Source organism: Caulobacter sp. (assembly GCF_965279145.1).
In the GTDB taxonomy this organism is placed as follows: Bacteria; Pseudomonadota; Alphaproteobacteria; order Caulobacterales; family Caulobacteraceae; genus Caulobacter.
On record NZ_OZ257139.1, the window covers coordinates 1 to 113769 of the forward strand.

105 protein-coding genes and 5 tRNA genes (1 of these 110 only partly in view) are annotated in these 113769 nt (G+C 66.9%); 39 read left to right on the forward strand and 71 right to left on the reverse strand.

The window, feature by feature from the left end; genetic code table 11:
- The first annotated feature begins 85 nt into the window (after positions 1 to 85).
- Together ACQY9P_RS00005 and ACQY9P_RS00010 are read left to right on the forward strand one after the other, a co-directional pair.
- Positions 86 to 1594, forward strand: a complete 1509-nt coding sequence (locus tag ACQY9P_RS00005; protein WP_421737301.1) for a tryptophan halogenase family protein — start codon at positions 86 to 88, stop codon at positions 1592 to 1594.
- Positions 1595 to 1664: 70 nt separating this feature from the next.
- Positions 1665 to 2780 (forward strand): hypothetical protein, encoded by a 1116-nt coding sequence (locus tag ACQY9P_RS00010; protein WP_421737300.1) that lies wholly within the window; start codon positions 1665 to 1667, stop codon positions 2778 to 2780.
- On the opposite strand, the gene ACQY9P_RS00015 is transcribed toward ACQY9P_RS00010, so the two are convergent.
- Positions 2777 to 5161 (reverse strand): arylsulfatase, encoded by a 2385-nt coding sequence (locus ACQY9P_RS00015; RefSeq protein WP_421737299.1) that lies wholly within the window; start codon positions 5159 to 5161, stop codon positions 2777 to 2779. The two genes, ACQY9P_RS00010 and ACQY9P_RS00015, sit on opposite strands and share 4 nt — an antisense overlap.
- A 30-nt stretch (positions 5162 to 5191) precedes the next feature.
- Positions 5192 to 5575 carry a DUF4345 family protein gene (locus ACQY9P_RS00020; protein WP_421737298.1) on the reverse strand — a complete coding sequence of 128 codons (384 nt, stop codon included), beginning with the start codon at positions 5573 to 5575 and terminating at the stop codon, positions 5192 to 5194.
- 172 nt (positions 5576 to 5747) lie between these two features.
- Here ACQY9P_RS00020 and ACQY9P_RS00025 point away from each other — a divergent pair, with 172 nt between their 5' ends.
- Both ACQY9P_RS00025 and ACQY9P_RS00030 read left to right on the forward strand, forming a co-directional pair.
- Positions 5748 to 6404 (forward strand): 2-hydroxychromene-2-carboxylate isomerase, encoded by a 657-nt coding sequence (locus ACQY9P_RS00025; protein ID WP_421737297.1) that lies wholly within the window; start codon positions 5748 to 5750, stop codon positions 6402 to 6404.
- A gap of 80 nt (positions 6405 to 6484) precedes the next feature.
- Positions 6485 to 8152, forward strand: coding sequence for a sulfatase-like hydrolase/transferase (locus ACQY9P_RS00030; protein ID WP_421737296.1), 1668 nt, complete (start codon positions 6485 to 6487; stop codon positions 8150 to 8152).
- A 1124-nt stretch (positions 8153 to 9276) separates the two neighbouring features.
- On the opposite strand, the gene ACQY9P_RS00035 is transcribed toward ACQY9P_RS00030, so the two are convergent.
- A complete protein-coding gene (locus ACQY9P_RS00035) occupies positions 9277 to 9699 on the reverse strand; it encodes a DUF1330 domain-containing protein (protein ID WP_421737295.1) in 423 nt (140 codons plus the stop codon).
- Positions 9700 to 9711: 12 nt separating this feature from the next.
- The gene (locus tag ACQY9P_RS00040) at positions 9712 to 10617 is read right to left on the reverse strand and encodes a haloalkane dehalogenase (RefSeq protein WP_421737294.1); all 906 of its coding nucleotides are present in this window, start codon (positions 10615 to 10617) and stop codon (positions 9712 to 9714) included.
- Positions 10618 to 10725: 108 nt separating this feature from the next.
- Between ACQY9P_RS00040 and ACQY9P_RS00045 the strand changes: the two genes are divergently transcribed.
- The 4 genes from ACQY9P_RS00045 (at position 10726) to ACQY9P_RS00060 (ending at position 13896) form a co-directional block, all read left to right on the forward strand.
- On the forward strand, positions 10726 to 11820 hold the full coding sequence (locus ACQY9P_RS00045) for an MBL fold metallo-hydrolase (protein WP_421737292.1): 1095 nt from the start codon (positions 10726 to 10728) through the stop codon (positions 11818 to 11820).
- Between the two features lie 13 nt (positions 11821 to 11833).
- On the forward strand, positions 11834 to 12856 hold the full coding sequence (locus ACQY9P_RS00050) for a glutathione S-transferase N-terminal domain-containing protein (RefSeq protein WP_421737291.1): 1023 nt from the start codon (positions 11834 to 11836) through the stop codon (positions 12854 to 12856).
- A gap of 64 nt (positions 12857 to 12920) precedes the next feature.
- Positions 12921 to 13532, forward strand: coding sequence for a TetR/AcrR family transcriptional regulator (locus ACQY9P_RS00055; RefSeq protein ID WP_421737290.1), 612 nt, complete (start codon positions 12921 to 12923; stop codon positions 13530 to 13532).
- A 1-nt stretch (position 13533) separates the two neighbouring features.
- Positions 13534 to 13896, forward strand: coding sequence for a MazG-like family protein (locus ACQY9P_RS00060; RefSeq protein ID WP_421737289.1), 363 nt, complete (start codon positions 13534 to 13536; stop codon positions 13894 to 13896).
- Here ACQY9P_RS00060 and ACQY9P_RS00065 read toward each other — a convergent pair.
- The gene (locus ACQY9P_RS00065; RefSeq protein ID WP_421737288.1) at positions 13890 to 14153 is read right to left on the reverse strand and encodes a hypothetical protein; all 264 of its coding nucleotides are present in this window, start codon (positions 14151 to 14153) and stop codon (positions 13890 to 13892) included. The two genes, ACQY9P_RS00060 and ACQY9P_RS00065, sit on opposite strands and share 7 nt — an antisense overlap.
- Positions 14154 to 14346: 193 nt before the next feature.
- Positions 14347 to 14422, reverse strand: a tRNA-Ile gene (locus ACQY9P_RS00070).
- Positions 14423 to 14565: 143 nt separating this feature from the next.
- Between ACQY9P_RS00070 and ACQY9P_RS00075 the strand changes: the two genes are divergently transcribed.
- Complete coding sequence (locus tag ACQY9P_RS00075; RefSeq protein WP_421737287.1) at positions 14566 to 15306, forward strand: SIMPL domain-containing protein; 741 nt, start codon at positions 14566 to 14568, stop codon at positions 15304 to 15306.
- Positions 15307 to 15352: 46 nt separating this feature from the next.
- On the opposite strand, the gene ACQY9P_RS00080 is transcribed toward ACQY9P_RS00075, so the two are convergent.
- Positions 15353 to 15817 (reverse strand): hypothetical protein, encoded by a 465-nt coding sequence (locus ACQY9P_RS00080; protein ID WP_421737286.1) that lies wholly within the window; start codon positions 15815 to 15817, stop codon positions 15353 to 15355.
- A 2-nt stretch (positions 15818 to 15819) separates the two neighbouring features.
- Positions 15820 to 16176 (reverse strand): aspartate 1-decarboxylase, encoded by a 357-nt coding sequence (gene panD, locus ACQY9P_RS00085; protein ID WP_421737285.1) that lies wholly within the window; start codon positions 16174 to 16176, stop codon positions 15820 to 15822.
- 185 nt (positions 16177 to 16361) lie between these two features.
- Between panD and ACQY9P_RS00090 the strand changes: the two genes are divergently transcribed.
- Together ACQY9P_RS00090 and ACQY9P_RS00095 are read left to right on the forward strand one after the other, a co-directional pair.
- Positions 16362 to 17042 carry a hypothetical protein gene (locus ACQY9P_RS00090; RefSeq protein ID WP_421737284.1) on the forward strand — a complete coding sequence of 227 codons (681 nt, stop codon included), beginning with the start codon at positions 16362 to 16364 and terminating at the stop codon, positions 17040 to 17042.
- Between the two features lie 2 nt (positions 17043 to 17044).
- Complete coding sequence (locus ACQY9P_RS00095; RefSeq protein WP_421737283.1) at positions 17045 to 17947, forward strand: peptidoglycan DD-metalloendopeptidase family protein; 903 nt, start codon at positions 17045 to 17047, stop codon at positions 17945 to 17947.
- Positions 17948 to 17953: 6 nt separating this feature from the next.
- Here the strand turns inward: ACQY9P_RS00095 and ACQY9P_RS00100 are convergent, their stop codons facing one another.
- From ACQY9P_RS00100 to glmU, 10 genes are all read right to left on the reverse strand, one after another.
- A complete protein-coding gene (locus tag ACQY9P_RS00100) occupies positions 17954 to 18808 on the reverse strand; it encodes an alpha/beta hydrolase (RefSeq protein ID WP_421737282.1) in 855 nt (284 codons plus the stop codon).
- Between the two features lie 79 nt (positions 18809 to 18887).
- Positions 18888 to 19187 (reverse strand): winged helix-turn-helix domain-containing protein, encoded by a 300-nt coding sequence (locus ACQY9P_RS00105; RefSeq protein WP_421737281.1) that lies wholly within the window; start codon positions 19185 to 19187, stop codon positions 18888 to 18890.
- A gap of 10 nt (positions 19188 to 19197) precedes the next feature.
- A complete protein-coding gene (locus ACQY9P_RS00110) occupies positions 19198 to 19821 on the reverse strand; it encodes a hypothetical protein (protein WP_421737280.1) in 624 nt (207 codons plus the stop codon).
- A gap of 69 nt (positions 19822 to 19890) precedes the next feature.
- Positions 19891 to 21681 (reverse strand): long-chain-acyl-CoA synthetase, encoded by a 1791-nt coding sequence (locus ACQY9P_RS00115; protein ID WP_421737279.1) that lies wholly within the window; start codon positions 21679 to 21681, stop codon positions 19891 to 19893.
- Between the two features lie 96 nt (positions 21682 to 21777).
- On the reverse strand, positions 21778 to 22695 hold the full coding sequence (locus ACQY9P_RS00120) for an aspartyl protease family protein (RefSeq protein WP_421737278.1): 918 nt from the start codon (positions 22693 to 22695) through the stop codon (positions 21778 to 21780).
- Positions 22696 to 22773: 78 nt separating this feature from the next.
- On the reverse strand, positions 22774 to 24153 hold the full coding sequence (locus ACQY9P_RS00125) for a class II 3-deoxy-7-phosphoheptulonate synthase (RefSeq protein ID WP_421737277.1): 1380 nt from the start codon (positions 24151 to 24153) through the stop codon (positions 22774 to 22776).
- 83 nt (positions 24154 to 24236) lie between these two features.
- On the reverse strand, positions 24237 to 25481 hold the full coding sequence (locus ACQY9P_RS00130) for an O-antigen ligase family protein (protein ID WP_421737276.1): 1245 nt from the start codon (positions 25479 to 25481) through the stop codon (positions 24237 to 24239).
- Positions 25478 to 26863: a glutathione-disulfide reductase gene (gor, locus tag ACQY9P_RS00135; protein ID WP_421737275.1), complete on the reverse strand. Its 1386-nt coding sequence runs from the start codon at positions 26861 to 26863 to the stop codon at positions 25478 to 25480. The genes ACQY9P_RS00130 and gor overlap by 4 nt, the downstream gene beginning before the upstream one ends.
- Positions 26864 to 26911: 48 nt before the next feature.
- Positions 26912 to 27592: a ribose-5-phosphate isomerase RpiA gene (gene rpiA / locus ACQY9P_RS00140; RefSeq protein WP_421737274.1), complete on the reverse strand. Its 681-nt coding sequence runs from the start codon at positions 27590 to 27592 to the stop codon at positions 26912 to 26914.
- Positions 27589 to 28974 (reverse strand): bifunctional UDP-N-acetylglucosamine diphosphorylase/glucosamine-1-phosphate N-acetyltransferase GlmU, encoded by a 1386-nt coding sequence (glmU, locus tag ACQY9P_RS00145; protein WP_421737273.1) that lies wholly within the window; start codon positions 28972 to 28974, stop codon positions 27589 to 27591. The genes rpiA and glmU overlap by 4 nt, the downstream gene beginning before the upstream one ends.
- A gap of 69 nt (positions 28975 to 29043) precedes the next feature.
- On the opposite strand from glmU, the gene ACQY9P_RS00150 reads away from it, so the two are divergent.
- From ACQY9P_RS00150 to ACQY9P_RS00160, 3 genes are all read left to right on the forward strand, one after another.
- Positions 29044 to 29757, forward strand: a complete 714-nt coding sequence (locus ACQY9P_RS00150) for an HAD-IA family hydrolase (protein WP_421737272.1) — start codon at positions 29044 to 29046, stop codon at positions 29755 to 29757.
- Between the two features lie 70 nt (positions 29758 to 29827).
- Positions 29828 to 29902 (forward strand) — tRNA-Val (locus tag ACQY9P_RS00155).
- 123 nt (positions 29903 to 30025) lie between these two features.
- Positions 30026 to 31234: an acetyl-CoA C-acyltransferase gene (locus ACQY9P_RS00160; protein WP_421737271.1), complete on the forward strand. Its 1209-nt coding sequence runs from the start codon at positions 30026 to 30028 to the stop codon at positions 31232 to 31234.
- 3 nt (positions 31235 to 31237) lie between these two features.
- Here ACQY9P_RS00160 and ACQY9P_RS00165 read toward each other — a convergent pair whose 3' ends face one another.
- Entirely contained in the window at positions 31238 to 31702 is a 465-nt protein-coding gene (locus ACQY9P_RS00165) for a nuclear transport factor 2 family protein (RefSeq protein WP_421737270.1), read from the reverse strand.
- Positions 31703 to 31859: 157 nt separating this feature from the next.
- On the opposite strand from ACQY9P_RS00165, the gene ACQY9P_RS00170 reads away from it, so the two are divergent.
- The 3 genes from ACQY9P_RS00170 to ACQY9P_RS00180 are packed head-to-tail and all read left to right on the forward strand — an operon-like array spanning position 31860 to position 34527.
- Positions 31860 to 33338 (forward strand): carotenoid oxygenase family protein, encoded by a 1479-nt coding sequence (locus ACQY9P_RS00170; RefSeq protein ID WP_421737269.1) that lies wholly within the window; start codon positions 31860 to 31862, stop codon positions 33336 to 33338.
- A 31-nt stretch (positions 33339 to 33369) separates the two neighbouring features.
- Positions 33370 to 34128, forward strand: a complete 759-nt coding sequence (locus tag ACQY9P_RS00175) for an SDR family oxidoreductase (protein WP_421737268.1) — start codon at positions 33370 to 33372, stop codon at positions 34126 to 34128.
- 12 nt (positions 34129 to 34140) lie between these two features.
- Positions 34141 to 34527 (forward strand): nuclear transport factor 2 family protein, encoded by a 387-nt coding sequence (locus ACQY9P_RS00180; RefSeq protein ID WP_421737267.1) that lies wholly within the window; start codon positions 34141 to 34143, stop codon positions 34525 to 34527.
- Positions 34528 to 34574: 47 nt separating this feature from the next.
- On the opposite strand, the gene ACQY9P_RS00185 is transcribed toward ACQY9P_RS00180, so the two are convergent.
- Positions 34575 to 34991, reverse strand: coding sequence for a nuclear transport factor 2 family protein (locus ACQY9P_RS00185; protein ID WP_421737266.1), 417 nt, complete (start codon positions 34989 to 34991; stop codon positions 34575 to 34577).
- Positions 34992 to 35463: 472 nt separating this feature from the next.
- Here ACQY9P_RS00185 and ACQY9P_RS00190 point away from each other — a divergent pair, with 472 nt between their 5' ends.
- From ACQY9P_RS00190 to ACQY9P_RS00200, 3 genes are all read left to right on the forward strand, one after another.
- Complete coding sequence (locus ACQY9P_RS00190) at positions 35464 to 37758, forward strand: TonB-dependent receptor (protein ID WP_421737265.1); 2295 nt, start codon at positions 35464 to 35466, stop codon at positions 37756 to 37758.
- Between the two features lie 84 nt (positions 37759 to 37842).
- The gene (locus ACQY9P_RS00195; RefSeq protein ID WP_421737264.1) at positions 37843 to 38253 is read left to right on the forward strand and encodes a nuclear transport factor 2 family protein; all 411 of its coding nucleotides are present in this window, start codon (positions 37843 to 37845) and stop codon (positions 38251 to 38253) included.
- Positions 38250 to 38768 (forward strand): nuclear transport factor 2 family protein, encoded by a 519-nt coding sequence (locus ACQY9P_RS00200; protein WP_421737263.1) that lies wholly within the window; start codon positions 38250 to 38252, stop codon positions 38766 to 38768. The genes ACQY9P_RS00195 and ACQY9P_RS00200 overlap by 4 nt, the downstream gene beginning before the upstream one ends.
- A 23-nt stretch (positions 38769 to 38791) precedes the next feature.
- On the opposite strand, the gene ACQY9P_RS00205 is transcribed toward ACQY9P_RS00200, so the two are convergent.
- The 13 genes from ACQY9P_RS00205 to ACQY9P_RS00265 form a co-directional block, all read right to left on the reverse strand.
- Positions 38792 to 39748 (reverse strand): winged helix-turn-helix transcriptional regulator, encoded by a 957-nt coding sequence (locus ACQY9P_RS00205; RefSeq protein WP_421737262.1) that lies wholly within the window; start codon positions 39746 to 39748, stop codon positions 38792 to 38794.
- Positions 39749 to 39827: 79 nt separating this feature from the next.
- Entirely contained in the window at positions 39828 to 40745 is a 918-nt protein-coding gene (locus tag ACQY9P_RS00210; protein WP_421737261.1) for an NAD(P)H-dependent flavin oxidoreductase, read from the reverse strand.
- Between the two features lie 2 nt (positions 40746 to 40747).
- The gene (locus tag ACQY9P_RS00215) at positions 40748 to 41557 is read right to left on the reverse strand and encodes a DUF1295 domain-containing protein (protein WP_421737260.1); all 810 of its coding nucleotides are present in this window, start codon (positions 41555 to 41557) and stop codon (positions 40748 to 40750) included.
- A 66-nt stretch (positions 41558 to 41623) separates the two neighbouring features.
- A complete protein-coding gene (locus tag ACQY9P_RS00220; protein ID WP_421737259.1) occupies positions 41624 to 43417 on the reverse strand; it encodes an AMP-binding protein in 1794 nt (597 codons plus the stop codon).
- Between the two features lie 2 nt (positions 43418 to 43419).
- The gene (locus ACQY9P_RS00225) at positions 43420 to 44640 is read right to left on the reverse strand and encodes an acetyl-CoA acetyltransferase (RefSeq protein WP_421737258.1); all 1221 of its coding nucleotides are present in this window, start codon (positions 44638 to 44640) and stop codon (positions 43420 to 43422) included.
- A gap of 56 nt (positions 44641 to 44696) precedes the next feature.
- Complete coding sequence (locus tag ACQY9P_RS00230) at positions 44697 to 45617, reverse strand: SDR family NAD(P)-dependent oxidoreductase (protein ID WP_421737257.1); 921 nt, start codon at positions 45615 to 45617, stop codon at positions 44697 to 44699.
- 83 nt (positions 45618 to 45700) lie between these two features.
- Positions 45701 to 46762: a hypothetical protein gene (locus ACQY9P_RS00235; RefSeq protein ID WP_421737256.1), complete on the reverse strand. Its 1062-nt coding sequence runs from the start codon at positions 46760 to 46762 to the stop codon at positions 45701 to 45703.
- Between the two features lie 74 nt (positions 46763 to 46836).
- A complete protein-coding gene (locus tag ACQY9P_RS00240) occupies positions 46837 to 47784 on the reverse strand; it encodes a winged helix-turn-helix transcriptional regulator (RefSeq protein WP_421737255.1) in 948 nt (315 codons plus the stop codon).
- A 124-nt stretch (positions 47785 to 47908) separates the two neighbouring features.
- The gene (locus ACQY9P_RS00245; protein ID WP_421737254.1) at positions 47909 to 49597 is read right to left on the reverse strand and encodes a class I adenylate-forming enzyme family protein; all 1689 of its coding nucleotides are present in this window, start codon (positions 49595 to 49597) and stop codon (positions 47909 to 47911) included.
- Between the two features lie 146 nt (positions 49598 to 49743).
- Positions 49744 to 49956, reverse strand: coding sequence for a hypothetical protein (locus ACQY9P_RS00250; RefSeq protein WP_421737253.1), 213 nt, complete (start codon positions 49954 to 49956; stop codon positions 49744 to 49746).
- Positions 49957 to 50049: 93 nt separating this feature from the next.
- Positions 50050 to 51534 carry an amidohydrolase gene (locus ACQY9P_RS00255; RefSeq protein WP_421737252.1) on the reverse strand — a complete coding sequence of 495 codons (1485 nt, stop codon included), beginning with the start codon at positions 51532 to 51534 and terminating at the stop codon, positions 50050 to 50052.
- Positions 51535 to 51655: 121 nt separating this feature from the next.
- Complete coding sequence (locus tag ACQY9P_RS00260) at positions 51656 to 52687, reverse strand: FecR family protein (protein WP_421737251.1); 1032 nt, start codon at positions 52685 to 52687, stop codon at positions 51656 to 51658.
- Positions 52641 to 53216, reverse strand: a complete 576-nt coding sequence (locus tag ACQY9P_RS00265; protein ID WP_421737250.1) for an RNA polymerase sigma factor — start codon at positions 53214 to 53216, stop codon at positions 52641 to 52643. Before ACQY9P_RS00265 ends, ACQY9P_RS00260 begins: the two co-directional genes overlap by 47 nt.
- Positions 53217 to 53502: 286 nt before the next feature.
- Between ACQY9P_RS00265 and ACQY9P_RS00270 the strand changes: the two genes are divergently transcribed.
- The 6 genes from ACQY9P_RS00270 to ACQY9P_RS00295 all read left to right on the forward strand — a co-directional run bounded on the left by ACQY9P_RS00270 (position 53503) and on the right by ACQY9P_RS00295 (position 62837).
- Positions 53503 to 56016 (forward strand): TonB-dependent receptor plug domain-containing protein, encoded by a 2514-nt coding sequence (locus tag ACQY9P_RS00270; protein ID WP_421737249.1) that lies wholly within the window; start codon positions 53503 to 53505, stop codon positions 56014 to 56016.
- A gap of 99 nt (positions 56017 to 56115) precedes the next feature.
- Positions 56116 to 58431 carry a TonB-dependent receptor gene (locus ACQY9P_RS00275; RefSeq protein WP_421737248.1) on the forward strand — a complete coding sequence of 772 codons (2316 nt, stop codon included), beginning with the start codon at positions 56116 to 56118 and terminating at the stop codon, positions 58429 to 58431.
- Positions 58432 to 58559: 128 nt separating this feature from the next.
- The gene (locus ACQY9P_RS00280; RefSeq protein WP_421737247.1) at positions 58560 to 59423 is read left to right on the forward strand and encodes a dienelactone hydrolase family protein; all 864 of its coding nucleotides are present in this window, start codon (positions 58560 to 58562) and stop codon (positions 59421 to 59423) included.
- Between the two features lie 248 nt (positions 59424 to 59671).
- Complete coding sequence (locus tag ACQY9P_RS00285) at positions 59672 to 60916, forward strand: SGNH/GDSL hydrolase family protein (protein ID WP_421737246.1); 1245 nt, start codon at positions 59672 to 59674, stop codon at positions 60914 to 60916.
- Complete coding sequence (locus ACQY9P_RS00290; protein WP_421737245.1) at positions 60913 to 61827, forward strand: polysaccharide deacetylase family protein; 915 nt, start codon at positions 60913 to 60915, stop codon at positions 61825 to 61827. The genes ACQY9P_RS00285 and ACQY9P_RS00290 overlap by 4 nt, the downstream gene beginning before the upstream one ends.
- Before the next feature lie 68 nt (positions 61828 to 61895).
- The gene (locus ACQY9P_RS00295; protein ID WP_421737244.1) at positions 61896 to 62837 is read left to right on the forward strand and encodes a formylglycine-generating enzyme family protein; all 942 of its coding nucleotides are present in this window, start codon (positions 61896 to 61898) and stop codon (positions 62835 to 62837) included.
- Here the strand turns inward: ACQY9P_RS00295 and ACQY9P_RS00300 are convergent.
- The gene (locus tag ACQY9P_RS00300) at positions 62834 to 63559 is read right to left on the reverse strand and encodes a glutathione S-transferase family protein (protein WP_421737243.1); all 726 of its coding nucleotides are present in this window, start codon (positions 63557 to 63559) and stop codon (positions 62834 to 62836) included. The two genes, ACQY9P_RS00295 and ACQY9P_RS00300, sit on opposite strands and share 4 nt — an antisense overlap.
- 92 nt (positions 63560 to 63651) lie before the next feature.
- Between ACQY9P_RS00300 and ACQY9P_RS00305 the strand changes: the two genes are divergently transcribed.
- A complete protein-coding gene (locus ACQY9P_RS00305; protein WP_421737242.1) occupies positions 63652 to 64380 on the forward strand; it encodes a helix-turn-helix transcriptional regulator in 729 nt (242 codons plus the stop codon).
- Here ACQY9P_RS00305 and ACQY9P_RS00310 read toward each other — a convergent pair.
- From ACQY9P_RS00310 to ACQY9P_RS00320, 3 genes are all read right to left on the reverse strand, one after another.
- A complete protein-coding gene (locus ACQY9P_RS00310; protein WP_421737241.1) occupies positions 64377 to 65348 on the reverse strand; it encodes an alpha/beta hydrolase in 972 nt (323 codons plus the stop codon). The genes ACQY9P_RS00305 and ACQY9P_RS00310 overlap by 4 nt on opposite strands.
- A 74-nt stretch (positions 65349 to 65422) precedes the next feature.
- The gene (locus ACQY9P_RS00315) at positions 65423 to 66229 is read right to left on the reverse strand and encodes a TrmH family RNA methyltransferase (protein WP_421737240.1); all 807 of its coding nucleotides are present in this window, start codon (positions 66227 to 66229) and stop codon (positions 65423 to 65425) included.
- A gap of 18 nt (positions 66230 to 66247) precedes the next feature.
- Positions 66248 to 67504 (reverse strand): MFS transporter, encoded by a 1257-nt coding sequence (locus tag ACQY9P_RS00320; protein WP_421737239.1) that lies wholly within the window; start codon positions 67502 to 67504, stop codon positions 66248 to 66250.
- A 203-nt stretch (positions 67505 to 67707) separates the two neighbouring features.
- On the opposite strand from ACQY9P_RS00320, the gene ACQY9P_RS00325 reads away from it, so the two are divergent.
- A complete protein-coding gene (locus ACQY9P_RS00325) occupies positions 67708 to 68766 on the forward strand; it encodes a LacI family DNA-binding transcriptional regulator (RefSeq protein ID WP_421737238.1) in 1059 nt (352 codons plus the stop codon).
- 7 nt (positions 68767 to 68773) lie between these two features.
- On the opposite strand, the gene ACQY9P_RS00330 is transcribed toward ACQY9P_RS00325, so the two are convergent.
- On the reverse strand, positions 68774 to 70330 hold the full coding sequence (locus ACQY9P_RS00330; protein ID WP_421737237.1) for a methyl-accepting chemotaxis protein: 1557 nt from the start codon (positions 70328 to 70330) through the stop codon (positions 68774 to 68776).
- A 259-nt stretch (positions 70331 to 70589) separates the two neighbouring features.
- Here ACQY9P_RS00330 and ACQY9P_RS00335 point away from each other — a divergent pair, with 259 nt between their 5' ends.
- From ACQY9P_RS00335 to ACQY9P_RS00350, 4 genes are read left to right on the forward strand one after another with little or no spacing between them, the layout of a single operon-like run.
- Positions 70590 to 71705, forward strand: a complete 1116-nt coding sequence (locus tag ACQY9P_RS00335; protein WP_421737236.1) for an MlaE family ABC transporter permease — start codon at positions 70590 to 70592, stop codon at positions 71703 to 71705.
- Positions 71702 to 72541, forward strand: a complete 840-nt coding sequence (locus ACQY9P_RS00340) for an ABC transporter ATP-binding protein (protein WP_421737235.1) — start codon at positions 71702 to 71704, stop codon at positions 72539 to 72541. Before ACQY9P_RS00335 ends, ACQY9P_RS00340 begins: the two co-directional genes overlap by 4 nt.
- Complete coding sequence (locus ACQY9P_RS00345) at positions 72541 to 73479, forward strand: MlaD family protein (RefSeq protein WP_421737234.1); 939 nt, start codon at positions 72541 to 72543, stop codon at positions 73477 to 73479. Before ACQY9P_RS00340 ends, ACQY9P_RS00345 begins: the two co-directional genes overlap by 1 nt.
- A complete protein-coding gene (locus tag ACQY9P_RS00350) occupies positions 73476 to 74105 on the forward strand; it encodes an ABC-type transport auxiliary lipoprotein family protein (RefSeq protein WP_421737233.1) in 630 nt (209 codons plus the stop codon). Before ACQY9P_RS00345 ends, ACQY9P_RS00350 begins: the two co-directional genes overlap by 4 nt.
- Before the next feature lie 115 nt (positions 74106 to 74220).
- On the opposite strand, the gene ACQY9P_RS00355 is transcribed toward ACQY9P_RS00350, so the two are convergent.
- Together ACQY9P_RS00355 and spbR are read right to left on the reverse strand one after the other, a co-directional pair.
- On the reverse strand, positions 74221 to 74985 hold the full coding sequence (locus tag ACQY9P_RS00355; RefSeq protein WP_421737232.1) for an NUDIX hydrolase: 765 nt from the start codon (positions 74983 to 74985) through the stop codon (positions 74221 to 74223).
- 75 nt (positions 74986 to 75060) lie between these two features.
- Positions 75061 to 76194 carry a pole-localized protein SpbR gene (gene spbR / locus ACQY9P_RS00360; protein WP_421737231.1) on the reverse strand — a complete coding sequence of 378 codons (1134 nt, stop codon included), beginning with the start codon at positions 76192 to 76194 and terminating at the stop codon, positions 75061 to 75063.
- 159 nt (positions 76195 to 76353) lie between these two features.
- On the opposite strand from spbR, the gene ACQY9P_RS00365 reads away from it, so the two are divergent.
- The 3 genes from ACQY9P_RS00365 (at position 76354) to ACQY9P_RS00375 (ending at position 80082) form a co-directional block, all read left to right on the forward strand.
- A complete protein-coding gene (locus tag ACQY9P_RS00365) occupies positions 76354 to 78153 on the forward strand; it encodes a hybrid sensor histidine kinase/response regulator (RefSeq protein ID WP_421737230.1) in 1800 nt (599 codons plus the stop codon).
- Between the two features lie 231 nt (positions 78154 to 78384).
- Positions 78385 to 78804, forward strand: coding sequence for a nucleoside diphosphate kinase regulator (gene rnk / locus ACQY9P_RS00370; protein WP_421737229.1), 420 nt, complete (start codon positions 78385 to 78387; stop codon positions 78802 to 78804).
- Between the two features lie 96 nt (positions 78805 to 78900).
- Entirely contained in the window at positions 78901 to 80082 is a 1182-nt protein-coding gene (locus ACQY9P_RS00375; RefSeq protein ID WP_421737228.1) for a CaiB/BaiF CoA transferase family protein, read from the forward strand.
- Here the strand turns inward: ACQY9P_RS00375 and ACQY9P_RS00380 are convergent.
- Complete coding sequence (locus tag ACQY9P_RS00380) at positions 80079 to 80939, reverse strand: transglycosylase SLT domain-containing protein (RefSeq protein WP_421737227.1); 861 nt, start codon at positions 80937 to 80939, stop codon at positions 80079 to 80081. The two genes, ACQY9P_RS00375 and ACQY9P_RS00380, sit on opposite strands and share 4 nt — an antisense overlap.
- Positions 80940 to 81145: 206 nt before the next feature.
- Between ACQY9P_RS00380 and ACQY9P_RS00385 the strand changes: the two genes are divergently transcribed.
- Positions 81146 to 81856, forward strand: a complete 711-nt coding sequence (locus ACQY9P_RS00385) for an energy transducer TonB family protein (protein ID WP_421737226.1) — start codon at positions 81146 to 81148, stop codon at positions 81854 to 81856.
- Positions 81857 to 81931: 75 nt separating this feature from the next.
- On the opposite strand, the gene ACQY9P_RS00390 is transcribed toward ACQY9P_RS00385, so the two are convergent.
- Together ACQY9P_RS00390 and ACQY9P_RS00395 are read right to left on the reverse strand one after the other, a co-directional pair.
- Positions 81932 to 83095, reverse strand: coding sequence for an acyl-CoA dehydrogenase family protein (locus ACQY9P_RS00390; RefSeq protein WP_421737225.1), 1164 nt, complete (start codon positions 83093 to 83095; stop codon positions 81932 to 81934).
- 20 nt (positions 83096 to 83115) lie between these two features.
- Entirely contained in the window at positions 83116 to 84132 is a 1017-nt protein-coding gene (locus tag ACQY9P_RS00395; protein ID WP_421737224.1) for an NAD(P)/FAD-dependent oxidoreductase, read from the reverse strand.
- A 233-nt stretch (positions 84133 to 84365) separates the two neighbouring features.
- Between ACQY9P_RS00395 and ACQY9P_RS00400 the strand changes: the two genes are divergently transcribed.
- Positions 84366 to 84773: a helix-turn-helix domain-containing protein gene (locus tag ACQY9P_RS00400; RefSeq protein ID WP_421737223.1), complete on the forward strand. Its 408-nt coding sequence runs from the start codon at positions 84366 to 84368 to the stop codon at positions 84771 to 84773.
- A gap of 70 nt (positions 84774 to 84843) precedes the next feature.
- Here the strand turns inward: ACQY9P_RS00400 and ACQY9P_RS00405 are convergent, their stop codons facing one another.
- The 19 genes from ACQY9P_RS00405 to ACQY9P_RS00495 form a co-directional block, all read right to left on the reverse strand.
- The gene (locus ACQY9P_RS00405) at positions 84844 to 85338 is read right to left on the reverse strand and encodes a hypothetical protein (protein WP_421737222.1); all 495 of its coding nucleotides are present in this window, start codon (positions 85336 to 85338) and stop codon (positions 84844 to 84846) included.
- A 154-nt stretch (positions 85339 to 85492) separates the two neighbouring features.
- A complete protein-coding gene (locus ACQY9P_RS00410) occupies positions 85493 to 87496 on the reverse strand; it encodes a TonB-dependent receptor (protein WP_421737221.1) in 2004 nt (667 codons plus the stop codon).
- Between the two features lie 258 nt (positions 87497 to 87754).
- A tRNA-His gene (locus ACQY9P_RS00415) sits at positions 87755 to 87831 on the reverse strand.
- Positions 87832 to 87960: 129 nt separating this feature from the next.
- Positions 87961 to 88692 (reverse strand): energy transducer TonB, encoded by a 732-nt coding sequence (locus tag ACQY9P_RS00420; protein ID WP_421737220.1) that lies wholly within the window; start codon positions 88690 to 88692, stop codon positions 87961 to 87963.
- Positions 88693 to 88701: 9 nt separating this feature from the next.
- A complete protein-coding gene (locus ACQY9P_RS00425) occupies positions 88702 to 89133 on the reverse strand; it encodes a biopolymer transporter ExbD (protein ID WP_421737219.1) in 432 nt (143 codons plus the stop codon).
- A 5-nt stretch (positions 89134 to 89138) separates the two neighbouring features.
- Positions 89139 to 90035, reverse strand: a complete 897-nt coding sequence (locus tag ACQY9P_RS00430; RefSeq protein WP_421737218.1) for a MotA/TolQ/ExbB proton channel family protein — start codon at positions 90033 to 90035, stop codon at positions 89139 to 89141.
- A 566-nt stretch (positions 90036 to 90601) separates the two neighbouring features.
- Positions 90602 to 90677 (reverse strand) — tRNA-Phe (locus ACQY9P_RS00435).
- Between the two features lie 91 nt (positions 90678 to 90768).
- Positions 90769 to 90948, reverse strand: a complete 180-nt coding sequence (locus ACQY9P_RS00440; protein ID WP_421737217.1) for a DNA gyrase inhibitor YacG — start codon at positions 90946 to 90948, stop codon at positions 90769 to 90771.
- A complete protein-coding gene (locus ACQY9P_RS00445) occupies positions 90945 to 91988 on the reverse strand; it encodes a ribonuclease E/G (protein ID WP_421737216.1) in 1044 nt (347 codons plus the stop codon). Before ACQY9P_RS00445 ends, ACQY9P_RS00440 begins: the two co-directional genes overlap by 4 nt.
- Positions 91985 to 92581, reverse strand: a complete 597-nt coding sequence (locus tag ACQY9P_RS00450) for a Maf family nucleotide pyrophosphatase (protein ID WP_421737215.1) — start codon at positions 92579 to 92581, stop codon at positions 91985 to 91987. Before ACQY9P_RS00450 ends, ACQY9P_RS00445 begins: the two co-directional genes overlap by 4 nt.
- 5 nt (positions 92582 to 92586) lie before the next feature.
- Complete coding sequence (gene infA / locus ACQY9P_RS00455; protein WP_035044427.1) at positions 92587 to 92805, reverse strand: translation initiation factor IF-1; 219 nt, start codon at positions 92803 to 92805, stop codon at positions 92587 to 92589.
- Between the two features lie 96 nt (positions 92806 to 92901).
- Positions 92902 to 93357: a low molecular weight phosphatase family protein gene (locus tag ACQY9P_RS00460; RefSeq protein ID WP_421737214.1), complete on the reverse strand. Its 456-nt coding sequence runs from the start codon at positions 93355 to 93357 to the stop codon at positions 92902 to 92904.
- A 2-nt stretch (positions 93358 to 93359) separates the two neighbouring features.
- On the reverse strand, positions 93360 to 93836 hold the full coding sequence (locus ACQY9P_RS00465) for a UPF0262 family protein (RefSeq protein ID WP_421737213.1): 477 nt from the start codon (positions 93834 to 93836) through the stop codon (positions 93360 to 93362).
- Between the two features lie 21 nt (positions 93837 to 93857).
- Positions 93858 to 95144 carry a histidinol dehydrogenase gene (gene hisD / locus ACQY9P_RS00470; RefSeq protein WP_421737212.1) on the reverse strand — a complete coding sequence of 429 codons (1287 nt, stop codon included), beginning with the start codon at positions 95142 to 95144 and terminating at the stop codon, positions 93858 to 93860.
- A 786-nt stretch (positions 95145 to 95930) separates the two neighbouring features.
- Entirely contained in the window at positions 95931 to 97400 is a 1470-nt protein-coding gene (locus ACQY9P_RS00475) for an NCS1 family nucleobase:cation symporter-1 (RefSeq protein WP_421737211.1), read from the reverse strand.
- Between the two features lie 241 nt (positions 97401 to 97641).
- Positions 97642 to 97833 carry a hypothetical protein gene (locus ACQY9P_RS00480; RefSeq protein ID WP_421737210.1) on the reverse strand — a complete coding sequence of 64 codons (192 nt, stop codon included), beginning with the start codon at positions 97831 to 97833 and terminating at the stop codon, positions 97642 to 97644.
- A 174-nt stretch (positions 97834 to 98007) separates the two neighbouring features.
- Positions 98008 to 98448, reverse strand: coding sequence for a DUF2948 family protein (locus ACQY9P_RS00485; protein ID WP_421737209.1), 441 nt, complete (start codon positions 98446 to 98448; stop codon positions 98008 to 98010).
- On the reverse strand, positions 98449 to 99738 hold the full coding sequence (murA, locus tag ACQY9P_RS00490; RefSeq protein WP_421737208.1) for a UDP-N-acetylglucosamine 1-carboxyvinyltransferase: 1290 nt from the start codon (positions 99736 to 99738) through the stop codon (positions 98449 to 98451).
- 99 nt (positions 99739 to 99837) lie between these two features.
- Entirely contained in the window at positions 99838 to 100332 is a 495-nt protein-coding gene (locus ACQY9P_RS00495) for a hypothetical protein (RefSeq protein ID WP_421737207.1), read from the reverse strand.
- 47 nt (positions 100333 to 100379) lie between these two features.
- Here ACQY9P_RS00495 and ACQY9P_RS00500 point away from each other — a divergent pair.
- Positions 100380 to 100454, forward strand: a tRNA-Thr gene (locus ACQY9P_RS00500).
- A gap of 764 nt (positions 100455 to 101218) precedes the next feature.
- Here the strand turns inward: ACQY9P_RS00500 and ACQY9P_RS00505 are convergent.
- Positions 101219 to 102754, reverse strand: coding sequence for a class I SAM-dependent methyltransferase (locus ACQY9P_RS00505; RefSeq protein WP_421737206.1), 1536 nt, complete (start codon positions 102752 to 102754; stop codon positions 101219 to 101221).
- 434 nt (positions 102755 to 103188) lie between these two features.
- Here ACQY9P_RS00505 and ACQY9P_RS00510 point away from each other — a divergent pair, with 434 nt between their 5' ends.
- Entirely contained in the window at positions 103189 to 104280 is a 1092-nt protein-coding gene (locus ACQY9P_RS00510) for a glycosyltransferase (RefSeq protein WP_428150949.1), read from the forward strand.
- Positions 104281 to 104292: 12 nt separating this feature from the next.
- Here ACQY9P_RS00510 and ACQY9P_RS00515 read toward each other — a convergent pair whose 3' ends face one another.
- The 8 genes from ACQY9P_RS00515 to ACQY9P_RS00550 form a co-directional block, all read right to left on the reverse strand.
- On the reverse strand, positions 104293 to 105846 hold the full coding sequence (locus ACQY9P_RS00515; RefSeq protein ID WP_421737203.1) for a TolC family outer membrane protein: 1554 nt from the start codon (positions 105844 to 105846) through the stop codon (positions 104293 to 104295).
- 88 nt (positions 105847 to 105934) lie between these two features.
- On the reverse strand, positions 105935 to 106972 hold the full coding sequence (locus ACQY9P_RS00520; protein WP_421737202.1) for a glycosyltransferase family 4 protein: 1038 nt from the start codon (positions 106970 to 106972) through the stop codon (positions 105935 to 105937).
- The gene (locus tag ACQY9P_RS00525) at positions 106969 to 108006 is read right to left on the reverse strand and encodes a glycosyltransferase family 4 protein (protein ID WP_421737201.1); all 1038 of its coding nucleotides are present in this window, start codon (positions 108004 to 108006) and stop codon (positions 106969 to 106971) included. Before ACQY9P_RS00525 ends, ACQY9P_RS00520 begins: the two co-directional genes overlap by 4 nt.
- 3 nt (positions 108007 to 108009) lie before the next feature.
- Positions 108010 to 109140, reverse strand: a complete 1131-nt coding sequence (locus ACQY9P_RS00530; protein ID WP_421737200.1) for a DegT/DnrJ/EryC1/StrS family aminotransferase — start codon at positions 109138 to 109140, stop codon at positions 108010 to 108012.
- On the reverse strand, positions 109137 to 109769 hold the full coding sequence (locus ACQY9P_RS00535) for an acetyltransferase (RefSeq protein WP_421737199.1): 633 nt from the start codon (positions 109767 to 109769) through the stop codon (positions 109137 to 109139). The genes ACQY9P_RS00530 and ACQY9P_RS00535 overlap by 4 nt, the downstream gene beginning before the upstream one ends.
- Positions 109766 to 110746 carry a GDP-mannose 4,6-dehydratase gene (gene gmd, locus ACQY9P_RS00540; RefSeq protein WP_421737198.1) on the reverse strand — a complete coding sequence of 327 codons (981 nt, stop codon included), beginning with the start codon at positions 110744 to 110746 and terminating at the stop codon, positions 109766 to 109768. Before gmd ends, ACQY9P_RS00535 begins: the two co-directional genes overlap by 4 nt.
- Positions 110747 to 110885: 139 nt before the next feature.
- On the reverse strand, positions 110886 to 112196 hold the full coding sequence (locus ACQY9P_RS00545) for an HlyD family type I secretion periplasmic adaptor subunit (protein WP_421737197.1): 1311 nt from the start codon (positions 112194 to 112196) through the stop codon (positions 110886 to 110888).
- A gap of 59 nt (positions 112197 to 112255) precedes the next feature.
- Positions 112256 to 113769, reverse strand: partial view of a type I secretion system permease/ATPase gene (locus tag ACQY9P_RS00550; protein ID WP_421737196.1) — the 3' portion only. Its footprint extends 208 nt past the window's final position; 1514 of the gene's 1722 nt are visible here — the last part of the coding sequence; its start codon lies off the right edge, out of view — the gene reads right to left on this strand; it ends in the stop codon at positions 112256 to 112258.

The window sequence follows — 113769 nt, forward strand, 5'->3', positions numbered from 1 at the left end:
CCCAAGCCTCGAGCCCCTGTCGGACCTGCCCGACAGGGGTTCTTTTTTGAGGGATGACGATAGTCTCGACCCAGGGAGGGCGGCCATGAGCGACCAACGCATCAGGCAGGTGATCATCGTGGGCGGCGGAACCGCCGGCTGGATGGCGGCCGCCACCCTGGCCAAGACCCTGGGGCCCTCCGTCGCCATTCGCCTGATCGAATCCGACGAGATCGCCACCGTCGGCGTTGGCGAAGCCACCATCCCGCAGATCAAGCTGTTCAACGGCGTGCTGGGCCTGGACGAGGATGAGTTCGTCCGCGAGACGCAAGGCACGTTCAAGCTAGGCATCGAGTTCGTCGACTGGGGCCGGCCGGGCGACCGCTACCTGCACGCCTTCGGCGCGGTGGGTCACGACCTGGGCCAAATTCCCTTCCATCACTACTGGCTGCGCCACCGCCAGGCAGGCGGCGACACCCGTCTTTGGGACTATTCGCTCAACGACATGAGCGCGCATGCGGGCCGCTTTGGCCGGCTGGCCACCGTGGGCGAGACGCGGCTGCCGGGCCTAGCCTACGCCTTCCATTTCGACGCGGCGCTCTATGCCCGCTACCTGCGCAAATATGCCGAGCAGCGCGGCGTGGTCCGCACCGAGGGCAAGATCCAGCAGGTGACCCTGCGCGAGCCCGATGGCTTCGTGGCGTCCGTGACCCTGGAAAGCGGCGAGGTCATCGGCGGCGACCTGTTCATCGACTGCTCGGGCTTCCGGGGGCTGCTGATCGAGGGCGCGCTGAAGACCGGCTATGAGGACTGGTCGCACTGGCTGCCGTGCGACCGCGCCCTGGCCGTGCCCAGCGCGCGCACCGAGCCCCTCCTGCCCTATACCCGCTCCACCGCCCACTCGGCCGGCTGGCAGTGGCGGATCCCGCTGCAGCACCGCACGGGCAACGGCATGGTCTATTGCAGCCGCCATCTCGGCGATGACGAGGCCGCCGCGACCCTGCTGGCCAATCTGGACGGCGAAGCCCTGGCCGACCCGCGACCGCTGAAGTTCGTCACCGGACGACGCAGGAAGTTCTGGAACCGCAACGTCGTGGCCCTGGGCCTGGCCAGCGGCTTCATGGAGCCGCTGGAGAGCACCAGCATCCACCTGATCCAGTCGGGCCTGTCGCGCCTGCTCAGCCTGTTCCCGGACAAGCGCTGCGACCCCGTGGTGATCGACGAGTATAATCGCCAGGCCGGGATAGAGTTCGAGCGCATCCGCGACTTCCTGATCCTGCACTACAAGGCCACCACCCGCACCGACACGCCGTTCTGGCGCGAGTGCGCGGCGATGGAGATCCCCGAGACCCTGGCCCGCAAGATCGACCTGTTCCGCAACGCCGGGCGGCTCTATCGCGAGGATGAGGACCTGTTCGCCGAGGTCAGCTGGCTGCAGGTTCTGCTGGGTCAGGGAATTAATCCGACCACGCACCATCCGCTGGCGGATGGGCTGACCGACGAGCAGTTGGGGGGCTTCCTGTCCGATCTGCGCCAGATCCTGGGGCGCGCGGCCGGCGCCCTGCCCGCCCACGCCGACTTCATCACCCGCCACTGCAAGGCGCCGCCGCTGTAGAGTCGGCCTGCGACGAAATGGCCCATTAAGGTTGTCCTGCGATGCTCCCGATCGATTTTGGAGAGCCCCGATGGTCACGACGCCCAAGCCCCTCAAAGCGTTCCTCGCCATGACCGGCGCGGCCGTGGCGCTGAGCGCCTGCGCCAGCAACGATGAAGCCCGAGCCCTGCGCCAGCCGGCCATGCCGCCCGTGGCGGTCGCCAAGGCCTCGCCCAGCCGCCCCTTCTTCCGCAATGTCGCCATCCAGGAGATCGAAGGCGCGCCGGAGTTTCGCTGGTTCGACGGCGGCGGTGTGGTCACCACCCGCCCCACCCGCGTCGAGGTGCTCAAGAGCCTCAACACCCACCTGCAGCGCGCCGACCTGCTGGCCGCCAGCCGCCAGGACAGCGAATACATGCTGTATGTGCGCTTCGAGGACCTGCGCGGACCCGACGTGTGGCTGGGAACCGACAAGCTGGCCTCGGCCCGCGTCACCTTCCGCCTGGTGCGCTGGCGCACCGGCGAGGTGGTCAGGGAAGAGCCCTTTGAAGCCAGCTATCGCGCCGAGTGGACGGGCTTCACGCCCGAGGTGGTGCGCGCCGCGATCGCCGGTCCGATCGGCGCGTCGAAGGACCGCGTCATCGCCGCGCCGGGCGGAGCCCTGCTTGGCGTCGCGCTGGGCTATTACGTCAACCAGAATCTGGTCGCCTCGATCGAGCACACGCCCATCGCCGGCGTCATCGGCGCGGGCCAGGCCGCCCAGATCGGCGGCCAGGAACGAACAGGCCCCGGCTTCGCCTCCGCCTTCGCTTCCGCCCTCGCCGTCGGCACGGCCAGCGGCCGTTTCTCGGATCTGGAAGCCATGCTGGCCGGCGGAGCGATCAGCGCCGCCGGCGCCGCGGCCGGGCCCGTTCCCGTCTCGCGCGCCTATGCGTCGGGCGGCGAGATCACCTCGGCGTTCAACGGCCGGACCCGCCGGCTGGCGGCCACGCGCGGCTTGATGGACCTGGCCTTCGACCAGTTCATGGCCGGGCTCAGCACGGACGGTTCGGTGACCTACAAGCGCGCCGTCTCCTGCGCCGCCCTGAACGGCGTCAGCGGCAAGGGTCCCTATCTGCGCGAAACCGCCACCAGCTACGCCGTCGACTGCCCAGGCGCGACCTACAACACCAGCAACGCCACGCGGGCCTATCCCTCGCGGTTCTAGACCTTGATGCTCATCGCCTTCATGAACCGCATGATCTCCAGCGGCTTCATGGCGGCGGTGTCGACATCGATCAGCACGCGCTTGATCTGGCCCTTGAAGGGATTGGGTCCCTCATAGGCGCGCGAGACGCGGTTGCCGTGATCGGCGCCGACGCAGAAGCCGTCATAGCCCGGCGAGAACAGCACCCGGTCGAACGTCCGCTCGGCCACCTTGCGACCATCGACATAGAGCGCTCCGCGCCCGTCGAAGGGCCGCGAGGTCATGGTCTGCTCGTACTTCACCTTGAAAGTGCCGCGCGGCAGCTTCGCCGGCGAGGCGATGACCTCCGCCCAGGGAACCAGGCTGGTCTGATAGATCAGCCGCCCCTTGTCGACGTACAGAACATAGCCGGCCGGCAGCGAGCCATGGGCCACCAGAACCCCGTCCTCGTCGCCATTGGGCCGCGACAGCTCGATCTCGATCGAGTGGCTCAGACCGCAGACGATGGGTGAGACATCGGTGGGAATCGGATCGATCGGCGGCCGGATATCCCAGCGTTTCCGGAGCCTTGCGGCGCGGGTCTGAACCAGCTTGAGCAGCAGCGGGCGGTCGTCCAGCGGCAGGACGTCATGCGCGACGGCGGCCTTGTTCCACTTGTCGATCAGGCGTTTGACCACCTCGGGATGGTCGCCGGACACGTCGCGCAGCTCGTTGGGGTCCTTGCTGGTGTCGTAGAGACCCCAGTGGTCCTGCTCAAAGGGCTTGCCGCGCTGGTGCTGGGCCACCAGCCGCCAGTCGCCCTCCTGGAAGGCGCGATAGCCGCCCAGCTCGTAATACTGCTCGGCCCGGGTCGCCGCCTTGGGCGAGGCGAAGGTCGGGGCCACGCTGGCGCCTTCCAGGGGCTTCTGCGGTTGCCCGCGATAGAGCTCCGGCTGCTGGACGCCGCAGGCTTCCAGAAGGGTCGGATAGAGGTCGACCACATGGACGAACTGCTTGCGCAGGTCGCCCTTGGCGGCGACGCCCTTGGGCCAGGAGACGATCAGCGGATCGGCCACCCCGCCCAGGGCGGTGTTCTGCTTGTAGAGCCGATAGGGCGTGTTCGAGGCGTTGGTCCAGCCGATCGGATAGTGCGGGAATGTGCCGTCCTCGCCCATCGTGTCGTACAGGGCCAAAGCCTCGGCCTGCGACGCCGGACGACCGAAGGCCGGGCCAAAGATGTTGGGCGTGCCGGTCGCCGTCCCCTCGGCCGAAGCGCCGTTGTCGGAGAACACCACGACCAGCGTGTTGTCGCGAACGCCCAGGGCGTCCAGCTCGGCCAGCACCTTGCCGATCGCCCGGTCGACGCCGGTGATCATGCCGCCATAGACCTCCATGTAGCGGGCGTAGAGCCGCTTCTGGTCGGGGGTCAGCTCGGCCCAGTGCTGGGCGCCCGGCGACAGGGGCGGCAGCTGGGTGTCGGCGGGCTGCAGGCCCAAAGCCTTCTGGCGCTCCAGCCGCTGGCGACGGATCTCGTCCCAGCCGGCCTCGAACCGGCCCTTGTAGAGGTCGCGGTCGGCGGCCTTGGCCTGCAGGGGCGAGTGCGCGCCGCCGAAGGCCAGCTGCATGAAGAACGGCTTGTCCGGCGCCATCAGCTTCTGGGTGCGCAGATAGTTCGCGGCCCGGTCGGCCAGATCGTCGGAGAGGTAGTAGTCGCCGCCGCCCACCTCGACCGGCGCCGTGCCCTCATATAGCGCGCCGGGATGGAAGTGGTCGCTGGAATGGCCCTGGTACCAGTAGGCCCGATCGAAGCCGCGATGGGTGGGCCAGTTGTGGAACGGCCCCGTCGGACCGGAGTGGTCGGCATTGTTGACGTGCCACTTGCCCAGCAGGAAGGTCGACCAGCCGGCCTCGCCCAACACCTCGGCCAGGGTGGCGTTCTGGCGCGTGAGGTCGCCGCGATAGCCCGGATAGCCGCTGTCGATATCGGCCAGCCAGCCCATGCCGGCCGAGTGGTGATTGAGCCCTGTCAGCAGCGCGGCGCGGGTGCACGAGCACATCGCCGTCGTGCGGAAGTTGGTGTAGCGCAGCCCCTTCCCCGCCAGGGCGTCCAGCGACGGCGTCATCAGCTCGCCGCCATAGCAGCCCAGGTCGGCGAACCCGACATCGTCGAGGATGATCACCAGAACATTGGGCGCGCCGGCCGGCGCCTTGACCTCTTCGGTCTGGGCGGGCCGTGAGTCCTTGAACGACAGGCCGATCTTGGCGGCCTTACCCTTGCCCACGGCCTTGGGCGTGACGATGCCGCTGGCCGCGTCCTTGATCGCCGCGCCGCCCGCGACGACCGCGCCGGTTCCCACCACGCCCAGCCCGGCGCCGATCAGCAGCGAGCGGCGGTCGATCTTGGGTTTGCCGTTATTATCCACGGGCCGTCTCCTTGTGGTCAGGGGGCTGGATCAGGTTTGCGGGCGCGCCAGGGCGCGGCGGCCCAGAACCAGGATCGCCAGCAGAACCGCCTCGACGACCATCGGTGGGATCAGGGCCGGTGACGGGCCGCTGACCAGCAGAGTGATCAGGCGACCCGACAGCGCGATGCCGATCATCACCAGCGGGGCCAGCAGCAGGTCGGCCCGGTTGCGGATCGCCGCCAGCAGGGCCAGCGCGCCCGCCGCACCGAAGAACCCGCCAAGGTCGGCGCGCATCGTCGCCAAGCCCAGCGAGCCCATCGCTTCCAGTCCCAGCTTGGCGGCCGGTCGCGCGGGGTCGATCCAGAACGACAGGGCCATGGCCAGCGCCAGCAGGCCAACGACGCCGACCAGGCCTCGGATGAGGTTTTGCATGTTTCCGTCCCGGAATTATTATTGTGACATGCTAACTGCCATTTTCATCGCAAGGCAAGTCTGGACCGCGACGAATTGGAGGATATAGTCGCATTATTAGTGTCACTACCTTGAGCGCAAAGGCGCCTCAGGCTCCTTTGCGGAGCGGAGTGGACACAAACGGGAGAGCGCGATGAGCCTGACCTATGACCTCTACTGGTCCTTCCGCTCGCCCTATTCGTACATGATCACCCACCGCCTGACGGCGCTGGAGCGCGACTTCGACGTGGTCGGAAATATCCGCCCGGTCTATCCGCTGGCCGTGCGCACGCCGGAGTTCTTCGAGACCCGCGATCCCTTGTGGTTCAGCTATTTCATGCAGGACATCCACCGCGAGGCGGCCTTCCTGGGCTTGCCCTTCCGCTGGCCGATCCCCGACCCCGTGAAGATGGACTTCGCCACCCGCACCTATCCTAAGGAGCAGCCGCACATTCATCGGCTGACTCACCTGGGCGTCGCGGCCGCCGAGCTCGGCAAGGGCCTGCCCTTCATCACCGAGGTCAGCCGGGTGATCTGGAGCGGCGAGGTCGATGACTGGCATGAGGGCGACCACATCGCCCGCGCCGCCGAGCGCGCCGGCCTGGACTGGACCACCCTGGCCGCCACCGCCGACAACGAGGCCGAGCGCCTGGCGGCGATCGTCGAGAAAAGCCAGGTCGACCAGCGGGCGGCAGGACATTATGGCGTGCCGATGATCGCCTTCAACGGCGAGGCCTTCTTCGGCCAGGACCGCTTCGACCAGTTCAGGTGGCGACTGGACCAGCAGGGGCTGAAGCGGCTGATCGACTGATCTATCGACACTCATAGTGTCATTATGTAACCTCCGCCCTGCGTACGGGCGGAAAGCCTGGCGAAATCGCGGAGGGGACTATGCGGATCCTGAAATGGGCGGGGATCGCCCTGGGCGTCGTGGCGGCGGTCCTGACCGGCGCCTGGTTCGGACGCGACTTCCTGATCTTCCATATCGGCCGGCTGATGGTCCCCAAGGCCGTGGCGAACAAGCCCGTGGCCTGGCAGGAAGGCCCGGCGCGGTCCGAACTGCCCGTGGAGCAGCGCCCGCCAAACGTGGTCTTCATCCTGGCCGACGATCTGGGCTTCAACGATGTCAGCCTGAACGGCGGCGGGGTCGCGGGCGTGGTCAAGACGCCCAACATCGACTCCATCGCCCAGCAGGGCGTGGATCTGACCAGCGGCTACGCCGGCAACGCCACCTGCTCGCCCTCGCGCGCCGCGATGATGACCGGTCGCTATCCCACCCGCTTCGGCTTCGAGTTCACCCCGACCCCGGTCGGCTTCTCGCGCCTGGTGGGCACCTTCCGCTCGCCCGGCGCCCTGCACCCGCCCCACTTCGCCCGCGAACTGGCCAAGGACATGCCGCCGATGGACGACCTGGCCGTGCCGGCCTCGGAAGTGACCATCGCCGAGGTGCTGAAGACCCGCGGCTACCACACCATCCATCTGGGCAAGTGGCACCTGGGCGGCTCCAAGGGCTCGCGGCCCGAGCAGCAGGGCTTCGACGAGAGCCTGGGCTTCATCTCTGGCGCCTCGATGTTCCTGCCCGAGAATGATCCGGGCGTGGAGAACTCCAAGCAGAGCTTCGACCCGATCGACAAGTTCCTGTGGGCCAACCTGCCCTATGCCGTGCAGTACAACGGCCAGCCGATGATGAAGGCCAAGGGCTTCATGACCGACTATCTGTCGGACGAGGCCATCAAGAGCATCAAGGCCAACAAGAACCAGCCGTTCTTCATGTACCTGGCCTACAACGCCCCGCACACGCCGCTGCAGGCCCCCAAGGCCGACTATGACGCCCTGCCCCAGATCAAGGACCACCGCCTGCGGGTCTATGGGGCCATGATCCGCAACCTTGACCGCAATGTGGGCCGGGTGCTGCAGACGCTGAAGGACCAGGGCCTGGACGACAACACCCTGGTGGTCTTCACCAGCGACAACGGCGGCGCGCACTATGTGGGCCTGCCCCAGATCAACAGCCCCTATCGCGGCTGGAAGGCCACCTTCTTCGAGGGCGGCGTCCGCGTGCCCTATTACATGCGCTGGCCCAAGACCCTGCCGGCGGGGGCGATATTCTCCAGCCCGGTCAGCCATATCGACATGTTCGCCACCGCCGCCGGCGCGGCCGGCGCGGCCGTTCCGACCGATCGCCCCATCGACGGGGTCAATCTGCTGCCCTTCATGACCGGCAAGACCCCGGGACGTCCGCACGAGGCGTTGTTCTGGCGCTCAGGCGACTATCGGATGGTGCGCGCCGGCGACTGGAAGCTGCAGCTCCTGAACCTGCCTGACGGCAAGGGTCAGAAGGTCTGGCTGTTTGACCTGGCGTCCGATCCGACGGAACGCAGGAACCTCGCCTCGGCCAATCCTGCCAAGGTGACCGAACTGAAGGCCCTGCTGACGGAGCGCGACAAAGGCAACATCAAGCCGACCTGGCCTTCGCTGCTGCGCGGCGCCATCGCCATCGACCATCCGCTGGGCGTGCAGGACAAGGAGTCCGACGAGTTCATCTACTGGAACAACTGAGCCTAAGGGGCTCGAAAACCTTGTGATCCCGGCCGCTGCGGCGCGCCGGGACGCTCGGGTGCAATTCCATTGACCCAGCCCATCGAGGCGAACGTCGGTACACCGCCTTCGCTGACCTTTGCGATGTTCGCTTTCCCGCCTAGTGCCAAACGTCAGCTTTCAGTCGGCGACCCAATTTCCGCTCCCGACCGTTGCGGACATCAGATGCTCCCCCTCTGGGGGAGCTGTCGCGGGGCGACTGAGGGGGCAGCGCCGGCGTGCGCTGAGTGGAGCGCCATCTGGGCCAACGCCGCGCTGCCCCCTCCGGCCCTCCGGCCCTCCGGGCCACCTCCCCCAAAAGGGGAGGATCAGTCAGGCCAGCGCCGTGCGTCCTTCGAGGCCCGCTGCGCGGGCGCCTCAGGATGAGGTGCTTTCTACTGATATCCTCATCCTGAGGTGCGAGCCTGCGGCGAGCCTCGAAGGACGCAAGGCCCGTCCGCTTCCCACCCTGAACAGACCATCGCTCGGTCAGGTCTCTGGCGGTGCCCAAGGTCTGGTTTCAGGCGCGCCCCCAATTCCTACACACGACCCTAGGCGGACACCGGCAACGCCGCGCTACGATCTCAGGGTTGAGCTATATCGGCCCCTGAGTGAGAATGTCCTCCACTCGCCAACGAAGGTCGTTTCAAGTCAATGCGAGATCCGATGGGGAAAATAGGTGCTTGGGGAGGCGTCGTTCTTGCTCCCCTTGGGCTAGGAATGCTGCACGCAGCGACTGGCGGTCGGAGCAAGACTTCGCAGCAGTGGGCGCGTGAAGCGGGGGTCGATCTTTGGACTTGGTGCGCGTTAGGAACCATCTTCCTCGTAGGTGGGCTAAGTCTAATTGCAATTGTTCGATGGTTTGACCGGAAATAGCCTGAGCGCCCTCTCCGCGTTGCCCGCTGCATGATGTCCGCAATCCACCCTTGTCCGAAGTCGGCAACGTCCGCTTGTAGGCTTCCAGCGGCGCGGACAGAGCAGGCGCCGGGCGCCTGCCCTGCTCGCGCCCCTTGCCCAGGAGCCAATGCGGCGCGGCGGCCCCGCGGTCCCGGACGGCCTCTGCGAGGCTTCCGGGATGACAAGACAGTGGCTCTGATACCCCTCAGTTAGTCCGGCGCTCCGAACCCCTCCTTGGTCCGGATGTTCAGCTGCCCCGCCAGGCCGGCGATCCGGTGATGTTCGATGGAGTGCATCTCGGGCGAAGTCGCCATCGCCTGGAAGGCCGCCAGCGACGGATATTCCGCCAGCGCCACCGCGTCCCACAGCTCGTCGACCTCGCCCAGCAGGATGCTGGTGACGTGGCCGCTGAAGCGGATGCGCCCGCCCAGGCCCTCGACCAGCTTGCTGACCTCGACGCCATAGAGAGCATAGGCCTGCTGGCCCGTGAGGTCCGACGGCGAACCGTCGGGATACTCGGCCTTGTCCTTGAACTTGAGCAGATTGACCATCACGAAGGGCCCGTCCTCCGGCGCGCCGAAGAAGGCCATGGCCTGATGACCGGGAGGATAGACGGCGTTCTTGACCTGCATGGCGTGCCTCCTTCAGGCGTGGGCGCGACGGACCAGGCCGTCGATGAGATCAACGAGCGCGTCGGGGCAGTCTTCCTGCAGGAAGTGGCCTCCCGACACGATGGCGTGGGGCTGGCCGGCCGCGCCGGGCACCTTGGCCTGGAAGATCGCCTCCCCGCCCTTGGTGACCGCGTCGCCGTCGCTGAAGGCCGTCAGGAACGGCTTGTCGAACGCCTCCAGCACCGTCCAGGCGGCCTTGTTCTCGGCGACCGAGCCATGCTCGGGCGTCACGGGCACCAGCAGCGGGAATTGGCGCGCGCCTTCCTTGAAGGTCTCGTCCGGGAACGGCGCGTCATAGGCGGCGATCTCGGCTTCGGACAGGTCGCGGCCCGTGCCCATATTGACGATCAGACCGATCGGCATGATCGGGGTGTGCTGGCTGAACTCCAGCCAGGCCTTGAAGCCCTCGGTCATGCCCGTGCCGACCGGCAGGCCGGTATTGCCCACCGCCACGGCCGCGAACCGTTCGGGAAAGGCCGCGACCAGACGCAGGCCGATCAGGCCGCCCCAGTCCTGGCAGAACAGGGTCACGTCCTTCAGGTCGATCTGCGTCAGCCATTGGCTCATCCAGGCGACGTGGCGCTCATAGGTATAGTCCGCGCGGGCAGCCGGCTTGTCGGAGCGGCCAAAGCCGATCAGGTCGGGGGCGACCACGCGGAAGCCCCGCGCCACCAGCCCGGCGATCATCCTGCGATAGAGATAGGCCCAGGACGGCTCGCCATGCATCAGCAGCACGACCGGCGCCTTGCGCGGGCCCTCGTCCACATAGTGCAGACGCAGGGCGGTCCCGTCGGCGTCGGTGATCGTGGCGTAGTGGGGCGCGAACGGCCAGTCGGCCAGCGCCTCGAACCGATGGTCCGGTGTCCTCAAAACCTGCATCAAAAAGCCTCTCGTTGACTCCCCGTCGCATTGAGCGACATATATTGACAATATGCGTGTCACTACATTGAGGCGGGGTCAAGCCCGTCCGCCCTCGGGAGGCAAACCATGCGAACCAGGACCACTGTCGGCCTCGCCCTGCTGGGCCTGATCGTTGTCGTTGGCGTGGGCGGCTGGTTCGCGCGCGGCAAAATCGCCGTGGCGGCCATGGAAAAGCTCTATGTGAAGGCCCTGGGCCGGGGTCCCGACGACGGCCTGGCCGATGGGCTCAGCGTGGGCCTGTGCGGCGCGGGCGGACCGATGCCCGACGCGCAGCGCACGGGCCCCTGCACCGCCGTCCTGGCCGGCAAGCGCCTGTTCGTGATCGACGCCGGCTCGGGCGCCAGCCGCAACCTGGCCCTGATGAACCTGCCCCCCGCCAAGGTGGAGGCGGTGTTCCTGACCCACTTCCACTCCGACCATATCGACGGCCTGGGCGAGCTGATGCTGCAACGCTGGGGCGGGGCCAATTCGCCGACGCCCCTGCCGATCTATGGCCCGGTCGGGGTCGAACAGGTGGTGGCGGGCTTCATGTCGGCCTACACCCTGGATCGCGGCTATCGCATCGCCCACCATGGCGTGGCGATCATGCCGCCCACGGGTTTCGGCGGCCAGGCGCGGCCCTTCACCGCCGCCGCCGACCAGCCGGACGTGGTGCTGATCAACGAGCCCGACCTGAAGGTCACCGCCTTCCCCGTCCGTCATGACCCGGTCAGCCCCGCCGTGGGCTACGCCTTCACCTACAAGGGCCGGACCGTCGTGATCAGCGGCGACACCGCGCCGTCGAAACGCGTCGAGACCGCCGCCAGGGGCGCCGACGTGCTGGTGCACGAAGGCCTGGCCCCCAACCTGGTGGCCATCCAGCACAAGGCCGCCAAGGCCGTCGGTCGCGACAAGCTGGCCCAGATCTTCTCGGACATCCCCGGCTATCACACCACGCCCCATCAGGCGGCGGAGATCGCCGAGCGGGCCAAGGTGCGGATGCTGCTGTTCACCCACGTCACCCCGGGCCTGCCGATCGGCGCGCTGGAAGGCCCGTTCCTGGGCGACGCCCGCCAGGTCTTCCACGGGCAGATCAGGGTCGGGCGCGACGGCGACTTCGTCACCCTGCCCGCGGGGTCGGACGCGGTGATCCGCACCGATCGCCTCAAGATGTTCCACTAGGCCGGAGCCCGTCGTGACCGACCCCATCGCCCTCAGCGGCTCGCCCGGCTCGCCCTATACCCGCAAGATGCTGGCCGTGCTGCGCTATCGCCGCATCGCCTATCGGTCCCTGCCCAGCTCGGGCCCGGCGCTGGACGGTCTGCCACGCCCCAAGGTGCGGCTGCTGCCCACCTTCTATCTGCCGGGACCCGACGGGGCGCTGGAGGCGGTCGTCGACTCCTCGCCGATCCTCCGGCGGCTGGAGGCCGAGCATCAGGGGCGCTCGGTGATCCCCGCCGATCCCGCCCTGGCCTTCATCGACCACCTGATCGAGGACTATGCCGACGAGTGGCTGACCAAGGCGATGTTCCACTATCGCTGGAGCTATCCGGCCGACATCGCCCGCGCCGCCGCCATCCTGCCCTGCTGGACCGGCTATTCGATCCCCGACGCGGTGCTGGCCGATCGCGGCGAGCAGTTCAGCAAGCGCCAGATCGACCGGCTGTATGTGGTGGGCTCCAACCCCACGACGGGCCCGGTGATCGAGGCCAGCTACCGCCGCTTCCTCGAGGCCTTCGAGGCCCACCTGACCCAGCAGCCGTTCCTGCTGGGCGCCCGGCCGGCCGCCTGCGACTTCGCGGTCCACGGACAGCTGACCCAGCTGGCCCAGTTCGACCCCACGCCCATGGCCCTGACCCTGGAGATCGCGCCGCGCGTCTTCGCCTGGGTCAGCCACATGGAGGACCTGTCGGGCCTTGAGCCCCGCGACGAGGACTGGATGTCGCTCGACCGGCCCTCCCCGACCCTCCACGCCCTGCTCGCCGAGATCGGCCGGGTCTATCCGCCGGTCATGCTGGCCAACGCCCGGGCCGTGGCGGCCGGGGCCCAGACCGTCGAGGCCACGGTCGACGACCGGGCCTGGACCCAGTCGCCTTTCCCCTATCAGGCCAAGTGCCTGGGCTGGCTGCGCGAGGCGCGATCGGTCCTGTCGGCCCCAGATCGCGCGACGGTCGATCGCCTGCTCGCGTCCACCGGCTGCGAAGCGCTGTTCGCGTGAATACTGGCGCCACGGCGCGCGGGGCCTTATGGGAACCCTTGGCCAAGGTGCAGGGCGAGACGGCGTGACTCAAGAGACCAGTGTTAAGGGCGAGGAACCGGCCGAAGAGAGCGACGGCCGTCGACGCCGTGGCCAGGACAACCGCGCCCGCATCGTCGCCGCCATGCTGGAAATCATCCGGGGGGGCGACATGTCGCCTAGCGCCGACCAGGTCGCCGCCCGCGCCGATGTGGGCCTGCGCACGGTGTTCCGGCACTTCAAGGACATGGACAGCCTCTACAGCGAAATGTCCGTGGTCATCGAAAGCGAGTTGCACTCCATCGTCGGCACGCCGTTCAAGTCGACCGCCTGGAAGGACCGCATCGTCGAGCTGGTGGATCGCCGCGCGGTCGCCTTCGAGAAGATCACCCCCTTCAAGTACGCGTCCGAAGCCTACCGCCACCGCTCGCGCTTTCTCGATCAGGACAGCGGCAAGCTGGTCACCGCCCTGCGCGCCATCCTCGAACGCGAACTGCCCAAGGCGATGGTCGACAACCCGCTGAAGGTCGAGGCTCTGGACCTGCTGCTCAGCTTCGAGGTCTGGTCCCGGCTGCGCCGCGAACAGGGCCTGTCGATCCAGCAGGCCTCCGACGTGCTGCGCGCCACCGTCCGGCGCCTGCTCGACGACGAGGCCTAGAATGAGCGACCGCCCGCACGCCACCCTGCGCGCCGCCAACCTGGCCCGTCAGGCCGAGTGGGATGTCGACGGCCAGATCACCCTCTCCTATCGCGGCAACGAACTGGCCGGCGAGGTGGGCGAGGCCTGCAACATCATCAAGAAGCTGGAACGCGAGCGGTTGGGCATCAAGGGCTCCCGCGCCAGCCTCGCCGAGCTGGCCGAGGAACTGGCCGACGTGATCATCTGCGCCGACCTGATCGCCATGCAGTTGGGCATAGACCTGGACCGCGCGGTGGCCGAAAAGTTCAACAAGACCTCTGAAAAGGTGGGGCTGACCACGCGGATGGCGCTTGAGGCCGCGCCGGACGCCCAGGATCACTGAGCGGTGTCGCTGCCCTTGACGGCGGCGGACGGATCCAGGCCGTGCTTGGCCAGATAGTCGTTGAGACCCAGCACCAGCATCTGCGCCACCGGGATCGGCATGGCCAGCCGCGCCATCACCACCCGATTGATGCCGGCCGGGTTCTGGCTGTGATCGGCCCGGTCAGCCGCCAGGGTCAGCGAGATGCGCTGGTTGTGCATGAAGAAGCCAACGACCTCGTCCACCAGGATCTCCGGGGCGTGGGGATTGTCGATCACGGAGACATCATCGGCTGTGTCGTGGCGTCGCTCATGCGGTATCCTTGTCGGTTGAACGACGGCAGTAGCAGGAAATAGCGGCCGTACGGTGCCGAAGCTGACTCACGCTTTGTGATACAGCCCTGTGCGGCACAGGCGAGCGGCAGCCCCGAAAACCCACATTCTCAAATGATATCAATATGTTATGAGAAGGTGGTAGGCCTGGAGGGACTCGAACCCCCAACCAGACCGTTATGAGCGGTCGGCTCTAACCATTGAGCTACAGGCCCCCTGGGACGCGGCTGGGCTTCCGGAGGAAGGGCGGATTAGCATGGGCCGAACGCGGCTTAAAGCTCCCGTTCAGGTTCAAAGTTTCATCAGGGAACCTTAGAGGGTCGGCAAAGCTTTCCAGACCGACCCCAGGAGACCCAAGATGACGTCCTTGTCCGCCCGTATCGCCTCGGCCGCCCTGATCCCCGCCGCCCTCGGCGGTGTGCTGGCCCTCTCGGCCGCGCCCGCCATGGCCCAGGACGCGGCCTTCCGCGCCTCGACCTTCAACCTGTCGGCCTATGGCGAGAGCCGCGTGGCCCCCGACATGGCCACCATCACCCTGGGCGTGCAGAACGAGGAGATGACCGCCGCCGGCGCGCTGAAGGCCAATGGCGCGCGGATGAACCAGGTGATCGCCGCCCTGAAGAAGGCCGGCATCGCCGATCGCGACATCCAGACCTCGAACCTGAACGTCAATCCGCAGTATGCCTACGAGCAGAACCAGCCGCCCAAGTTCACCGGCTATCAGGTCAGCAACCAGGTGACCGTCATCGTGCGTGACCTCAACAAGCTGGGCCAGGCGGTCGACGCCACGGTCTCGGCCGGCGCCAATACCGTCGGCGGCGTCAGCTTTGGCCTGCAGAACCCGGACGCGGCCGAGAACGCCGCCCGCCTCGAGGCGGTCAAGGCCCTGCAGGCCAAGGCCGACCTCTACGCCAAGGCCACTGGCTACAAGATCGTGCGGATGGTCAGCCTGGGCGAAGGCGGCGGCTATGCGCCCGCCCCGCAACCGGCGCCCATGTTCGCCATGGCCAAGCGCGAGATGGCCGACTCCACCGCGATCGCCGGCGGCGAGCTGAAGGTGCGGATCGACGTCTCGGCGACCTATGAGGTCGCCCGCTAGGGACTGAACCGCCCTCGCCCGCCACGGCGGCGCGAGGGCGTTTTCTTTAGAAGCCCGACCGGGTGAAGGCGTGCTCGACGCGGTCCTGGACCTCGCGGCCCGGCAGGGCGCGTTCGCCTTCCATCACCGCGACGTATCGCAGTCCGCTTGGGGCCTTGCCCTCGCTGGCCGGAACTGGCCCCATGGCCCAGCCCACGGTGTTGGCGCCGCCGGCGTCGCTGGGGCAGCTGAGGAAGCGCGACGGCCCCTTCAGCGAAGTGTTGAGCACCGCCTCGGCCGTCACCGGCGCTCCGCCCTGGCAGCTGGGCAGGTTGCGGGCGCAGGTGATGTAGCCGCCGCCGCGCCAGACCACCTTGCCCGCCGCGTCCGAGATCAGCACGCAGGTCGAGGGCGAGCCGATCGCGCGACCGACCAGCTCGGTCAGCCGGGCCTCGTCGATGCCGTCCGGAAGCTTGGGCGCGCACCCGGCCAGAAGGCCGGCGATGACGGCGAGACCGGCCAGGCGGCGCACGCTCAGGCCGCCTTCTTGATCAGGTTGCCTTCGTCCAGCAACACCACGGTCGGCGCGTAGTTGCGGGCCTCTTCGGCCGGCATCTGGCAGTAGGTGACCACGATGACGAGGTCGTTCTTCTGCACCAGGCGGGCGGCGGCGCCGTTGACGCCGATCACCTTGGAGCCGCGCGGAGCCTCGATCGCATAGGTGGTGAACCGCGCGCCGTTGGTGACGTTGAGCACGTCGACCTGCTCGTTGGGCAGGATCCCCGAGGCGTCCAGCAGGTCGCGATCGATGGCGATCGACCCTTCATAGTCCAGATCGGCCTGGGTGACCGTGGCGCGGTGAAGCTTGGCTTTCAGCATGGTCAGCAGCATGGCGAGAACTCTATCCCCTTGACGATTATGAGTTTTATAGAGGCCGCCACACACATGGCCCACAAGCAGTCGGGCCATATAGACACAAGCCCGCGCCGGTTCAATCGCAGGGCGGGCGCCGAAAGGGTTAACAGCGCGCGCCATCCGCGCTAGGGTTGAAAGAACGGGGTTATGTGGTGGGGGCCATGCGTAACGGACGATTGTTGATCGCGGCGGCTGTGGTCGTCGCGACGGTGGGCGTCGGGGCGTCGATCGTCTCGAAAGTCACGGCGCAGACACGCGTGAACCCGACAACCGGCGCGCCGGTGAACGCGGCGGGGGCGCCCATCGTGACGCGCCCCCCTCTGACCAATGTTCCGCCCCGATCGACGCCGCCCAAGGGCCCGGTCGACTGGCAAGGCGCCGTGGGCGGCCTGCGGCGCAGCGGGGGGGCCTCGGACACCCTGGCGGGGAACCTCAACAAGGCCGAGGTCGACGCCACCAAGGTGCCGATCCTGCTGCCCAACGACGCCAAGCTGACCGCCGGGGCGCGGATCTACAGCTTCGGCGACTACTACACGATCACCGCCGACGCGCCGGGCGCCGGCATCTCGCTGAGCGGCACGACGGCGATCATCCCCCTGCCCGCCGCCAAGCCGCTCAAGGTGGATGCGGCCGGCCCCGAAGGCCTGACGGTGCAGCGCACGGTCGACGGCCAGCTGGCCAGCTTCGTCCGCTATGGCGTGCTCTACACGGTCGAGGTGCGCTGCGAGGCGGCCGGCGACCCGCGCTGCGCCGACGAGAACTATGTGCTGGGCCTGGTCAGCAAGACCACCACCGTGATGTTGGGCGCCGCCGCCCGCGCTGAAGCCGGACTGGGAGGCTAGCGATGAACGACCTGCGCAAGCCCCTGCCGCTGGCCCTGGCCATGCTGGCGACCCTGACCCTGACCGCCTGCGATCCCAAGACGCCCAAGCCCGCCGACGGTCCGCCCAAGCCACCCTCGGCCGAACCGGGGCCGCCCCAGGCCGACGATGCGCCCTCCGAAGGCGGCGCCGAGCAGGAAGCCTCAGAGCCCCTGCCGCCCAGCCCCGGCGATCCGGTGCAGCCGGATGCCCCGCCCGCGCCCTCGCCCGCCACCTTCGAGCACAATCCGGCCGGTCAACTGCCGTCGGGACAGGGTTCGGGCTATCTGGACCGCACGGTCTGGTCGCCGAGCATGTGCTGGCCTCTGGCCGAGGCCGGATTCGCCAACTCGCAAGTCTATGGAGCCGGCGGTGGCATGGCGCCCCCGGGCAAGACCAGCCAGTGCGACAGCATGAACTACACCCTGCCCTGGCGGGACAACTTCTGCGAGGCGCGCTCGCGCTCCAACCCGCTGTGCGGGTCGGGGACCGGCCACCAGGGCCAGGATATCCGCCCGGCCACCTGCAAGAAGAACGAGCACTGGGCGGTGGCCACCGAGGCCGGCACGATCACCGACATCGGGACCTATACCGTCACGCTCGTGGCCAAGACCGCGCCGCACTACACCTATCGCTACCTGCACATGCAGATGACGACCCTGGCCGTGAAGGAAGGCGACAAGGTCACGGCGGGGCAGAAGCTGGGCAAGGTATCCAACGACTTCGGCGGCACGCCCACCACCATCCACCTGCACTTCGAGATGCGGGCGGGCGTGGCCGGGGTGACGGGCGACGGCAAGGCGGTAGCGGTCCACACCTTCCTGCCGCCCTATCTGAGCCTGGCCGAAGCCTATCAGCGCAAGCTGAACGGCGAGACCTGCGGCTAGCGGGCGCTAGGCGACCGAAGCTTTCAGGAAGGCCGTCATCTCGCTCAGCAGCGGGGTTCTGGCCCGGAAGGGGCGCGACAGGGCCAGAACCGTGTCGGCGTGGTTCAGACCCGGATAGTAGCGCTCCTCGACCGTGACGCCCACGCCGCGCAGGGCGGCCGCCAGCTTGCGGGTGTTGCGTGGGCGCACGGTTGTGTCGGCGTCGCCCGTGGCCAGAAAGGCGGGCGGGGCGCTCGCGCTTGCAAAGCGCGTCGGCTGGGTGGCCTCCAGGTCCTTCGCCTCGCCAAAGGTGCGCTGGGTGATCGGCCCATCCAGCGGCAGGAAATCATAGGGTCCCGACAGGCCGGCCAATCCGCGAATGACCCGCGGCTCGACTCCCGCCGCCTTCAGATAGCGCGGGTCCAGCGCCAGCATGGCGGCGTTGTAGGCGCCGGCCGAATGGCCGATCAGGACGATGCGCCGAGGATCCCCGCCCAGCCCGGCGGCATTATCGGCCGTCCAGCGGACGGCCATCGCGCAGTCATCGAGGAAGTCCGGGAAGCGCACTTGAGGATAGAGCCTGTAGTCCGGCACGAGGGTCAGAAAGCCCTGGGCCGCCAGCGCCCTGCCCGCCCAGGCATAGTCGCCGCGCCGGCCGGAATCCCAGGATCCGCCATAGAAGAAGATCGCCACCGGCTCGGCGCCGGATGCGTTCGGTGGGGCGAAGACGTCAAGCCGCTGGCGCGCGCCCGGCCCGTAGGCCGCGCCCCGCGTCGGAGCCCTGGCGGCGTCCTTCGGCGTCAGGGTCGCGAACATCGAGAGCGGCGAACAGGCCGCCGCGAGGGAACTGGCAAGCGCCGTCACACCGATGCGTCGCGTCATTGAACCATCCGTCACGCTCGTCTCCGCCCTTGCCTGTGCGTCAAGATACGGGCCAGGGCGCGATTTGGACGAACGGTTTTCAGCGCGAGTCCACCAGCTTGCCGATGGCGTCGAGATAGAGGCTGAAGGCGGTGCGGCCACTGTCGGTCAGGCTGACCCGCGTCAGGGGTTTGCGACCGACGAAGCTCTTGTCGATGGCCACATAGCCGGCGTCCTCGAGCTTGCGCAGGTGAACCGACAGGTTGCCGTCGGTGACCGACAGCTTGGCCTTAAGCGCGTTGAAGTCGGACGTCTCGGCTCCCGACAGATAGGCCATGATCCCCAGGCGCACGCGCCCATGGATGACCTCGTCTATCTGATCGATCTCGAAATCGTCCATCACCCACCTCTCAGACGATATCGGAGGGCTCCTGGCGCATCAGCACCAAGCCCGGGACCATCACCAGCAGATAGAGGGCTGCGGCATAGGCCAGCCAGATCCAGGTGCTGCCCATCAGCCCCGCCATCATGACCGCGCCAACAAAGGAGGCGACCGCGACGAACTTCAGCCAGATCGCGCGGGACATCGCGGCGGCGACGGACCAGGCCCCGCCGTACAGCGCCAGGACGATCGACGGCGAGAAGTTGATCAGGTTGATGTCGCGGGTCTTCCAGCTGGCCACGCCCAGGGCGAAGAAGATGACAAAACAGCCCCAGCCCACGCCCATCCACGCATTGCGCATCGCGCGATTGCCGGACGATCCGGCCCCGGGCTTGGTGTTGATGCCACGCTTCAGCACGATGATCATGATCATGTGCAGCACCAGCGCGGCGATCCACACCATCATGAGCGCCACCGACGGCACGCGCAGCACCTTGGCCAGGATCGCCCACTGAAAGAGGCTGGCGGTTCCAAAAATAGCCCCGGCGCTGACGAGCATCGAGCCGCCCAGCAGAGGGGCTTGGCGCCCCTCCTCGGCCAGGGCGCGCATGAACGCGATATCGTCGCGTATGGCCTTCATTTCTTCGGTCACGGCGCAGGCCCTTGTCGATCCATCGATAAAGGACGGATACGCCACGCACTTTGAAATGTAAAGTTCTTCTCAGAGCTTGAAGCCGCCCGCGACGATCTTGGCGTAAACCGTCTTGGTGATCTTCACATAACCCTTCACGGGATCGCGGAAATATAGCGGGTCCCTGACCAGGGCCGGGTCAAAACCTTCTGTAACCAGGTCGATCTTGCGGTACTTGAAGGTGCCGGTGGTCTCGATCTCGCGCTGCAAGCGCACGAAGATCGGTCGGGCATAGGCGGGCAGTTCCCGGTCGATCTGCTCGCTCAGGGCCGCGATGTCGAACTCGGGACCGACGACCAGCGAGGCCATGCCCGCCTTGCCGTCCAGGTTGCCGATCTTGACCCCATAGACATTGACCTCGAGCACGCCCGGCGCCCCGGCCAGGCGTTCGGAGACCTCGCTGGTGGCGACGTTCTCGCCCTTCCAGCGGAAGGTGTCGCCGATGCGGTCGACGAAATAGATATAGCCGTCGCTGTCGGTGCGCATCAGGTCGCCGGTGCGGAACCAGGCGTCGCCCTTGGCGAAGACGTCGCGCAGCACCTTCTTCTCGGTGGCGGACTTGTCGGCATAGCCGGTGAAGTTGGACCGGGCGTCGCCCCCGATATGGCCGATACACTCCCCGACCTCGTCCGGCGCCACCTCGATGCAGCAACCGTCCGGCCCGCGCACCGGCATCTCGGCCTCGACGTCGAACTTGACGATACGGGTATTGAACTTGGCCTTCAGATAGCTCGGGATCCGCCCGATGGCGCCCCGCCGGCCGTCGAAGTTGAAGAACGAGACATTGCCCTCGGTGGCGCCGTAGAACTCGAGCACGCCGCCAACCTTGAAGCGGTCCAGCATGTCATCCCACACATCGGGGCGCAGGCCGTTGCCGAAGATCAGGCGGATCTTGTGGTTGGTCTCGTTGTCGCTGACGGGCTGATTGGCCAGATAGCGGCACAGTTCGCCGATATAGACGAACATGGTGCAGTTCTCGGCGCGGATATCGCTCCAGAAGTGCGTGGCCGAAAACTTCTTCTTCAGCACGATCGACCCGCCCGTCAGCAGGCCCGCGCCCATGGCGCAGAGGCCGCCGGTGGCGTGGTAGAGCGGCAGGGTCACATAGATGCGGTCGGTGTGGCGCGCGTCGGTCGACCCGGCAAAGCCGCGCATATAGAGTTGGGCGCGCATGTGATTGATGCGCGCGGCCTTGGGCAGGCCCGTCGTGCCGCTGGTGAAGATGTAGAGCGCGGTGTCCTTGGCGGTGATGCCGCCGCGGGCCGTCTCGCGATCGGGACGCAGCTGGCTGCAGCTCTTCAGGGCGTTGACCAGATCGCGCTGGTCGCCATGGACGGGCCCCAAAACCCATTGCTGAATGTGGCGTCCCAGGCCGTCCTTGACCTGCTCGAAACAGGGCGAGGTTTCGCTGTCGACGATACAGTGCAGGGCCTGAGAGATGTTCAAACAGTGCGCCAGAGCCGGCCCGGTCAGCTGGTTATTGATCAGCGCTGTGGCGACGCCCACCTTCGACAGGCCGTACCAGATCGCCAGATATTCGATGCGGTTGGGCATGAACAGGGCGACGGTCTGCCCGCGGGTGATGCCCAGCCCCTTGGCCCAGTGGGCGTAGCGGTTGGCGATCGCATCCATCTCCCCATAGGTGATGGTCTTGCCTTCGAAAGTGATGGCGGGGTTGGCCGACCAACGATCGACCGCCGCTTCCAGATCGTCGCAGATCAGGTTGGCGCTGTCAGGAGCGATCGACTTCACGCGCTTGAGCGTCCGGGTCAGCCCCTTGAGGAACCGCCACTCACGCCTCAACCTAGCCTGCAAACGCATAAGGACCCTCCATTCAAACAACCATTGGAGAGCGCCGCGCGGCGGGTCAAGACGCGGCCTGGGTCTTTTGGTCTAAGCCGTGACGCGGCTCGCGCCCTAGTGGTCAAAGACGCGGAAGCGCACTTCGCCGGCCCTGAAATCCATCGCCACCATCTGGAATTTTTGAAGGATGTCCGATCCGATCAGCATCGCCGGCTCGTCGTGCATACCCCAAAAATCAAAAGTGTGAATCGGACCGATCACCAGGGGAACCCTGCGCAGGATGATCTTCCCCAGGATCAGGCGGGAGAGAACGGCCAGGCGTCCGGGCAGAACCTGGCCCGTGACGCTGCGCAGTTGGGTCTCGACGGTCGGGCCCAGGACCGAGTCGTGGCGGAGCGCCTCCTCCAGCAGCGCCAGATTGCCGACCGTGGTGGTGGACCCGCTGTCGACAAAGGCGATGACCCGGCGACTGGGCAGGAAGGCGTCGATCAGGGTCAGGCCGCTGCGCTGCAACCGCGCCTTGACGGCGAAGGTCTGATCGTCGGGCACTGGCAACCCCTCGCCGACGGTCATCCGCCGCCGAGCGTAGTCCAGCAGCAGACTGCTCCGCCCCAGCCATTCCAGGCCCAGGATGCCGTCCGCGCCGAGCGTGCTGCGGGGCAGGACAGACAGGGTCATGGCCTTTCGGATGCGCCGACCGACGGCCAGTTGCTCGATCCTGACCGTGTCGACGGCCTGGGCGCCGGCGATGCCGTGCATCTCGCCGCGCGGGCCGCGCGTCAGCCCCAGTTGATCAGCGATTTCCGAAGCGATGACGGAGCTGTTGGCGCCGGTATCGACCATGAAGGCAAAGGGCCCCTGGCCGTTGACGCGAGCCTGAACAGTCAGACGCCCCGCCGTGTCGAGATATTTCAGCGGATCGGCGGGAGACGTGGCCGGGAGGGTCTGGGCGCTCAGCGCAAGGCCGGGCGCGGCGGCGGTCGCGGCGATCAACCCCATCAGCGCGCGGCGCCCGTCGAGCGTTTCACCCATCCCGATCCTCCCGAAACGGGAGGCTACACGCGGGCGTGAAACAGCGCCAGAGCACGCTGTTTCACGCCCGATGCAGGATTAGCCCGCGGCTAGGCGGCGCTGGTCGTCGCGGTCCGACTTCAGCTTCTCGGCCACCAGGAACGCCAGTTCCAGGGCCTGCTCGCCGTTCAGGCGCGGATCGCAGTGGGTGTGGTAGCGATCGGCCAGATCGGTTTCCGAGACGGCGCGGGCGCCGCCCAGGCATTCGGTGACGTTCTGACCGGTCATCTCCAGGTGCACGCCGCCCGGATATACGCCCTCGGCGTGGGCGATCTCCACGAACGACTTCACTTCCGACAGGATGCGGTCGAACGGCCGGGTCTTGTAGCCGGTCGACGCCTTCAGGGTGTTGCCGTGCATCGGGTCGGTGGCCCAGACCACCGAACGGCCGGCGGCCTTGGTCGCCTTCATCAGGCGCGGCAGGCGATCGGCGATCTTGTCGGAGCCAAAGCGGCCGTACAGGGTCAGGCGGCCCGGCTCGTTTTGCGGGTTGAGCACGTCGATCAGGCGCAGCAGGTCGTCGCCTTCCATGGTCGGACCGCACTTGAGGCCGATCGGGTTCTTGACGCCGCGCATGAACTCGATGTGCGCGCCATCCAGCTGACGCGTGCGCTCGCCGATCCACAACAGGTGGGCGCTGGTGTCGTACCAATCGCCCGAGGTGCTGTCGACGCGGGTCATGGCTTCCTCGAAGCCCAGCAGCAGGGCCTCGTGGCTGGTGAAGAATTCCACCTGATGCATGCCAGGATGGCTTTGCGGGGTCACGCCGATGGCGGCCATGAAGGCCAGGCTTTCGCTGATCTTGTCGCTGAGCTCGCGGTATCGCGCGCCCTGCGGGCTGTCGCCGACGAAGCCCAGGGTCCAGCGGTGGATGTTGTGCAGGTCGGCATAGCCGCCGTTGGCGAAGGCCCGCAGCAGGTTCAGGGTCGCCGCCGACTGGCCATAGGCCTTCAGCAGGCGCTCCGGATCGGGCGCGCGCTCCTCGGCCGTGAAGTCCATGCCGTTGATGTTGTCGCCCCGATAGGACGGCAGGGTGACGCCATCGATCGTCTCGATCGGCTCCGAGCGCGGCTTGGCGAACTGGCCCGCGATCCGGCCCACCTTCACCACCGGCTTGCCGCCGGCGAAGGTCAGCACCACCGCCATCTGCAGGATGAGACGGAAGGTGTCGCGGATGTTGTCGGCGTGGAATTCCTTGAAGCTCTCGGCGCAGTCGCCGCCCTGCAGCAGGAACGCTCGGCCCTCGGCCACATCGCCCAGCAGGCTCTTCAGACGGCGCGCCTCGCCCGCAAACACCAGCGGCGGCATCTGGCGAAGCGTCTGCTCGACCCGCTCCACAGCGCCCGCGTCCGGATAGTCGGACGGGATGTGCTTGGCGGGTTTTGCTCTCCAGGTGGCGGGGGTCCAACGCGAGGTCATGACAGGCTCTACAGCTTCAAAGGGAGCGGCTTTTAGCGTAACCGCGAGGAAAAGGCAAAATTCATGCGGCCGATAGCCGCTTTTTAACGCGAGCGGGAAAATTCTCCCTGACGAGAGGGGGTCGGCGACTTCAGGCCCAGCGCGAAACCACACCCAATCACCGCCAAGGCGCCCAGCGCGAGCCACCACTCCTGCCAGACGCCGAAGCTGACGCCGCCGATCACCACATAGGTGATCAGGGCTCCCGCCGCCATGGCCCCATCCCGGCGGGACGCGCCGGTGACCGCCACGATCCGATAGGCGACCCAGCTGAAGAAGACCCCGCCGATCGCCGCGCCCACCGCGCCCAGCTCCAGCCACAGCTGCATGGCGGCGTTGTGGGTGTGCAGCGGGATCGCGGGGCCAAAGGTCCGGCTTGCATCAATGCCCCAGCCGCGAATGGCGTGCTGCTGTACCTGGTTGGCCGTGAACGCCCATATATCCAGGCGCATGTCCCAAGAGCGCGGCACGTGCCGATGCAGCCAGGCGACAAAGCCGGAATGAACGCCCCATAGCAGCAACACCGGCCCCAGCACGAAAGGCGCGGCGACCGCCGCCACCAGGACCCGCGCCGCGGGTTTGCCCAGATATCGAACGCTCAGCCAGGCGAACGCCCCCAGCGTCAGCGCCGTCCAGCTCGCGTCGGCGCTGGTCGAGAACGCCGCGATGACGGTCGCGGCCAGCAGGACAAAGACCGCCGGCGTCCAGCCCCGGCTGCTCATGATCCGCGCCGCGGGCCAGAACAGCAAGGCCAGGGCATAGGTCGGCATCGAGACCTTGACGATCGCCAGGTCCGGACGCTCCGGGTCGTGGATCAGGACGCGCAGCCACCGGTAAAACGCCGCCGCGCTGATCCCGTCCAGGGCCACCAGCAGGGCCAGGGCCAGGACACACACGACCATCACCGTGCCGGCGCGGGCCTTGGAGCGCTCGGAAAGCTGCCCCAGCGCCGCGACCGCCGAGCCGTAGAAGGCCAGTTGGAACAACAGCTTCAGGGCGGTGACGCCCTCCAGATCCTCATATTTCTTCAGATCAGCGACATGCGGCGCCGCGGGGCTCCAGACCAGACTGATCAGAGCCCACATCACCAGGACGAACAGCGCCATCATCGGCGGCGAGCCCGGACGCGAGCGGGCCAGGGCCGGCAGACACAGCAATCCGGCCAGCGTCAACAACGGGGCAAACCCGTTGGGAGCGAGATAGGCCACGAACGGCGTCAGCACGATGGTGAACACCGCGACGCCGCCCAGCCATGTCGTGGACCGTTCCGGGCCGGCGGAAGACCTCATCCAGCCCCGCCCACCTCGGCCGGAACATACTTCTCGCGCATGGTGACCAGTTCTTCGGCCAGCGTCGGGTGAACGGCGCAGGTCGAGTCCCACTGGGCCTTGGTAACGCCCATCTTCACGGCGATGGCGGCCATCTGGATGATCTCGGGCGAGTCCGGACCCACCACGTGAACGCCGACCACCTTCTGGTCGTCCTGCTTGACCACCAGCTTGATCAGGCAGCGGTCCTGACCGCCATAGAAGGTCACCTTCATGGGCCGGAAGATCGAGCGATAGATGTCGACCTTGCCGAACGCGTGGCGCGCCTCGGCCTCGCTCAGGCCCACCACGCCAACGGGGGGCTGTGAGAACACCGCCGAAGCGACCAGATCGTGATCAAAGGCGGTCGGATTGTTGTAGAATTCGGTCTGGGCGAAGGCCGCGCCTTCGCGGATGGCGACAGGGGTCAGGTTGATCCGATCGGTGACGTCGCCGACAGCCCAGATGCTCTCGACACTGGTGCGCGACTGCCCGTTCACGGCGATCGCGCCACGTTCGTTCAGCTCCACACCGACGGTGTCCAGGCCCAGGCCTTCGACATAGGGTTCGCGGCCGGTGGCGAACATCACCACGTCGGTCTCGAAGGTCAGATCATTGCTGAGCGTGCTCACAAGGCCCGCCTCGGTCTGCTCGATGCTCTGGTGCGAGCAGCCCAGCACCACCTTGATCCCGCGCTTTTCCAGTTCGTCGGCCAGGTGCGAGCGAACATCGTCGTCAAAGCCGCGCAGGATGTTGGCCCCGCGATAGAGCAGCGTGGTTTCGACGCCCAGGCCGTTGAAGATGCCCGCGAATTCGACCGCGATATAACCGCCGCCGACCACCAGAACCCGCTTGGGCAAGGTCGGCAGGTGGAAGGCCTCGTCGGAGGTGATGCCCAGGTCGGCGCCGGGGAAGTCCGGCTTTACGGGGCGACCGCCCGTGGCGATCAGGATCTTGCGGGCGGTGTAGCGACCGGCGTCCTTGCCCTCGACCTCGACGGTGTGGGTGTCGAGCAGCCTGGCCTTGCCATGCAACAGGTGCGCGCCGGCCTTCTGCAGGTTGGTGACATAGATCCCCGACAGGCGGGCGATCTCGACGTCCTTGTCGTGCAGGAAGCTCTTCCAGTCGAAGCTGGCCTCGCCGACGGTCCAGCCATAGCCCTTGGCGGTCTTCAGCTGGCTCGACACCTCGCTGGCATAGACCATGAACTTCTTGGGCACGCAGCCGCGGATGACGCAGGTCCCGCCGACGCGGTACTCCTCGGCCACGGCGACCTTGGCCCCCGACAGAGCCGCAAGACGCGCCGCGCGCACACCGCCGGAGCCGGCGCCGATGACGAAGAGATCGAAGTCGTAGTCAGCCATCGAAGGCTCCAGCAGGCTTGAGGACAGGTCGGCGCTCTATCTAGGTATTCAGGGGGCCAGCCGCACCACGCCATCGTCCGTGCCCAGCAGCGCCTCGTCGGCGAGGTCCAGGAACAGGCCATGGTCGACAACGCCCGTCACGGCCTTCAGGGCCGAGGCCAGGGCGGCCGGCTCGTCGATCTTGCCTGAGGCCATGTCGTAGATCAGGTTGCCGCCGTCGGTAACCACTACGCCCCGGTCGGCCATGCGCAGGCGCGGGGGCGGCAGCTCGAACTCGGCCGCGATGTCGGCCAAACGCTGGCCGGTGTGAATGTGCCCAAAACGCACGACCTCGATCGGCAAAGGAAACTTGCCCAGCACCTTCACGTGCTTGGCCGCGTCGGCGATGACCACGCAGCGCTTGGACGCTTCCCAGACCAGCTTCTCGCGCAGCAGGGCCGCGCCACCGCCCTTGATCAGGGAGAGGCCCGGACCGATCTCGTCGGCGCCGTCGACGGTCAGGTCGACCGCCTTGACGTCGTCCAGCGCCGTCAGGGCGATGCCCAGTTCACGGGCCAGATTGGCGGTGGCGTCGGAGGTCGGCACGCCGCGAATGTCCAGCTTGCGGGCCGCCAGGGCCTTCACGAACCAGGCGGCCGTTGAGCCCGTGCCCAGGCCCACCACCATGCCGCTCTCGACCAGCTCGGCGGCCGCTTCGCCCGACAGGCGCTTTTGATCGTCGGCGCTCATTTCTTGTCCTTTTTCGCAGCCTTGGCCTTCTTCGCCAGCTTCACGGCCCGGAAGGCGTCGGCCCATTCGCTCTTGTTCTTCTGCTCGCCCCGGGCGATCGCCAGAGCGCCCTCGGGAACATCCTTGGTGATCACCGAGCCCGAACCGGTCATGGCGCGGTCGCCGATGCGCACCGGCGCGACCAGGGCGCTGTTGGAGCCGATGAAAGCGCCCGCGCCCACATGCGTCTCGAACTTGTCGAAGCCGTCGTAGTTACAGAAGATCGTGCCGGCCCCGATATTGGCCTTCTCGCCCACGGTGCCGTCGCCCAGATAGCTCAGATGATTGGCCTTGGCGCCGGCCCCGACCTTGACCTTCTTGACCTCGACGAAGTTGCCGATGTGCGCCTCCGCGCCGATCTCGGCCCCGGGCCGCAGACGGGCATAGGGACCGATCAGGGCCCCCTCGCCCACGCTGGCGCCTTCCAGGTGGCTGAAGGCCTTGATCACCGCGCCCGTCGCGACGCTGACGCCGGGCCCAAACACCACGAACGGCTCGACCGTGACGCCGGGGGCGATCTGGGTGTCCCAGGCCAGGTGCACGGTGTCGGGCGCGGGGATGGTCACGCCCTCGACCATCAGGGCGTTGCGACGGCGCTTCTGCCAGACCGCCTCGGCCGCGGCCAGCTCGGCCTGGGAGTTGACGCCCTGCACCGAAGCCTCCGCCGCGAAGGTCGCGCGGGTCGACAGCCCCTGCCCGTGGGCGATGCCGACGACGTCGGTCAGGTAGTATTCGCCATTGGCGTTGTCGTTGCCGACCTTGGCCAGGATGTCGAACAGGGTGGCGCGGTCGGCGGCCAGGACGCCGGAATTGCAGTGCTTGACCTGTTTGACCCCGTCGTCGGCGTCCTTGGCCTCGACGATGCGCAGCAACACATGACCGGGGGCCAGGATCAGGCGGCCATAGGCGCCCGGATCGGCGGCCTCGAAGCCCAGAACGGCCACGTCGGCGCCGGCGGCGCGCAGGTCGAACAGCGGCGCGATCACCGGGGCGGTCAGTAGCGGGCAGTCGGCAAAGGTCACCACGACGTCGCCGTCGAAATCGGCCAGGGCCTCGCGCGCCGCCAGCACGGCGTGGCCGGTGCCCCGTGGCGGGTCCTGGATGACGACCGAAGCCTCGCCCAGACGTGCGCGGGCATGGACGCCCACGCCGGGGCTGTGGGCGCCGACCACGACGATGATCCGGGCGCAACCCAGGGCCTCGGCCGCGTCAATCGCGTGGTCCAGCAGGGTCCGGCTCGCGATCTTGTGCAGCACCTTGGGCGTCGGCGATTTCATTCGCGTACCCTGTCCGGCGGCGAGGATCACGGCGGCCCTGGGGCGGCTTGAAGCGGCGGTGCTCATGGTCCTGGCGACTCCCTGCGGGCTGACCAGCGTTGCATTAGCCGGCCGTTTAGCCGAAAGGCCAGATCAATGCATGACCTTCAAGCCCTGAACGGCGCCACGATCGCCTTCGATCTCGACGGAACCCTCGTCGACACCGCGCCGGACCTTGTCGGGGCGCTGAACATGATTCTCGCCGAAGAGGGCTTCCCCGCCCTCCCCTTCGACGAGGTTCGCCTGATGGTCGGACGCGGCGCCCGCGCCCTGCTGGAGCGCGGCTTCGCCGCCGCGGGCCAGCCGTTGGACGCCCTGACGGCGCCGAAACTGGTCGAGCGCTTCATCGCCGTCTATCTCGATCGCATCGCTCAGGAGAGCGCGCCCTTTCCTGGTGTGGTCGAGACGCTCGCCCACCTGCGCACCGCCGGCGCCCGGCTGGTAGTCTGCACCAACAAGCTGACCAACCTGTCGGTCGCCCTGCTCGACGCGCTTGACCTGCTGAGCGCCTTTGACGCCGTGATCGGCGCGGATCGCTCGCCGGCCGCCAAGCCCGACCCGGTTCACGTGCTGACCGCGATCCAGGCCGTGGGCGGCGATCCGCGGCGCGCGGTGATGGTCGGCGACAGCATCAACGACGCCCTGGTGGCCGTGCGCGCCAAGGTCCCTGCCCTGCTGGTCAGCTTCGGCTACACCGAGGACCCCGTCGAGACCCTGGGCGGCGATCTGGTCATCCACAGCTTTTTGGATGTGCCAAAGGCCTGTATCGACCTCTTGACCTCTTGCCCCCGGCCAAACACCGGGCTATAGGCCCGTCCCTCTCGCGGATCGGTCTTTCGACCCGGCGAGAAAGGTTCTTCGGAACCGCCCGAAACGGTTAGGTCGCGTAGCTCAGCGGGAGAGCGCCTGCTTCACACGCAGGATGTCACAGGTTCAATCCCTGTCGCGACCACCATTCCCCCATCGCCTTTAAACGCGTTCGCGAAATCCCGGGCGGCATCACGCTTCCCTCGGCGCAGTAACTTCGTTTAAAAGACTTAGGTAATCCTAGCGACCCTGATCCGGGCGGAGAGTTTCCATGTCTGTCTACATCTATGACGCCGTGAGAACGCCACGCGGCAAGGGACGGGCCGGCGGATCGCTCGCCGAGGTGACTCCCGCCCAGCTGGTCGCGCAACTGGTGCGCGCCCTCGAGCGTCGCAACGGCCCGGACGCCATCTCCGCGATCGAGCACCTTACCCTAGGCTGCGTCACCCAGGTGGGCGTTCAGGGCGGACACGTGGCTCTGGCCGCGCGGATCCAGGCCGGCCTGCCCGACGACCTGCCGTGCCTGACGATCAACAATTTCTGCGTCTCGGGGCTCAGCGCCATCGCCGACGCCGCCCGTCGGGTGGCGTCCGGCCAAGTCGATCTGGCCCTGGCCGGCGGGGCCGAGAGCATGTCTCAGGTCACCTTCCTGGCCGACACGGCCGACTACTATACGGACATGACGCTGGCCTCCTCGATGGGCTGGGCGCCGGTGGGCGTGGCGGCGGACCTGCTGGCCACGCGGGAAGGCATCGACCGACCGGCGATGGACGCGGCGGTGCTGCGGTCTCACCAGCGGGCCGCCCTGGCCTGGCGCGAGGGACGCTACGCCGGCCGGGTCATTCCTGTCACGAAAGCCGATGGCGACGTGGTTCTGGCCCACGACGAGAACATCCGCGACTTTGGCGACGGCGCCGCGCTGACGCGGCTGCCGCCCGTGTTCGCCGAACCGGGAGCCCAGGGATTCGATGAGATCCTGCAAACGCACCGGCCAGCCGTCGGCAAGATCGAGCACCTGCATTCGGTCGCCCACTGCCCGCCGATCGCCGACGGGGCTTCGCTGGTGCTTGTGGGCAGCAAGGCGGCCGGGGAACGCCTGGGCCTGACACCCCTGGCCCGGATCCGTTCGGTCGCGGAAAGCGCCGATGACCGTGTCATGCAGCTGACGGCGGGCTTCAAGGCCATGACCCGCGCCCTGGACCGGGCGGGGCTGGCCCTCGATCAGGTCGGCGCCGTGGAATTCATGGAAGCCTTCGCGGTCGTCCCGGTGCTGTTCGAGCGCGACTTCGGTCCGGACATGTCCAAGGTCAATCCCAATGGCGGCCACCTGGCCATGGGTCATCCGATGGGCGCGACGGGCGCCGTGCTGACCACAACCCTGCTGGACGACCTGACGCAACTCGACGCCGACATTGGTCTTGTCGTGGCGACCGGAGGCGTCGGCGTCGGTGCGGCGATGGTGATCGAACGGGTGTCCTGACGGCTACTTCGCCGTCACACCCATTTCCTTGAGCAGGGAGGCGCGGTCATAATATTCGCGCCACTCCTGAACCTTGCCGTCGCGGATATCCAGCACGCCGACGACCGGCGTCGATCCCGCGTGACCATTGTAGACGAAGCGGTCGACGCGCTCGATGAACACCAGACCGTCGATGACGCCCATGTGGGCGACGTCGAGCGTCACGCCATCGGGCGCGCCCTTGCCCAGGGCGGCGATGCGATCATAGATCGCGGCGCGCCCCACCACCGGCTCGATCATCATCGATCGCAGGGAACCGTTTTCAGCGAACAGGTCGGCGACCTTGCGCCAATCGGCGACCTTCCAGGCCGTGATCATCTCGCGCGCCACCGCCAGCCTGCTGGCGTCTGTATCCGCAGCCCGGGCCGGCGCCGCCGCCGTCATGGCCAGCGTCAGGACCATGGCCGCCAAACCGAAAATCCGCTTCATCGTTTCCTCCTGGTCCTCTGCCGGGACCGCCGCGACCTGACCCGCGCAACAATTCATGTCGCGACCTCAACCAGTCACTTGCACAACAAGACCATGCTGCTAGGCTGAATTCAAGGGCGGTCCTCTTGGCGGCCGCGATCAGACTTGGAGAGCCCGCATGAAGATGGAGCGCCTGCCGCCTGTGAAGACCTCGCTGCGGCCCAGCAACCACCCCTATCTGACCGGCGCATGGACTCCTCAGCACGCTGAGGTCGACGCCACGGACCTGGACGTCATCGAGGGCAAGATTCCCGATGACATCGATGGCCTCTATGTCCGCAACTCCGAGAACCCGGTGCAGCAGCCGCTCGGACGCTACCACCCGTTCGACGGGGACGGCATGCTGCACATGATCAGCTTCAAGGACGGCAAGGCCAACTATCGCAACCGTTTCGTCCGCACGCGCGGCTTCGAAGCCGAGCAGGAAGCCGGCCAGGCGCTGTGGGGCGGGTTGATGGATGGTCCTGGCGTGTCGCTGCGTCCCGGGTTCGGCGCCCATGGCGGCATGAAGGATGCTTCCTCCACCGACGTGGTGGTTCACGGCGGCAAGATCGTCTCGACCTTCTACCAGTGCGGCGAGGCCTATTGGCTGGATCCCGAAACCCTGGAACAGGGCGGCGTGGCCAGCTGGGGACCGCTGGACGGCGTCTCGGCCCACACCAAGGTCGACGAGGCGACCGGCGAACTGCTGTTCTTCAACTACTCGAAGTACGCGCCCTACATGCACTATGGCGTCGTCGATCGGCACGGAAAGCTGACCAACTACGTGCCCGTGCCCCTGCCCGGCCCACGCCTGCCGCACGACATGGCCTTCACCGCCAACTACTCGATCCTCAACGACCTGCCGGTGTTCTGGGACGCGGAACTGCTGAAGCGCAACATCCACGCGGTGCGCGAACACGAAGGCATCCCGTCACGCTTCGCGGTCATTCCGCGCCATGGCGAGACCAAGGACATCAAGTGGTTCGAGGCCGACCCGACCTATATCCTGCACTTCCTCAACGCCTATGAGGACGGCGACGAAATCGTCATGGACGGGTACTTCCAGGAAGAGCCCACGCCCCGCCCGCTGGCCGACGCGCCGGACGGCCACGGCCACATGATGGGCTTCCTGGACGAGCACTCGTTCAAGCCCAAGCTGCACCGCTGGCGCTTCAACCTGAAGACCGGCGAGACGCAGGAAAAGCACCTGGACGATCGCATCCTGGAATTCGGGATGTTCAACCAGCGCTACGCCGGCAAGCCCTATCGTTACGCCTACAGCACCACCACCAAGCCCGGCTGGTTCCTGTTCAACGGCTACGTCAAGCACGACCTGCAGACCGGCGAGTCATGGGAACTGAAGCTGTCCGAGGGCCGCTACGCCAGCGAGTCGCCCTTCGTGCCGCGCATCAACGCCAAGGACGAAGACGACGGCTATCTGGTCAGCTTCATCATCGACGAGAACACCCAGACATCCGAGTGCATCCTGGTCGATTGCAAGCGCTTCTCCGATGGACCGGTGGTGCGCATCGCCCTGCCGCACAAGATTTCCAGCGGCACCCACAGCGTCTGGGCCGATCGCGAATTCATCCGCAACGGCTTCATCGCCGCCTGACCATCGAACCTCAAAAAGAAGAACATTCGGGATGGAAATCAAGGATAGCGTCGCCCTGGTCACGGGCGGCAACCGAGGAATCGGCGAAGCCTTCGTGCGCGCCTTCCTCGGGGCGGGCGCGGCCAAGGTGTATGTGGCCAGTCGCGATGTGGCGAACGCGCAGCACCTGGTCGACGAGGGCGCGGGCCGCGTCGTCGCCATCGCGCTGGACGTCAGCAAACCCGAACAGATCGAGGCCGCCGCCGCCCAGTGCCAGGACGTCAGCATCCTGGTCAACAACGCCGGCCTCTTCTCGATGCAGACCCTGATGGGCGCGCCGGACCTGTCGAACGCTCGCGCCGAGATGGAGGTCAACTATTTCGGACCGCTGGCCATGTGTCGGGCCTTCGCGCCGATCCTGGCCCGGCACAAGCAGAGCGCCATCGCCAACGTACTGTCGGCCGGCGGCATCGTCGCCGTGCCGGGCATGGGCGGCTATAGCCCCTCCAAATTCGCCGGCCGCGCCATGAGCACCTGCGTCCGCGCCGAACTGGCGCCGCAGAACACCAGCGTCACGGCCCTGATCGTCGGATCGGTCGACACCCGCATGGCTAGCCATGTCGAGGGCTTCAAGGAGACTCCCGCCACGATCGCCGAGGCGGCCCTCAAGGCCATCCGCCGCGGGGCCGACGAAGTCGATACCGATTTCATGGCCGTGGACGTTCGCGCCAACCTGGCCCGCGACCCCAAGGGCCTTGAACTGCAGATGCGCCGCTCGCTGTCGGGCGAGCGCGTCACCACCGGCCGATAACCGAGAACCCCGATGACCCCTCAATATTATCTCGACTTCGCCGAACGCTTCGTGGGCGCGATCCAGAGCGGCGACACCGACACGGTGCGCGCCTGCTACGCGCCCGACGCCAAGCTCTGGCACAATACCGACGGCATCGAGCAGACCGTCGACCAGAACATGAAGGTCCTGGACTGGTTCATCAAAACCCTGCCCGACCGCAACTATCGGGTTACCCGGCGCGAGGCCCTGCCAGACGGCTTCATGCAACAGCACGTGCTGGAAGCCACCCTGCCCGACGGCAGCCCGTGGGGCATGGACGCCTGCGTGGTCGTGAAGGTCGAGAACGGTGTCATCACCCGCCTGGACGAATACCTGGACTCCGCCCAGGCCGGAAAGCTGCGCGCCTTCGGGCGCTAAAGACCAGTCCGGGACGCCGTTTCGGACGGCGTCCGGATTGATTTCGCCTAGCGGGTCTTGCCGTCGAAATCCTCGGCCAGACCCATGGCCTTCAGCAGGTGGGCCCGATCGTAATATTCCCGCCAGACCTTGATCAGCGGGCCTTCGAATTCCAGTACGCCGACGACCGGCGCGGAGCCCGCCTTGCCGCGGATCACGAACTCGTCGGTGCGTTCCATGTAAAGGATCCCGTCGATCACCCCCATGTGGTGGATGTTCAACGTGATCGACTCCAGCCCATCGCCCAGGCCCGCGACCCGCTTGTAGACCGCCTCGCGCCCAACGATGGGCTCAACCATCATCGAATGCAGCACGCCGTCGGCCGCGAACATGTCCGCGACCTTGCGCCAGTCCATCACGCGCCAGGCCTCGGCCATCTCACGGCCCGCCGCGATCATCTGCTCGGTCGATAGTGTCGCCGACATGATCTCATTCCTCCCAGGGGCCGCCCCGGCCACACGCCGCGGTCCAACCCCGAAAATTAACTTGCATAACAATACCTATTGCTGACAACTCTTTTCTCGAGACGCGAGGCCACGCCGCGCTCTCAGGACGCGACGCCCCGTTCAGGGGTGACACGCCAAAGGCCTAAACCAGTGACTTGCTTGACGAGATGATAAAAACAAACCTATCCTTCTAAAGCGTAGACAAGCCAAAAATAGCGTGGGGGAAAGTCGTAACCAGGAAAGTCCGCAGCCGGCGGGCTCGCACCTCAGTGCCGCGCGAGCCGATTTCGCCACTGTTATGCAAGTTGCCGTTGATCACTTGATCACGACGCCTTCGGACTGAATCCCCGGGTACGCCGCACCCCCGATCACAGGATTTCCGCCTCGCGCGGAAAAACAACAAGGACCCTGGCGACCCACGTCGCTGCAAGGGTCCGGGGGAGAGAAACACGTGAAACTGCAACACACCACATCCGCCATCGCCCTGCTCGCCGGGATGTCGATGGCCGTGCCGGCGCTGGCGGCGCCGACCCCGACGCCCGCTCCGCAAGAGCAGAGCACCAGCCTGGAAGTGCTGATCGTGACCGCGCAAAAGCGCGAAGAGAACGTTCAGACGACGCCGATCTCGATCTCGGCGGTCTCGGGGACCAATCTGGCCAAGGATCGCGTTCTGACGCTGGAAGACCTCGGCCACAACATGACCGGCATCTCGTTCACGGCCAACTCGCCGCAGTCGAACGAAATCAACATCCGGGGCGTGGTCAACACCCGCCTCAGCTCCCCCACCTCCGACCAGTCGGTGTCGACCTTCGTGGATGACGTCTATGTCAGCCGCTCGGGCAATCTGAACTCGTCGTTCTACGACGTCTCGCGGATCGAGGTCGTTCGGGGTCCGCAGGGCGTCCTGCTGGGCAAGAACGTCGCCGGCGGCGCGGTCAACATCATCAGCAATGCGCCGAACTTTGATCGGTCGGGCAAGTTCACCGTCAGCCTGGGCAACTATGACCTGCGCCAGACCCAGGGCTATTTCACCGGTGCGCTGACCAACACCCTGGCCGGCCGCTTCTCGTTCCAGACCATCCATCGCGGCGGCTACGCGCACGACATCCTGCACAATGTCGATGTCGAGAACCTCGACTCCGTCCAGATGCGCGCCCAGGTCGCCTACAGGCCGGAAAACTCCGACCTGCGCGCCAGCCTGAATGTCGACTACGCCAAGGACAGCAATGACGGCGTCAACCGGGTGGGCCTGAAGAGCACCACCCTGCCGGCCAGCTTCACGCCGTGGTCCTCGACCCGCAGCCTGATCGAAGCCAAGCTCGGGCGTAAACTGTCAATCCGCGAAAGCCTGCCGATCTGGCCGCAGTTCAAGGGCGACGCCGCGCCGTCGCCGCAGCGCGCCGAACACAAGACCTATGACATCATTGGCAAGGTCGAGAAGGACGTGACGCCGACCATCCGGTTCTCGAGCATCACCGGCTATCGCAACAACCAGTCCTACACCCTCTACGACCAGACCGGCCTTGGCCCGGCAAACGGCTACAATGTCGCCGGCGCCCTGCTGTTCGCCGAGCCCGTCAACTTCATCGAGGGCGTCCGTCAGTTCTCGGAAGAAGTGCGACTGACCTCCACCGACTCCGACAGCCGCCTGGATTGGATCGTCGGCGCCTATTACCAGAAGAGCAAGGTCCACCAATATAATCGCTTCTGGGGTGAATCGACCGTGCTGCCGACTCTGTCGGGCGAGTCGCACTGGGACGATTACGGCCGCAACGAAGACAAGGCCATCTTCGCCCAGCTTGGCTACAAGATCACCGATACGCTGAAGTTCGAAGTCGGCGCGCGCTACACCAAGGACCAGAAGGGCGGCACGCAGCGCGGCATCATCGTCGCCACCGGCGACCGGCTGAACCCGAACGACACCGCGCCGCTGACGCCGCTGACCACCAACTTCTTCACGCCCTACAACGAGAGCTGGACCAAGCTGACGCCGCAAGCCACGCTGCGTTGGACGCCCAATGACACCAACATGGTCTATGCGACCGCGTCCGTCGGGTTCAAGGGCGGCGGCTTCCAGGGCAACGCCTCCAACGCCTTCGCGGCGGCCACGCCCTACAATCCGGAGTCGGTGAAGAACTACGAAGCCGGCTTCAAGACCGAGCTGTTCGACCGCACGGTGCGGTCCAACACCGCCGTGTTCTACATGAAATACACCGACCTCCAGGTCCAGCAGACCCTGGCCTCGTGCCTCTGCAACGTGATCAGCAACGCGCCGGGCGCCACCATCAAGGGCGTGGAAAGCGATCTGCAATGGGCTCCCAACCACTGGTTCCACGGCTGGGCCAGCGGCAGCTATGTCGATGCCACCTATGACGAGTTCGTCTTCGCCGGCGTCAACAATTCCGGCCACCTGATGCAGCGCACACCCAAGTATCAGGGCGCGATCGGGGCCGAAGTGACCACCAGCGTCGGCTCTTGGGACGACGCCCTGTCGGCCCGCCTCAGCTATCGCTGGCAGGGCAAGATGCCCTGGGCCCCGGAAAACACGACCTGGGAAAAGGCCTACGGGACGCTTGACGGTCGGATCACCCTGACCTCACCCGACAAGTCCTGGACGGTCTCGGCCTTCGGCAAGAACCTCACCGACGAAGTCTATCGGACCAACATCATCGCCTTCTTCCAGGAAGAGATGTCGTCGTTCGGCGCTCCCCGCACCTTCGGCTTCGAAGTCTCCGCCGCGTTCTAAACCTCGTACTGGCCGGGCGGTTCGCCGTCCGGCCATCTTTTGTTTGAGTAAGGGAGCAGGCCTTTGGGGCGTTGCTACGCAATCTTGCGCCAGGTCATCTCGGCCTGGCAGGCCAAGGACATCGACGGCGTTCTGGCCCACATGCACGACGACATCGTCTGGCACTACGCCGCCGCCGCCCACCCGCCCGTTCGCGGCAAGGCCGCCGCCCATAAGCTTCTCGAACGCTTCCAGGCCGATATGCACGGCATCGAATGGCGCATCTTCGCCCACGCGGAGTCGGGCGACCGGTTGTTCATCGAAGGCGTCGACGACTACACCACCGCCAATGGCCATCGCGTCGCGGCGCCCTATGCCGGTGTTCTGGAATTTGACGGCGACCTGATCATCGGCTGGCGCGACTACGTCGATATGGGCGTCATCGCCGAGCAGAAGGCGGGCCAGCCCCTCTCCACCCAGGTCAAGGGCCTCCTCGATCGCGCGGTCGCCTCGTGAGCCCGCCCCTTGATCGCCGCACTCTGCTGATCGCCGCCGCCGGTGCGCTGGCCGCCTCCCCCGCCCTATCCCAGGAAAAGCCGATGCCGCCCCTCTACGCCGTCCAGATGGCCATTATCGAAGCCTGGCATCACCAGGACGTCGAGGGCGTGCTCGTCCACCTCACCGACGACATCGTCTGGCACAATTCCAGCGGCCTCAACCCGGCGATCCGCGGCAAGTCCGCCATGCGCACGACCCTGCAGGCCATGGCCAAGGTCATCAAGACCAACAAGTGGCGGATCTTCGACCATGCCGAGAACGCCGATCGCCTGTTCATCGAGGGCGTTGACGAGTTCTGGCTGACCACCGGCGAACACGTCGCCATCCCCTATGCCGGCGTGCTGCAGTTCCGGGGCGCCCTGGTCAGCGAGTGGCGCGAATATTTCGACGGTCGGCTCAGCGCCGCCATGAAGGCCGGCCAGCCGATCACGGCCGAGCAGCAGGCCCTGATCTCCCGCCCCGTCGCCCAATAGCCAAAAACGAAAGCCCCGGCCCGTCAGGCCGGGGTGACGTTGAACACCGTGGCGACCTCACCGCACTGGTCGCAGGTCAGCTTGGGCTCCAGAACGTGGCCACAGGTGCGGTGATAGGTGATCAGCGGCGGCCCCTGCTCGGTGGCCAACCAGCGGTCGCCCCAGTGATTGAGCTCGGCGATCAGCGGATAGAGATCGCGCCCCTCGTCGGTCAGTCGATATTCCCAACGTTCAGGTCGCTCCTGATAGAGCACCTTGCGCAGCACCCCCAGCTCCACAAGCCGTGACAGCCGATCCGACAGGATGTTGGGCGCGACGCCCAAGGCGTTCTGGATGTCGTTGAAGCGGCGACGTCCCAGGAAGGCCGAGGCGATCACGTGGCTGGTCCAGCGGTCGCCCAGCACCTGGAAGGCGCGATCCAGCATCGGATTGCCATGGTTGAGGCTGTCGACCGGCACGATCGAGCGGCGCTGCGCCCTCGGCGGCGGCGAAGGCTCGACCCCGACACCCGGTCCATCGCGCACATAGACATCGCGCGGGCTGACCAGCTCACCGCAGTGCCCGCAGCGGAACTCGGGCGTGAAGACCTTGCCGCAGCTGTGCTTGAGGTGGTGAGCGGGATTGGCGGGGTCGTAGAACCAGCGCTTCTCCCACCGGATGATCGTCAGGGCGACGTTGTAGAGGTCGAGGCCCATCTCGGTGAGGTGATATTCCTCGCGGGCCGGACGCTCCTGATAGCGCACCTTCTCGAAGATGCCCGCCTTGGTCAGGCGTCGCAGCCGATCGATCAGCAGGCTGCGCGCCAGACCGATCCGTCCCTGGAACTCCTCGAACCGATGCACGCGCTGGAAGGCCAGATACAGGATCATCAGCGTCCAGCGATCGCCCAGGATATTGAGCGCGCGCGTGGAGGAATTGGCCTGGACGAGCTGGGTGACCGGTTCCGGACCAGGGGCGTCGATTGGGCGGGTTTCGGCCATGTCACCTCAAGCATCGAAAGCGGCCGGGACCCTTCGGGCGCCCACCTGTCTTGTCAAGGCCCGGAGGCGCCGAACGCCGCTAAACCGCCGCCGCGTCGTAGTCTCTGACCAGGTCGTCGATGATCTGCCCCAGGGGCTCAATGGCGCGAACCTCCCCGGCGCCCTGCCCGGCCGACCAGACATCCTTCCAGCGCCTGGCGTTGTCTTCCGGTCGACCCAGACTGATCTCGGCCTTCCCCTTCATGCCCTCGGCGTCGTAGCCGGCGGCGACAAGGCTCGCCTTCAGCCAATTGGCCGGGATGCCGGTCAGGGCGGCCGAGGTGACGATGTCCTCGGCATTGGCCCCGATCAGCATCTGCTTATAGCCGGGAACGGCTAGGCTCTCGGCGCAGGCGATCAGGCGGGTGCCCAGATAGGCCAGGTCCGCGCCCAGCATCCGCGCGGCGCGGACGGCGCGGCCCGTGCCGATGCCGCCGCCCAGCACGATGGTCCCGTCAAACACCTCGCGCACGGCCGGCGCAAAGGCGAAGCCGGCGATCTGGCCCGTGTGGCCGCCTGCGCCGGCCGCGACCAGGATCAGGCCGTCGACGCCAGTCCTGGCGGCCTTCTGGGCATAGGTCAGCGAGTTCACGTCGGCATAGACCAGACCGCCGTAGGAATGGATCGCCTCGACCACCTGCACCGGGCTGCCCAGGGCCGTGATGACGATCGGCGGCTTGTGCTTGAGCACAAGGTCCAGCTCCTCCTCCCAGCGGGCGTAGGAGCGATGGACCATCAGGTTGATCGCCCAAGGCGGCGCGTCGGCCGGCAGGGTGGACACGATCTGGCCCATCCAGGCGTCGAGATCCTCCAGCGTGCGAGCGTTGTTGGCCGGGAAGGATCCGATGATCCCGCCCTTGCAGGCGGCCAGCACCATGTCGACGCCCGAGACCAGGAACATCGGCGCGGCGATGGCCGGCAGCCGCAGCCGGTCAAGAATGTGCGGGGGAAGGCTCATGCTCAGCCCGCCTTCGGCGGCTTGGGCGGCAGCGGGAAGAAGCCCGAGGTGCGGCGGATATATTCCTCATAGCCCGGCTTGCGACGACGCATCCGGCCCTCGACGGTCGGCACGCCGCTCCACTTGGTCAGGGTGAACAGGAGGAAGGCCGGACCGACGATCGAGACCAGCCCCAGGGTGGTTTCGGCGGCGAGCAGCCAAAGGCCAAACCAGACGCAGGCGTCACCGAAATAGTTGGGATGGCGGGTATAGCGCCACAGCCCCTTGTCCATCACCTGGCCTTCATTGACCGGATTCTTCTTGAACCGAACAAGCTGGAAATCCGCGAGGGTCTCGAAGATCAGGCCGAAGATGGCCAGCGCTCCGCCGGCCAGACCGACCACGCCGAGCTTCAGCGGTTCGGCCGAGATCTGCCCCAGCTGAACCGGCAGGCAGACCAGCCACAGCATCGGCATCTGCATCATGAACACCAGCCGGAACGACGCGTAGCCATAGTTCCAGCCGCGCTCGGCCTTGGCCTTGTCAAGCATCCGCACATAGCGGCCGTCGGGCCCATGGTCGCGCCAGCGCCACAGCATGTAGCCGCCCAGTCGCAGCGCCCAGGCCACGCAGATCGCCGTCAGCGCCATCCTGCGGGGCGTGCCGCCGCCCGTCTGGACATAGGTCGCGATCGAGACCAGGCCCATGCCCAGCCCCCACAGACTGTCGACCGGCGTGCAATCGCGCATCGCCCAGCAGATCGCCCAGGCCACAACGAACAGCGCCAGGATCACGCCGGCGTTGATCGCCAGCACCACGATGAAATCAGGCATTCTTCTCCCCCTGCCCGACGGCCGCTTCGAGCGGGCGGGCCATGTTTTTCGTGCAGCGTCCGGGACCTAACCCAGCACCATCACGCCAGCGTCCGGCGCGTCGGCGAACAGGCGCTCCACCTGGTCGGCGCGCCGGTCGATGACCGCGCGGCGGTTGATGGTGCCCTTGTCGGAAATCTCGTGCGCATTGGCGCTTGGCAGATCGGTCAGCAGCAAGGCCCGCCGCACCCGCGCGGAACCCCCGCTCTGTCCGGCGTTGAAGACCGCAAGGCGCTTGCCGATATCGGCCGGGTCGGCGTCTGGCCTGGCCCACAGCATCACCCCCAGATAGGGCCGGCCGTCGTCGCAGAGCACCAGGTCGGTGACCAGCGGCGACAGGGCCTTCAGCAGGCCGTCGCGCAAGCCGCCGCCATACACCCATGTGCCGCTGGAGAGCTTGAACTCCTCGGCCGCGCGGCCGGCGAAGGCCAGACCCTGGGTTGGGTCTTCGGGATCGTGAAACACCGCAAGGTCGCCCGTGCGATAGAAGCCTTCCTCGTCGAAGGCCTCAGCCGTCTTCTCAGGCTCGTCCAGATAACCGGTGGTGACATTGGGGCCCTTGGCGCGAACCTCGTAGCGTTCGCCGACCGGCGAGAGCTTCACGGTCGTTCCTGGCGCCGGCAGGCCGATACCGACCTTGTCGGTCTCGAAGTGTATGACCATGAAGGCCGAGACGGTCTCGGTCATGCCGTAGCCGCTGGTCATCATGATCCGATGGCCGGTCTCGGCGACGGCGGCGGCCTGCAGGCGATCGTGAACCGTCTGGGACAGGCCCGCGCCGCCATACAGCATCAGACGCATCTTCTTGAAGAAGGTCGCCCGCAGGACGGGGTCCTTCTCGAGCGCGTCCACCAGCATGGTGTAGCCGAGCGGCACATTGTTGAAATAGCTGACGGAAATCTCGCGCAGGTTCCTGATCGACGCCTCGAACAGGCCCGGCGCGGGCTTGCCATCGTCGATATACAGTGTGCCGCCCTCCAGCAGCGTGGTCCGCAGCACGAAGGCGCCGGCGGCATGGTGCCAGGGCAGCCAGTCCAGCATGGCCTCATGCCAGCCCGCGGCCTCGCCGATGGTTTGCTGGCACTGGGCGCTGTTGGCGGCCAGGTTGTCGAAGGTGATCGGAACCACCTTGGGTAGGCCGGTCGAGCCGGAGGTCAGCATCAGGGCCGCCCGATCATGGGGCTTCAGGCTCTCGATCGACTGGGCGACCCGAGGCGTCGCGACGGTGGCCAGAACCTCGGAATAGGCGGTCGCGGGCTTGGACACGCGGGACGGATCGGTGGTGATGATCCTGGCGTCGCCCAGATCGAGCGCCGCCAGCGCGCCAGAGGCCATGGCGCTGTCCTCGGCGAACACCACGGCGGGCTTCACCTTGGCGATCACATGGGCCAGACGGCCATAGTCTCCACCCAGGGCCGCATAGGTGACGCTCACCGGGCACGCCGCGCGCCCGGAGGCCTGGGCGGCGAAGCTGATCACCGCGAAAGCCGGCGTGTTCCCCGCCAGGATCAGCACCGGCCCCGCCGTGGGCTGATCCATCAGCCACTGGGTCGCCGCGTCCATGTCGCGCTTCAACTGGGCGAACGAGGTGAACTTCCACTCGCCGTCCGGCCCGCGCTGGCCGAGCGCCGGATTGTCGCCGGACTCGATCGCACGCCGGGCGAAGGCCGCCGGGATATTGGTCTCATAGGCCCTTAGCGGCACCTTTGAGGTAATCAGGATGGTCCCGTCGGCGCGACGCTCGATGTCGAGATCCACCGGCAGAAGATGCGCCTCGCGAAACGGCGGCGGGGTGATCTTGACGGAGGCGTCGTCGGCCATGATCAGACGCCCACGATCAGGCTGACCGTGGTGGTCGTCGATCCGCCGATGTTCAGGGTCTGGCAGGTCTTGGCGCCCTCGACCTGATAGTCGCCGGCCTGGCCGGTCACCTGCTTGAAGGCGTCCAGCGCCATGCGCACGCCAGTGGCGCCCACGGGGTGGCCCAGGCCGATCAGGCCGCCAGAAGGATTGATCGGCAGTCGCCCGCCCATCTCGATGGAGCCGTCCTCGATCGCCTTCCAGGATTCACCTGGCGCGGTCAGGCCCAGATGGTCGATGGCCATGTATTCGGTGGTGGTGAAGCAGTCGTGCGTCTCGACGACGTCGATCTGCGACAGGTCGCCGACCCCGGCCCGCGCGCGAGCGTCCTCGATGGCCCGCCGCACCTGGGGAAAGACGTACTCGGCCCCCTCGCTGGCCCGGATCTTGGCGGCATAGGAGATCGGCGCCGAACGGTGCCCCCACCCCTTTATGCGCGGCAGGCTTTCCAGCGGGATCCCATGCTTGGCGGCATATTCAGCGGCGCGCTTTTCGGAAGCCAGGAACACCACGGCCGCGCCGTCGGTCACCTGACCGCAGTCCTGCTTGCGCGTGCGCCCCTCGACCACCGGATTGGCTTCGTCGTCGGCGGTGAAGCTGCGCTCGTTGAACGCCCACTGCCGGGTCTGGGCGTTGGGATTGCGCTTGCCGTTGGCGAAGTTGATCTCGGCGATGCGCATCAGGTGTTCGTACTTCAGGCCGTAGCGGCGATCATACTCCTCGGCCAGATCCGAAAAGGCGCGCGGCCAGACGAACTTGGCGTCCTGGAATTCGTGCCCCGCCCAGGCGGCGGCGCCCAGGTTCTCGGCCGCCTGCTGGCCGCTGACATTGCGCATCTGCTCCAGCCCAACGACGCAGGCCAAGTCATAGCGGCCGGCCTCGATCTCGGCCGACGCGGCCAGGATCGCCACGCTGCCCGAGGCGCAGGCCGCTTCGTGGCGCGCGGTGGGCAGGCCGTCGAAATCGGGATGCACCAGGCCGAAGAAGCCGCCCAGCAGGCCCTGACCGGCGAACAGGTCACCCACGAAATTGCCGACGTGACCGGTCTCCACGTCCCGGGCCTCGAGCCCCACGGCGTTGAGGCCCTCGCCGACCACCTCCGAGAAGGCGTCGGCGAACTCCATGCCCTGCCGGGCCCAGTTGTTGGCGAAGTCGCTCTGCCAGCCACCGATAATGTAGGTCATGGTTTCCTCGCCCGGGCCGTTACCGGCCTCTCCGAATGTCAGTCTTATTATACAAGCTAATTGGAAGCGGCCAAGGCCGGTCTGCCGTCCATGAAGGCCGCGAAGGCTTGGTGAGCATCTTCGTACGGCTCGCGCGGATCGGCGCTCATCGCGGTCCGAACCGCCGCGCCGATGTGACCCTCGCGAAGCACGACGGGCGGGCCTTCCACGGCGGTCGCGACCCGCACGCGCCCTCCCCCCGAAACCAGGGTTTGACCGGAGACGTCGCACGCCTCGCTGGCCAGCCAGGAGACCAGGGGGGCCACAGCGGCCGGATCCATCCGCTCGGCCAGACTGGGCGCCAGATGCTGAGCGGTCATGGCGGTCACCGCATAGGGCGCGATAGCGTTGATCAGCAGGTTGCGCGGCCGTCCCTCGACCGCCAGGCCCCGAACCAAGCCAATGAGCGCCGCCTTGGACGAGGCATAGGCCGCCATGCCATCGCCGCCATGCAGCCCGGCAGACGAGGCGCTGACCACGACCCGACCGGCCGGCGCCGCCGACAGCACGGGCCAGGCCGCGTGAACCAGATGGAAAGCGCCGAAGAAATTGATGTCGAAGACCCGGCGAAAGCCCTCGCTGGTCTGCCGGTGCAGGCGGAGCGTCTCGGGTACGCCGGCGTTGGACACCACGGCGTCCAGCTGTCCGAACGCCTCCAGCGCCTGGGCCACCAGCGCCGCGCCGGTCTCGGGCTCCTCGGCGGGATCGAGATTGGCCACGGCCTCGCCGCCCAGGGCGCGGATCTCGGCGACGACAGCTTCCGCGCTGCTGGGCTGGCTTCGATCGGCCCAGCGATTGTTGACCACCACACGCGCGCCGCGCGCCGCCAGATCCAGCGCATAGGCGCGACCCAGACCCTTGCCGGCGCCCGTCACGATCACCACGCGATCGCGCATGTCCCGCGCGCTCTCCGCGTCATCCCGGCCTGTGTCGGACATCCGCTTTCTCCCTGCCTATCTGGATCATCCATAGATCGTATCGTTATGCAAGCGACAAGGCGCGAGCGCGCGTCCTTTGCTGGTCAGCCGACCACCAAATCTCCGCGAAATGGCGTCGCCAGCGGTCGGGTCATCAGCCCTGGCGGGGCGGCGCAAACGATCGGTATCGCGTTGATCACCGTCCCGGCGACGCCCAACTGCTCGGCGGAGGTCGGGGTGGGATCACCCGGCCGCTTGTCCATGTCGACCGACAGCCTGACCCCGGGCTGCCCCTCGATCCGGATACGCCATAGCGGCGGCTCGGCGCTCTCCAGATGGGCGGTCTCCATGTACCAATGGATCGACATGGCCAGCATCGGCGCGCCCGCGACAAAGCCGACCCAGCGCCAGTTCACATGGCTGATCCTGCCTCGCGAGATCGGGCCGGCCGCGATGACTAGGTCCTCGGACGCCGGGAAGACCCGATGGTCGGTGTCGACCCGTTCAAGCGGCAGGTTCAGGTGCTCGGCCATGGCCGACAGCACCTCTGTGTACATGCCGTTAAGAGACGAAGCCGGCCCCCAGTCGGGATCATTGGCGTTCACCGCGGCGGGATCGCCGCCAAAGCCGAGGATCTTGAAGACGTAGTCGGGATTGCGCACGGCGCGACAGTCGACGCTCTCCACCACCTCGATCCGGTCGAGCTCGGAACAGACCCCCGTGGCCACCACCGCCAGTTGCTCGGCGGCGAAACCCGGATTCAGTCCCGCCGCCATCAGGGTGGTTCCGCCGGCGACGCAGGCCGCTTCGAGCGCTTCGCGGCGCTGTCCGGTCCAGTGCCGGGGCCGGCTGTAGCCATTGATGCTGATGACGTTCTTGCCCGCCGCCAGCAGCTTGAGGATCTCGGCGTCGTGCGAGCCATAGGGCGGCGCCAGACGGGCGCAGTGGATCACCACGTCGGCGTCGAGGTTCAGGATCTCGTCGATGTCGCGGGTGGCGATCACGCCGGTGGGAGGACGGCGCGCGATATCGCCCGCGTCTTTCCCCGCCTTCGCCTCGCCATAGACATAGAGCCCGACCAGCTCCATCGCCGGGTGGTCGATCACCGCCCGCAGGCAGGTCTTGCCCATGGCGCCCGTGGCCCACTGGATGACGCGATACTTCATGGCCTCTCCCCGCTTCGAGAGACTCCTAGCGCACATAGTATCGTTATGAAAGTGACTGAATGCTCGGTTCGCCGTCAGGCGACAGGTTCGGGCGCCGCCGATGCGTCGGCCTCGATCACCTCGAAGGTCACATCATGGGCCTCGACCGGCTGGCTGCAGCACGAGCAGGTGACGGCCGGTTCCAGATCGTGCCCGTCGGCCTTGTGTCGCAGCAGCAATGGCGGCCCCTCGGGCGAGACGTAATATTTGTCGCCCCAGCGCAGCAGCATCAGCAGGACGGGGTAGTAGTCGATGCCCTTCTCGGTCAGGCGATACTCGGATCGCCGGCCACCCAGGTCATGGGCGCGGATCACGCCCCGCGCGGTCAGCCACGACAGCCGCTCGGACAGGATGTTGGTGGCGATGGCCGTGTCGCGGTGGATCTCATCGAACCGCCGCAGGCCGGTGAAGATCGAGCGCAGCACCAGACTGGCCCAGCGGTCGCCCGTGATCTGGGCGACATCGACCATCAGGCCAGAGCCGCTATCGACCGCGTTGCGCTGCTGGCGTCGGCGGCTGTAGCGCGCGGCCATCCAGCCGACGCCCGGCCCTTCGGTCCAGTCGACGTCACGCGCGCTGATCTCTTCGCCGCATTTCAGGCAGGTCGGCACGGGCTCAAAGACCTGTCCGCACGTGCGATGACGCAGTCGGAGCCGCAGCTTGCCTTCCGCCGCGCCCCAGCGCCGCTCCCAGCGCAGCATCATCAGGGCCGGCCAGTAGAGATCGCGCCCCTTGCGGGTCATGCGATACTCGTAGCGCGGGGGCGCCTCGCTATAGAGCACCTTCTCCAGAACATCGGCGGCGACCAGTCGCTTCAATCGGTCGCTGAGCAGGGTCTGCAACAGCCCGGTGCGCGCGCGAAACTCATCGAACCGGCGCGCGCCGATCCAGGACGATTCCAGGATCAGCAGGACTGAGGCGTCACCCACCACCTCCAGCGCCCGCCAGATCGAGCAGGTGCGGATGAATTTCGGGGCGTTCATCGGTCGGATCGGCTCTGTCAGGCCCGGCGATATCGAGCCCTCTCAAGAGTCGCGGAATGGGTGCGCCTATGCAAGTCGCTTTCCACGTCTCCGTTCCGCCGGCGGACAAAACGTCTACTTAAGGTCAGCTGGCCGCCACGTCCGCCAAATCGCGCCGCAGCACCTTGCCCAGTGGATTTCGGGGCAGAGCCGGGACGATGCGGAGCTTCTCAGGCAACTTGAAGGTCGCGATGTCATGCGCCTTGAGGTGCGCGTTCAGCTCTTCAAGCGTCAGGTCCTGATCCGGACGCAGGGCCACGACCGCGCAGACCCGCTCGCCCAGTCGCTCGTCGGGATAGGCCGCGCAGCTGCCCTCGCGGACCTTGGGGTGGCTCTCGATCAGCACGTCGATCTCGGCCGGCGAGATGTTGAGCCCGCCCCGAATGATGATCTCCTTGCGACGCCCGACGAAGCGGTAGTAGCGCCCACCCCCTTCCGGCGCGATCTCGAACAGGTCGCCCGTGCAGAAGTAGCCCTGATCGTCGAAGGCCAGCCGTGACAGCTCCGGAGCCTTCCAATAGCCGTCGAAGGTCATGGCTCCGGCGATACGCAGTTCGCCTTCGACCCCGATCGTGGTGATCTCCTCGCCGGTGTCGGGATTGACCAGGCGGGTCTGGATCTTGGCCGGAAACGCCGCCGGCCAGTCCACGCCCTTTGCGCCGAAGCGCGGAAAGAACCGGGCCCGCTGGTCAGGATCGGGAATGGCCTCGCCGGTCGAGAACAGCGAGGTCCCCTCGTTGGAGCCAAACACGTTCATCACCGTGACGCCGTAGCGATCCTGCCAGCCCTTGACCATCCAGGGCGCCAGAGGCGCGGATCCCGAGCCGAGGCAGCGCAGCCTGGACAGGTCGGCCTTGGACAGCAGGGCCTCGTTCTGCAGCAGCATGTTCAGCACGGTCGGCGGGGCCACCGTATAGGCCACGCCCTCGTCCTGCATCTGGGCCAGGAACAGCGGCAGATCGAACGGATGATGCTGCACCAGCCGACCCTGAGCGATCAGCCAGGTCATCACCATGCCGCCGATGGCGGCGATGTTGATCAGCGGGAACGGGTTGAGGATCGTATCGCCGATCTGGATGCCGGCGGCCTCGACTAGGGCCTCGCCGTTGATCACCCAGTGATCGTGGTGGCGTGGAACGCCCTTCGGCGCGGCCTCGGTGCCGGAGGTCCAGCAGATGGTCAGGGCCTCGGCCGCGTCGAGATCGACGGGTGTCGGAAAGGGACCTGATGAAACCTTCGCCATGAGCGGCTCAAGACCATGGACTCCGGCAGGCGCCGCATCGCCCAGGCTCACGATCTCGGCCGCCGTCACCCCGGCGCCCTTCAACTCGGTCACCATCGCGGCGTGGTCGCAGCCATGGAAGGCCCCGACGGTCAGATAGACCTTGGGCTCCACGCTGGGCAGGATCTGGCGCAGTTCATGGCTGCGATAGGCCATGGCCACGGGGCTGAAGATCGCCCCCATGCGAGCGCAGGCCAGGAAGGCCAGAACGCCTTCGACAACATTGGGCAGCTGAGTCGCCACCACATCGCCTCGGCCAACGCCCAGCGCGGCGAAGACGTGAGCCATGGCGTCGACCCGGGCGTCGACCTGCTCATAGGTCAGTCTTTGGGGCGTTGTTCCAACAAGCGCCTGACGGTTTGCGGCGTCCACGAGCGCTTCAGCGTTTGGACGAGCGGCCACGGCGCGGCGGAAGAGCGCATCGATCGTCTCGCCCCGCCACCAGCCCTTGCGGCGGTACTCTGCGACGCGTTCGGGCGGACTGGGATACAAGCGCGCCTCCTCCTCAGGACATGATGTCAGCGGCGCGTTGGCCGCGCCCTGGTCACAGAGTTGGCATAGTCAGTATCGTAATGCAAGTTATCGCGAGGCGAGGACCATCCGATCTTGGCGGGAGACCCTTCGCGTCGAAACCGGCATCAGGCCGCGGCGGCCAAGGCCTCGCCCAGGCGTTCATAACGCTTCTGGATACGCTGCCATGTGGCGAGCTTGATCGGCTCGCCCTTGCGCAGCTTGCTCCATGTGGTTTCGCTGATGCCATAGACGCTGAACAGATGCTCGCGGGTCACGGCGGGCAGCGCCCGCTTCAGCAGTTCAAAACGTTCCCGGGGGATGGTGACGGCTTCGGCCAAGAGAGCCTCCAGGGTTTGGGGTGAGAATGGGGCGACCGGCGCCGCGGGGGGAGGTGGGCGCCGGTCGCTAGCGATCGCCGGGGGAAGCGATCGCTATTGCTGGCCGCCTGCGCTGGGCTTGCGGTAGTCGAGGGCCGGCGGGCGGTCGCCCAGCATGGCCTTGTAGGCGAAGTTGGGGCCCCGGCGCTGGTCAAGCTCGGCCTTGGCCTTCTTGATGGTGTCGGGGTTGGAGAACAGGTCCGCGCCGGTAAGCGCCAGGGTCTTGGCGGCGTTGACCGCGCCCTTGACGCCGATGGACGAGCCCGCCGCCGCCACGTTCTGCCAGCTGTGACCGGCCGAACCCGGAACAAAGGTCGCGGTGCCCAGGCCGACGGTGGGGGTGACCCAGCTGATGTCGGACACGTCGGTCGAGCCGCCGCCGCCTTCCATCTCGATCTTGTAGGGGGTGACGGTCTTGACGGTGTCGATCGACGGCGCGCCCGGCAGGGATTCCTGCATCTTCCTGGCGAAGGCCTGCTCCTCGGGGGTCCACGCGATGCCGCCGACCTTGCGGAGATTGGCGTCCATCACCCGGCCCAGGGTGTCATTGGGCAACAGGGCGTAGACGCCGCCCGTGATCTCGGTCTTGACCGTGGTGCCGGTCGCCAAGGCCGCGCCCTGCGAGGCCTTTTCCAGTCGCGCCCAGACGTCCTTGACCACCGCCGGATCGGGATGACGAACGTAGTAATAGACTTCGGCGAAGGCCGGCACGACGTTCGGGGCCGTGCCGCCGCCGGTGATCACGTAGTGGATGCGGGTCTTGTCCGGCACATGCTCGCGCAGGAAGTTGGCGGCGACGTCCATCACCTCGACGCCGTCCAGAGCCGAGCGCCCCTTCTCGGGCGCGGCGGCGGCGTGGGCGGAAACGCCGTAGAAGCGGAACTTGCCGCTGATATTGGCCATCGAGACGCCCTGGACCGCCGAATTCTCGTTGGCCGGGTGCCAGTGCAGCGTGACATCGACGTCCTTGAACAGGCCTTCGCGCACCAGATAGACCTTGCCCGAACCGCCCTCTTCGGCGGGCGAGCCATAGACGCGCAGTTCGCCCTTGATGTTGTTCTTGACCATCCACGCCTTCAGCGAGACGGCCGCGCCGACCGAAGCCGCGCCAAACAGGTTGTGACCGCAGCCGTGGCCGGCGATCTGACCGGGAATGCCGGTCTTCACGGGATCAGCCGTCTGGGCCAGACCCGGCAGGGCGTCGAACTCGGCCAGGATGGCGATCACCGGCCCGTCGCCGTTCTTGTAGCTGGCCATGAACGCCGTCGGCATGCCGGCCACGCCCGACTTCACCTCGAAGCCGGCGGCCTTGAGCTGATCCTGCAGCACGGCCGTGCTCTTGACCTCCTGATACCCGACCTCGGCGAAGCCCCAGATCTTCATCGCCGCGTCCTGGATTTGCGGCGCGTCGGCATCGACGGCCTTCAGGATCTGGGTGCGATCGGCGTCCTTCAGCGGCGCGGCGTAGACCTGGGTTGCGAGAACACCCGTCGCCATGGCGGCGGACAGCAGGGCGAGCTTCAAGGGCATAAGCTTCATGGAGACGGTTTCCCGGGTGATCGAAAGGCGGCGCCGAAGGCCGGCGCTCCTTGTAAGACGCACGGGCCGGTCGCCACCTCACCCAGGGTGTGCTGAAAAATCATCACGCTGTCATGGCGCGCTAACCGCGAGGGCGGATCAGTTCGACCTGCTTGTCGTCGGCATGGCCGACATCGGCCAGACCATAGGTGCGGAGCGCGGCCACAAAGGCGTCGACCTGGCCCGTCTTGAAGACGCCGCTGACCGGCGTCGCGCCCACGCGCGGATCGGCGATCCACAGCTTGCGTTGGGAAAACCGGTTCATCTCGTCAACCACGTCGGACAACGGCTCGCCGTCGAAGACGAGGCGTCCCTGCAGCCAGCTGGATTCCTTGGCCGTGTCGACCGCGGCGACCACCCATTCGGCGGTGTCGGCGGCGACGAACCGCGAGCCGGCGGCCATCTCGATCATGCGATCACCGCCGGGAGACGGCCCGGCGATACGCACGCGTCCCTCGACCAGGGTGACCGACAGCTTGCCAGGCTCCATCCGCACATCGAAAGCCGTACCCACGGCGGTCACGCGCTTGTCGCCCGCCGCCACCACGAACGGACGCGAGGGGTCCTTGGCCACCTGGAAGAAGGCCTGCCCCCGCAGCAGCGTCAGCCGACGCTCGGTCGTCCAATGATCGACCCGCACCGCCGAGTCTGTGCTGAGGGTGACGACGGAACTATCGGCCAGACGGAAGGTGGACTGTTCGCCAACGGCGGTCGTGAAGACCGGATCCTCGGTGCTTGGGGCGGGCGGGGAACTGGGAGTCGCCAACCACCGACGGCCGAAGATCACGCCCATGGCCGCGGCGATCACGCCGCCAGCCGCCAAGGCTCCGACGGCGCGGCGGCTGATTGGGCGGAAGGAGGCGGCGCTGGTGACGCCCAGGGCGTCGGCGCGCAGAGCCGCGAAACCTGGATCTGCCTCCAGCAAGGTCAGATCGTCCCAGGTAGCCCTCGTTCGATCCCAGGCATCGACATTGCGGGAGTCGGCGTTGAGCCAACGCTCAAAGGCCCGGCGGTCGTCCGCCAGGACATCATCGCCCTGAAGCCTCGCGAACCAGGAGGCTGCGGCGCTATCCGGGTCGTCGTGTATCTCGTTGCCCGGCGTGGTCGACGTCATCCTGGTCCCGCAGGCGCTGGTGCAAGTGACGCAGCGCCTTCATCACATGTTTCTCGACAGCGCTGACGGAGACACCCAGGCGCTGGGCGACGAGCTTGTAGCTCATCTCCTCGAAGCGCACGAGGATGAAAACCCGCCGTGTCCGTTCCGGCAACTCGTTGAGCGCCGCCATGGCGCGCGCCATCTGTTCCCGTCCTTGTAAGACGCGTTCCGGCGACAGTTCATCAACGGGGTGATGAATTTCCTGAAATTCGCAGTGATCAGACCGGCGGCGCGAGCGGTCGCGGCGCCCGCGATCGATCAGCACATTGGCCGCGACCTCGAACAGATAGCCTTCGACATTGTTCACGATCGGCGCGGGGTTGCGCTTCTGGATGCGGAGAAGCACCTCCTGAACGAGGTCCTCGACGTCGTTCTGGTGCGCCCGGCGCGAGAAGAAGGCCCGAAGGGCCGGCGTGAAGCGCGCGCCGCTCTCCATGAGGGCCTCCGCGCCCTCCGAAGGCGTCGCCACCTTGCCGATCCGCATCATTCATCCGCCCCAACTTCAATGACGGCGAGGTGACGGCGCGATTGTTTCCGTGTCAAGCCAAGCGCCCAAGACCGGACCAGACGCATGCAACCGCTGGCCTGTTGCCTACAGGATATGCAACACGCGATCTTGGAACGCTCAGGCGCAGGACAAAGAATGGCGGCGCGGACGACTGGGGCATGGTCCCCATCCTTCACGACACGCGGTCGTGCACGGTCGATGGAGGTCGAGATTCGCTGTGTCGGGGGCTAGCTGGTCGGGAACATCGACAGGGTGCAGCGTCGCCATGGCGCTGGCCTGCGCGACCGGCGTCCTGGCGCTGGCTCGGCCGGTCGAGGCGCGGACCGCCCCCGTCAGCGCGCGCGTTCGCTTCAATATTCCGCCACAGCCCCTGAGCCAGGCGCTCAATCAGCTGGCGCTGCAGAGCAATCGCGAAATCCTGTTCTCGCCCGCCCTGACCGCCGGACGTCGCAGCCCCGCTCTCAGCGGCGTGTTCACGGCCGAGGAAGCCCTCACGCGTCTGCTGGCGGGATCCGACCTCGACGTACGCCTGGAAGGTCGCAGCTTTCTGATTCTCGCCGCGCCTCGCGCCGCGCCTCCCGTCGCCGCGGCCCCGCCCCCTCCTCCGGCGCCGCCCCCCGCGCTCGACTCGGTGATCGTCACGGCGCTGAAGCGGTCCAGCCTGGTCCAGAATACGCCGATCAGCATGACGGTCGTGACGGGCGAGCAACTGACCCGGCTGGGCATGGTCGATCTGGAACGGGCTTCGCCCCTGCTACCTGGTCTGAAGCTGGTCTCCACGGCCTTTGGTCGAAGGCTGGTGCTGCGCGGCGTCTATGGCGCCGGCGAAGCGACCACCGGGCTCTACTACGACGAGACCTCGATGACAGGTCCCGTCGGAACCACGGCCGACCCCGGCGTGATGGCTCCGGAACTGGCCCTGGTCGATGTCGACCGCATCGAGCTGCTGCGCGGGCCACAGGGCACGCTCTACGGATCCGGCTCGATGGGCGGCGCGCTTCGGATCCTGTTCAGGCGACCGGACCTCACCGACAACTCGCTGTTCATCAGCGCCAATGCCGTCAGCGCGGCGCACGGCGGCGAAGCGGGCGGCGTGACGGCGACCCTCAACGCGGTCGCCAGGCCCGATACACTCGCGGCGCGCCTGACGGTCTATGACCAACGGACACCGGGCGTCATCGATAACGTCCGGCTGAACCTGTCGGATGTGGACGCCGCTCGGGTCCGTGGCGCCCGACTGGGCGTAAACTGGGAGCCCAACTCGCGGCTATCGATGCTGTTCTCGGGCGCCGCCCAAACCACCCATCGCGACGACCTGCCGGCCTGGCACGACACGGCGGGGCCCTGGCGGACGGTTCACGCCGCCCGCGCGCCGTTTGACGGAAAGATCGCCCTGGCTAGCGCGACCCTGCGCTGGAAGGGTGACGCCGTCGACATCACGGCGGCGTCGTCCTGGTATCGCTGGCGACTGACCCGGCGCTCCGACTACAGCGGCGTCCTGATCGGCGAGCGAACCAATCCCGCCAGCTGCATGCGATATTTCACGCTCGACACCGCCTGCGACAGCACCCAGTTGCAGCGCTATTCGGCCTATGTCGACAGCGTCTATCCGGCGATCCTGAACCAGCCCGCCGACCTGACCGCGACGATCCACGAGGTGCGGGCCTCCTCGGCCCGCGACACGCCGCTGAGCTGGACGATCGGCCTCTACAGCGAGGTTCGCGACGATCACATCGACAGCCAGGTGCCGCATGTCGATCCCCTGACGGGCGCCCTGCCCGACAATCCCATTCTGATTGGCCGGCGCGATATCGACAACCACCTGCGCCAGAGCGCGGTGTTCGGCGAGCTATCCTATGATCCTCGGCCCGACACGCGCTTCACGGTGGGCGCCCGCCGGTACGACTACGTCAAGCGCGACCGGGGCGCGGTTCAAATCCCCAATGCCGTGTCGGGAACCTGGGCCGGATACACCATCGATGCGCGCACGCCCGAGCGGGGCTGGAGCCTGAAGGCTCTGGCCAGCCGGCAACTGGCGACCAATCTCTTCAGCTACGCCCAGATCTCGCAAGGCTTTCGTCCGGGCGGAGTCAATGTCGTGCCCGGCCTGGCCAGCGACCTGACGCTCTATCGATCCGATCGCCTGACCAACTACGAAATCGGCCTGAAGGGACAGTCCAGGGACCGCCGCTTCACCGCCAATATCGCGGCCTATCAGATCGACTGGCGCGACATGCAGTACAGCGCCCAGACCTCGAACAAGGCCTTCTCTTTCCTCACCAATATCGGCTCCAGCCAGATTCGCGGTCTTGAAACCGAATTCACAGCCCGCCGCCTGGGCGGCTGGGACCTGACAGCCAGCGCCACCGTGACCGACGCTCGCCTGACCGCCGACCAGCAGAGCAACACCGCCATCGGACTGGGCCTGAAGGGTGATCGCCTGCCCATGGTCCCCCGGTTCGCCAGCGCGGCCTCTCTGGAACGAAAATGGACGCTAAGCGACACGTTCGACGGCCGTCTCCGTCTTGATGCGACCTATACCGGCGGCGCGCGTTCGGGGTTCAACGCCGACAATGCCGACTACCTGAAGATGGGCGGCTACGCGAGTTTCGGGCTGACGGCGGGTATCCAGCACGCTGGATGGGCGGCCGACCTGTCGGTTGACAACCTGCTGGATCGCGCGGGTCGCGGGTCGGCGGCGCGCAACACCTCTGGCCCGGTGGAGTATTTCGGCGCAGCACCGCGCACCGTCCGGCTTACGCTGGAACGGCGTTACTGATCCGCGCCCAGCCCATTTTTTCCGGATTCGATGAGGGGCGGCGGCCACTTTGCGTCTGATCCTACAGGCCGCCAACGAGCGGTGAAAAAGGGGATCAACATGAACTTGCAGTTTCGGGGCCTGAAGGCCCTGGCTCTGGGCGCGACCGCCCTGACCACCCTGGGCGCGGGCCAGGCTTTCGCCCAGGACGCCGCCCAACCGGTCGACAACGGCTCGATCGAAGAGATCGTCGTCACCGCCCTGAAGCGCTCGACCACGATCCAGACCACGCCGATCAGCATCAGCGCCGTCACCGAAAAGTCGCTGCAGGCTCTGGGCGCATCCGGCATCCAGGACTATTTCCGCACGGTTCCGAACCTGCAAGTCGAGGGCAACTCGCCCACCAGCCGCCGCCTGACCCTGCGCGGCGTGCGCAGCGCCGGCGAAGCGACGGTCGGCCTCTATTACGATGAAACCCCCCTGACGGGTCCCGCCGGCACCACCGCCGACGCCAGCTCGACCAGCGCCGACGTCAACCTGTTCGACGCCGAGCGCGTCGAGGTTCTGCGCGGTCCGCAAGGCACGCTGTATGGCGCCGGCTCGATGGGCGGCACCCTGCGCGTGATCCTCAACAAGCCCGACAGCAGCCAGTATGCCGGCGCGGTTGAAGCCCAGGGCACGGCCACCAAGGACGGCGGCACGGGCTACTCGGTCAAGGGCATGGTCAACGTGCCGCTGATCCAGGACAAGCTGGCGGCGCGCGTGGTGCTGTATGAGGCCGAGCAAGGCGGCTATATCGACGACGTCCTGCTGAACAAGAAGGACATCAACGACCAGCACTCGACCGGCGGTCGCCTGATGCTGGGCTTCACGCCCACCGAAAAGCTGACGATCAACGCCTCGGGCCTGTTCCAGAAGACCACCCTGGACGGCCAGAACACCTGGTACCCCGCCTTGGGCGGCAAGAACTATTCGACCAACGCCCGCGTGATCGCGCCGACCGAGGACAGCCTGCGCGTCTACAACGTGACGGCCAAGTGGGAGCTGGACTTCGCGACCATCACGGGCACGTCGTCCTACTACAAGTGGTCGCTGCTGCGGAACTCGGACTATTCGCCGACCCTGTCGGCCAACCGCGCCAACGCCACGTCCTGCCGCAACTACATCGCCGGCGGCCCGGCCGCGACCGGCTCCACCAACCCCGCCTGCACCACCGCGCAGATGGCGCAGTACAGCACCTATGCCGATAGCCGCACGCCGGGCGCGCTGTATCAGCCGATGGGCCTGACCTCGTGGAACCACGAACTGCGGATGAACGGCACGCTCTTCGCCGAGAAGATCGACTGGACCGCCGGCGTCTACTACGAGGATCGCTCGGACTATATCGAGAGCAAGGTCGCCAAGGCCGACGCCGCGACGGGGATCATCAATCCCAGCGACCTGACCGCCTGGCGCCATGTCGGCACGGACACCAAGCAAACCGCCTTCTTCGGTGAGGTCACCTACAAGCCGATCTCGAAGCTGAGCCTGACCGGCGGCGTGCGGCGCTTCAACTACGACAAGACCGTCTCTGGCCAGGTGCTGATCAGCAACTTCATCACCCAATCCTATGTCGGCCCGGCCGCCCAGGTCGACGCCAGCGCCGATGGCTGGGTCAGCAAATTCAACGTCAGCTATCAGTTCACGCCGGACGTCATGGTCTACGGCCTGGCGGCCAAGGGCTTCCGTCCGGGCGGCGCCAACAACGTCCCGGGCCTGTCCACCGCCCTTCTGGGCTATGCGCCCGACAGCCTGTGGAACTATGAAGCCGGCGTGAAGAGCCAGTGGTTCGACCGCCGCCTGACCCTGAACGCCGCTGCATACCAGATCGACTGGAGCAACATGCAGATCTCGGCCACCAGCGCCAACGGGGCCTTCAGCTACCTGACCAACGCCGGCAAGGCCAAGATCAAGGGCTTTGAAATCGAAGCCGTGGCCCGCCCGATCCGGGGTCTGACGCTGAACGCCACCGCCGCCTTCGTCGACGCCAAGCTGACCGAGGACCAGGCCAACTCGACCATCCTGATCACCGGCTCGACCGGCCTGCGCGGAGACAGCTTCCCCAACGTGGCGGACTTCAGCGGCTCGGCCTCGGCCGAATACACCTGGCCGATCAACGGCGACATGAACGGCCTGCTGCGCGCCGACTACGCCTATGTCGGCGAGTCCGCCTCGCAGTTCCGCCCGACCTACGTCTACTACGAAAAGCAGGGCGACTACGGTTACGCCAATCTGCGGGGCGGGATCGAGGGCGCGGATTGGGGCGCCTATCTGTTCCTCAACAACGTCGCCAACGAAGTGGGCCTGACGGGCGTGACATCGGCGCTCAACAACAAGCGTCAGGTCGTCAGCATCAACCCGCGCACGGCCGGTTTCTCGATCCGCAAGCGCTTCTAGCCTTTCGCGCATCACGATGGAGGATGGGCCCCGGAGCTTGCTTCGGGGCCCTTTTCTTGGCCCCTTCCCTCCTCGCCGTTTCGCGGCGACAGTCACCGCCTGTTTCAAACCCACTGTGAGGATCGGCCATGTGTGACGACGATATCCACCAGGGCCTGATCCACGATCCCACCGTGTCCCGCCGCGCCTTCGGTCTGATGACCGTGATGGCGGCCGGGATGGGCGGCGTGGCGCATGCGGCGTCGCCGGTCGTGGAAAAGGACGTCGAGATCAAGACGGCGGATGGGGTGGCTGACGCCGCGCTGTTCTACCCCGAAGGCAAGGGATCCTGGGCCGCCGTGGTGGTCTGGCCGGACGTGATCAGCCTGCGCCCCGTGTTCCGCGAGATGGGACGACGGCTGGCGGCCGAAGGCTATGTGGTGCTGGTCCCCAACCTCTATTATCGGGTCAAGAAGGCGCCTGTGGTCGAGGGCAGCTTCAACTTCGCCCTGCCGGAGGATCGCGCCAAGCTGACTCCGATGCGGTCCACCGTGACGCCAGAGGGCACCGACCGCGACGCCGTCTCCTACATCGCCTTCCTCGACACGCTGCCGCAGACCAACAGGAAGAAGAAGGTCGGAACCCAGGGCTACTGCATGGGCGGTCCCCTGGCTTTCCGCACGGCGGCGATCGTCTCGACCCGCGTCGGGGCCGTGGCCAGCTTCCATGGCGGCGGCCTGGTCACCGACGGTCCCACCAGCCCTCATCTGACCCTGCCCGCCAGCAAGGCCGAGTACCTGGTGTGCGTCGCCGACAATGACGACAAGCAGGACCCGACCGTGAAGGACAAGCTCAAGGCCGCGCTCGACGCCGCCAAGCGTCCCGCCAAGGTCGAGGTCTATGAGGGCGCGGCCCACGGTTGGACCGTCAAGGGCAGCCAAGTCTACAACGAGCCTGCCGCTGAAAAAGCCTGGGCCGAACTGCTGGCCCTCTACAAGCGCGCCCTGGTTTGATCGGGTCGCCCGGCCGGCCCCTGCCGGTCGGGCGTCTCAGTTGCCGGGTGAGGCTTTGGTTGGACGGCGAAGTGATCTGACCTCAAATATCGCGAGGTCTGACCTAGACAGCCGCTCCACGCCGCGCCACCTTGCGCCGCATCGAGACGGGCTCGCAACGCAGGCCGCTTCAAGACGTCCGACAGGGAGCCGGCGGCAGCGCCCATTCAACCGCGAGACCACCGCGCCGCGATGACGATGGAGCAACCATGATCCCGATCAACCGGCGCGTTCTGGCCCTCGCCGCGGCCTTTGCCCTGACCGTGAATGTCGCCGCCGACGCCAGGGAAGCGGGTCGCTGGATCGGATCCTGGGCCAGTGCGCAGCAGGTTCCGGAAGAGCGCAACGCCCTCCCCGCCAACGCGCTGGACGACGCCACGCTGCGCCAGATCGTGCGACTGACGGCGGGCGGCAATCGACTGAGAGTTCGGATCTCCAACGCTTTCGGAACGACGCCGCTGCGGGTGATGGCGACCCACGTCGCCCGGCCGCTGTCTGCCGCCGGCGCCGCCATTGATCCCGCCACCGACCGCGCCGTCACCTTCGCCGGCGAGGCCGGGATCACCATACCGGCCGGGGCCGAATACCTGTCCGATCCCGTCTCCTACCGGGCGGTCGCGCTGTCGGACCTGGCGGTCACAATCCACGTTGAAAAGACACCGGCGGTGCAGACCAGCCACCCCGGCGCGCGCGCGACCTCCTACATCGTGGCTGGCGACAAGGTCGCCGCCGCCGATCTGCCCGAGGCCAAAACGGTCGATCACTGGTTCCAGCTGTCTGGCGTCGAGGTCGAGGGCGGCAAGGCGTCGGGGGCGATCGTCCTGCTCGGCGACTCCATCACCGACGGCTACGGCGTCAAGGCCAACACCAATCAGCGCTGGCCCGACGCCTTCGCGGCGCGGCTGCAGGCCAACCGGAAAACGCGCGGGCTGGGGGTTCTGAATTTGGGCATCGGCGGCAATCGCCTCCTGCTCGACGGAGCGGGCCCCAACGCGGCGGCGCGCTTCAACCGCGACGTGCTGATGCAGGCGGGTGTGAGCCACGTGCTGATCCTGGAGGGCGTCAACGACCTCGGCGTCCTGACCCGCGACCAGCCCGTGGGCCCGGACCAACACGCGAGCCTCGTCAGCGAGATCACCACCGCCTACGCCCAGATGGTCCAGAAGGCGCGGGCTCGGGGGATCAAGGTGATTGGCGCGACCATCATGCCCTATGGGGCCTCGGCCTACTATCATCCGGACGCCCTGAACGAGCAGGACCGCCAGGCCGTCAACGCCTGGATCCGCGCGCCTGGCAACTTCGACGCCGTGGTCGACATGGACAAGGTGATGCGCGACCCGGCCAGGCCCGAGCGCCTGGCGCCGGCCTATGATTCCGGCGATGGCCTTCATCCCTCGATGGCGGGGTATCGCGTGATGGCCGAGGCAATACCCCTGGAGCTCTTCGCGCGATGACGTTCAGAGCCGCCCTGCTGGCGATCGTCGCCCTGACCGCCGCGCCCGCCTTGGCCAAGCCAACCAACATTCAGGTGGCGATCACGGTCGACGACCTGCCGGCCCACTCCGCCCTGCCGCCGGGCGAAACCCGCGTGGGCGTTGCGGCCCGTTTCATCGCGGCCCTGAAGGACGCCAGGACAGGCCCGGTGTACGGCTTCATCAACGGCGTGCAGATCGAGCGCGAACCCGCCTCGGCCGACGTCCTGCCGATGTGGCGCGCCGCGGGCCATCCGCTGGGCAACCACACCTGGTCGCACCTCAATCTGGCCCAACTGGATCCAGCCGCCTTCGAGGCTGAGCTGGTCCGCAACGAGGCCCTGCTCGACAAGCTGGCCGGCGGCTCTGACTGGCGCTGGCTGCGCTACCCGTTCCTGTCGGAAGGCGAGACCCCCGAGAAGCGGGCCGCCGTGCGGAACCTGCTGAAGGCGCGCGGCTACCACATCGCCAGCGTCACCCTGAGCTTTGATGACTGGGCCTGGAACGAGCCCTATGCCCGCTGTGTCGCAAAGGGCGACGACGCCGCCATCGCCCAGCTGGAAACCAGCTACATGAAGGCCGCCGAGCAGAGCCTGGCCTATTCGCGCGACCTGTCGGCCAGTCTCTATGGCAAGGACATTCCCTATGTGCTGCTGATGCACTTGGGGGCGTTCGACGCCCGGATGGCCCCTCGCCTGCTGGCGTACTACCAGTCACAGGGCGTGACGTTCACGCCGCTGGAGACCGTCGAGCGGCATCCTTTCTACAAGGCCGATCTCGATCCGACGCCGACAGCGGCGCCCACCACGCTGGAGAACGCCGCCAGGGCGCGCGGGCTGCCCGTGGGCGAACACCCCTGGAACGTATCGGCGCTCGACGCCATCTGCCGATAGATGTGTAGAATGGCCTCCAGCGACGTGGCCAGCATAGGTCCGCGCCAAGAGGACGATGGCGACCTGTGATGCTTAAACCGGCCCCAGACGGGATGATTTCCCTGCCCGGCGGGACTTTTCGTATGGGCTCGGACGAGCACTATCCCGAGGAGGCTCCGGCTCATCCTGTGGCGGTGGATCCGTTCTGGATCGACGAGACCCCGGTGACCAACGCCCAGTTCGCGCGGTTCGTGGCCGAGACGGGGCATGTGACCCTGGCCGAGATCCCTCCGGATCCGAAGCTCTACCCGGGCATGGACCCCGCCTTCGCCCATCCTGCCTCGGCGGTGTTTGTTCGTCCCGACCATCCGGTGGATCCCCGCGCGGGCGGCGGCGACTGGTGGCGGTTGATTCTGGACGCCCGCTGGAACCAGCCGTTTGGCGAGGGCAGTTCGATCGCCGGGATCGAGGATCATCCGGTCATTCATGTTGGCTATGACGACGCGGCGGCCTATGCCGCCTGGGCGGGCAAGGCGCTACCGACCGAGGCCGAGTGGGAATTCGCCGCACGGGGCGGTCTCGAAGCGGCCGCCTATGCCTGGGGCGAGGACCTGGCGCCCGGCGGCGCGATGCTGGCCAACTACTGGCAGGGCGCATTTCCCAGCCAGAATCTGCTGACCGACGGATTCGAGCGCACCTCGCCGGTGCGGACCTTCCCGGCCAACGGTTACGGCCTCTACGACATGATCGGCAACGTCTGGGAATGGACATCCGACTGGTGGGCCGACCGTCATCCGGACGCTCCGACCAAGCCCTGCTGCGCGCCGCGTAATCCCCGCGGCGCCGCCAGAAGCGGCAGCCATGACCGGACCCAGCCGGGCCCGGCCATCGCGCGACGGGTGCTGAAAGGCGGCTCACACCTCTGCGCCGAGAACTACTGCCGTCGCTATCGACCGGCGGCGCGTCACCCGCAGCCGATCGACACCACCACCAGCCATATCGGCTTTCGCTGCGTGGTCCGGCAGGCTTAAGCCGCCTCGCGCAGGCGCCAGGGGTGGTCCGGATAGAAGCGGTCCATCATCCTGTCGACATAGCCCACGAGGTTGTCGTGACGCTCGGCCTCGCGGCGAAGCGGCGAGTCGAAGAATGAGGTCAGGACCCCGGACAGCACGCCGAAGGTGATCGCGTCGACGCCGGTCGGATGATCGGCCATCAGGAACGCCTTCTCGCCCAGGATCTCGTCCAGGGCTCGCAGCGACAGCGTGCCCAGCCAGACAATCTCGTCGCGGCTGTGGCGACCGACGCCCACTGCGCGGATATTGGCCGAGACCGCGTCCAGCAGTCCCTTGCGCAGGGTTTCACGCATCTCCTCGGGCGCGCCGTCGAACCAGTGCGCCGGTCCCTTGGCGAAGTTGGCGGGGTCCATGAAACGGAAGTAGCCGGACGTCCAGCCCAGGTGGTTCTCGACCATGCGCTCGATCGCCCAGGCTTCCGCCCGGTCGCGAGAGGACAGACCGGCATCCAGATCGATGTCGTACTTCCGCTCGATGTGGGCGCGAATGAAGGTGGAATCGCCGATGCGCTCGCCCTCGTCCTCGATCCAAGGCAGCTGTCCCTTTGGGGCGTTTTCGCGCTGGCCCGGCGCCTTGCGATATTCAAGGCCGGCCATCATCAGCTGGATCTCGGTCTTGGTCACGTACGGGCTCAGCTCCGGCAGACCAAAGCCCGCGCCCGTGGTGTAAAGGGTGATCATCTCGCATCTCCGTCCAACAGCGTTCGTCGGGGAGTTGCTACCGCCAGCCTACTGACAGCATGCTGTCAGCATAGCTTAGCCATGGTGTCTTCATGAGACGCGCCGAACGCCTTTTCCAGATCATCCAGATCCTGCGCCGCAGCCATGCGCCGGTGACCGCCGACGCCATCGCTGCCGAACTGGAGACCTCCAAGCGGAGCGTCTATCGCGACATCGCCGCCCTTGTCGGCCAGCGGGCCCCGATCAGGGGCGAAGCAGGCGTGGGCTATGTGCTGGAGGCCGGCTTCGACATGCCGCCCCTGATGCTGACGCCCGACGAGATCGAGGCTGCCGTGCTGGGCGCGCAATGGGTGGCCGGGCGCGGTGATCCGGTGCTGGCCAAGGCGGCGCGCGACCTGATCAGCAAGATCGCCTCGGCCGTGCCCGAACGCCTGCGTCCCTATGTGCTGGAGCCCGCCACCGGCGCGGCTCCGGCCTGGAACGCCGCCCCCGACGGCCTCGATGTGGCGCAGGCCCGCGCCTGGATCCATGCCGGCCGCAAAATCCGTCTCGACTACCGCGACGAGCAGGGCGCGGTCAGCCAACGGATCATCTGGCCCGTGACCGTCGGCTATCGCGAGACGGTGCGCATGCTGGTCGGCTGGTGCGAGTTGCGACAGGACTTCCGCACCTTCCGCACCGACCGCGTGGTCAATGCGGAGTTCCTCGAAGATCGCCACGGCCAGCGCCCCGGCCAGCTGCGGGTTCGCTGGCAGAAGCACATCGAGGCCGAACGCGCGGCCTGGGCGTGCAGGAACGCTCCGGACGGAAGGACCGGCTAGAGGCCGTGCCGCTTGGCGAAGGTCTCGAACAGGCCTGGCCAGGCGGCGACGGGCTTGTCCTTGGTGAAGCGAAGGCCAAAGCCATGGCCGCCTTCCTCGAAGACGTGCATCTCGGTCGGGATCGCCTTGGCCTTCAGCGCCGTGAACATGGCCAGAGTATTCTCGACCGGCACGGCCTTGTCGTCGGCCGCGTGCAGCAGGAAGACAGGCGGCAGTTCGGCCGTGACCTGACGTTCGGGCGAGTAGAGATCGATCTGCGCGGGCGTGGGCGCGGCGCCCAGAAGCTGTTTGCGCGATCCGGCGTGCATGAACGTCGGGTCCATGGTGATCACAGGATAGACCAGGGCCGACAGGCTGGGTCGCGCGGAGAGATCGTCGGCGGCGTCGATCCGCTCATAGACCTGGGCGGCGAACCGCGTGGTCAGGCTGGCGGCGACATGCCCTCCGGCCGAGAAGCCCATGATGGCGATGCGGTCAGGGCTGAAGCCCATGGCGGCGGCTCGGGAGCGCACCAGACGCAGGCCTCGCTGGGCGTCCTGCAGCGGCGCATCGGGCCCCGAGGTCCAGCCGTCGCCGGGCATCCGGTAGAACAGCACGAAACAGGTGTAGCCGCGTCCCGCCAGCCAGCGGGCGGTCTCATAACCTTCCTTGTCCAGCACCACCCGCTCGTAGCCGCCACCGGGCGTCAGCACCACGGCCGCGCCATTCGGCGTCTTCGGGCGAAACACAATCAGGGTCGGCTTGCGGATATGGCTGAGCGCGCGATCGCGAAGCCCTCCGGGGGCGGCGCGCTCCGTCAGGGTCTCCACGGCCGTCACCGCCCCGCCACCCGGCGGGCCGGCGGGCCAAAGGTCGATGATCTCGGTGGGATCGGCCATGGGCCCGGTCTCCGCTTTCGCCTGCCGCGACAGGCTCGACGCCAGCAGACCAGTGACGAACGTAGCCAGCGCCCCACGACGATTGAGCATGACCTTCAGACCTCTGTTCCAGCGTTTCGCGGCGAACCTTAGAACCGCGCCCTCGATTCCGGAAACCGGTTTCCTCAGGGCTCGGCGAACCGAAGGTGATGCAGGACGACACCGCTGGTGGTCGCGACGTTGAGCGAGTCAAAGCCGTTGGCCATAGGGATTCCGATCGGCCGCGCCCGGGCCATCAGGGCGGCGGACAGGCCCGGTCCCTCGGAGCCCAGCAGGACGGCGGAGCGCTCCGGCGGCCTGAGCCTCGCGAGGGTCTCGGTGGCCGAGGGCGACAGAGCAAGCGCCTCGAAACCGTGCCTTTGCAACAGGCCAGCGGCGTCTTCGTCGCGCGCCAGCCACGCGGTCGGCACACTCAGCGTCGCCCCGACCGAAACCCGAATGGCCTTGCGGTAAAGGGGATCGCAGCAGTCGCTGTCGAGGATCACGCCCTCCACCCCGAAAGCCGCCGCATTGCGATAGATGCCGCCGATATTGTCGTGATTGGCGATGCCGCAGAGCACAAGCACCACCGCCGGGCCCTTCAGCGACGCCAGCAGGGTGTCGGCGGACAGCGGATCGGGCTTGCGCCCCACCGCCAACACGCCCCGATGCAGATGGAAGCCCGCCACGGCGTCGAGCACGGCCTGCTCAACCAGATGGACCGGCGTCTGGTCGGGAAGGCCGGCGAAGACATCATCCAGCTTGTCGCGGCGCTTGGGGTCGATCAGCAGGGACACCACCCGCTCGGGCGCGTCACGGACGAAGGCGCGCAGCACCGTTTCGCCCTCGGCGATGAAAAGCCCCTGGCGCCCCACCAGATCGCGCTCGCGGATATCGCGAAACGCCGCGACGCGCGGATCGTCCGGATCTGTGATGGTTATGAACTGCGGCACGAGCGTCTTCCGGAAAGCTTACCGCACGCCTCGTATCGGCAGGATGGCCAGTCCGCCAGCCATGGCGAGCCCGGCCGCCATGACGAAGAAGGCCCGGAAGTCCATATGCGTAGGCCCCAGCGACCAGAAGGCCAGCATCGGCGCCAAGGCCTGCGGGAGAGTGTTGGCGAGGTTGAGCACGCCCAGATCCTTGCCGGCGTCGCGCTGAGACGGCAGCACCTGGGTCACCAGGGCGATGTCGACCGCGTAGAAACAGCCCGCTCCGCATCCCAGCACCACATAGGCTCCCAGCATCACCGGCCAGCTCGGCGTCAGCGAGAAGATCAGCATGGCCAGGCCCACGGTCATGGCCGCGCCAGCGGCAAACAGCTTACGGCGCTTGAGGCGATCGGAAAGGATGCCGCCCAGCAGGGCGAACGCCACGTTGGAGAGGGTCGAGACCGTTGTCAGGATCGCCAGCCCCTCCTCGGCCCTGTGGCCCGGGAACAGTCGCGAATAGCCGATGGCGTCCTGCAGGAAGTAGAGCATGTAGCCCTGCACCAGGCTCAGAGCGACCAGCACCATGAACCGACCCAGCCAGGCGAAGGCGAAGTCGGGGTGCTGGCGCGGATCAACCCACAGCCCGGAGATGAAGGCGCCGAGCCTGAAGGGCGGTCGGGCGTCGCGCGACAGGGGCTTGTCGTCGAGCTTCAGGACAAAGGGCGCCAGCGAGATCAACAGGACCAGGGAAATCGCCAGGTAGCGGGTCAACTCCGTGACCAGTAGTCCACCAATCAGCACCGCTCCGGCCATCGTGCCGATCGGATTGCCAAGGCTGAGGAAAGCAGCCACCCGCCCCTTCTGAGCGTCGGGCACGCGATCGGGCATCACCGCCACCAGGGCCGAAAACATGAGATTGAAGGTCAGCTGGAAGAGGATGACCCCACCGATCAGGGCCAGCGGCGTCTTGGCGTTCATGATCGACAGATAGGCGGCCGCCGCGCCGAGGGAGCCCACCACCATCCAGGGTCGCCGACGACCAAAGCGCGACGTGGTGCGGTCGCTGATCGCTCCGGCCAGAAGATTGGCGACGCTGGCGACGAGAGCGCCGAAAAACGCCACCTGGCTGAGCAACAGCGCCTTGCCCGCCGGGTCGATCGACTCAGCCTTCAGGGGCAGCAGCACCTGGAACAACGGCATGAAACTGAGGAACGCGCCGATCTGAGCCAAGGTATAGGCGGCGATGAAGCTGGTCCGGACCGGCGTGGCCGGCCGGGCGTCGTCGCTTGGCGACATCGGTTCTCCCCCTGCGCGGTCTGCGCCGCGTCGGGCTTCAGACTGGCCCTCCGTATCGCCTGACACAAGTCCGCAGCGGTCAATGTGGATGCACGATGGGCGGCGCTCACCTTTTCTCTGCTGAAACTGTCGCTTGAGCATAAAAAAATGATCTAGGCTGGGCGCATGCAGATGAGTCTCGTCCAACCCGACCTGGCGGATACATGGCCTCGGTGACGATCTATGACGTCGCCGCGCGGGCGGGCGTCTCCATCAAGACCGTTTCCCGGGTCATGAACAACGAGCCCAATGTGCGGCCGGCGATGCGCGAACGTGTGCTCGAAGCCGCCGGCGCGCTGGACTACAGTCCCAACCTGTCAGCCCGCAGCCTGGCCGGTTCGCGATCGTTCGTGATCGCTGTCTTCGTCGACGCCGCCCTGACCATCGACCACTGGCAAAGCGAACGCGGCGCCGACTATCTCAGCCGCATCCAGTTGGGCGCGACGTTGCAGTGCCGCGACGCCGGCTATCACCTGCTGATCGAGCTGATCGACCACGATGCTCCCAGGGTCCGCCAAGAGGTCGCCTCGCTGCTGGCGGCCCTCAAGCCAGACGGCGTGATTCTTACGCCGCCCAGCTGCGACAACGAGACCGTTCTGGAACTGCTCGACAAGGCCGGCACCCCCTATGTTCGCCTGGGCCCGGAACGACCGGATGGCATCGGACCGCGCGTGCACATGGACGACTTCGCCGCTGCCGGCGAAATGACCGAGCACCTGGCCAGCCTTGGCCATCGCCGTATCGGCTTCATCGTGGGCGAGCCGCGCTATGGCGCCAGCCAGGCCCGGCGCGAGGGCTATCTGGATGCGATGAAGCGCCTGAACCTGCCGGTCTCCGACAGTTGGGTTCGGCAGGGCGACTTCACGTTCCAGTCAGGCCAGGAACAGGCCAAGGCCCTTCTGGCTCTCCCGGAGCGCCCGACCGCGATCTTCGCCAGCAATGACGACATGGCGCTGGGATGCCTGGCCGCCACGGCCGAGGCGGGCGTCATGGTGCCTGGCGAGATTTCCGTGGCGGGCTTCGACGACAGTCCCAGCGCGCGCTTCAGCCGTCCGCAATTGACCACCGTGCGCCAGCCCGTGGTCGAGATGGCCTCACTGGCCACGCGACTGCTGATTTCTGGCGTCATCAAGGGGTCGGGCTCGAAGGATCCGCCGCTGGACGAGCTTTTACCCTTCGAGTTAATTCACCGGGCCTCGACGGCGCCGCCGCCGGCCCCCTAGCCTCGCCTCAGCGGCCTGGACGGGCGAACGCCGCAATGCGGCCCCTGGCCGCGTGGACCGGATTTTCCCCGCTCGAGACTGATGGCGCGGACGCTGGTTGCCCGCGATCGTGAGCGCCGATCCTGAAAGCCCCGATCCGGTTGGACAGGTCAGACGCCTCGACGCGCAGCGCTTGAGTCGATTCGCTGGACTGCTGCACCATGGCGGCGTTGCGCTGGGTAACCTGATCGAGCTGATTGACGGCCGTGTTGACCTGGCTGAGCGCCACGGCCTGCTCGTTCGCCGAAGCGGCGATCTCATTAATCAGGCTATCGATACCGCCAACCTTCTCGACGATGCCCCTCAGGGCAGCGCCGGTTTGGCCGACGAGATCGACACCCTCGCCCACCTGCCGGCTAGACTCGGCGATCAGGGACTTGATTTCCTTGGCAGCGTCGGCCGAGCGCTGGGCCAAGGCCCGCACCTCTTGCGCGACGACCGCGAACCCCCGCCCCGCCTCACCCGCGCGGGCCGCTTCGACGCCCGCGTTCAGCGCCAGCAGGTTGGTCTGGAAGGCGATCTCATCGATCACGCCCAGAATCTGTGAAACCTGATGGGACGAGCCCTCGATCTTGGTCATGGCCTCGGCAGCGCGCGTCACGACCGCGCCCGACCGCTCGGCCTCGGCGCTGGCCTCGCCCACCCAGGCCGAAACTTCGCGAGCGCTCTGGGCGGTCTTGCCTACCGTGGCGGTCAACTGGTCCACAGCCGCGGCGGTCTGTTCGAGGGTAGCCGCCTGTTGCTCGGTGCGATGAGCCAGGTCGTCGGCGTTGCGGGCGATGTCGTCGGCGCCGGAGCGGATTCCGCTGGAAGCGCGCTCGACAGCCTGCATGGCCTCGCTCAAGGCGCCGGCGGCGGCGTCGAAATCAACCTTCAACGACTGGAATTCCGGGGCGAGGGCGCCATCGACACGGGCCGAAAGATCCCCCGAGGCCAGACGCGCGAGAGCCTCGCCGACAGCTTTCACAGCGTGAGCCTGCGCCTGTTCCGCAGCTTTGCGTTCGGCCTCCAGCGCGGCGCGCTGTTCATTTTGAACGGTCAGATAGCAGGAAATGGCCAGTTCCATATCCAGGAACACCGCCTTGTTCAGCGCGACGAGGCCATCGGCCAGTTCGCTGTCGGACTTGGCGTTGCTGAACAGGCTCTTGGCGCGCTTGGCGATCACCGCCCGGATCAGCTCTTCAGCGACGACGGCGTAGCCGCCAATATACCAGCGCGGCTCCAGCTCGACCCGCACATGGGCGCGACCGATGCGCTCGACATCGCGCAGGTAGTCGGGGCCATAGTCGGCCGTGACGATGCCTCGCCAGTGATTGGCCTGAGCGCGCTCGGCGGCGGCGATATGGGCGTCGTCCCTGAATTTTTCCCGGGTCTCCGGGAAAGCGCGGACCTGGCCGTAGAAACGGCCCAGAGCACTGCAGATCTCGGACTCAATGATTGGCTTCAGGCCCCGCAACGCGGCGCGGTCGCGGTCGTCAAACCGCATGAAGGCCATGCGCTGATCCAGTTGGGGGTTCGCGCTCATGCAATCGACTCCGACTCGTAGGGACTGGCCATCACACCTGACCGCAATTTGTTAACCGTGATTAAAGCCCGCCGCCGAAAGCGTTGCGCGTTTCGCCGCACGCCCCATAAACGACGGTCTGAACAACATCGATGCAGGCTGGCGCACGCTTCCGAGGCAGCCAGATCAAACCCACGCAACAAGCTGCGCCTTGGTGCGTTTGGGGCTATGCAGGTCCTTTGCTAGGCTTGAGCGTAACGACAAGGAACTGTTCCCTTCCATGCCTGTCCCCGCGGACTTCGCCCTCGACGAAACGGACGGAACCAGGACCGTCATATTGTCGGGGGACTGGACAGCCAGGGGCCTGTTCGACGCCGGCGGTCGCCTTACGGAAGCGATGCAGGGCGCAGAAGGGCTGAACCTGGATCTGGCCAAGATTGGCCGATGCGACACGGCCGGCGCCTACGCCATCATCCGCGCCGCCGACGGCCGGATCTCCGCCGGTCAGATCAAGGCCCGCAAGGAGATCCTGCGGCTGCTCGAACTGGTCGGTAGCGCCGTACAGGTCGAGCCGGAGGCCGTGCCGCGCGTGCAGGGCTTTAGGGCCCTGCTGGAACGCATAGGGCGCGGGATGTTCGGCCTGGCCGACGATGGGTTCGGCACCCTGGTCTTCCTTGGACACCTGCTGACGGCGATTGGCCGCTGCATCGCCGATCCCCGTCGGATTCGGTGGGCGCCGATCGTCTCCTTGTCCGAGCGCGCAGGCCTGGACGCGATGCCGATCGTCGCGACGACAACCTTCTTCATTGGGGCCGTGGTGGCGCTATTGGGCGCGAACATGCTCATCGACTTCGGCGCCCAGGTCTATTCGGTCGAACTCATCGGCATCTCGGTGCTGCGCGAGTTCAACATCCTGATCACCGCCATCCTTCTGGCCGGCCGCTCGGCTTCCAGTTTCGCGGCCGAGATCGGCTCGATGAAAATGAACCAGGAAATCGACGCCATGCAGGTGATGGGCGTCGATCCTTATGAGGCGCTGGTGTTGCCCCGGTTCGCGGCCCTGCTGCTGACGATTCCCCTGCTGACCTTCATCGCCACCCTGGCCGGGCTGGCGGGCGGCATGCTGGTGGTCTGGATGGTGCTGGATCTGTCGCCCAGTTTCTTCCTGCAGCGGATCGTCGACAATGTCGGCGCGACCCACTTCTGGATCGGTATGTCCAAGGCGCCGGTCATGGCCGCGGTCATCGCCGCCATTGGCTGTCGCCAGGGCATGGAGGTCGGCAACGACGTGGAATCCCTTGGTCGCCGGGTGACCGCCGCCGTCGTTCACGCGATCTTCGCCATCATCCTGATCGATGCGATCTTCGCCCTGATCTACATGGAGCTCGACATTTGACCGTCGACCATGACGAAGAGTCACAGACTGAGGCCGACGATGAGACGCGACCGATCCAGATCGAGGGCCTGGTTTCGCGGTTCGGCGAGACGGTGGTTCACGATGGCCTGAACCTCACCGTGGAGCGGGGCGAGGTGTTGGGCGTTGTCGGAGGATCGGGCTCGGGCAAGTCGGTGCTGCTCAACAGCATCATCGGCCTGAAGGTCCCCGACGGCGGCTCGGTCAAGATTTTTGGGCACGACATGCGCACCGCCGATCGCCAGCGCTGGAGCTCCGTCGAGCGCCGATGGGGTGTCCTGTTCCAACAGGGCGCCTTGTTCTCGAACCTGACCGTGCGCGAGAACGTCGCCGCGCCGTTGTTCGAGCACACAAAGTTGCCAAAGCGCGAGATCGAGGAACTGGCCGATCTAAAGATCGCTTTATCGGGCCTGCCCGCCCGGGCGGCCGGCCTGAAACCCGCCGAGCTTTCGGGCGGCATGCGCAAGCGCGCCGGACTGGCCCGGGCCCTGGCCCTGGACCCCGAACTGCTGTTCCTGGATGAGCCGACGGCTGGCCTGGATCCGATCAGCGCGGCGGCTTTCGACGAGCTGATCAAGGACCTTTCCGACAGCCTGGACCTCACGGTATTCATGATTACCCACGACCTGGACAGCCTCTATGCGATCACCGACCGGGTGGCTGTGATCGCCGACAAGACGGTGGTGGCGGTCGCGCCGGTGCGCGAGCTCGAGCATTCCGACCACCCGTGGATCAAAGAGTACTTCCTGGGACCGCGCGGCCGCGCGGCGGGCGGCGAGACGGCTTCGGCCAAGACGATTCCGACGAGGACCAACTGATGGAAAGAAACGCCAACTACGCCCTGGTCGGCGCGGTCACGCTGTTCCTGTTCATGGGACTGGTGGTCTTCGTGGTCTGGCTGGCCAAGCTTAGCTTCAACCAGGAGTACGATCTGTACGACGTGCTTTTCGTCGGGCCAGTTCGCGGCCTCTCGGAAGGCGGCGAGGCGCACTTCAACGGCATCAAGGTCGGCGAGGTCACCAAGATCGCGCTGGACAAGAGCGACCCCAATCGCGTCATCGCCCGCATCCGCGTGACCTCCGACGTACCGATCAAGACCGACAGTTACGCCACGCTTGAGCCGCAGGGCATCACGGGGGTGAACTATGTGCAGATCACCGCCGGCAGCCCCGCCAAGCAACTGCTGAAGGAAACGGTCAAGGGCGGCCAGGTGCCAGTGATCCGCAGCCAGCGCAGCGCCCTCTCCGACCTTCTCGAAGGCGGCGGCACGGTGCTGACCCGCACCATTGAAGCGCTCGATCGCGTCAACCGGGTGCTGTCCGACGACAATATCAAGACCTTCGGCGCAGCCCTGACCGACGTCCAGGCCGTCACCGCCGAAGTCCGGGAGCGCAAGGCGATCATCGCCGACGCCCAGAAGGCCCTGCAGAGCATAGACGCCACGGCCCAATCGATCGCCGATCTGTCCAAGTCGACCCAGAACGTTGTGAATGGCGACGGCAAGCGGTCGCTGGGCGAACTGGCCGACGCGGCGGCGGAACTGAAGGCGGCCGCCAAGGACGCCCGCAGCATGATCTCCAAGCTGGAGGGGCCCACCAGCGACTTCGCCAGCACCGGCCTGCCGCAACTGTCGTCAGCCATCGTCACCCTGCAATCGGCGGCGGAATCGCTCGACCGACTGGTCGGCGACGTCGAGCAAAATCCGCGCGGCGTGGTCAGCAAGGCCCCGGCAAAGGAACTAGAGGTCAAGCCATGAACCCCTTCCGCCTCCCCCTCCGCGTGCTCGCCATGGCCGCTGTCGCCGCCGCCCTGTCGGGGTGCATCACGCTGCTTCCCAAGACCGACCCTGTCGGACTCTATCGGTTCGGCAACAGCCCTGTCGCAGCCGCCAAGGGGCCGCCCGGCAAGTTGTTCGGCGTACTGAAGACGCCCACCGTCTTCACCCGCGCCTCATCGAGCGATCGACTTCTGACGATCACCGACGGCGAGGCGGCCTATATCGCCGGCGCGCGGTGGGTGTCCCCCGCCAGCGTCCTGTTCGATGAGGCCGTGGCGCGCGCCTTCGAGGCTGATCCCGGCCGGGCCCGCCTGATTGGGCGCGGCGAGGTGGCCAAGGCCGATCTGGTGCTGCGATTGGAGGTCCGCTCGTTCGAGGCCGTCTATGTGAACGGCCCGAAAGCGCCGCCCGAGGTTCTGGTGCAGGTGCGCGGCGTGATCAATCGCAACAGCGACCGCGCCCTGGTGGGCGATCAGATCTTCGAAGCCCGGGCGACGGCCTCGTCCAATCGGGTCGGGGCGATCGTCCAGGCCTATGACGCCGCCAACGCCAAGGTGCTGAGCGAGATCACCACCTGGGTCGATGGCGCTGGTCCGGGGATCTGATCCTGGAGCCCTTTCCGACCTGATAGTTTCATCGGGTCGGGCGAAAAGGGCTCTAAATCAAAAGTTTAGAGCATTTTTTGATCCGATAACCGTTTCACACTTATCGGAAAATGCTCTAGAGCGCCGACAGCGGCTCTGTGACGTCGCCATAACCCGCGTCGGGCTGGATCCGCAGAGCTTGGCCGTCCACCCAGGGCTCCACCGTGACCAAGGGGCGGCTGGCCGCGCGGGCGATGGCGTCGTGGGGGCTGATGCTTTCAGCCAGCAACTGCAGGTTCATGCGCGTGGGAAATATCACCTTGCGGGTTCCCGCGGCGGCCATGTCCAGCGCGACCGCAGGCGCGATCCATTCGGCGTCGACAGCCTCGTGTCCGTCGCAGATCGCCTGCTGCGCTCCCGGCGCGTGCGCGGCGTAGAACCAGGTGTCGAAACGCTTGGGCATCAGCTTTGGCGTAATCCAGCGCGCAAAGATGGTCAGAGCGGCCAGATCAAGCTTCAGGCCCAGTTCCTCGACCACGGAGATGAAGGGCACCCGATCTTCCGCCACCGCCGCGCGAACCTCGACCGCGGCCTCACCCTCGTAGAAGGTTCCAGACGGATCCCGAGCGAGCAGCACCCCGGCCTCTTCATAGGCTTCGCGGATCGCCGCGATTCGCAGCGACGCGCCATCGTCTCCGACCGCATCCCAGCCTGTCGCCAGATCGCGCCAGCGCGGATCATCGTCGCCGCCGTGACTCTTGCCGCCAGGAAAGACGAGCGCGCCGGCGGCGAAATCGATCTGGTGGTGCCGCTTGACCATCAGCACCTCGAAACTGGGCGCATCTCGAAGCAGCAGTATGGTCGCGGCTGGGCGGATATTTCCGGGCGAAAACTCTGACATCGCTGGAGATTGGCCCAAGTCAGGCAGCTTGACCATCAGAGATTCGAACGATTGTTCGTCGCACGAGCCCTCGGATCAGCCGGTGGCGGCGTGGCTCTGGCGCGCCAGACGGTCCATGCGCTCCAGCAGGTAATCGGAGTCTTCCCGCGAGATCGACTGGGGGGAGGTCAGGAAGCGCTGGATCATGTGTTCCTGGAACCGCTCGCGGTCATGATCGCGACCATCGAACTCCATCGCGTGGAAAGCGTCGACGCCCGCACGAAACGCCGCGTAGAGACGCGCCGGCAAGCCAGCCCGCTCACAGATCGCCTTCAGGCCCAGTTGGCCGGCGTCATGGATCATCAGCCAGGTGCGATGGTGCGGGACGCCGGCCAGTTCGGCTACGCCCCACTCGAAAAAGGTCATGTGCCCGTGCGCCAGGGCCCGCAGCAGCAGAGACGGCGTCAGCCGTTCAACCCGGTTGAGGTGAGCGACAAACGCCTTGGGGTCAGCGGCCCGACCGGCCTGATCGACCAGATCGATCGTGGCGCGCTCCTTGGCGCCGACCACCAGTTCAAGAACACGCTCCGCGGACAGGGCATGGTGGCTCAGAATATGGTCGCGCAGCTGATCGCCGACCATGTCGATAAGGCGCTCGGTCACGGCCAGCGGCAGGGTCGAGCGGTAGGCGACCGCCTGCAGAACCTGTTCAGACTTGGAGAACCGGTCGAGGGCCTTTTGCAGGGCCACTTCGGAGAACCGGGCGTTGTCGTTGGCGCAGATGACCGCCACCACCTCTTCGGAGCCCTCCTCCACCAGCGCCGTCGTGACGCGGGTCGACAGCTTTGGTCGTTTGGCGACGGCCATCTGGCGGGCGGCCCCGCCCATGCGAACGATTTCCGCCAGGTCGTTGTCCGAGAAGACCGGCGAGAAGGTGATGATCGGCAGCGAGATGCTGTCGACGTCCCGCGCCAGGCGGTTGGCGACATCCGGCGGCAGGTTCGGCGAATTCTTGAGCGTCACGGCCATGGCGCGGCGCACCAGTTCGGCGGCGTCGGTGGCCATCACGCGCAGGATGTCGTGAGCGATCTGGCGCTCGTCGTCGGCCAGCTCGGCGCGATCGATGTTCCGGCAAAGCTTGTGCGCCGCGAGCGCGCGTTCGTCAGCCGTCGCGCCCTTCACGAGCATCCGGATGTCGTTGTCGGTCAATGCCGCGCGGGTGGTGGCCATGGAGGTTCGCCGAACCAGAGGAATGCGAGTGACCCATACCATCTACTGTTAGGCTTAATGATTGTTTGAACTGTAAAGCTGTGGATTAAGGATACCCCGTAACCCGCCGCAAACCGTGTCGCCCTAGGATCCGCGCTCAACAGTTGAGGAATGCGATCCTTGTTCGCTGAGCGCCGCCCCATCGAGCCCCTGACGCGCGACGCTGACCTCGCCATGGCCCTGGATGCCCAGACCGCGCTAATGCCTTACGCGCTTGGGGTTTTCGGGATCAGCCTGCCGATCTTCGTCTGGGTCGGATCGTTCGCCGACAACGCCCTCTGGATGGTGGCCAGCCTGGTCGCCTTCGCGGTCAACTGGGGCGCCTTCTACGCCGCCGTCAGCTGGCTGCGCGGCGAAGGGTCGCAAGACGTCAAGCGACGGGCGCGGGTGCAATTGCTGTGCGGACTTCTCTGGGCCGCCACGGTGATCCAGATGGCCGCCTTCGCCCATGGCGCGGGGGCCATCCGCGAGACCCTGCTGCTGCTGACCGCCGCCGCCGGGGTCATGTGCATTTTCTTTTCGGCGACCTCCCTGCCCGCCCTGCTGCTGACGGCCCCGATCGCGGCCGCCGGCCCGTTGCTGGCCCTGTTCTCGCGCCCGGAAAGCCGCCATGCCGGCGTCATGGCCTGGGGCGCCATCGCGCTCGCGCTCGCCCTGGCCCTGATCCTGAACCGCATGCTGCGTCGCCAGCACGCCTTCGCCGCCGCCCACGCTCATCTGATCGAGGAACGGCTGAAGGTGCTGGACGCCGCCGAACGCACGGCGCGCTCGAAGTCCGATATCGTCGCCACCCTCAGCCATGAGATCCGCAACGGCCTGACCGGTGTCACCCATGTGCTGGCCGCCGCCGCCGGCAAGGGGGGCCGCGCCGCGCCATCGCGCGAACAGCTGAACGCCGCCCTCGACGCCGCCCAGGATCTGATCGCCGTCCTGAACGCCACGCTCGACTCCGAGACCGCCGAGGCCGGCCGCCTCGCCGTCGACGCTGTGCCCTTCGAGCCCGTTCGCCTGCTGCGCGACCTGGCCCTGCTGGAGCGGCCGCACGCCATGGCCAAGGGCCTTGAGCTGACGGTCCATGTCGATCCCTTGCTGGAACGACGGACACACGGCGCCGTGCGGGCCGACGCCATGCGCACCCGTCAGATCATCGCCAACCTTCTGGGCAACGCGGTGAAATACACCGTGCGCGGCCGTATCGAGGTGCGGGTCGAACGGCGCGGCGACCTTGTAGCCATTGAGATCGCTGACACGGGTCCTGGCCTTTCCGCCGAGGAGCTCGAGCAGGCCTTCGAGCCCTTCCGTCGGGTGGAACGCACGGGCGCCGGGGTCAACGGCGCCGGCCTTGGGCTGTCGCTATCGCGGCAACTCGCCCGCCTGATGGGCGGCGCCCTGGACGCCAGCAGCGCCGTAGGCGTCGGCAGCTGCTTCACGCTGACCCTGCCCTTCGATGAAACCCTTCAGTACGAGATCGACTCCGACGAGGACACCACGCCGATGGCCGAGGCGCCTGGCGCGCCGCGCAGGCTGCGCGTGCTGATCGCCGAGGATGATGCGCTGAACGCCGCCATGCTGCGGGCCATTCTCGAGCAGCTGGGGCATCAGGTGGTCCACGCCCAGAACGGCCAGCGGGCGGTCGACCTAGCGCGCATCGCGGAGTTTGACCTTTTGATGCTCGACGGTCGAATGCCCGTTCTGGATGGTCCTGGCGCCGCCGCGGCGGTGCGCGCGCTCGACGGCAACAATCGCGACATGCCGATCATCGCCGTTATCGACGGCGACGCCGACGAGGCTCGCGAGTGCATGGACGCCGGCGCCGACATTGTTCTACGCAAACCCGTGACCGTCGCGGGCGTCGCCCGCGCCGTAGCTGACGCCTCCGCACTGGAACGTCTGACGGTCGCTGGTCGGGCTGCCGCCTAGCGTCTTCAATATTTGACAAGGCAACCCGACAGGTGGATCAATGATCCCCATGTTGGTGCGATCCACATTCCGGCGTTTTTGCCACCACGGCGGTAGCCTGCAAGCAGGACTCTAGCCCCGGACAATCCGCGCCGACGGCGCAGGGGTTCGGGGCGACACTTCCATCTCATTTCTATTGACACCTCGCCGATCAGTCGGCGCGTCTTTTCATGTCAAATACAGGATTCTTCCATGCCTTCATCGGCTGAAGCTTTCGCGCGCCCGCACATCATCATCGCTGATACTGAAGCCGAACAACTTTCGGCTCTCGCCCTGCAGATGGAGCATGCCGCGCCCCTCGCCGCCGGCCTGCTTCTCGAAGAGATCGACCGCGCGGAAATCCGGCCCGACGGCGAGATGCCCGACAACGTGGTCCGAATGCGATCCATCGTGCAGTTCGAGGACGACGCTCACGGCGCCAGACGCACCGTACTGCTGGTTTATCCGTCTGAGGCCGATATCGCCGCGGGCAAAATCTCGGTTCTCACGCCGGTGGGCGCGGGATTGATCGGCCTTTCCACCGACCAGGAGATCCAGTGGCCAGACCGAGACGGCCATGAGCGGGCCCTGCGCATCCTGAAGGTCAGGCAGCCTGCTCGCCTTGCCTTCTGACGTCTGGCCTTCTGACGCCTACCGTTAGGTAAGCCTTCCACCAGCCCCTTCCCTCGCCCACACTCGCCGCAACGAGAAGAAAAGCGGGAGGATGCGATGCTGGAAGGACTCCGGGTCGTCGAGCTGGCCACCTATATCGCCGCGCCTGGCGCGGCGGGGATCATGGCCGACTGGGGCGCCGACGTGATCAAGGTCGAATCGCCCGAGGGCGACCCGATGCGGCGGTTCTTCGACACCATCGCCTCCGAGCAAGACGCCAACCCGGTCTTCGAACTGGACAATCGGGGCAAGCGCGCTGTCGTGCTCGACATCCGTTCAGACAAGGGCCGAGACGCCCTGAAGGCCCTGGTCGCCACCGCGGATATCTTTCTGACCAACGTCCGTCCCGCCGCCCTCGCCCGGGCGGGTCTGGACCATGAGACGCTACGGGCGGTCAATCCTCGCCTCGTCTATTGCAGCCTGACGGGCTACGGCCTGCAGGGCCCCGACGCCGACAAGGCGGGGATGGATGTCGCCGCCTTCTGGTCGCGCGCCGGAGTCGGATCGATTACCGCGCCGAAGGGCGCCGAACCGTTTCCGATCCGCACGGGGATGGGCGACCACGTCACATCGCTGGCGACGGTCTCGGCGATCCTGGCGGCGGTGTTCGAACGCCAGAACACGGGTGTCGGTCGACTGGTCGAGACCTCGCTGCTGCGGACGGGCGTCTATGCGATCGGGTCGGACATGGCGATCCAGCTGCGGTTTGGCAAACTGGCCTCGACGCGCGGACGGCGCGAGGCGATCCAGCCGCTGGCCAACTTCTTCAAGACCCGCGACGGTCGCTGGATCTGCCTGCTGCCGCGCCAGGGCGCCAGTGACTGGGCCCAGATCGCCAAGGCCGCCGGCCGTCCGGAACTGGTGGACGATCCCCGCTTCGCGACCTCGAAATCACGCCGGGAAAACACCGCCGCCCTGGTTGATATCCTCGACGAAGCCTTCGGGGCTATGGACTACGTCGAAGCCGAAGCCGCCCTCGACGCCGGCGACCTGACCTGGGCGCCCTATCAGACGCCGCGTGAACTGGTGGGCGACGCCCAGGCCGAGGCGGCAGGGTGCTTTGTCGATACCCCGGACGGTATGGGTGGGACCTTCCGCGCTCCAGCATCTCCCGCCCGCTTTCCGGGCGCGCAGGACGGTCCCAGAGGGCCCGCGCCGCGCCTTGGCGCCGATACCGCGGCCGTGTTCAGGGAGCTGGGCTGGTCAGACGACCGGATCGCGGGTCTGACAGGATCCTAGCGGTTGAACTTGCCGTCCTTGGCCTCGGCCAGGACGCGCAGCATCTCGCTGGAAAACATCGAGCTGGCCAGGCGTTGCCCCGCGCCAGGTCCACCACCACCCGCGCCGCCGAACGGGCTATCGACGTCCTGCGAGCCGCGCAGGATCAGGTCGACCACGGCTTCCTGTTGGCGGATGCGTTCCAGACGGCGACCACCGGCGTACTGAATGAAGCCCTGGTCGGCGTCGTCTGGCTTGGCCCCGTCCGTCGCGCGGGTCGTGCCGCCGGTCTTGGTCAGATTGGCGTAGACCTCGCCGACCGTGGCCGGACGGCCGTCGCGATAGAAGATCGATCGGTTAGCCTGGGCGGCGTCGGGGAACAGGGCCGCGGCGCTGGCGCCTGGCGTGGAATTGGCCGCCTCGATCAGCCGCGCCGAACCCTGCGGACCCAGAAAATGCGCGGCGTAGAGCTCGCCCGCCGTCGGTGTGCGTCCAACCCGGCCGCGCAGATAGGAGGCATGATCGGACGCCAGTTCACCCGCCATCAGCGAAGCGGCGTGCGGATCCATCTTCAGGCCCAGAACGGCCTTGCGAGCTTCGTCGCCCTGCACGTGATAGCGGCCGTCCGCTCCCTGGGAAATCAGGTCGGCGTAGCGCGCATAGCCATACTTGGAGCCGTGCTTCTTCAGGGTGCCAAGCCAGGTCTGATCGACGAACTGGAAAAGACCCGACGCCGAAGAGGTCTTGGCCCTGGCGGCGGGGTTGTAGCCGCTCTCGCGCTTCGCGGCGCCCATCAGGAACGTGAAATCCACCCCCGTCGCGCTTGAAGCGCGCTGGATCGCCGATTCTACGACACTGCGGATGGATTGGACGGCCATGGCTCCATGCCTGAACGATCATGGTTAACCCGCTCTTAACCACGTTCATTTGGCGGTCGCCGTGCGCAACATGCCGCACCTGACCCAACTCCGGAAAATTACAGACGTACAAATTATCAGCGATAATTTACGAATGTAGATTTACACCCTCCGAGCCTCATGGTGATCTGACTTACAGATGTAATCAGACCGAACGGAGGTCGCCCATGGTCACCGCCAACACCCTGTCAGGCTCTTATATTCCGGGACTCAACGCCGAGCCACCGAAGGCGTCGCGCGCGTTGATGTTCGCTCTCGGCGTCTCGGCCGCCGCTCATATCGGTCTCGTCGCCTACCTCGCCTATCAGAAGTACGTCACGCCGGTGCGGATCGATGAGCCGGACCGCACGCTCATTCTTCCGCTCTATACGCCGCCTCCGCCTCCTCCGCTGGACGACCCGCCGCCAGCCAGAAAGCTGTCGAATCCGATTCCTTTGCACCCTCCGCTGACGACGCCGATCGCACCGCCCGATCCGCTGCCGTTGACACCGCCCGACACGCCTTCGCCGCCAACCCAGCCCGGTCCAGTCACCCTCACGCCGGATCCTCCGGCCCCCGGACCTGTCGTCACGGCGCCGAAGGTCAAGGTGGTCACCCATGCCAATTGGCTGCGCAAGCCTTCGGCGGAGGATCTGGCCCGCTACTATCCCGACAGCGCGGTGCGTCGCGAGATCACGGGCAGCGCCACGCTCAATTGCGCCGTGGCCGCCAACGGCACGGTCCGGAACTGCATGATCGTGTCGGAAACACCCGTCGGCGAAGGCTTCGGCGATGCGGCCCTGAAGCTTTCGCGCTTCTTCAGGATGAGCCCGCAGACGGAGGACGGGCAGACCGTTGACGGCGCGACGGTGCGCATCCCGATCCGCTTCAGCCTGTAGGACGCTCCAGGCACCCTGTGCGCGAACGTGGAGGGAGGCCGGGCCGCTTCATGCGGCTTGGCCTCCCTCCTGTCGTTAGTAGCTCTTGGGAAGCCCCAGAACGCGTTCGGCGATGAAGTTGAGGATCATCTCGCGGCTGATCGGCGCGATGCGGGCGATCATCGACTCGCGGAAATAGCGCTCGACGTCGTATTCCTTGGCATAGCCCATGCCGCCGTGCGCCAGGACCGAGTTTTCGCAGGCCGTGAAGCCCGCCTCGGCGCCCAGATACTTGGCGGCGTTAGCTTCGGCGCCGCAATCCTGGCCCATGTCGTAGAGCGCCGCGGCCTTGAAGGCCAACAGGTTGGCGGACTCCAGCTCGGCCCAGGACTTGGCCAGCGGATGGGCCACACCCTGATTCTGACCGATCGGCCGGCCGAACACGACACGCTCCTTGGCATAGGTCGTGGCCTTGGCCAGGGCCGCGCGGCCAAGGCCAATGGCCTCGACGGCGAACAGCACCCGCTCGGGGTTCAGGCCGTGCAGAAGATAGGTAAAGCCCTTGCCCTCCTCGCCGACCAGATCATCGGCGGGCACGAACAGGTCCTCGATGAAGAGCATGTTACATTCGACGGCCTTGCGGCCCATCTTCGGGATGGGCTTGGCCTCGATCTTCTCGCGGTCGGTATAGAACAGCGACAGGCCCTGTGTCGGCTTAACGCACTGATCCTTGGGCGTGGTCCGCGCGATGATCAGGATCTTGTTGGCGCGCTGGGCGCCGGTGGTCCAGATCTTCCGCCCGTTCAGCCGATAGCCGCCGTCCACCTTCTCGGCCCGGGTTTCGAGGCTGGATGTGTCCAGGCCCGAATTGGGCTCGGTGACCGCGAAGCACATCTTGTCCTCGCCCGAGATCAGGCGCGGCAGATGCAGGGCGCGCTGAGCGTCGGTGCCGAACTTCACGATCGGCATGGGGCCGAAGATGTTCAGGTGGATGGCCGAGGCGCCGGAAAAGCCCGCGCCAGACTGGGCCACGGTCTGCATCATGATGGCCGCCTCGGTCAGGCCCAGGCCCGCGCCGCCGACCGACTCCGGCATGGCCACGCCCAGCCAGCCCCCCGCCGCGATGGCGGCGACGAACGCCTCGGGAAAGTCCCCGGTCTCATCTGTACGGCGCCAGTAGTCGTCGTCGAAGTCGGCGCACAGCTTGGCCACGCCGTCGCGGATCGCTTCCTGTTCCTCGGTCAGCCAGAAACCAGCCATAGCCTTACCCCCTGCGTTGTCTACGCCTCGGGCTCTCGCTCGAAGCGCCGCGCATCGAGGCGCGCCGCATCGGGGCCCGGGTCCTTGCCCGTCAGATACGCCGTGACCAGACCGGCCACAAGCGGCGCCATCAGCCAGCCGTTGCGCCGCGCGCCGACCGCCAGCATGACCCCGTGACGCGCGCTCCACCCAACCAGCGGCAGGCCATCCGGCGTTGAGGCGCGGACGCCAACCTCTATGACCACCTTGGCGGACGCCAACTCGGGTCGCAGAGCCGTCGCCGCGGCCAGCAGCGGCGCTGTCTTTTCGGGATCCGGCGTCAGGTCGTCGCGCCCCATCTCCATCGTGGCCCCGACGGCTGGTCGCCGGGCCGGTGAAAGATACACACCCGCACCCCGCAGCACCGGCCCGGCCGACGGCCCCTGATCCAGGCGCGCGATCTGGCCCTTGATCGGTGTCAGGTGAGTTGTTTCGGGCGCCACATCGCCCCCCCTCAGGGCAGCGCCCGTCGCGATGACGAGGCTACCAAAGCGCTCTGTTCGTCCGTCGGAAAGCGTCAGATCGCCGCCCTCCCATCGCTCGACCGAACCGGCTTCAAACGTCGCTCCAGACGCGACGGCCGCCGCGCGAAGGGTCGCCAGCGTCTGACGGGCGTCCAAGCGCCAGTCTTCATCGATCCAGAGCGCCCCGTCGCTCCGGCGCTCGGTCGGCAGACCCAAGGCGTTCCGTCGCGCGTCGATCAGATCCAGCCAGGCGGCGGCGCCTTCGACCCGCACGCCATCGCGCAGGATCTCGACGTCCAGGCCATCAACGAAGCTTGGCCACAGGTCACGGGCGCGCCGCAACAGGTCCAGGTGAGGCGCGGAGGCCTCATCGAAGACGCACTCGCTAACCGGGGCCAGCATCCCGGCCGCGACGCCCGACGCATTGTCGCCGGGAGCGGCCGGATCGAAGACCGTCACCGCAATTCCCGCTCGCGCCAGAGCCAGGGCCGTCGCCGAGCCGAAGGCTCCGGCGCCGGCCACTGCAACGCGCACGCCTGACACACTTCCCATGCGGGGCAAACACCTCCCGGAGCTTCAAAGGTCAAGCCCCTGAGCACGGAAGTTTTACGACAGCGCCCCTGCCCTGCTCATCCATGCCGCGCATTGACGCACCCTCCCGCGCCGCGCGTGACTAGGGCGGCTTGGTTGAGCTATCTTTGTCCCTTCAGCTACGCCGTTCTCCCCAGGGAGATATTGGTCCCTGGGGCTGGAAGGAATGGATACGCATGAACGACAAGCCAGCCGCCGATCCGGCTCACCCCGTCGACCTCTATGTCGGCGCCCGCCTGAGAATACGGCGCAAGGTCATGGGGCTTAGCCAGACGCAGGTCGCCGACGCCCTGGGCATCACGTTCCAACAGATCCAGAAGTACGAGCGCGGCTCCAACCGGATCAGCGCCTCCAAGCTCTACGACGCCGCCCGCCTGCTTCAGGCGCCGGTATCCTACTTTTTCGAAGGTCTCGACGAGACCGATGGCGGTCATGACGATGGCTTCGCCCAGCGGATGACCGAATTCGTCTCGACCAGCGAGGGCCTGGAGCTGGCCGCGCTGTTTCCCAGGCTGGAAGACCGGCGCCTGCGCCGTCGGGTCGTCGATCTGGTCCGCGCCATGGTCGATCAAGACCCTGGCTGACCGCCATCCCGAGGCCTCAGGCTGAAGTCTTCCCACCAGCCGCAGACGATTCCATTGGAGGCCAAGGGATCTAGGCGGTCAGGCCCGCCAGGATCGCCGGCAGCAAGACGCCGATGACCAGCAGGATCAGCGCGACACGTCGGTTACGCCCCTGGGTCAAGCCCATCCAGAGACCCAAGCCTGCAGATGAGACCAGGCTGAAGACAACGGCCAGCGAAACCCATTTCAGCAGCGTCACGGCGACGGGCGTCGCCTTCTCCTCGACCGGCTTGATCGCGGCCTTGACGGGGGCGGCCTTTGCGGGTGGCGGCGACCGGCGCGGCTTCAGGATGTAGCGCTGGTTCTTGTGCAGTTCGCCCAGCTTCTCGACGATCGCCGGCGGCTGATAGCCCGTTGCCGAGTGGGCTTCATGCAAGCCGAACAGCTGAATTCCGCCAGTAATGGCGAAGAACAGCAGCGACGGCGCCGCCAGGATGCTGAAATAGAGATGCAGGTCGCGGATCAGCAGGCGGGTGGCGGCGCCTGTCGGCCTTTTCGCCTTGGGCGTTGTTGCAGCGTTGGTCATGAAAATCCCTTCAAGAGGCCGGGAGCTTTAGGGCCGGCAGACCTGCGAAGACTCGGCCGTCAAATGATGGCACAAAAATGGGGCGGCGCGCTTGCGGGTTTGGGCGGCGGGACCGGAACTCTGGAAAAGAGCGCGGACACCTGCCGCTGGCAGCTCAATCCATAGTCAGCCTCAGGCCGATGCGCGTCATGCGCGGACTGCCAAAGCCCGCCACGCCGTCAGCGGTGCGCGACACCTCGACCGCCTCGTCCAGCAGATTGTCGGCGGCCAGATAAGCCGTAAGGCCCCTCGCCAGGCGCCAGTCCGCGCGGGCGTTCAGCTTCAGGCCCGCCGCCAGCACGCGGGTATTGAGATCGTCGTCGAACCGCTTGCCGTCCCACGTGAGGTCCACGCCCAGGTCGAGGCGGTCCACGGCCCGCCACTGGACGCCGGTGGTCGCGCTCCAGATCGGGGCCTGAGCCGGACGCTTGCCGGTCAATTGCGGCGCGGCCGCGCCACCTTCGACCCGGGCGTCGGTGATAGACAGCGCGCCTCGCAGCTCCAGCGCACCCAGGGTGCGGGTGGCCCGCCCCTCCAGGCCGATGGCGTTGATACGACCGGTATTGCGCCGCTCGCGCAGCACCCCGCCGGCCGGCACGAAGCCGGCGCGGGGGAAGGTCCCGGGGCCCGCGCCGATGGTGACGTTGGCGATCGGATCCTCGATGCGATTCCAGAACGCCGCAGCCTCGACCAGATGGTTATGGCCTTGGCGCGAAAGCCCCGCCTCGACCCCGAACAGCCTTTCGGGCCTCAGGGCGGCATTGGCCTCTGTTATGTCGTTGCCCACCCGGAACGGACGGTGCAATTCGTTCAGCGTCGGCGGCCGAAAGCCGCTGTACGCGGCCAGGCGCAATGCCCGCCCTTCGCCCAGCGCGCGCCGCGCCGCCAGCCGTCCGGTGGCGACCTGGCCGGCGCGGTCGACGGGATGGTCGTCAAGGGTCACGACGCCGGTGGACGCGTCGCGCTCGATCCGGACGGCCTTGCTGGCGGTCCAGCGATCCAGCCGCAGGCCGCCGGTCAGCAGCCAGGGAGCAACCGTCCAGGCGCCCTCGACATAGGCCCCCACCACCGAGGTCTCGCCGCCCGCGCGGCGATCTCGGGTGAAAGCGCCCGCGAGGTACCGGAACTGCTCGCGCACCTCGCCATCGGCATGGCGGGCGTCGATGCCCACCTCGCCCTCCAGGCTCGGCGAGGTCCAGCGCATGGCCGCATTGACGCCCCTGCCCGTCGCCGGCGTGGCATACTGGTCGTTGGCTGGCGTTACCGAGGCGCGGTTGGCGGCGACGGCGACGGAACTGTTGGCCAGGTCGCTCTCGCGTCGCCAGACCTGCACCCGCCAGCCCAAGCCGGTGTCATCGGGCGCCCTGGCCAGGGTGGCGCTGACCGATGCGCCAGTGGATTTGGCCCGCGCCGCGCCCAACCCCGCGCCGCGCTCATCACGATAGCCGCCCACCCGGACCGAGAGCCTCGCCTCACCGATCGGCGCATCGAGACGCAAGGCGGCGCTGCGCGCGTTGAGGTTCAACCGCGTGTCGGCCGCGCCGCGCGCCGGTCCCCGCACGGCGATATAGCCGTCGCCGTGATCATAGGCCCCGCTGGCGAAGAGTTGGACCTGGCCGATGCGAGTGGCCCCCGCCGCCGAGCCGCGCCGTGTTCCGAAATCGCCGATCGAGATGTCGGCAATCCCCCCCTTGTCTCTTTCGCGCAGCGCGATGACCCCGGTCAGGGCGCCCGCGCCATAGGGCCCGGAGCCCGCGCCGCGCACGATGTCCGCGCCGCTCAGGGCCTCGGGCGCCAGTTGCGACCAGATCACCCAACCGCCGAACGGATCGTTCAGGGGCGCGCCGTCCAGCAGGACGAGGGTCCGCCCGGCCCCCGAAGGCGCGATGGCGCGCAGGCTGACGCCCTGTGTCGTGGGATTGGACGACAGGCTTGATGTCCGCCTGAACAGCGATACGCCCGGTGACCGGCTCAGGGCCTCATCGACGCGCTGGGTGGACGCAAGATCCGCCTCGTCCAGCCGCACCGTGGAAAAGGCGGCATCGCCGCGCAGGGGCGGCAGGCGCGCCGCGATCACCACGATCGGCGGGACGGCGGAGGGCGGCAGATCGACCGGCATGAAAGTCCTGTTCTCTCGAAGGGGCGCGTGATCGGCGAGGGTCAGGCGACATGGCCCCTTTCGCGCCTCCCCGCGCGTCTTCTGTGAAAGGATCGCAGGATCGCCCTCGCGCCAAAAGCCCTGCCCTAGCCCTTTGTGGTCTGCGGCCCCCCCGCGCACAGCGATCGGCGATCCATCCATAGCCCGTCCGATCCAGCGGGCCTTGAGAGCAAAACGAAAAAGGCCGGGGCGAACCCCGGCCTTTTCAACGTTCTGCGATGGTACCGCCTCTCAGGCTTGAACTGAGGACCTCCGGTTCCACAAACCGGCGCTCTAACCAACTGAGCTAAGGCGGCGCATCGCGAGGGAGTGTCTTTAGTCGGAGGCGCGAGCCGGATCAAGCGCCGAAACATCCCCTATGAACAGGAAAACGCCCCGGAGCCGAAACTCCGGGGCGTTCCTGTCTTTTCCTTGCGAACCAGACCCTATTGCGGGACCTGGAACACGATCGGAACCGTGATCTGGCCACCGTCGACGGGCGCGCCGTCGAGGGTCTTCGGCTTCATCCGGAACAGGCGCGACAGGCGCAGCGCCGAATCCCCGAAGCCGTAGTCGGCAGGGTTCTCGGAGACCACGGAGCAGCCTTCCAGAGTACCCTTGGCGGTCACGGTGCACGAGATCGTCGCGCGGCCGTTGACTTCCATCCGTTGAGCACGGTCCGGGTAGTACCGGGCCATGTCATCGCCGCTGGGCTTGCGGGCCCAGTCCGGCTTGGTGATCACCGAAGCGCGGGCCGGCGGGTTTGAAGCCACCGGAGGCGCTGCCGAGATCACCGGCGGAGCCGTCTGTTCAACCCGCTTTTCAACGGGAGGGATCGGCAGCGGCGGCGGCGGCGTGATGTCCGGCGGCGGCGCGATCGGAGGCCGAGGTTGGACCACCGCCGGAGGGGGCGGAGGCTCGTTGGTCGGCGGCGGTGGCGGAGGAGGCGGCGGCGGCGGCGGGGGCGGGGGCGGAAGCTCCACGTCCACGGCGTCGTCCGAATACTCCTTCATCACGGCTTCAAACTTCTGCTTCGCAAGATAGGCGAACAAAGCAGCGTGTAGGCCGACGACCACGATGGTCGCGATGCCGAAAGCGCCAAGGCCCTTTTTGCGACGCGGACCTTCCGAGGTGAGCGGATCGTAGTGGCGATGCTCGGGCGTCTGTTGTTCAGCCATGCACCACCCCTAGTTATCTTCCCGGCCGATGAGCGCCACGCTGTAGAAGCCATTGTCCTGGAGGGTGTTCATAACCTCCATGAAGGCTCCGTAGCGCGTCTTTTCGTCAGCCCGGATGTAAATACGCTCCCGTGTCGGATCGCGCTTGCCAACCGCCTTCGTGATGTCCTGCCCCATCTCGTCAATCGTTGTGCGATTGTCGCCGATGAACACCTGACCAGAAGCCTTGATCGAAATGTAGATAGGCTTTGGCGGGCTTTGCGATGCTTTCGCGACCGCCGGCGGCAGGTTCACTTCGACCGACACGGAGGCTAGCGGAGCCGCCACCATGAAGATGATCAGGAGAACCAGCATAACGTCCACGAAGGGCGTAACGTTGATCTCGCTGTTCTGTTCGACGTTAAACCTGTCGCCCCCACCGCCTGAGAGTTTGGCGGCCATCGATCTTACGCCCCTTTGTCGAGCTGACGCGAGATGGCGTTCAACAGTTCAGCAACGAAACCTTCCGAGCGCGTGCCGTAGCCGGAGATGCGCGTCTGGAAGAAGTTGTAGAAGATAACCGCGGGAATAGCGGCGAACAGACCGATACCGGTGGCGAGCAGCGCTTCGGCGATACCGGGAGCGACGACGGCCAGGTTGGTCGTGTTGGTGTTCGCGATGCCGATGAACGAGGTCATGATCCCGTAAACCGTACCGAACAGACCGATGAACGGACCAGCCGAACCGACCGAGGCCAGGAACACCATGCCGCCCGACAGGCGCTTGGCCAGCGAGGCCTGCACCGCGTTGATGGCGTAGGTGGCGCGACCGATGGTCGAGTCACGGTGTTCGCCCGAGACAGCCAGACCGGCTTGACGCGAGAGTTCGACTTCTTGCGACGCCGCGGCGGCCATGTCGGCCAGCGGGTTGCCTTCGAACTCTTCCGACGAACCGATGCGCAGGATGTCAGCGATCGAACGGGCGCCGCGGAAGGCTTCCAGGAACTTGTCCGATTGCTTGTTCAGGGCGCCGAACTCGAACAGCTTCGTGATCAGCAGAACCCAGGAGAAGACCGACGCGAGGATCAGACCGATCATCACGACCTTCACCACCGCCTGAGCGGAGAGGAACATGCCGACCGGGGTCAGCGAGTGGGACTTCATCTTTTCGGTGGCTTCGACGCCAGCGTCCACGGGCTCTTCAGCCGGGGCCGGGGCCGGAGTGGCGGCCGGCGTAGCGGCGGCGCTTTCGGCGGCGGCCGGGGCGGGAGCCGCGGCGTCCTGAGCGAAAGCAGGGGCGCTTGCCATCAGCGCCATGGCGCCAACGAGAGCGATGAGGGGGGTCTTCCGTTTAATGTCGAGCATCTGTCGCCAGTTCCTGATTGGTCTAGCACGTTTGGACCGAGGGTCGTCGCGCGAGAGCGTTTCTACCCTAACTCTGAATAGTCCACCCGGCGGCTGATTTCTCACCCACCCGACGGACCCGCTTCGCTGCGCTCGACCCGTTACGCCCCTCACGAGGGCTAGGCCCCCCAGAAGGATCGTTTCGAAGCGCGGGTGATCAAGTCCTCTCTTGAGGCTTTGATCTTACCGCAATGTTAGAATTGCGGCAGGGGTCCTTTGGCAACCCCTTTTCGCACCGTCAAGGGGTTCTTCTGGGCATAAAATGATCGCCCGGACAGCCAGCCCGCTCCCGTTGCTGCATCGCACAAATGGGAAATCAGGAATTGGGGGCCGTTTTTCCCTGATAACGGGAAAGCCTACGCTGCAGCGCAGCATAATTACAAAACATCGATTGCTGAAAGACAGGCGCCTTACGCAGCGTCCGCGACCATTATCTGGCCTTTCCCGCTCACCAGCCCGCGCGAACAACGGAACCTCGCCGCAACCGCAGGGGACACAACGGAGATTTGGCGAAAACCGGGGGAAAGTGGTGCCTGGAGGCGGATTCGAACCACCGACACGCGGATTTTCAATCCGCTGCTCTACCAGCTGAGCTATCCAGGCCTTTGGCTAAACGGTCCGAAAACCGCTTCAGCGCCCGCCTCGCAGCGGGGAGCCGCGTCTATAGGCGAGGCCGATTTGGTTGTCCAGCGCCCTATTCGTCATTCCTGTAGATGTTCTCCAAGGAGGGATTTTCATCCTCGTCCTCGGTCGCGGGGACAACGTAGCGACCCGACAGCCATCGCTGCAGGTCCACGTCCGAGCAGCGCTTGGAACAGAACGGACGGAAGGCCGGATCGACCGGCTTGCCGCAGATGGGGCAGCCACTGCTCATGTTGCGGACACCTCTATGCGATCAACCGACCAACCGGCGACGCTCTCGACCGCGAATCTGCGGCCCAGACGGTCGGCCAAGCCTGCGTCCAGGGCGCCGAAAGCCTCGGCCACGGATGGCGCGCAACGGGCCAGGAGACGGCCGCCGGGGTCGGCGCGCCCTTCCCGCTCCAGCGCTCGCGCCAGACGACGGGCGACCGCCGGGGGATTCGGCTCGCCCCGCGCATCCAGCAGCCGGTCCAGAATCGATCGGCCCCGCCGGGGAATCGTCATCTCGAGCGTACCGAAGCGGCTGATCGCGCCGATGGCGACGCCGGGATTGTCGACCGAGAAGGCGTTACGAGCGGCCGTCGACAGGGCCTGTCCATCATGCCCGCGCCCGACCAGGTCAAAGACGACGATGCCGCCCAACCCCTTCAGACGCAGAATCCGGGCGGCGACACCCAGGGCGGCCATATTGGCCTGGCGCGCGGCGCGTTTGGCGTCGAGACCCTCACGGGCGCCCAGATCCACGTCGATGGCCACCAGGGCGCGCGTCGGCTCGATACTGATGTCGCCGCCGCCCGGCAGGGCGAAGATGGTTTCCAGCGCCTCGGCCTCGGCGGCCTCGACAGCTTGCAAGGCCGCCTCGCCGCCGGTCGGGGATCCCGACTTCACCAGCAGCCTGAGTTGCTGCTCGACGGTAAAGGCGGGTTCCAGCACGCGCGGTTCGCCCTCCCCTTCTCCGATGAAGCGGGCCACGGCCGCCTTGTCGCGGCGGGAGGGGGTGCGGATCTCGATCTCGACCAGCCCGCCCTCGACCAGCTTGGGCATGTCGGGGCGCAGCGGCAGCAGCACGTCCTGGCCGCCCGGCAACTGAACGAAGGCCGAAGCGAAGGCCTTTTCGATCTTGCGGATGCGGGCCACGCCGCGAACGCCTTCGACGTCGAGCGGATCATCGCCGTCCCAGGTGGCGATCAGCCGCTCGGGGCGGCCATCCAGAGTGACGACGCCGACGGTCTCGCCGACGCCTTTATAGAGATAGGCGCGCCTCTCGCTCATCGGGCGCTCCAGCCCAGGCCGCGCAGCAGGTTCAGGGTCTCGTACAGCGGCAGGCCGACCACGCCGGTATAGGAGCCATGCAGGTCGATGATGAATCCACCCGCCACGCCCTGCACGGCATAGCCGCCCGCCTTGCCGCGCCATTCGCCGCCGGCCAGGTAGTCGGCCTTCTCGAGGTCGGACAACGTCTTCACTTGAACTCTGGTCTCGACCAGCCGCGAGGCCTCGCGCCCATCGGGGGCGACGACGGCGACGGCGGTCAGCACCTTGTGATTGCGGCCCGACAGCAGGGCCAGGCACTTGATTGCCTGATCCTCGGTCTCGGCCTTGGGAAGGATGCGACGTCCGACGGCGACGACGGTGTCGGCCGCCAGGACGAAATCGCCCGGAGCCCGATCCGCCACCGCCCGCGCCTTGGACCGCGCCAGCCGCAGGGCGTGGAGACGCGGGGTCTCGTCGCGCAGCGGCGTCTCATCGATGTCGGCGGGATCGACCCGGTCGGGCGTGACGCCGACCTGCGCCAGCAGGTCGAGGCGCCGGGGACTCGCGCTGGCCAGAACCAGCGCCGGCTGGACGGCCGTAGCGGAAGCCATCAGCCCTACTTGAAGCGGTAGGTGATACGGCCCTTGGTCAGGTCGTAGGGGGTCATTTCGACCAGCACCTTGTCGCCGGCCAGCACGCGGATGCGGTTCTTGCGCATCTTGCCGGCGGTATGGGCGATGATCTCGTGAGCGTTTTCCAGCGTCACGCGAAAGGTCGCGTTGGGCAGCAGTTCGCTGACCGTACCGGGAAACTCGAGAAGTTCTTCCTTAGCCATCAGGCCTCTCAATTGGAGCAAACAGATAGCCGCGAGGACGCCCCGACCGGGTGGTCGAGACGTGAGCCTTCGCGGCGAGGCGCCTCTATAGCGCATTCACCCCCCAAACGTCGATGGCGCGCCGAAACGTCTCTTGATGGCGTCCGCCAGACCGTCACGCACCTCGCGATAGGCCTCCAGCCGGGCCTCGCGCGAGCCGTTGACCAGGGTGGGGTCGTGGGTCGGCCAGTATTCGATTTCGACCGCGCGGCCCCGCGCCAGCTCGACGGCGCGGTGCTGGGCCTCCGGCGTCAGCGACACGACGACGTCGAAGCTGTCGTCCTCGAGCTCGCCAAAGGTCTTGGGTTTGTGGTCGGAGACGTCGAGCCCCAGCTCGTCCATCACGGCGATCACGAAGGGATCGACGCCCTCCCCGGTCGGGTCGCCGCGCAGTCCGCACGAATCAACGAAGGCCCGGGTGCCGTAGAATCGCCGGAACAGCCCTTCGGCCATTGGCGATCGCACGCGGTTGAAGTTGCAGGTGAAGAGTACGGCGTCCGGCAGATCAGGCACGCCTAACCCCGCCAGTGCAGCGCGCAGATCAGGGTGAAGAGGCGACGGGCGGTGTCGAGGTCGGTCTTGACCTTGCCCTCGAGCCGCTCGCGCAGCAGCGAGGAGCCGTCATTGTGCAGACCGCGCCGGCCCATATCCAGGGCCTCGATCTGCTGCGGGGTCGAGTTGCGGATCGCCGAGTAGTAGCTGTCGCAGATCATGAAGTAGTCCTTGATCACCCCCCGGAAGGGCGACAGGGACAAAAGGTGGCGGCGCTCATAGCCCGGCCCCGAGATGTCGAACGCCAGGCGATTCTCGATCAGCGACAGCTTCAGGTCATAGGGGCCCTCGCCGCCCTCCGCCGGTTCGAAATAGTTCGAATCCAGCAGGTCGAAGATGGCGACCTGCCGCTCCTGCTCCTGGTCGCGCGAGGCGGCCGCGAGGCTGTCGTCGTCGATGACGATCGACTTCAGGTGCTGGTTGGTTTGGGCGTCGGTCATGAGTCGCCGCAGATTTGCGCGTCAGCCTTCGGAAGGCAACCGAATGGATGCGGAAAGGGCATGGGCGGGCAGGCCCTCGGCCGTCGCCAGGGCCACGGTGTGCGGTCCAAGGATGCCGAACGACGCCGCGTTGCACTTGGCGATCGAGGTGCGCTTGAGGAAGTCGTAGATCGACAGCCCCGACTGGAAGCGCGCCGCGCGGCTGGTGGGCAGCACGTGGTTGGAGCCGGCCACATAGTCACCGATCGCCTCCGGGGTCAGGCGGCCGAGGAAGATCGCGCCGGCGTGGCGAACGCGGTCCGACAGGCGCTCGGGCTCGTCCACGGCGAACTCGACGTGTTCGGGCGCGATGGCGTCGACCAGGGCCGGGCTCTGGTCCAGCGGGGCGATGATCACCGCGCCGTGGTCGCGCCAGGAGGCGGCGGCGTCCTGGCCGGTGGCCAGGGTCTTCAGGCGCTCGAGGATCGCGGCCTGGACCGCGTCGGCGAAGGCTGCGTCGTCGGTGATCAGGATCGACTGGGCGGCCGGGTCATGCTCGGCCTGGCTCAGCAGGTCGGCGGCGATCCAGTCGGGATTGTTCTTGTTGTCGGCGACCACGACGATCTCGGAGGGGCCCGCCAGGGCGTCGATGCCGACCACGCCGTACAGGCGGCGCTTGGCGGCGGTGACATAGGCGTTGCCCGGGCCGACGATCTTGTCGACAGATTGGATCGGCCCCGCGCCATAGGCCAGGGCGGCGACGGCCTGGGCCCCGCCGATGCGCCAGATCTCGGTGACGCCGGCCTCCTTGGCGGCGGCCAGCACGGCCGGTTGCAGCTTGCCGGGCGGGGTGACCATGGCGATGCGGTCGACGCCGGCCACCTGGGCGGGCACGGCGTTCATCAGCACGGTCGAGGGATAGGCCGCGCGGCCGCCGGGCACATAGACGCCCACCGCCTCGATCGGCGTCCAGCGCCAGCCCAGCTCGACGCCGGCCTCGTCGGTCCAGGCCTGGTCGGCCGGACGCTGGCGGGCGTGATAGGCGCGGATGCGGGCGGCGGCGAAGGCGATGGCGGCGCGGACGTCAGCCGGAGTGTCGGCGGCGCCGGCCTCGATTTCCTCGGCGGTGACGCGGACGGTCTGCTCGGTCAGGTCGACGCGGTCGAACTTGCGGGTCAGGTCCAGCACCGCCTGGATGCCGCCGGTGCGCACGGCGTCCAGCACCTGGACGACCGAGGCGTCGACATCAGCGGGCGATCCCCGATCTTCGGCGAGGAAGGCCTTGAAGGCGGCGGCGAAATCAGGGGCGGAAAAGTCGAAGCGGCGCATGGGGTGTAGATGCGGGTTTTTGCGTGGGAGACAAGGGGTGTTGGCGCACTTGCCCCTACGGACCGCTTCGCGTTCATCTTCCCCCTACGGGGGAGGACGACCTGCGCAGCAGGTCAGGAGGGGGCCAGTCTGGCGGACACGGGCTCTCAGCCTCACGCGAGATCACTCGCTGAGTTAGTCGGGGAGGCGCGAAGCGGCCGGGACGAACCCGGATGACCGTGATGTGTTTTGTGCGTTTCGGCTCGACCAGTCCGCTTCGCCAAGCTGTTCTTGACCGTGAGGATTGGGGCACACGAGCGTCGGTTTCAGCTCTGATTCCCAACTAGCCCCCGGACGGGCGCGCATCTTGTCGATCGGCTAATCCGTCTCGACGCCGACGATGTGCGATAGGCGGACTCTGATCCCCGCCCTGTGATCCACGCCGTTCCGCGCCCAGGCTTCCGGTGGTCCCGGATCAATCCAACGAACAGACCACCATCGTCCTCGACGCAGGGCGTCGCGGCCCCGCTCAGCTTCATCACCCGTCGCCGCTTTGGGCCGGTACCAGGCGCCCTCCCCCTGCGACGGGGACAAGGAGAAGTATCAACCCGTTTTTGGAGCGGGGGATACGCAAGGGCGAGAAAGTTGGAAGCGATTGATTTTGCTGCGTTCGATTCGCTGAACGCAGAGGATGGAGCGCGATAGATCCCCCCCCTGAAGGGGGAGGCGGCCGGAGGCCGGCGGGGGAAGACCGCAATGATTCAGCTGTCACTTCCCCCTCCGTCGGCTTCGCCGACACCTCCCCCGCTAGGGGGAGGATCTGGGCGGCGCCGCCACCTTCCCCCGCATCATCACCCCGTAAACCGCCCCCGCCAGCGCCAGACCGACGAACCACGCATAGGTGTAGAGCCCCGTCCAGAACGCCCCTACCCCGCCGAACAGGTGCGGCGCCGCCGAGGCCAGGAAGCCCGGCAGGTTCGGCGCCACGCCGACGATCAGGGCCACGATCGCCGCCGGGTTCCAGCCGCCGCGATAGGCGTAGGCGCCGCCCTTCTCGTACAGCGCCTCCACCGCCAGCACGGTCCTGCGCAGCAGCCAGTAGTCGACGATCAGGATCCCCGCGATGGGTCCCAGCAGCGCGCTGTAGCCGACTAGCCAGGTGAAGATGTAGCCCTGGGTCGTCTCCAAAAGCTTCCACGGCATGATCAGCACGCCGATGCCGGCCGTGATCCAGCCCCCCGTGCGGTACGAGATCGCCTTGGGCCACAGGGCCGAGAAATCATAGGCCGGCCCCACCAGATTGGCGGCGATATTGCAGGAGACAGTGTCGAGGCTGATGATCAGCAGGCCAATCACCACCGCGATCCCGCCGATGTCGCCCGCGAGCTGAACCGGGTCCCACACGGCCTTGCCGAAGATGATCACCGTCGCCGACGTGGTCACCACACTGACCATGGCCAGCAGGCCCATCGGCAGCGGCAGACCCAGGGCCTGCCCCAGGATCTGGTCGGTCTGCGTCTTCGCGAACCGCGTGAAGTCTGGAATGTTGAGCGCCAGGGTCGCCCAAAAGCCGACCATGGCCGTCAGGGCCGGAACGAAGACGCTCCAGAACTGCCCGGCCTTGGGACCGCCGTCGACGAAGGCCGAGGGCTGGTGGAAGATCGGTCCCAGGCCACCGGCCTTGTCCATGGCCCACCACACCATCAGGCCGCAGATCACGACCTTGATCGGCGCGGTCCAGGTCTCCAGCCGGCGCACGGCGGTCAGGCCCTTGGTGACGAACAAGAGCTGGAGGCCCCAGAACGCCAGGAACGAGAGAAGCTGGCCGACGCCGATCCCCAGCAGCGGAAGGGGCGCGCCCTCCAACTTTTCACCCAGGACCACCCCCAGCAGCGTGAGCAGCGCCCCGCCGCCGATCCAGGTCTGGATGCCGTACCAGCCGCAGGCGACCACCGCCCGCGCCACGGCGGGGACCCGCGCGCCGACGATTCCGAACGAGGCCCGCGCCAGCACCGCGTAGGGCACGCCGTGCTTGGCGCCCGCGTGGCCGATCAGCAGCATGGGCGCGAGCACGATCAGGTTGCCCAGCAACACGGCGCTGACCGCCTGCGCCGCCGACATACCCTGCTCGATCAGGCCCGAGGCCAGCATGTAGGCCGGCACGCAGATCACCATGCCAAGCCACAGGGCCGCGAAATGCCACCAGCGCCAGGTGCGTTGCGCCTGGCCGGTCGGGGCCAGGTCTTCGTTCCAGAGATCGCGGTCGGGGGCGCTCATGCGTCGGCTTCCCGCGGGCGCGTGAGGTCGGCTCGCGCCGGCCCCCGCCTCGGACGCGAGGGACGAGCTTAGGGGTGGTTTGACGGGACTGGCAATCGACGGAACGGGGTTCGGTCTGGCTCAACAACCCCGTCATCCCCCGACGTGTTCGGGGGACCCAAGCCGCCATGGCGGGTTAGCTCTGGAACCAGCTTGGGTCGCCCGGACAAACCGGGCGATGACGGATCATGAAAGTCGGGAACTACGCCAGGCCGGCATAGGCCAGGGTGGCCATGCCCGCGCCCAGCACGACGAGCAAGGTCACGAGGGTCAGCCGCCCCCAGTCCATACAAGGCCCACCATGCCGCAGCACCGGCGGCTCCGGCTTGGTGATGTCGCACGCACGGAAAAACACTGACTGGGCTTCCCCGGTCGCATAGGACTTCCTGGCCATGACGGCCTCCCTAACGATGCTCGCGCCTCTGACGGGCGCGTGGCGTTAACCTAACACCGTTCCCGCCTCAGGTGAGTTCGCCCGCGATCACTAGCGCGTGGGACGAATCCTCGGCGCCGTCGCTGCCTGTTTGGAAGTCAGATTCAAGGCGTGCCCGCAAATCGAGCAGCGGGCCTAAACCGCGTGCCCCGGCCGACGTGGCGTGGCCCAGGGCTCGGAAACGTCGGCCAGCACCACGTCGAGGCAATCAACGCCGACCCGCAGGTCGCCGCCGCCGGCGAAGGTCAGCATCACCGTGCCGCCGGGCGCCTCGCCGGGCTCGAAGGCGATCGCGAGCAGCTCCACGACGGCGCCCTTGGCGTCGCGCTTGAGGTTGCGGGCCTGGACGCCGGTGACGTCACCCAGTTGCAGGGCCGAGCGCACGCGCTCGCCCGCCCCCTTCTTGCCGCCGGCCTCCCAGCGGAAGCGATTGCAGGCGATCGTCAGGGTCCGGCCGTGCGCGTCCCAGCGGATGTCGCCGATCTTGGCGATGGCGTCCTGCAGGGCGGCGGAGATCACCGCCAGGTCTTCGGCGTCCTGGGCCAGCAGTCGCAGGGCGGGGGCGGTCTTTGCCATTTAGTGTTCGGCCTCTCCGTCGTCCTTGATGCGGCGCACCTGCGCCCCACAGGCCGTGAGCTTCTCTTCCAAACGCTCGAAGCCGCGATCCAGGTGGTAGATGCGCGACACGACCGTCTCGCCGCGCGCCGCCAGGCCGGCGATCACCAGGCTGACCGAAGCCCGCAGGTCGGTGGCCATCACTTCGGCGCCTTCCAACTGGGCGACGCCGCGCACGCGGGCCTCGCCGCCCGACACCGAGATGTCGGCGCCCAGGCGCATCAGCTCCGGGGCGTGCATGAAGCGGTTCTCGAAGATGGTCTCGCGGATGTGGCTCTCGCCGTCGGCCAGGGTCATCAGGGCCATGAACTGGGCCTGCAGGTCGGTGGCGAAGCCCGGATAGGGCGCGGTCTCGATGTCGACGGCCTTCAGGCGCTCGCCGTTGCGACGGATGATGACGCCGTCGGCGGTGCGTTCAACGCCGCAACCGGCCTCTTCCAGCTTGTCCAGCAGGCTGTCGATCAGGTGCGGACGGGCGTTGGTCAGCCGCACCTCGCCGCCGGCCATGGCGGCGGCGACGGCATAGGTGCCCATCTCGATCCGGTCGGGGATCACCGAATGGGTCGCGCCGTGCAGGCGGGCGACGCCGGTGATGGTGACGGTCGGCGTGCCCGCGCCCTCGACCTTGGCGCCCATGGCGTTGAGGCATTCCTGCAGGTCCAGTAGTTCGGGCTCGCAGGCGGCGTTGTGCAGCACCGTCGTTCCCTCGGCCAGGACCGAGGCCAGCATGGCGTGCTCGGTGGCGCCCACCGACACGAACGGGAAGGTGATCTCGGCGCCCTTCAGGCCGCGCGGGGCCTGGGCGTAGACATAGCCCTCGTGCAGGTCGATCTTGGCGCCCAGGGCTTCCAGGGCCTGCAGGTGCAGGTCCACCGGCCGCGCGCCGATGGTGCAGCCGCCGGGCAGCGAGACCTTGGCCTGGCCGGTGCGGGCGATCAGCGGGCCCAGCACGTTGAACGAGGCGCGCATCTGGCGAACCAGATCATAGGGCGCGAAACCGCTGGTGATCTCGGGCGCGTGCAGGATCGTCTGCTGGCCGTCGGGGCCGTCGCTTTCGGTGACGCTGACGCCCAGCCGCGACAGCAGCTTGCCCAGGAACCGGGTGTCGGCCAGGCGCGGCATGTTGGTCAGGCGCAGCGGCTCATCCGTGAGCAGGCTGGCGGCCATCAGCTTGATGGCCGAGTTCTTGGCGCCGCTGACCGGGATGATCCCGTTCAGCCGCGCGCCGCCGATGATGGCGATGCGATCCAAATGACGTCCCTCGAGCGCGCGACGGAGAGGGTTCGCCGCGCGGGTCACATGTGAGGGGCGGGTTCTATCCGTTGCAAGAGGGCTTGCAAGGGGCGCGGCTCAAATGGGCGCGGAAAGGTCGTAGGACCGACCATCTGGCCACCGCAGATCATGGGTCGTGCTGGCCAGGTCCAGGGCCACCTGGGCCAGGTCGAGCGCGCGCCGCACCGCCTGCAGCCCGTCGAGACCGAACGCTGCCCGGCCGTGGGCCGTGTCGAACTGGCCGCCGTCGCCGGTCAGCCGCACGGCGCAGGCCGCCCCCTCCTCCGAATCCGGATCGGCATAGGGCGCCGAGATTTCCAGGATCAGGTCGACTCGCGTCCCGTCGCGATGATTCACCCCTTCCAGGCGCCGAACGACGAAATAGGGCGGCGGCGCCGCCTCGGCGGCCGCGACCGCGCGCTCGACGCCTTCAGAGGGGCCTCTGGAGGCGGCTTTTCGCTTGCGCAGGTTGGTTCTGAGGGCTTCGGCGAGCCTGGCTTCGCGGACAGATTTTTCGTCGCTGATGGGCATCAGCGAGGGGTGCGGCGACGAAGTCTGTGGGTCAAGTCGCATTTAGGCTTTGCATTCGCGATTTGGCTCGCTATACGCCCCTCCTCTTCGCCGCGGTAGCTCAGTGGTAGAGCGCATCCTTGGTAAGGCTGAGGTCCAGGGTTCGAGTCCCTGTCGTGGCACCATCGGTCCCAAACCCTCACGGGTTTGGGACCGACCATTCCCCACAAAGCGAAGAGACACACCCCGAACGATCGGGCGCGCGAGCGCGCGCGCGGGGCCACGCCGAAGGCGCGACAGGATCTCGCCCCGGCGAATTTCAGGATCGGTGATGATCGGAAGCTGGCCTGGACCGCGAGCCTTGCCGGCGATCGCCAGAGGCAGGCCCAAACAATAAGCCCCGCTGGCGACAACGTCACCAACGGGGCTAATGGGATGTCTTCTGGGTAGACGCACTCTTCATACCTCAAACCACCTCTCACCGCAACATCGAAGCGCGAAGATTCGTTGCGGTACGCACTAATTCTCGAGCACAACTTCCGATACTTTCCGGATGTCGCTGAGGTTCCAAAACCACAGTTCGCCGTCGCTTTAGAAGAGCATCTAAATCAGCCAGCGCCATCACAATGTATAAGGGCATGTGGAAATTCGTATAGATTTTGCTCCATCTAAATATTTGCCTCAATGACTGCAAATTTAACTCAAATATCCACGCTGATTTACGAAATAATTCCGACAAGATAGTCCGCGCCCGAGAGGGTGATCGGGCGACTGATCGCTGAAAATCTCCAGTCAGGCGAGTGGATGTCGAGAAACCGACACTTTGTCGGAAGTGAATCGTGACAGTCGCTTGCTCGCGTGAAGGGCGAGTCTGACCTGGCCGCCAACGAACACGAGCCGATTCCAGGGGGAACCGGCTCGCGCGGGGATCGAAAAAAGAAGCGGACGACTAGACGCCCAGGGCTGTCCACAGCGGCAAGACCTGCTCATTCCAGAGCTGGGCCTGAGCGACCAGCTCGGTCAGGTTCTCATCGCCCTGAAGGGTGACCCCGTCCCTGATGATGGCCTCGTTCTGGGACTGCAGGATCGACCAGGCGAAGGCGGCCCAATCGGCGGGCGTCTTGCCGCCGGACTGCTTGCTCAGCCAGAACAGCTGCTGGAACCGCGACGCGCTCGTGGCCCCGCCCGTAACGGGCGACGCGAAATAGCCGATGTCGCCGGTCGAAAGCGCCCGCTGGGCGATCTGTCGGTTCAAGGCCAGCGTCCGGGGCTTGGCCTTGTTGGCGTCCTGGGGATCGACGGCCGACTGGATCGTTCCCAACCCGAAGAGGATGGAGATCGCCGAGTTCAGCTGGGCGATGCCGACGCCCTTGGGCGCCAGATGGGCCTCCAGTTCCTGGATCGTCCGCGACTTGTAGTCGCCGAGGAACTCGAAGATCGGCTGATAGATGGCCGGCATCAGCTCGGCCTCGCCCAGCACGCCGCGCACCTTTTCAGGCAGGGAGCCCTTCAGGGTGGTCAGGATGATGCGCTCAGCGCGCAGGGCCGCGATCTGCTCGTGTCCCGCCAGGGCCCGCGCGCCGCGCACCCAGTAGTCGCGCCGGAACTGCTGGTTGATGCAGTAGTCCCGAACCGTCTCGCGCAGGGAGACATCCGGAATGGCCCGCATGAAGTCCATCTGTTCCTGCGTCAGGTTCAGATTGTGCGCGTGGTCGATGGTGTAGGCCGAGCACGTGAACGTCACCTTGGCGTCGCCCAGCCACCGCTCCATGTCCGCGAAATGCATCGGGGTCCAGTCGCGGTTCATGTATTCGTGGGCGAGGTACTTGCGATCCTGCTTCTGGATCGTCTTCAGGCGCTCCACCGCGGCGGGGTTCGCCACGGCGAAGGCGGGATTGAGGGCGAACAGCTTGTCGATGAAATCGAGCGATTGCTCGGTCTGGGTGATGATCCCCTGCCCCGGCGCGCCCATCACGTCGGCATGGCGCTTCATCAGGTGGCGCAGAGGCTCGGAAGACGACCAGCCGGGATTGGTGTTGTAGCTGATGTAGAGCACCCCGCCCGGACGCAGCTTGCGGCGGATGAAGTCGACCAGGATCACGCGGTTCTCGTCGGAGATCCAGGTCCAGATGCCATGCAGGCCGATGAAGTCGAAGTCGGGCAGATCGGTGCGGCCGCAGAACTCGGCGAACGCCTGGTCGTACAGGCGGGCGTCGGAGCCCGACAGGCGCGCCATCTCGGCGGCGAAGGCGGCCTGGGAGGGATTGAAGTCGGTGCCCCACCACTTGATTCCCGCCTGGGCCGCAGCGTGGATCGAGACCGACAGGCCCTGGCCGAAACCCAGCTCGCAGGCGTTCTCGATCCTGGGCGCATGGCGTCCGACCGTCAGCAGCGGCAGCCGGCAGCGCAGGGGGTTGAGTTCCGCATAATAGCCGAATGTGTAGTTTACGTCGGTTACGTAGCCTGCATTCCAGTCGCTCGACACGGGACCCCCTGACAGGTGAATTTTACATATTGCTGCACGGTAATATTTGGCGTGGCAAGGACCGCGGACCAATACCGAACCTCATCTCGCTGCGAGCAGTCAGGCGCGAGTGGGCGGGTCACGCTGGTGGCCCGCGGCTATTGGCATGGGTTGAGCCCGCGAATTGATATACAGCCTGAGCGATTGTCGCGATCGACGGCGCCACCGCGTATGCTTGTCTCATGAGAACCCGCCTACCAGCGCTCTGGCGCGGCCTGCCAGCCCCCATCCGGCGCGCGGCGCACCAGGGCCTGTCAAGCCTCCGGAACGGGGCCAACAGGACCGTCCAGGCAATCCGTGACGGTCGCCGCGCCGCCGCCGAACAGGCCGCCCGGGCGCGGACCGCCTGGCGCGCTCATCGGTGGCCCGGCGCGTCGCCCTCAGGCCCGGTGACGGTGGTTGGCTTCCTGGGGGCCGTGCATGGGCTGGGCGAAGGCGGCCGCATGCTGGTTCGGGGCTTCCAGGACGGCGGTCAGGATGTTCGCGCGCTGGACCTGTCCCGCGACGTGGGCTTCACCGTCGACATCCCCTGCGAATCCCCCGCGCCCCGGCCTTGGGAACGCGGCGTGGTCATCTCGCACATCAACCCTCCGGAACTGCTTTACTGGATCGGGCTGACCGAAGGCCGCGAAATCTATCGCCGGCGACATATCGGCTACTGGGCCTGGGAGCTTGAAGAGATCCCCGAAGACTGGCTGCCGGCCTTCGACCTTGTCGACGAGGTCTGGGCCCCGTCCGAGTTCGCCGCGCGGGCGATACGGGCCGCGGCGCCCAGGCGGGTGAAGGTCACCGCCGCGCCCTACCCCGTCTATCTCAATCCCCGCCCCGCCGCGGATCGCGCGCGGTTCGACTTGCCGGCCGGGGCCGTCGTGGTGCTGATGGCCTTCGATCTGCGGTCGACCGCCCAGCGCAAGAACCCCTACGCCGCCCTGCGCACCTTCCACCAGGCTGTGTCCATGACCCCGCGCGAGGCGATCCTGGTCTGCAAGGTGATGGGCGTCGAGCATGCGCCCCAGACCTTCCAGGATCTCCAGGCCCTGACGGCGGACATGCCGGCGGTGCGTCTGATGACCCAGTCCCTGTCGGCCCAGGACATGGCCGTCCTGACCGCCAGTTGCGACATCGTGCTCTCGCTGCACCGCTCCGAGGGCTATGGCCTGTTGCTGGCGGAGGCGATCTGGAACGGCAAGGCGGCCATCGCCACGGGCTGGTCGGCCAATGCCGAGTTCATGGACCCGGCGTCCAGCGTGCTGGTCGACTATCAGCTGACATCGGTGCGGGGCGACGGGGCGATCTACACCCAGGGCCAGTGGGCCGAGGCCGACGAGATGGACGCGGCGGCGAAGCTGGCCCGACTGATCGACAATGACGCCTGGCGGCAGGCCCTATCGAAGGCGACGGCGGAGAACCGTCATGCCTCGTTCCAGCCCAGAGCCTGGACCGCCCTCATGAAGACGCTGCTGCCCGGCCTGAACTGGCCGGCTTGAGGCGCCCCGGCCTCACTCCTTGGGCGCGGTCTTCACCGGGGCGTCCTTGAGGTCCGCGTCGCTCAGAGCCGGCATCTGGTTGATCGAGGCCGGCGGCTGAACCTTGGCGGCTTCGATCGGCGCGGCCGGCATTTCGGTCGAGGCCGGCCGGATCGGCGTGGTGTCACCAGCCTTGGCCTTGGGCGACATCGGCAGCGCAATCTTGTCGAACACGTGGGTCAGGGCCTCGGTCGGCAACGCGCCCTTGAAGCGGACCTTCTTGAAGTTCTTCTCGGGATTGTAGGTCTTCACACCCGGCGCGATATCACCGACCTCGAGCGTGCCGATCTGGGCCAGCAATTGCAGCCGGCTGACATACTCGTTGTAGCGCCCGCGAATGAAGTTAACCTGGGCGGCCTGAAGCTCGGCCTGGGCGTTCAGCACCTCGATCGTGCTGCGCAGCGCGAAGCGCTCTTCTTCCCGCACGCCATAGAAGGCGATGGTGTCGGCCTTCATCTCGTCTTCCAGCGACGTCAGCGAACGGCGCGCGACGCTGAGTTGATCCCAGGCCTGCGAGACGTTCAGCACCATGCTGCGACGGGCGTCGTCGAGCAGATGCTGGTCACGGTTGTTCTCTTCGAGCGCCTGGCGCACCTGAGAATTGAGCTGGCCGCTGCTGAACAGCGGCTGCGACAAGACGATCGAGGTATCTGTGGTGCTTTGGCGCCCCTTTGCGCTGTAGGCCACTTCAGGACCGTTCCGATAGTCTACGCGGGCGGTGACCGAGAACAGGCGTTGAGCGCGCGCCTCGGCGACCTGCAGGCGCGAAGCCTTTTCGGTGTACATGGCCGAGTGGAGGCTTGGATTGAAGTCCTCGGCCACATCGAAGGCCTCATCCAGCCCCGTGGGCAGGCCCTCGATGTCGGGCTCGGGCTCGAGGTTCTCAGGCATCCGGCCGATGATCGACGCATACTGGGCGCGGCTCAGCGAAAGCTGGGCCTCGGCGTTGGCGACTTGGGTGCGGGCCGAGGCCAGGCGGGCTCGAGCCTGCTGCACATCCGTCAGGGTGACCTGCCGGACGCTGTACTTGTCCTCGGTGTCCTTCAGCTGTTTTTCCAGCCAGGTGGCCCCGCCCTGGCTGATGCGCAGGATTTCCTGGTCGCGCCGCACCAGCACATAGACATTCGTGGCGCGGACCAGCAGGTCCATCTCGATCCGCCGCAGGTTCTCGCGCGCGCCCCGGATCTGCGCCTCGATCCCGCCCAGGCGGGCGGTGTAGCGACCGCTGGTGTAGAGAGGCTGGCTGACGCTCAGCTGGGTGCTCTGGGTCGTGGCCCCCGCCCCAGCGGTGGTCGACCGCCGGCGCTGTTCCACTTCGTAGTCATTCTCCGAAAGGCTGACGCTGGCCGACAGGCCAAAGGCGGCCCGGGCCTGGACATAGTTTTCGTCCAGGGCGCGCATCGCGGCGCGCTGGGCCTGGATGTTGGGATTGGTTTCGTAGGCCGTGGTCACAGCATCGGCCAGGGTCTCGGCGCGCGCTGTCGCCGCGCAGCCCATCGCGGCCAAGGCGGCCGCCAAGGCGATCACGGAAGTCCGAGCGGATAGGGCTTTTGAAAACACGCGCATTCCTTGTTTAGGCGCCACGCCCGCGTGGCTTCAACCCAATATTTGTGGCTTAATCAAGAAGGCGGCGAACGGTCTCGCCCCATGTGACGTTTTTGCGTGTCCAGAGATCTCGCGCCGCGCCGCCCTTGGCCGCCGCGCGTTTCGGATCGCACGTCAGCTGATCCAGCGCTTCTGCCAAGGCTTCGGGCGTGGGTTCCGACAGGGCCCCGGTGTCGGCGTTGACGATCTCGAGCAATCCGCCGGAGTCGGTGGTGGTCAGCACGGCCTTGCCGGCGGCGAAGGCCTCCATGGTCACATAGCCGACGCTGTCCTCGTCGAAGGGCAGATAGGCGCAGGCCAGGGCGCCATTGGCCCAGCGGGCGATATCCTGGCGCGGGTGGAAGCCAAAACGCAGCTCCACGCGATCTTCCAGGCCATGCTCGGCGACCAGCGAGCGCAGGCGCTGCGCATAGGCCTCGTTCTCGGGTGGGCCGGCGATGAGCAGGCGCGGCCCCTTGCCCAGCTTGGCCAGAGCCTCGATCAGCAGGTGCTGCCGCTTGCCCGCCCCTACCCGACCGCCGGCGAAGACGTAGTCGCCATAGTCGCCGCCCGTGAACAACTCGGCGTCGTTCAGCGGCGGATACAGGACCTCGCTGGAGACGCCGTTGAAGCGGCGCAGGCGGTCCTGGGTGACCGGCGAATTGCAGTAGATCTTCCGGCACTCCGCGAAACAGGCGTTGTCGGCCGCGCGGATCGCCCTGTTCACCGACCGGCCGGTATCGTCGTCGCCCAGGTGGCTCTGGCCCGCCTCGGCCAGGTCATAGGCCTGACGGAACTGATGCAGCAGCCACAGCACCTTGTTCTCGTGCGGGATCAGATAGGCCGGGAACTTCAGGCCGATGACGCGGTCGACATTGTAGAGCCGCAGGCCGCGCGAGATCAGGATCTCCTCGATCAGGCGCTCGGCCGGCTCCCAGGCGAACGGCACGCGCACCAGTTCGGACTCGACACCCGGCGTGGCGTTCAGCTTGGCGACCAGATGGTCGGCAAGCTCCTCGGCGCCGCCCCGCTGGAACGGCGCGGCGTTGTTGACGACCAGAACCTTCACGACGTCAGCCTTTCGACCACGGTGGACCAGTCGATCTTCATGTCCGAAAGCCTGTCCAGCGACGCCTTGCCCATCTTCTCGGTCGCCTTGCGGTCGGCGTGCAGCCGGTCCATCGCCTGGGCCAGCGCCTTGGGGTCAGGCTCGGTGATCAGGCCGTTGCGGCCGTGCTCGACCAGCTCCAGCACACCGCCGGAATCGGTGGTGGTCAGGATCGGCTTGCGGGCATGCGCACCCTCCAGCGAGGGATAGCCGTAGGAATCCTCGTCCTTGGGCAGATAGGCCACCGCCAGGGCGCCCGACAGGATCTGGGCCTTCTCGTCCTCGCTGATCCAGCGGTCCTCGATCAGCACCTTGTCGGCGACGCCCAGCTCCCGGGCCCGCGTCGCCAGCGAGCGGCCGTGCTCGGGATTGGACGCCGTGCCGCACAGTCGCAGCTTCACGCCCGACCGCGTGTGCTGCATCGCCTCGATCATCAGCATCTGGCGCTTGTGCGGCTCCAGGCGCGACACCGCGACGATCTCGTCGCCATAGCCGGTGTGGGTGAAGCGTTCGGGCTTGTAGATCGGCGGATACAGCGGCGTGGCGTCCAGGCCGTTGAAGCGCTTGAGCCGGTCGGCGACGACCTGCGAATTGGTGAACACCGCCCGCGACTCGGCGATCGCCCGGGTATCCAGCGCCCGCAGATTGTCGCGGATCGCCCGCGTGCCGGCGTCGTCGGGCATGCCGCGATAGGGCGTGTCCCACAGATCGTAGAAGGTGCGAATGTGGTGGATGAACCACAGCACCTTGTTGGGATGGTCGACCACATAGGCGGGCGGCCGGAAGGCGATGACCCGGTCGCACGACTGGGTCAGGTCCAGCAGACGCCAGGCGGCGATCTGGTCCAGCACCTGCCGCGGGTCATCGACGAACGGCAGATAGAAGCGTTCGACCTCGTGGCCGGCCTCCAGCAGCTTTTCTTCGAGCCACTCGACGATGAACCGGGCCCCGCCATTGATGAAGGGCACGATCGAGGACAGGAGGACGATGCGCATGGCCTAGACCAGAACCTGGTCCAGGGCGTCGACGATCCGGTCGATATCGGCCTCGGTCAGGTCGCCATGGGTGGGCAGGTTCATGCCGTCTGCGGAACACGCGTCGGCCATCGGCAGGGGTCCGCTGTCCAGGCCTTCATAGGGCGGCATGATGTGCATGGGATAGAAGACCGGCCGCGTCTCGATGCCCAGGGCGTCGAGGTCCAGCATCACCTGGTCGCGCGACTTGGCCAGCCTGTCGCTGAGCCGCACGGTGTACATCCAGAACACATGCTCGGCGAACGGCTCGACGTAAGGCAGGGTCAGGCGATTGCCCAGGCGAGCCAGCTTGGCGTTGTAGAGATCGGCCACGCGACGCCGCGCCGCCAGATGGTGCTCGATCCGCTCCAGCTGGGCCAGGCCGATCGCGGCCTGGATGTTGGTCATGCGATAGTTGAAGCCGACGACCGGGAACCAGTAGCGGCGCTTGGGGTCCATGCCCTGGCTGCGATACAGGCGCATGCGCTCGGCCATGGCGTCGTCATTGGTAGTGACCATCCCCCCCTCGCCGGTGGTGATGATCTTGTTGCCGAAGAAGCTGAAGGTCGCGCAGTCGCCCAGCCCGCCGGTCATCCGGCCCTTGTACTTGGCGCCCACGGCCTCGGCGGCGTCCTCGATCACCTGCAGGCCGTGGCGGCGGGCGATCTCCATGATCGGGTCCATGTCGGCCGACTGGCCATAGACGTGGACCGGCATGATCGCCTTGGTGCGCGGCGTGATCTTGGCCTCCAGCAGGGCCGGATCCATGTTGAAGGTCCGCGGATCATTGTCGACCAGCACCGGCGTCGCGCCGCAGTAGGTCACCGCATTGGCCGACGCGATATAGGTCAGGCTGGGGACGATCACCTCGTCGCCCGGTCCGATCCCCATCGCCACCAGCGCCAGGTGCAGGGCCGTGGTGCCGTTGTTGACGGCGATCGCGTGCTTGACGCCGCAATAGGTCGCGAACGCGGCCTCGAACTCGCCGATGAAGCGGCCCAGCGATGAGATCCACGTCGTGTCGATGCACTCGAGCACATATTTGCGCTCATTGCCGTCCAGGCGCGGCACGGCGACGGAGATGCGGGGCAGAGGGGTGTCCGCGGGTTGGGTCATTGCCGATTTCCTTGGATCCTGGCCGGGACGCCGAACGCCACGACACCGTCGGCCAGATCGCGCAGCACGACGGCGCCGGCGCCGACGATCGCGTCCGAGCCGATCGTAACATTGGGGATCACCCGGGCGCCGACGCCCAGAAAGGTGCGCTTGCCGAGGCTGACGCCGCCCGCCAGGGCCGAGGCCGGGCCCAGGTGGCAAGCCGCGCCCAGGCGGCAGTCATGGTCCACGACAGCGCCGGTGTTGATGATCGCCAGGTCGCCGATCTGGCTCTCGGCGTTGATCACCGCGCCCGCCATCACGGCGACGCCCACGCCCAGCCGGGCCGAGGGCGAGATGACGGCCGACGGGTGGATGGCGTTGACCAGCTCGAAGCCCTGGTCGCGCAGGCCCTGGGCCAGCCTGACGCGCAGGCGGTTGTCGCCGATCGCCACGAAGGCCTTCCTCAGCCCCTGTCCTCTCAGGCCCGGAAGGGCGGAATCGTCGCCCACGACCGGCGCGCCCGCCACCTGACGCGGGGTCGGATCGGCGTCGATCACCGCCGCGATCGTCTGGCCCGCGGCCCGCAGGTTTTCGATGACCACCTTGGCGTGGCCCCCGCCGCCAACAATGACGACGCCGGCGGTCATTTCGCCTGACGACGCCGCACGATATCGGCCTCGACCATCTCGCTGATCAGGCTTTCGAGCGTGGTGGTCGCGCTCCAGCCCAGCGTGGCGCCGGCCTTGGCCGGATCGCCCAGCAGCAGGTCCACTTCGGCCGGACGGATGAACTTCGGGTTGATCGTGACGTGGTCCTGATAGTTCAGGCCGGCCGCCGCGAAGGCGATCTCGCACATCTGGCGCACGGTGGCCGTGCGGCCGGTGGCGACCACATAGTCGTCGGGCTGCTCCTGCTGGAGCATCAGCCACATCGCCTCGACATAGTCGCGGGCGTGGCCCCAGTCGCGCTTGGCGTCCAGGTTGCCCAGCTCGACCTTGTCGGTCAGACCCAGCTTGATGGCGGCGACGGCGTCGGTGACCTTGCGGGTCACGAACTCGATGCCCCGCAGCGGGCTCTCGTGATTGAACAGGATGCCGCACGAGGCGTGCATGCCGTAGCTTTCGCGGTAGTTCACCGTCATCCAGTGGGCGTACATCTTGGCCACGGCGTAGGGCGAGCGCGGATAGAAGGGCGTGGTCTCCGACTGGATCGGCTCCTGCACCAGGCCGTACATCTCCGACGAGGAGGCCTGATAGAACCGCGCGGTCGGGCATTCCAGACGCACCGCCTCGAGCATGTTGGTCGCGCCCAGGCCGGTCACGGCCCCGGTCAGGTGAGGCTGGTCCCAGGAGGCGCCCACGAAGCTCTGGGCGGCCAGGTTATAGACCTCGTCCGGCTGCAGGCGGCGCATCAGCCGCGCCAGGCCGCCGGTGTCGAGCAGGTCGCCCAGTTCGAGCTGAACGTCGTCATAGACGCCGATCCAGCGCAGGCGGTCGCCGATCACGTCGGCCGAGGCCGAGCGACGCAGCATGCCGTGGACCGTGTAGCCCTTCTCGAGCAGCAGCTTGGCCAGATAGGCGCCGTCCTGGCCCGTCACGCCGGTGATCAATGCGGTCTTAGCCATGCGCCTAGTTCAATTCCTGAATATGAGAAGGGCCTGACTACACTATTGGGTCGGTTTGGAAAGCAGCGCGCCGGCAATTAATCCGCTTGCCGCCTTCCACCGAAAACCCAGTCGAATCAGAGCGTTGAAAACGCTTCCCCTACTCCTCCCGCATCGTGGTGCGCAGCGTGGCGCCCAGGGGCTGGAAGAGATACTGCAGCATGGTGCGCTCGCCGGTCGGGACGATCACCTCGGCCGGCATGCCGGCGGAGAGCTTGCTGCGCACCTCCTTGGGCAGCTGGCGCGTATCCACCGTCACGATGCCCAGGAAGTACGAGGTCTTGGCCGCCTCGTCGACGAGGCGGTCGTTCGAGATCGAGATCAGCTTGCCGCTGAGCACAGGGATCTTGCGCGAGTGGAAGGCCGGCAGCCGCACCTCGGTGGTCATGCCGATATGGATGTTGTCGACATCGGTCGGGGCGAAGTGCGCCTGGATCACCAGGGCCTCGTCATTGGGGGCGATATCGACCAGGGGTTCGCCGGCGCGCACGACGGCGCCCTCGGTGAAGAAGCGCAGGTTCTGCGCCACACCATTGACCGGCGAGACGATCCTGACGCGCTTCTGGGCGTCGGAGGCCACGATCTCGCGCTCGGTCACTTCCGAGAGCTTGACCCGCACCTCGGTGATGTTCTGGCTGACTTCCTCGAAGAACTGCTGGCGGATCTGGCGGATCTTCAGCTGGGTCTCGCTCATGCCCTGGACGGCCTTGGAGCGGTCGGCGATCAGGCGGCCGATCGAACCCGACAGCGAGGCCTGCTCGCGTTCCAGCGCCAGCAGGCGCGGCCGCGGCACCAGGCCCTTGTCATAGATGGTCTGCAGGTCCTTCAGCTCGTCCTGGATGAAGCCCAGCTGTTGCTTCAGGCCCTCGGACTGGCGCTCGATGCCGTCGATCTCGCTCTGGTACTGGCTCTTCTGGGCGTTCATCAGGTCGGTCTGACCCTGCAGGGTCTGACGACGCTCGTTGAACTGGGCGCGCTCGTCGGCGATGGCGCTGGCGACCAGCGGGTCGCTCTGCTGGCTCAGCAGTTCGGCGGGAAAGGCGATGGTCGAGCGCTGGTCGCGTTCGGCCAGCAGGCGGGCTTCCTGGGCCTTGAGCGAGACATACTGGCTGCGGGTGATGCCCAGGGCGGCGTTGGCCTGGGTGGGGTCCAGTTCGAACAGCAGCTGCCCGGCCCGCACATGTTCGCCCTCATGCACCAGGATCTTGCGCAGCATGCCGCCTTCCAGGTGCTGGATGGTCTTGCGATTGCCCTCGCTGGACACCACGCCGTGCGCGATCACGGCGCTGTCGAGCGGCGCCAGCGCGGCCCAGCCCAGCAGCCCCACGAACGTCACGATGATGATGCCGTAGCCAATCTTGGCCACGTCCTTGAAGTTGTCCGTGGGACGGGAAATCGTGGGAAGCTTCATTTTGCTTTCGGCCTAGACGGCGCGCCGCTGGGGGCGGCGGAAGAGAACTGGACGGACGATCAGTGCGAGCGCAGCGGCGTCGGCGCGGGGGCCGGCGGCTGGGCCTGCCCCATCAGCTTGGCCAACATCGTTTCGCGATCACCGAAATCGGCGATCCCGCCCTGATTGATCACCATGATGTAGTCGGCGGAGGTCAGGATGTTGACCTTGTGGGTGGCGAACACCACCGTCCGCTTGGCCGCCTTCAGGCGGGTCAGGGCGTCGACCAGGGCCGCCTCGCCCAGGGCGTCCAGGCTGGCGTTCGGCTCGTCCAGCACCAGCAGGGCCGGCATCTTGTAGACCGAGCGCGCCAGGGCCAGGCGCTGACGCTGGCCGCCCGAAAGCGACGCCCCGCCCTCGCCGATCGGCGTGTCATAGCCCTGCGGCAGGTCCTGGATCATCGCATGCACGCCGGCCAGGGTGGCGGCGTCGATCACGTCCTGGGCTTCATACTCGGTGAAGCGGGCGATGTTCTGGGCGACGGTGCCGGAGAACAGCTCGATGTCCTGCGGCAGGTAGCCGATGTGGCGGCCCAGCTGCTCGGGATCCCACTGCTTGATGTCATAGCCGTCCAGCCGGATCACGCCGGCCGCGCAGGGCCAGACGCCGACGATGCCGCGCAGCAGCGAGGACTTGCCCGCCGCGCTGGGGCCGACGATCGCCAGGGCGGTGCCGGCGTCGAGACGGAAGGTGGCGTTGCGCATGGTCGGCGCCTGGGCGCCGGGCGGCAGGATCGAGGCGCCTTCGGCCGACAGCACGCCCTTGGGCTCCGGCAGCTGCATGTGCTCGGAAACATCCTTCTCGCCGCGCATCGTGGTCTGCAGGCGATCCCACGAACCGCGCGCGGCGATATAGCTTTTCCACTGGCCCACGGCGCCCTCGATCGGCGCCAGGGCGCGGCCCACCAGGATCGAGCCGGCGATCATGGCGCCCGACGAGATCTTGCCCTCGATGGCCAGATAGGCGCCGCCGCCCAGGATCAGGGTCTGGACGATCTGGCGGAAGACCTTGATGGCCGACATCACCGCGCCGCCGGCGTCGCTGGCAGCCGCCTGCCAGGCGATCTGCTCGTCGCGGCGCACGCGCCAGCGCTGCTGCAGGCCGCCCCACATGCCCATGGCCACGATGACCTCGGAGTTGCGCAGGGTGGAGCTGGCGTCGGACTGGGCGGCGATCGAGGCCATGGTCGCCATCTGCAGCGGGTTCTTGGTGCTGCGGTCATTGGCGATGGCCAAGCCGAAGATGATCACGCAGCTGATGATCGCCAGCACGCCGAAATAGGGGTGCAGGATGAAGGACACGATGATGAACACCGGCGTCCACGGCGCGTCGCAGAACGCGATCAGGCCGCCGGTCATGAATTCGCGCACCACGTCCATGTCGCGGAACGCCTGAGCGCCCGAGCCGCGCTTGTTCAGCGTCGAATCCAGCACGGCGCGGAACACCGGGTCGCGGACCTGGCCATCAAACTTGAGGCCGGCGCGCACCAGCACCTGGGTGCGCAGGGCTTCCAGGAAACCATAGATCACGAACA

Coding starts and splice junctions, on each gene's coding strand:
- ACQY9P_RS00005 (WP_421737301.1), top strand. CDS start 86: ATGAGCGACCAACGCATCAGGCAGGTGATCATCGTGGGCGGCGGAACC.
- ACQY9P_RS00010 (WP_421737300.1), top strand. CDS start 1,665: ATGGTCACGACGCCCAAGCCCCTCAAAGCGTTCCTCGCCATGACCGGC.
- ACQY9P_RS00020 (WP_421737298.1), bottom strand. CDS start 5,575: ATGCAAAACCTCATCCGAGGCCTGGTCGGCGTCGTTGGCCTGCTGGCG.
- ACQY9P_RS00025 (WP_421737297.1), top strand. CDS start 5,748: ATGAGCCTGACCTATGACCTCTACTGGTCCTTCCGCTCGCCCTATTCG.
- ACQY9P_RS00030 (WP_421737296.1), top strand. CDS start 6,485: ATGCGGATCCTGAAATGGGCGGGGATCGCCCTGGGCGTCGTGGCGGCG.
- ACQY9P_RS00035 (WP_421737295.1), bottom strand. CDS start 9,699: ATGCAGGTCAAGAACGCCGTCTATCCTCCCGGTCATCAGGCCATGGCC.
- ACQY9P_RS00040 (WP_421737294.1), bottom strand. CDS start 10,617: ATGCAGGTTTTGAGGACACCGGACCATCGGTTCGAGGCGCTGGCCGAC.
- ACQY9P_RS00045 (WP_421737292.1), top strand. CDS start 10,726: ATGCGAACCAGGACCACTGTCGGCCTCGCCCTGCTGGGCCTGATCGTT.
- ACQY9P_RS00060 (WP_421737289.1), top strand. CDS start 13,534: ATGAGCGACCGCCCGCACGCCACCCTGCGCGCCGCCAACCTGGCCCGT.
- ACQY9P_RS00075 (WP_421737287.1), top strand. CDS start 14,566: ATGACGTCCTTGTCCGCCCGTATCGCCTCGGCCGCCCTGATCCCCGCC.
- panD (WP_421737285.1), bottom strand. CDS start 16,176: ATGCTGCTGACCATGCTGAAAGCCAAGCTTCACCGCGCCACGGTCACC.
- ACQY9P_RS00090 (WP_421737284.1), top strand. CDS start 16,362: ATGCGTAACGGACGATTGTTGATCGCGGCGGCTGTGGTCGTCGCGACG.
- ACQY9P_RS00095 (WP_421737283.1), top strand. CDS start 17,045: ATGAACGACCTGCGCAAGCCCCTGCCGCTGGCCCTGGCCATGCTGGCG.
- ACQY9P_RS00100 (WP_421737282.1), bottom strand. CDS start 18,808: ATGACGCGACGCATCGGTGTGACGGCGCTTGCCAGTTCCCTCGCGGCG.
- ACQY9P_RS00105 (WP_421737281.1), bottom strand. CDS start 19,187: ATGGACGATTTCGAGATCGATCAGATAGACGAGGTCATCCATGGGCGC.
- ACQY9P_RS00115 (WP_421737279.1), bottom strand. CDS start 21,681: ATGCGTTTGCAGGCTAGGTTGAGGCGTGAGTGGCGGTTCCTCAAGGGG.
- ACQY9P_RS00120 (WP_421737278.1), bottom strand. CDS start 22,695: ATGGGTGAAACGCTCGACGGGCGCCGCGCGCTGATGGGGTTGATCGCC.
- ACQY9P_RS00125 (WP_421737277.1), bottom strand. CDS start 24,153: ATGACCTCGCGTTGGACCCCCGCCACCTGGAGAGCAAAACCCGCCAAG.
- ACQY9P_RS00130 (WP_421737276.1), bottom strand. CDS start 25,481: ATGAGGTCTTCCGCCGGCCCGGAACGGTCCACGACATGGCTGGGCGGC.
- gor (WP_421737275.1), bottom strand. CDS start 26,863: ATGGCTGACTACGACTTCGATCTCTTCGTCATCGGCGCCGGCTCCGGC.
- rpiA (WP_421737274.1), bottom strand. CDS start 27,592: ATGAGCGCCGACGATCAAAAGCGCCTGTCGGGCGAAGCGGCCGCCGAG.
- glmU (WP_421737273.1), bottom strand. CDS start 28,974: ATGAGCACCGCCGCTTCAAGCCGCCCCAGGGCCGCCGTGATCCTCGCC.
- ACQY9P_RS00150 (WP_421737272.1), top strand. CDS start 29,044: ATGCATGACCTTCAAGCCCTGAACGGCGCCACGATCGCCTTCGATCTC.
- ACQY9P_RS00160 (WP_421737271.1), top strand. CDS start 30,026: ATGTCTGTCTACATCTATGACGCCGTGAGAACGCCACGCGGCAAGGGA.
- ACQY9P_RS00165 (WP_421737270.1), bottom strand. CDS start 31,702: ATGAAGCGGATTTTCGGTTTGGCGGCCATGGTCCTGACGCTGGCCATG.
- ACQY9P_RS00170 (WP_421737269.1), top strand. CDS start 31,860: ATGAAGATGGAGCGCCTGCCGCCTGTGAAGACCTCGCTGCGGCCCAGC.
- ACQY9P_RS00175 (WP_421737268.1), top strand. CDS start 33,370: ATGGAAATCAAGGATAGCGTCGCCCTGGTCACGGGCGGCAACCGAGGA.
- ACQY9P_RS00180 (WP_421737267.1), top strand. CDS start 34,141: ATGACCCCTCAATATTATCTCGACTTCGCCGAACGCTTCGTGGGCGCG.
- ACQY9P_RS00185 (WP_421737266.1), bottom strand. CDS start 34,991: ATGTCGGCGACACTATCGACCGAGCAGATGATCGCGGCGGGCCGTGAG.
- ACQY9P_RS00205 (WP_421737262.1), bottom strand. CDS start 39,748: ATGGCCGAAACCCGCCCAATCGACGCCCCTGGTCCGGAACCGGTCACC.
- ACQY9P_RS00210 (WP_421737261.1), bottom strand. CDS start 40,745: ATGAGCCTTCCCCCGCACATTCTTGACCGGCTGCGGCTGCCGGCCATC.
- ACQY9P_RS00215 (WP_421737260.1), bottom strand. CDS start 41,557: ATGCCTGATTTCATCGTGGTGCTGGCGATCAACGCCGGCGTGATCCTG.
- ACQY9P_RS00220 (WP_421737259.1), bottom strand. CDS start 43,417: ATGGCCGACGACGCCTCCGTCAAGATCACCCCGCCGCCGTTTCGCGAG.
- ACQY9P_RS00225 (WP_421737258.1), bottom strand. CDS start 44,640: ATGACCTACATTATCGGTGGCTGGCAGAGCGACTTCGCCAACAACTGG.
- ACQY9P_RS00230 (WP_421737257.1), bottom strand. CDS start 45,617: ATGTCCGACACAGGCCGGGATGACGCGGAGAGCGCGCGGGACATGCGC.
- ACQY9P_RS00235 (WP_421737256.1), bottom strand. CDS start 46,762: ATGAAGTATCGCGTCATCCAGTGGGCCACGGGCGCCATGGGCAAGACC.
- ACQY9P_RS00240 (WP_421737255.1), bottom strand. CDS start 47,784: ATGAACGCCCCGAAATTCATCCGCACCTGCTCGATCTGGCGGGCGCTG.
- ACQY9P_RS00255 (WP_421737252.1), bottom strand. CDS start 51,534: ATGAAGCTTATGCCCTTGAAGCTCGCCCTGCTGTCCGCCGCCATGGCG.
- ACQY9P_RS00260 (WP_421737251.1), bottom strand. CDS start 52,687: ATGACGTCGACCACGCCGGGCAACGAGATACACGACGACCCGGATAGC.
- ACQY9P_RS00265 (WP_421737250.1), bottom strand. CDS start 53,216: ATGATGCGGATCGGCAAGGTGGCGACGCCTTCGGAGGGCGCGGAGGCC.
- ACQY9P_RS00270 (WP_421737249.1), top strand. CDS start 53,503: ATGGCGCTGGCCTGCGCGACCGGCGTCCTGGCGCTGGCTCGGCCGGTC.
- ACQY9P_RS00275 (WP_421737248.1), top strand. CDS start 56,116: ATGAACTTGCAGTTTCGGGGCCTGAAGGCCCTGGCTCTGGGCGCGACC.
- ACQY9P_RS00280 (WP_421737247.1), top strand. CDS start 58,560: ATGTGTGACGACGATATCCACCAGGGCCTGATCCACGATCCCACCGTG.
- ACQY9P_RS00285 (WP_421737246.1), top strand. CDS start 59,672: ATGATCCCGATCAACCGGCGCGTTCTGGCCCTCGCCGCGGCCTTTGCC.
- ACQY9P_RS00290 (WP_421737245.1), top strand. CDS start 60,913: ATGACGTTCAGAGCCGCCCTGCTGGCGATCGTCGCCCTGACCGCCGCG.
- ACQY9P_RS00295 (WP_421737244.1), top strand. CDS start 61,896: ATGCTTAAACCGGCCCCAGACGGGATGATTTCCCTGCCCGGCGGGACT.
- ACQY9P_RS00300 (WP_421737243.1), bottom strand. CDS start 63,559: ATGATCACCCTTTACACCACGGGCGCGGGCTTTGGTCTGCCGGAGCTG.
- ACQY9P_RS00305 (WP_421737242.1), top strand. CDS start 63,652: ATGAGACGCGCCGAACGCCTTTTCCAGATCATCCAGATCCTGCGCCGC.
- ACQY9P_RS00310 (WP_421737241.1), bottom strand. CDS start 65,348: ATGCTCAATCGTCGTGGGGCGCTGGCTACGTTCGTCACTGGTCTGCTG.
- ACQY9P_RS00320 (WP_421737239.1), bottom strand. CDS start 67,504: ATGTCGCCAAGCGACGACGCCCGGCCGGCCACGCCGGTCCGGACCAGC.
- ACQY9P_RS00325 (WP_421737238.1), top strand. CDS start 67,708: ATGGCCTCGGTGACGATCTATGACGTCGCCGCGCGGGCGGGCGTCTCC.
- ACQY9P_RS00330 (WP_421737237.1), bottom strand. CDS start 70,330: ATGAGCGCGAACCCCCAACTGGATCAGCGCATGGCCTTCATGCGGTTT.
- ACQY9P_RS00335 (WP_421737236.1), top strand. CDS start 70,590: ATGCCTGTCCCCGCGGACTTCGCCCTCGACGAAACGGACGGAACCAGG.
- ACQY9P_RS00345 (WP_421737234.1), top strand. CDS start 72,541: ATGGAAAGAAACGCCAACTACGCCCTGGTCGGCGCGGTCACGCTGTTC.
- ACQY9P_RS00350 (WP_421737233.1), top strand. CDS start 73,476: ATGAACCCCTTCCGCCTCCCCCTCCGCGTGCTCGCCATGGCCGCTGTC.
- ACQY9P_RS00355 (WP_421737232.1), bottom strand. CDS start 74,985: ATGTCAGAGTTTTCGCCCGGAAATATCCGCCCAGCCGCGACCATACTG.
- spbR (WP_421737231.1), bottom strand. CDS start 76,194: ATGGCCACCACCCGCGCGGCATTGACCGACAACGACATCCGGATGCTC.
- rnk (WP_421737229.1), top strand. CDS start 78,385: ATGCCTTCATCGGCTGAAGCTTTCGCGCGCCCGCACATCATCATCGCT.
- ACQY9P_RS00375 (WP_421737228.1), top strand. CDS start 78,901: ATGCTGGAAGGACTCCGGGTCGTCGAGCTGGCCACCTATATCGCCGCG.
- ACQY9P_RS00380 (WP_421737227.1), bottom strand. CDS start 80,939: ATGGCCGTCCAATCCATCCGCAGTGTCGTAGAATCGGCGATCCAGCGC.
- ACQY9P_RS00385 (WP_421737226.1), top strand. CDS start 81,146: ATGGTCACCGCCAACACCCTGTCAGGCTCTTATATTCCGGGACTCAAC.
- ACQY9P_RS00390 (WP_421737225.1), bottom strand. CDS start 83,095: ATGGCTGGTTTCTGGCTGACCGAGGAACAGGAAGCGATCCGCGACGGC.
- ACQY9P_RS00400 (WP_421737223.1), top strand. CDS start 84,366: ATGAACGACAAGCCAGCCGCCGATCCGGCTCACCCCGTCGACCTCTAT.
- ACQY9P_RS00405 (WP_421737222.1), bottom strand. CDS start 85,338: ATGACCAACGCTGCAACAACGCCCAAGGCGAAAAGGCCGACAGGCGCC.
- ACQY9P_RS00410 (WP_421737221.1), bottom strand. CDS start 87,496: ATGCCGGTCGATCTGCCGCCCTCCGCCGTCCCGCCGATCGTGGTGATC.
- ACQY9P_RS00420 (WP_421737220.1), bottom strand. CDS start 88,692: ATGGCTGAACAACAGACGCCCGAGCATCGCCACTACGATCCGCTCACC.
- ACQY9P_RS00425 (WP_421737219.1), bottom strand. CDS start 89,133: ATGGCCGCCAAACTCTCAGGCGGTGGGGGCGACAGGTTTAACGTCGAA.
- ACQY9P_RS00430 (WP_421737218.1), bottom strand. CDS start 90,035: ATGCTCGACATTAAACGGAAGACCCCCCTCATCGCTCTCGTTGGCGCC.
- ACQY9P_RS00440 (WP_421737217.1), bottom strand. CDS start 90,948: ATGAGCAGTGGCTGCCCCATCTGCGGCAAGCCGGTCGATCCGGCCTTC.
- ACQY9P_RS00445 (WP_421737216.1), bottom strand. CDS start 91,988: ATGAGCGAGAGGCGCGCCTATCTCTATAAAGGCGTCGGCGAGACCGTC.
- ACQY9P_RS00450 (WP_421737215.1), bottom strand. CDS start 92,581: ATGGCTTCCGCTACGGCCGTCCAGCCGGCGCTGGTTCTGGCCAGCGCG.
- infA (WP_035044427.1), bottom strand. CDS start 92,805: ATGGCTAAGGAAGAACTTCTCGAGTTTCCCGGTACGGTCAGCGAACTG.
- ACQY9P_RS00465 (WP_421737213.1), bottom strand. CDS start 93,836: ATGACCGACGCCCAAACCAACCAGCACCTGAAGTCGATCGTCATCGAC.
- hisD (WP_421737212.1), bottom strand. CDS start 95,144: ATGCGCCGCTTCGACTTTTCCGCCCCTGATTTCGCCGCCGCCTTCAAG.
- ACQY9P_RS00475 (WP_421737211.1), bottom strand. CDS start 97,400: ATGAGCGCCCCCGACCGCGATCTCTGGAACGAAGACCTGGCCCCGACC.
- ACQY9P_RS00480 (WP_421737210.1), bottom strand. CDS start 97,833: ATGGCCAGGAAGTCCTATGCGACCGGGGAAGCCCAGTCAGTGTTTTTC.
- ACQY9P_RS00485 (WP_421737209.1), bottom strand. CDS start 98,448: ATGGCAAAGACCGCCCCCGCCCTGCGACTGCTGGCCCAGGACGCCGAA.
- ACQY9P_RS00495 (WP_421737207.1), bottom strand. CDS start 100,332: ATGCGACTTGACCCACAGACTTCGTCGCCGCACCCCTCGCTGATGCCC.
- ACQY9P_RS00525 (WP_421737201.1), bottom strand. CDS start 108,006: ATGCGCATCGTCCTCCTGTCCTCGATCGTGCCCTTCATCAATGGCGGG.
- ACQY9P_RS00530 (WP_421737200.1), bottom strand. CDS start 109,140: ATGACCCAACCCGCGGACACCCCTCTGCCCCGCATCTCCGTCGCCGTG.
- ACQY9P_RS00535 (WP_421737199.1), bottom strand. CDS start 109,769: ATGACCGCCGGCGTCGTCATTGTTGGCGGCGGGGGCCACGCCAAGGTG.
- gmd (WP_421737198.1), bottom strand. CDS start 110,746: ATGGCTAAGACCGCATTGATCACCGGCGTGACGGGCCAGGACGGCGCC.
- ACQY9P_RS00545 (WP_421737197.1), bottom strand. CDS start 112,196: ATGAAGCTTCCCACGATTTCCCGTCCCACGGACAACTTCAAGGACGTG.